100 protein-coding genes and 4 tRNA genes (1 of these 104 only partly in view) are annotated in these 99776 nt (G+C 55.7%); 85 read left to right on the plus strand and 19 right to left on the minus strand.

Annotation, left to right across the window (positions count from 1 at the left end):
• A protein-coding gene (locus VH413_09495) for a hypothetical protein (protein HEX3798924.1) crosses the window boundary here: on the minus strand, positions 1-355 show its beginning. It extends 1394 nt beyond the left edge of the window; only the first 355 of its 1749 coding nucleotides appear in the window; its start codon is at positions 353-355; its stop codon lies off the left edge, out of view.
• Between the two features lie 236 nt (positions 356-591).
• Here VH413_09495 and rnhC point away from each other — a divergent pair, with 236 nt between their 5' ends.
• The 47 genes from rnhC to VH413_09730 all read left to right on the plus strand — a co-directional run bounded on the left by rnhC (position 592) and on the right by VH413_09730 (position 34830).
• Positions 592-1554, plus strand: a complete 963-nt coding sequence (rnhC, locus tag VH413_09500; GenBank protein HEX3798925.1) for a ribonuclease HIII — start codon at positions 592-594, stop codon at positions 1552-1554.
• A 200-nt stretch (positions 1555-1754) separates the two neighbouring features.
• Positions 1755-1830, plus strand: a tRNA-Thr gene (locus VH413_09505).
• Between the two features lie 81 nt (positions 1831-1911).
• Positions 1912-3102: an elongation factor Tu gene (gene tuf, locus VH413_09510; GenBank protein ID HEX3798926.1), complete on the plus strand. Its 1191-nt coding sequence runs from the start codon at positions 1912-1914 to the stop codon at positions 3100-3102.
• A gap of 99 nt (positions 3103-3201) precedes the next feature.
• Positions 3202-3277: transfer RNA gene (locus VH413_09515), tRNA-Trp, on the plus strand.
• A 12-nt stretch (positions 3278-3289) separates the two neighbouring features.
• Positions 3290-3379 (plus strand) — tRNA-Ser (locus tag VH413_09520).
• A gap of 12 nt (positions 3380-3391) precedes the next feature.
• Positions 3392-3643, plus strand: a complete 252-nt coding sequence (secE, locus tag VH413_09525) for a preprotein translocase subunit SecE (GenBank protein HEX3798927.1) — start codon at positions 3392-3394, stop codon at positions 3641-3643.
• A gap of 15 nt (positions 3644-3658) precedes the next feature.
• Entirely contained in the window at positions 3659-4204 is a 546-nt protein-coding gene (nusG, locus tag VH413_09530; protein ID HEX3798928.1) for a transcription termination/antitermination protein NusG, read from the plus strand.
• Between the two features lie 9 nt (positions 4205-4213).
• Positions 4214-4639, plus strand: coding sequence for a 50S ribosomal protein L11 (rplK, locus tag VH413_09535; protein HEX3798929.1), 426 nt, complete (start codon positions 4214-4216; stop codon positions 4637-4639).
• Positions 4640-4656: 17 nt separating this feature from the next.
• Positions 4657-4827 carry a hypothetical protein gene (locus VH413_09540; protein ID HEX3798930.1) on the plus strand — a complete coding sequence of 57 codons (171 nt, stop codon included), beginning with the start codon at positions 4657-4659 and terminating at the stop codon, positions 4825-4827.
• Between the two features lie 47 nt (positions 4828-4874).
• Positions 4875-5582, plus strand: a complete 708-nt coding sequence (gene rplA, locus VH413_09545; GenBank protein ID HEX3798931.1) for a 50S ribosomal protein L1 — start codon at positions 4875-4877, stop codon at positions 5580-5582.
• A gap of 20 nt (positions 5583-5602) precedes the next feature.
• The gene (rplJ, locus tag VH413_09550) at positions 5603-6115 is read left to right on the plus strand and encodes a 50S ribosomal protein L10 (GenBank protein ID HEX3798932.1); all 513 of its coding nucleotides are present in this window, start codon (positions 5603-5605) and stop codon (positions 6113-6115) included.
• Between the two features lie 160 nt (positions 6116-6275).
• Positions 6276-6665: a 50S ribosomal protein L7/L12 gene (rplL, locus tag VH413_09555; protein ID HEX3798933.1), complete on the plus strand. Its 390-nt coding sequence runs from the start codon at positions 6276-6278 to the stop codon at positions 6663-6665.
• Positions 6666-6911: 246 nt separating this feature from the next.
• Entirely contained in the window at positions 6912-10727 is a 3816-nt protein-coding gene (gene rpoB / locus VH413_09560; GenBank protein HEX3798934.1) for a DNA-directed RNA polymerase subunit beta, read from the plus strand.
• Positions 10728-10780: 53 nt separating this feature from the next.
• Positions 10781-14914 (plus strand): DNA-directed RNA polymerase subunit beta', encoded by a 4134-nt coding sequence (gene rpoC / locus VH413_09565; GenBank protein HEX3798935.1) that lies wholly within the window; start codon positions 10781-10783, stop codon positions 14912-14914.
• Positions 14915-15004: 90 nt separating this feature from the next.
• Positions 15005-15406, plus strand: a complete 402-nt coding sequence (rpsL, locus tag VH413_09570; GenBank protein HEX3798936.1) for a 30S ribosomal protein S12 — start codon at positions 15005-15007, stop codon at positions 15404-15406.
• 9 nt (positions 15407-15415) lie between these two features.
• Complete coding sequence (gene rpsG, locus VH413_09575) at positions 15416-15889, plus strand: 30S ribosomal protein S7 (protein ID HEX3798937.1); 474 nt, start codon at positions 15416-15418, stop codon at positions 15887-15889.
• 76 nt (positions 15890-15965) lie between these two features.
• The gene (gene fusA, locus VH413_09580) at positions 15966-18149 is read left to right on the plus strand and encodes an elongation factor G (GenBank protein HEX3798938.1); all 2184 of its coding nucleotides are present in this window, start codon (positions 15966-15968) and stop codon (positions 18147-18149) included.
• Positions 18150-18175: 26 nt separating this feature from the next.
• Complete coding sequence (gene rpsJ / locus VH413_09585; protein ID HEX3798939.1) at positions 18176-18484, plus strand: 30S ribosomal protein S10; 309 nt, start codon at positions 18176-18178, stop codon at positions 18482-18484.
• 4 nt (positions 18485-18488) lie between these two features.
• Entirely contained in the window at positions 18489-19178 is a 690-nt protein-coding gene (gene rplC / locus VH413_09590) for a 50S ribosomal protein L3 (protein ID HEX3798940.1), read from the plus strand.
• Between the two features lie 9 nt (positions 19179-19187).
• On the plus strand, positions 19188-19814 hold the full coding sequence (gene rplD, locus VH413_09595; GenBank protein HEX3798941.1) for a 50S ribosomal protein L4: 627 nt from the start codon (positions 19188-19190) through the stop codon (positions 19812-19814).
• A gap of 7 nt (positions 19815-19821) precedes the next feature.
• Positions 19822-20103: a 50S ribosomal protein L23 gene (rplW, locus tag VH413_09600; protein HEX3798942.1), complete on the plus strand. Its 282-nt coding sequence runs from the start codon at positions 19822-19824 to the stop codon at positions 20101-20103.
• Between the two features lie 14 nt (positions 20104-20117).
• Positions 20118-20957 carry a 50S ribosomal protein L2 gene (gene rplB / locus VH413_09605; GenBank protein HEX3798943.1) on the plus strand — a complete coding sequence of 280 codons (840 nt, stop codon included), beginning with the start codon at positions 20118-20120 and terminating at the stop codon, positions 20955-20957.
• Between the two features lie 6 nt (positions 20958-20963).
• Positions 20964-21245, plus strand: a complete 282-nt coding sequence (rpsS, locus tag VH413_09610; protein HEX3798944.1) for a 30S ribosomal protein S19 — start codon at positions 20964-20966, stop codon at positions 21243-21245.
• Between the two features lie 3 nt (positions 21246-21248).
• Positions 21249-21599, plus strand: coding sequence for an uL22 family ribosomal protein (locus tag VH413_09615; protein ID HEX3798945.1), 351 nt, complete (start codon positions 21249-21251; stop codon positions 21597-21599).
• A gap of 11 nt (positions 21600-21610) precedes the next feature.
• Entirely contained in the window at positions 21611-22297 is a 687-nt protein-coding gene (gene rpsC, locus VH413_09620) for a 30S ribosomal protein S3 (protein HEX3798946.1), read from the plus strand.
• 20 nt (positions 22298-22317) lie between these two features.
• The gene (gene rplP, locus VH413_09625) at positions 22318-22737 is read left to right on the plus strand and encodes a 50S ribosomal protein L16 (protein ID HEX3798947.1); all 420 of its coding nucleotides are present in this window, start codon (positions 22318-22320) and stop codon (positions 22735-22737) included.
• Positions 22738-22751: 14 nt separating this feature from the next.
• Positions 22752-22949, plus strand: coding sequence for a 50S ribosomal protein L29 (gene rpmC, locus VH413_09630; GenBank protein HEX3798948.1), 198 nt, complete (start codon positions 22752-22754; stop codon positions 22947-22949).
• Positions 22950-22958: 9 nt separating this feature from the next.
• Entirely contained in the window at positions 22959-23258 is a 300-nt protein-coding gene (gene rpsQ, locus VH413_09635) for a 30S ribosomal protein S17 (protein HEX3798949.1), read from the plus strand.
• A gap of 12 nt (positions 23259-23270) precedes the next feature.
• Positions 23271-23636, plus strand: coding sequence for a 50S ribosomal protein L14 (gene rplN / locus VH413_09640; GenBank protein ID HEX3798950.1), 366 nt, complete (start codon positions 23271-23273; stop codon positions 23634-23636).
• 2 nt (positions 23637-23638) lie between these two features.
• Complete coding sequence (gene rplX, locus VH413_09645) at positions 23639-23914, plus strand: 50S ribosomal protein L24 (protein ID HEX3798951.1); 276 nt, start codon at positions 23639-23641, stop codon at positions 23912-23914.
• A 54-nt stretch (positions 23915-23968) separates the two neighbouring features.
• Positions 23969-24514 (plus strand): 50S ribosomal protein L5, encoded by a 546-nt coding sequence (gene rplE, locus VH413_09650; protein ID HEX3798952.1) that lies wholly within the window; start codon positions 23969-23971, stop codon positions 24512-24514.
• Positions 24515-24518: 4 nt separating this feature from the next.
• Positions 24519-24788, plus strand: a complete 270-nt coding sequence (rpsN, locus tag VH413_09655; protein ID HEX3798953.1) for a 30S ribosomal protein S14 — start codon at positions 24519-24521, stop codon at positions 24786-24788.
• A 5-nt stretch (positions 24789-24793) separates the two neighbouring features.
• Positions 24794-25180, plus strand: coding sequence for a 30S ribosomal protein S8 (gene rpsH / locus VH413_09660; protein ID HEX3798954.1), 387 nt, complete (start codon positions 24794-24796; stop codon positions 25178-25180).
• Between the two features lie 12 nt (positions 25181-25192).
• Positions 25193-25729, plus strand: coding sequence for a 50S ribosomal protein L6 (gene rplF, locus VH413_09665; GenBank protein ID HEX3798955.1), 537 nt, complete (start codon positions 25193-25195; stop codon positions 25727-25729).
• Between the two features lie 38 nt (positions 25730-25767).
• Positions 25768-26133 (plus strand): 50S ribosomal protein L18, encoded by a 366-nt coding sequence (gene rplR, locus VH413_09670; GenBank protein ID HEX3798956.1) that lies wholly within the window; start codon positions 25768-25770, stop codon positions 26131-26133.
• A 17-nt stretch (positions 26134-26150) separates the two neighbouring features.
• Complete coding sequence (rpsE, locus tag VH413_09675; GenBank protein HEX3798957.1) at positions 26151-26810, plus strand: 30S ribosomal protein S5; 660 nt, start codon at positions 26151-26153, stop codon at positions 26808-26810.
• A gap of 8 nt (positions 26811-26818) precedes the next feature.
• The gene (gene rplO / locus VH413_09680; GenBank protein HEX3798958.1) at positions 26819-27343 is read left to right on the plus strand and encodes a 50S ribosomal protein L15; all 525 of its coding nucleotides are present in this window, start codon (positions 26819-26821) and stop codon (positions 27341-27343) included.
• A 69-nt stretch (positions 27344-27412) separates the two neighbouring features.
• Positions 27413-28747, plus strand: coding sequence for a preprotein translocase subunit SecY (gene secY, locus VH413_09685; GenBank protein HEX3798959.1), 1335 nt, complete (start codon positions 27413-27415; stop codon positions 28745-28747).
• 56 nt (positions 28748-28803) lie between these two features.
• Positions 28804-29580: a type I methionyl aminopeptidase gene (gene map, locus VH413_09690; protein ID HEX3798960.1), complete on the plus strand. Its 777-nt coding sequence runs from the start codon at positions 28804-28806 to the stop codon at positions 29578-29580.
• Entirely contained in the window at positions 29541-29765 is a 225-nt protein-coding gene (gene infA, locus VH413_09695) for a translation initiation factor IF-1 (protein ID HEX3798961.1), read from the plus strand. Before map ends, infA begins: the two co-directional genes overlap by 40 nt.
• Positions 29762-29875: a 50S ribosomal protein L36 gene (gene rpmJ / locus VH413_09700; protein HEX3798962.1), complete on the plus strand. Its 114-nt coding sequence runs from the start codon at positions 29762-29764 to the stop codon at positions 29873-29875. Before infA ends, rpmJ begins: the two co-directional genes overlap by 4 nt.
• 9 nt (positions 29876-29884) lie before the next feature.
• Positions 29885-30280 carry a 30S ribosomal protein S13 gene (gene rpsM / locus VH413_09705; GenBank protein ID HEX3798963.1) on the plus strand — a complete coding sequence of 132 codons (396 nt, stop codon included), beginning with the start codon at positions 29885-29887 and terminating at the stop codon, positions 30278-30280.
• Positions 30281-30289: 9 nt separating this feature from the next.
• Positions 30290-30883 carry a 30S ribosomal protein S11 gene (rpsK, locus tag VH413_09710; protein ID HEX3798964.1) on the plus strand — a complete coding sequence of 198 codons (594 nt, stop codon included), beginning with the start codon at positions 30290-30292 and terminating at the stop codon, positions 30881-30883.
• A 21-nt stretch (positions 30884-30904) separates the two neighbouring features.
• A complete protein-coding gene (gene rpsD, locus VH413_09715; protein HEX3798965.1) occupies positions 30905-31513 on the plus strand; it encodes a 30S ribosomal protein S4 in 609 nt (202 codons plus the stop codon).
• A 106-nt stretch (positions 31514-31619) separates the two neighbouring features.
• Positions 31620-32648: a DNA-directed RNA polymerase subunit alpha gene (locus VH413_09720; protein ID HEX3798966.1), complete on the plus strand. Its 1029-nt coding sequence runs from the start codon at positions 31620-31622 to the stop codon at positions 32646-32648.
• 5 nt (positions 32649-32653) lie between these two features.
• On the plus strand, positions 32654-33133 hold the full coding sequence (gene rplQ / locus VH413_09725; GenBank protein HEX3798967.1) for a 50S ribosomal protein L17: 480 nt from the start codon (positions 32654-32656) through the stop codon (positions 33131-33133).
• A 614-nt stretch (positions 33134-33747) separates the two neighbouring features.
• Positions 33748-34830, plus strand: a complete 1083-nt coding sequence (locus VH413_09730) for a hypothetical protein (protein HEX3798968.1) — start codon at positions 33748-33750, stop codon at positions 34828-34830.
• Positions 34831-34848: 18 nt separating this feature from the next.
• Here the strand turns inward: VH413_09730 and VH413_09735 are convergent, their stop codons facing one another.
• A complete protein-coding gene (locus VH413_09735; GenBank protein HEX3798969.1) occupies positions 34849-35778 on the minus strand; it encodes a prepilin-type N-terminal cleavage/methylation domain-containing protein in 930 nt (309 codons plus the stop codon).
• Positions 35779-36027: 249 nt separating this feature from the next.
• Here VH413_09735 and VH413_09740 point away from each other — a divergent pair, with 249 nt between their 5' ends.
• The 5 genes from VH413_09740 (at position 36028) to VH413_09760 (ending at position 39146) form a co-directional block, all read left to right on the plus strand.
• Positions 36028-36561, plus strand: coding sequence for an RNA polymerase sigma factor (locus VH413_09740; protein ID HEX3798970.1), 534 nt, complete (start codon positions 36028-36030; stop codon positions 36559-36561).
• The gene (locus tag VH413_09745; protein HEX3798971.1) at positions 36554-37297 is read left to right on the plus strand and encodes a hypothetical protein; all 744 of its coding nucleotides are present in this window, start codon (positions 36554-36556) and stop codon (positions 37295-37297) included. The genes VH413_09740 and VH413_09745 overlap by 8 nt, the downstream gene beginning before the upstream one ends.
• 228 nt (positions 37298-37525) lie before the next feature.
• Positions 37526-37897: a hypothetical protein gene (locus VH413_09750; protein HEX3798972.1), complete on the plus strand. Its 372-nt coding sequence runs from the start codon at positions 37526-37528 to the stop codon at positions 37895-37897.
• Positions 37898-38077: 180 nt separating this feature from the next.
• Positions 38078-38731 carry a DUF3299 domain-containing protein gene (locus VH413_09755; GenBank protein ID HEX3798973.1) on the plus strand — a complete coding sequence of 218 codons (654 nt, stop codon included), beginning with the start codon at positions 38078-38080 and terminating at the stop codon, positions 38729-38731.
• A gap of 37 nt (positions 38732-38768) precedes the next feature.
• Positions 38769-39146 (plus strand): hypothetical protein, encoded by a 378-nt coding sequence (locus VH413_09760; GenBank protein ID HEX3798974.1) that lies wholly within the window; start codon positions 38769-38771, stop codon positions 39144-39146.
• A gap of 90 nt (positions 39147-39236) precedes the next feature.
• On the opposite strand, the gene VH413_09765 is transcribed toward VH413_09760, so the two are convergent.
• Together VH413_09765 and VH413_09770 are read right to left on the minus strand one after the other, a co-directional pair.
• The gene (locus VH413_09765) at positions 39237-39917 is read right to left on the minus strand and encodes a DUF1559 domain-containing protein (protein HEX3798975.1); all 681 of its coding nucleotides are present in this window, start codon (positions 39915-39917) and stop codon (positions 39237-39239) included.
• Positions 39918-40054: 137 nt separating this feature from the next.
• Positions 40055-41269: a multiheme c-type cytochrome gene (locus VH413_09770; GenBank protein HEX3798976.1), complete on the minus strand. Its 1215-nt coding sequence runs from the start codon at positions 41267-41269 to the stop codon at positions 40055-40057.
• 124 nt (positions 41270-41393) lie between these two features.
• On the opposite strand from VH413_09770, the gene VH413_09775 reads away from it, so the two are divergent.
• Genes VH413_09775 through VH413_09790 form a run of 4 tightly spaced genes read left to right on the plus strand, consistent with a single transcriptional unit; the run spans position 41394 to position 46918 of the window.
• Complete coding sequence (locus tag VH413_09775; protein HEX3798977.1) at positions 41394-42626, plus strand: 2Fe-2S iron-sulfur cluster-binding protein; 1233 nt, start codon at positions 41394-41396, stop codon at positions 42624-42626.
• Positions 42627-42651: 25 nt separating this feature from the next.
• On the plus strand, positions 42652-44379 hold the full coding sequence (locus VH413_09780) for a cyclic nucleotide-binding domain-containing protein (protein ID HEX3798978.1): 1728 nt from the start codon (positions 42652-42654) through the stop codon (positions 44377-44379).
• A 35-nt stretch (positions 44380-44414) separates the two neighbouring features.
• Positions 44415-45200, plus strand: a complete 786-nt coding sequence (locus tag VH413_09785; GenBank protein HEX3798979.1) for a hypothetical protein — start codon at positions 44415-44417, stop codon at positions 45198-45200.
• A complete protein-coding gene (locus VH413_09790) occupies positions 45197-46918 on the plus strand; it encodes a hypothetical protein (protein ID HEX3798980.1) in 1722 nt (573 codons plus the stop codon). Before VH413_09785 ends, VH413_09790 begins: the two co-directional genes overlap by 4 nt.
• 76 nt (positions 46919-46994) lie before the next feature.
• Here the strand turns inward: VH413_09790 and VH413_09795 are convergent, their stop codons facing one another.
• On the minus strand, positions 46995-48572 hold the full coding sequence (locus VH413_09795; GenBank protein HEX3798981.1) for a heme-binding protein: 1578 nt from the start codon (positions 48570-48572) through the stop codon (positions 46995-46997).
• Positions 48573-48712: 140 nt separating this feature from the next.
• Between VH413_09795 and rplU the strand changes: the two genes are divergently transcribed.
• The 10 genes from rplU to VH413_09845 all read left to right on the plus strand — a co-directional run bounded on the left by rplU (position 48713) and on the right by VH413_09845 (position 57029).
• A complete protein-coding gene (gene rplU / locus VH413_09800) occupies positions 48713-49024 on the plus strand; it encodes a 50S ribosomal protein L21 (GenBank protein ID HEX3798982.1) in 312 nt (103 codons plus the stop codon).
• 17 nt (positions 49025-49041) lie between these two features.
• Positions 49042-49305, plus strand: coding sequence for a 50S ribosomal protein L27 (rpmA, locus tag VH413_09805; GenBank protein ID HEX3798983.1), 264 nt, complete (start codon positions 49042-49044; stop codon positions 49303-49305).
• Between the two features lie 79 nt (positions 49306-49384).
• The gene (locus VH413_09810) at positions 49385-49654 is read left to right on the plus strand and encodes a hypothetical protein (GenBank protein ID HEX3798984.1); all 270 of its coding nucleotides are present in this window, start codon (positions 49385-49387) and stop codon (positions 49652-49654) included.
• 137 nt (positions 49655-49791) lie between these two features.
• Entirely contained in the window at positions 49792-51978 is a 2187-nt protein-coding gene (lptD, locus tag VH413_09815) for an LPS assembly protein LptD (GenBank protein ID HEX3798985.1), read from the plus strand.
• A 57-nt stretch (positions 51979-52035) separates the two neighbouring features.
• Positions 52036-52923: a methylenetetrahydrofolate reductase [NAD(P)H] gene (metF, locus tag VH413_09820; protein ID HEX3798986.1), complete on the plus strand. Its 888-nt coding sequence runs from the start codon at positions 52036-52038 to the stop codon at positions 52921-52923.
• A 65-nt stretch (positions 52924-52988) separates the two neighbouring features.
• Positions 52989-54080 carry a cyclic dehypoxanthinyl futalosine synthase gene (gene mqnC / locus VH413_09825; protein ID HEX3798987.1) on the plus strand — a complete coding sequence of 364 codons (1092 nt, stop codon included), beginning with the start codon at positions 52989-52991 and terminating at the stop codon, positions 54078-54080.
• Positions 54081-54174: 94 nt separating this feature from the next.
• A tRNA-His gene (locus VH413_09830) sits at positions 54175-54249 on the plus strand.
• A 99-nt stretch (positions 54250-54348) separates the two neighbouring features.
• Positions 54349-54771 (plus strand): hypothetical protein, encoded by a 423-nt coding sequence (locus tag VH413_09835; protein ID HEX3798988.1) that lies wholly within the window; start codon positions 54349-54351, stop codon positions 54769-54771.
• 203 nt (positions 54772-54974) lie between these two features.
• Entirely contained in the window at positions 54975-55517 is a 543-nt protein-coding gene (locus VH413_09840; GenBank protein ID HEX3798989.1) for a transcriptional regulator, read from the plus strand.
• 78 nt (positions 55518-55595) lie between these two features.
• Complete coding sequence (locus VH413_09845; protein HEX3798990.1) at positions 55596-57029, plus strand: hypothetical protein; 1434 nt, start codon at positions 55596-55598, stop codon at positions 57027-57029.
• Here the strand turns inward: VH413_09845 and VH413_09850 are convergent.
• From VH413_09850 to VH413_09900, 11 genes are all read right to left on the minus strand, one after another.
• Complete coding sequence (locus VH413_09850; GenBank protein ID HEX3798991.1) at positions 57001-57411, minus strand: biopolymer transporter ExbD; 411 nt, start codon at positions 57409-57411, stop codon at positions 57001-57003. The genes VH413_09845 and VH413_09850 overlap by 29 nt on opposite strands.
• Before the next feature lies 1 nt (position 57412).
• Positions 57413-58084, minus strand: coding sequence for a TonB C-terminal domain-containing protein (locus tag VH413_09855; GenBank protein ID HEX3798992.1), 672 nt, complete (start codon positions 58082-58084; stop codon positions 57413-57415).
• 4 nt (positions 58085-58088) lie between these two features.
• Positions 58089-58502, minus strand: coding sequence for a biopolymer transporter ExbD (locus VH413_09860; protein ID HEX3798993.1), 414 nt, complete (start codon positions 58500-58502; stop codon positions 58089-58091).
• Positions 58503-58523: 21 nt separating this feature from the next.
• A complete protein-coding gene (locus VH413_09865; protein ID HEX3798994.1) occupies positions 58524-59408 on the minus strand; it encodes a MotA/TolQ/ExbB proton channel family protein in 885 nt (294 codons plus the stop codon).
• A 180-nt stretch (positions 59409-59588) separates the two neighbouring features.
• Entirely contained in the window at positions 59589-61262 is a 1674-nt protein-coding gene (locus tag VH413_09870; GenBank protein HEX3798995.1) for a hypothetical protein, read from the minus strand.
• Positions 61263-61279: 17 nt separating this feature from the next.
• On the minus strand, positions 61280-61885 hold the full coding sequence (locus VH413_09875; GenBank protein HEX3798996.1) for a transcriptional activator RfaH: 606 nt from the start codon (positions 61883-61885) through the stop codon (positions 61280-61282).
• A 214-nt stretch (positions 61886-62099) separates the two neighbouring features.
• A complete protein-coding gene (locus VH413_09880) occupies positions 62100-62768 on the minus strand; it encodes a polysaccharide biosynthesis/export family protein (GenBank protein ID HEX3798997.1) in 669 nt (222 codons plus the stop codon).
• Positions 62769-62933: 165 nt separating this feature from the next.
• Positions 62934-64256, minus strand: a complete 1323-nt coding sequence (locus tag VH413_09885) for a hypothetical protein (protein ID HEX3798998.1) — start codon at positions 64254-64256, stop codon at positions 62934-62936.
• Between the two features lie 49 nt (positions 64257-64305).
• Entirely contained in the window at positions 64306-64638 is a 333-nt protein-coding gene (locus tag VH413_09890) for a hypothetical protein (protein HEX3798999.1), read from the minus strand.
• 11 nt (positions 64639-64649) lie between these two features.
• Positions 64650-66191 (minus strand): putative porin, encoded by a 1542-nt coding sequence (locus tag VH413_09895; GenBank protein HEX3799000.1) that lies wholly within the window; start codon positions 66189-66191, stop codon positions 64650-64652.
• Positions 66192-66381: 190 nt separating this feature from the next.
• A complete protein-coding gene (locus VH413_09900; protein ID HEX3799001.1) occupies positions 66382-67584 on the minus strand; it encodes a hypothetical protein in 1203 nt (400 codons plus the stop codon).
• A gap of 395 nt (positions 67585-67979) precedes the next feature.
• Here VH413_09900 and VH413_09905 point away from each other — a divergent pair, with 395 nt between their 5' ends.
• From VH413_09905 to VH413_09915, 3 genes are all read left to right on the plus strand, one after another.
• Positions 67980-68666 carry a PEP-CTERM sorting domain-containing protein gene (locus VH413_09905; GenBank protein HEX3799002.1) on the plus strand — a complete coding sequence of 229 codons (687 nt, stop codon included), beginning with the start codon at positions 67980-67982 and terminating at the stop codon, positions 68664-68666.
• Between the two features lie 71 nt (positions 68667-68737).
• Positions 68738-69886, plus strand: coding sequence for a hypothetical protein (locus VH413_09910; GenBank protein HEX3799003.1), 1149 nt, complete (start codon positions 68738-68740; stop codon positions 69884-69886).
• A 97-nt stretch (positions 69887-69983) separates the two neighbouring features.
• Positions 69984-70802 (plus strand): hypothetical protein, encoded by an 819-nt coding sequence (locus VH413_09915; GenBank protein HEX3799004.1) that lies wholly within the window; start codon positions 69984-69986, stop codon positions 70800-70802.
• Between the two features lie 12 nt (positions 70803-70814).
• On the opposite strand, the gene VH413_09920 is transcribed toward VH413_09915, so the two are convergent.
• Positions 70815-71756 (minus strand): tetratricopeptide repeat protein, encoded by a 942-nt coding sequence (locus VH413_09920; protein ID HEX3799005.1) that lies wholly within the window; start codon positions 71754-71756, stop codon positions 70815-70817.
• A gap of 275 nt (positions 71757-72031) precedes the next feature.
• Here VH413_09920 and VH413_09925 point away from each other — a divergent pair, with 275 nt between their 5' ends.
• Positions 72032-72928 (plus strand): hypothetical protein, encoded by an 897-nt coding sequence (locus VH413_09925; protein ID HEX3799006.1) that lies wholly within the window; start codon positions 72032-72034, stop codon positions 72926-72928.
• A gap of 640 nt (positions 72929-73568) precedes the next feature.
• Here the strand turns inward: VH413_09925 and VH413_09930 are convergent.
• Both VH413_09930 and VH413_09935 read right to left on the minus strand, forming a co-directional pair.
• A complete protein-coding gene (locus VH413_09930) occupies positions 73569-77813 on the minus strand; it encodes a filamentous hemagglutinin N-terminal domain-containing protein (GenBank protein ID HEX3799007.1) in 4245 nt (1414 codons plus the stop codon).
• Positions 77814-77893: 80 nt separating this feature from the next.
• Entirely contained in the window at positions 77894-80173 is a 2280-nt protein-coding gene (locus tag VH413_09935; protein HEX3799008.1) for a POTRA domain-containing protein, read from the minus strand.
• A gap of 294 nt (positions 80174-80467) precedes the next feature.
• On the opposite strand from VH413_09935, the gene VH413_09940 reads away from it, so the two are divergent.
• The 15 genes from VH413_09940 to VH413_10010 form a co-directional block, all read left to right on the plus strand.
• Positions 80468-81358, plus strand: a complete 891-nt coding sequence (locus VH413_09940; GenBank protein HEX3799009.1) for a helix-turn-helix transcriptional regulator — start codon at positions 80468-80470, stop codon at positions 81356-81358.
• 281 nt (positions 81359-81639) lie between these two features.
• Entirely contained in the window at positions 81640-83037 is a 1398-nt protein-coding gene (locus tag VH413_09945) for a sugar transferase (protein HEX3799010.1), read from the plus strand.
• Positions 83038-83280: 243 nt separating this feature from the next.
• The gene (locus VH413_09950; protein ID HEX3799011.1) at positions 83281-85419 is read left to right on the plus strand and encodes an AAA family ATPase; all 2139 of its coding nucleotides are present in this window, start codon (positions 83281-83283) and stop codon (positions 85417-85419) included.
• Between the two features lie 70 nt (positions 85420-85489).
• Entirely contained in the window at positions 85490-86839 is a 1350-nt protein-coding gene (locus VH413_09955; GenBank protein ID HEX3799012.1) for an endo-1,3-alpha-glucanase family glycosylhydrolase, read from the plus strand.
• Between the two features lie 98 nt (positions 86840-86937).
• A complete protein-coding gene (locus VH413_09960) occupies positions 86938-88311 on the plus strand; it encodes an oligosaccharide flippase family protein (GenBank protein ID HEX3799013.1) in 1374 nt (457 codons plus the stop codon).
• Positions 88312-88330: 19 nt separating this feature from the next.
• A complete protein-coding gene (locus VH413_09965; GenBank protein ID HEX3799014.1) occupies positions 88331-89149 on the plus strand; it encodes an FkbM family methyltransferase in 819 nt (272 codons plus the stop codon).
• A gap of 5 nt (positions 89150-89154) precedes the next feature.
• Positions 89155-90087 (plus strand): glycosyltransferase, encoded by a 933-nt coding sequence (locus VH413_09970; protein HEX3799015.1) that lies wholly within the window; start codon positions 89155-89157, stop codon positions 90085-90087.
• On the plus strand, positions 90077-91384 hold the full coding sequence (locus VH413_09975; protein ID HEX3799016.1) for a glycosyltransferase family 4 protein: 1308 nt from the start codon (positions 90077-90079) through the stop codon (positions 91382-91384). The genes VH413_09970 and VH413_09975 overlap by 11 nt, the downstream gene beginning before the upstream one ends.
• Before the next feature lie 40 nt (positions 91385-91424).
• Complete coding sequence (locus tag VH413_09980) at positions 91425-92789, plus strand: hypothetical protein (GenBank protein HEX3799017.1); 1365 nt, start codon at positions 91425-91427, stop codon at positions 92787-92789.
• On the plus strand, positions 92786-93997 hold the full coding sequence (locus VH413_09985; protein ID HEX3799018.1) for a glycosyltransferase family 4 protein: 1212 nt from the start codon (positions 92786-92788) through the stop codon (positions 93995-93997). The genes VH413_09980 and VH413_09985 overlap by 4 nt, the downstream gene beginning before the upstream one ends.
• A 26-nt stretch (positions 93998-94023) precedes the next feature.
• Positions 94024-95352: a glycosyltransferase family 4 protein gene (locus VH413_09990; GenBank protein HEX3799019.1), complete on the plus strand. Its 1329-nt coding sequence runs from the start codon at positions 94024-94026 to the stop codon at positions 95350-95352.
• Entirely contained in the window at positions 95349-96485 is a 1137-nt protein-coding gene (locus tag VH413_09995) for a glycosyltransferase (GenBank protein ID HEX3799020.1), read from the plus strand. The genes VH413_09990 and VH413_09995 overlap by 4 nt, the downstream gene beginning before the upstream one ends.
• Positions 96485-97066, plus strand: a complete 582-nt coding sequence (locus VH413_10000; protein ID HEX3799021.1) for a WcaF family extracellular polysaccharide biosynthesis acetyltransferase — start codon at positions 96485-96487, stop codon at positions 97064-97066. The genes VH413_09995 and VH413_10000 overlap by 1 nt, the downstream gene beginning before the upstream one ends.
• Before the next feature lie 7 nt (positions 97067-97073).
• Entirely contained in the window at positions 97074-98381 is a 1308-nt protein-coding gene (locus VH413_10005) for a WcaI family glycosyltransferase (protein ID HEX3799022.1), read from the plus strand.
• A gap of 4 nt (positions 98382-98385) precedes the next feature.
• Positions 98386-99776: exosortase/archaeosortase family protein (locus VH413_10010; GenBank protein HEX3799023.1), on the plus strand; the 1391-nt coding region annotated here is incomplete at its 3' end.

Raw genomic sequence — 99776 nt, forward strand, 5'->3', positions numbered from 1 at the left:
TCGGCAGGGACATGAGGTAGCTCGCCTCGCGATTGCGAAATAAATTGGTGTAGCTGATGATGAGATTACTCAGCAGCAGCAGCACGAAAAGAAACGCGAACAGGAGATACAAAAGCCGCTCCGTGAGCACCGTGCCCAAACCCGGAAATGCGCCGACGAATTTCAGCCCTTTGAAAAACAGCCAGAAGGAAAGCACGAGGTAGCCTACGATGAACGCCATGATGAGCGCGGTGAGCAGGCGGGACTGGTCGCGCACGGACTTGAGGCGGCGCCAGGATTGCAGCAGGTTCACGCGCAGCAGCAAGGCCAGGGGGGCTGGAGTGGCGCTGGCGCTGGCTTTTACGGCATCGGACATCTTGTGAGGTTATGATAATAATATGCGGCGGGCAATCTTTGAGAACGTCTGAAAGTACATCGCTTAGAACATTGTTCAGGGCAAATCGCCAGATTTACCATGGCGAATCGTAAAGCAGGTCTCAGATTTTTTGGCCTCCGCTTAAATTTTCTTTCTCACAGTTGCAGAGCTTACGGCATGTGACTACGATGGGGCAATATCGGTTGTTGTCTTTTACGGATACCGATAAAAAATTTGTGAAACCGTTGACGAGTTATACTTGCAAGCTGACTGATGACCAGGCGGAGGCGTTGCGTGGTTATTTGCGGGAGCATGGCTTCAAGTTTCGCGAGGTTCCGTACGCGCGTTACGCGGGTGCGAATGACACGGTGCAGGTGGTTTTTTACGAGAGCGGCAAGCTGGTGTTGCAAGGGAAGGGGACGCAGGAGTTCATCGAGTTTGTCCTGGAGCCGGAGATTTTGCGGGAGGCGCGGATGGGTTACGAGGCGGTGTTGAACCCGGAATTGCTCATGGCGCGGCTCGGCGTGGACGAAAGCGGCAAGGGCGATTTCTTTGGGCCGTTGTGCATCGCGGGTGTGTATGTGAACGAGGCGGTGATCAAATCGTGGGAGGACGCGGGCATCCGCGATTCCAAAAATATTTCGAGCGATAAAAAAATCAAAGAGCTGGCGGAGTTGATTGTGGATACGCCGGGGTGCGTGACTTCGGTGGTTCCGATTGGCAACGAGGCTTACAATCGTCTTTACTTGAAAATGCGGAGCGTCAATACGGTGCTGGCATGGGGTCATGCGCGGGTGATTGAGAATCTCATGGGGCAGAAGCATCGTATGGTTCCACCACCGGTTCGGGCCATCAGCGATCAATTTGCGTCGAGCAAAGATGTGGTTGGCAAGGCTTTGATGACCCTTGGCCGTGAGATTGAATTAGTGCAAAGGCATAAGGCTGAATCAGATATAGCGGTTGCGGCGGCTTCGATTTTGGCACGGAATGAATTTGTGAAGCGGTTGGGCGATTTGGAGAAGCAATTTGAGATGCCCTTGCCCAAAGGCGCATCGGCGGCGGTGGATAAGGCGGCGAAGGACTTCATCGCCCGTCACGGTGTCGAAAACCTGTCAAAAGTGGCTAAAATGCATTTTCGGACGGCATTGCGCGCCCAGGGATTGCCGGAACCACCGAAAACGGAGTGGCGCAAACGATGAGCGATGGCTTTTGGCGAAAAAATTGTCAAAAAAGTTGTGAAAAGCCATTGACACAAATTTCAACGCTGATATTTTGGATAACAGTCTTTGGGCCGTAAACAGTATAAAAACACAGCCCCTGAGGGTTTTTGAAGAAAAAGCCAGGGGAATGGGTTTTTGTCGTTTTTTGGGTGTCAGGATGTATTTAGAGATTTGGCTATGCCCATGTAGCTCAGTTGGCAGAGCACGTCCTTGGTAAGGACGAGGTCATCAGTTCAATCCTGATCATGGGCTCCAAATTTGGACGTTTTGAGCAGTTTTGATTGTTTAAGTTGTAAAAAATTAGATAGAAAATAACCAACATCAGGAGATCGAGTAATGGCAAAAGAAAATTTTCAAAGAACGAAACCGCACGTCAACATCGGCACCATCGGCCACGTTGACCACGGCAAATCCACTCTCACTGCGGCCATCGTTGAGGTTCAGCACCGCAAAGGTCTGGCTCCGGCGATTTCCTATGCCGATATCACCAAGGGCGGCACCGTCCGTGATGATACCAAGACGGTGACCATCGCGGTGTCGCACGTGGAATACGAAAGCCCGCTGCGCCATTACGCTCACGTTGACTGCCCCGGCCATGCTGATTATGTGAAAAACATGATCACCGGCGCCGCGCAGATGGACGGGGCGATTCTCGTCGTCAGCGCCGCTGACGGCCCGATGCCTCAGACCCGCGAGCACATTCTCCTCGCCCGCCAGGTCGGCGTGCCTTCGATCGTGGTTTTCCTGAACAAGGTTGACCTCGTTGATGATCCGGAATTGCTCGACCTCGTCGAGATGGAAATCCGTGATTTGCTGAGCAAATACCAATTCCCTGGCGACACCACGCCGATCATCCGCGGCAGCGCGACGGCTGCGCTCGCAGCGAAGCCCGAAGGCGAAAAAGCCATCGCGGATTTGCTGAATGCCGTGGACTCGTTCATTCCGCTGCCCACGCGCGAAATTGATAAGCCCTTCCTGATGTGCATCGAAGACGTGTTCAACATTGAAGGTCGTGGAACGGTCGTGACCGGTCGTGTCGAACGCGGTGAGTTGAATCGCATGAGCGAAGTTGAAATCGTCGGCCTTGGCGAAACCCGCAAGACGACCGCGACGGACATCGAAGCGTTCCGCAAGCTGCTGGACAAAGCCAGCGCTGGTGACAACGTCGGCGTCCTGCTCCGCGGCACCAAAAAGGAAGAAGTCGAGCGCGGCATGGTTTTGGCGAAGCCCGGTTCCATCACTCCGCACACGAAGTTCAAGGCGGAAGTTTATGTGCTGTCCAAAGAAGAAGGCGGCCGTCATACCCCGTTCTTCAACAAGTATCGTCCGCAGTTCTATTTCCGCACGAGCGATGTCACGGGCAATGTGACCTTGCCGACGGGCGTTGAAATGGTTATGCCGGGCGACAATGTCTCGGTGGATGTCGAATTGATCTCCCCGGTGGCCATGGAAAAAGGCCAACGCTTCGCGATTCGCGAAGGTGGGCGCACCATTGGCGCCGGCCGCGTGAGTGAAGTTTTGGCTTAACCCAAGCGTTTAATTATATGGAGTGCGGGAGCGAACCTCCCGCCTCCGTTTTTTAGTCTGAATTAATAATGATAAAGGGCCAGCCACTGGCGAATTTGTAGGGCGGTAGCTCAATTGGTAGAGTAGCGGTCTCCAAAACCGTCGGTTGGGGGTTCGAGTCCCTCCCGCCCTGCCAAAACGAAAAGCTGGAGGGGTGGCAGAGTGGTCTATCGCGGCGGTCTTGAAAACCGTTAAGGTGTAAAAACCTTCGGGGGTTCGAATCCCTCCCCCTCCGCCAGGAAAGAGTTTTGTGAATTATAGTTTAATAGCATTTATCGTCGTCGTCGCGGTAACATTCGGCCTCCTCTGGTGGTCGGGACAGTTGCTGCGTCTATCCGCGTACGTCGAATCCACCCGCGAAGAGTTAAAAAAATGCACGTGGCCGACGTGGGACGAACTGAAAGGTTCGACCGTCGTGGTAATGATTTCAATCGCCATCATTGGCGGTTTCACCATGGCGGTGGATTTTGTGTTCGCCATGCTCGTCCGCTGGATCACTTAAACGCACCCTTTATCTATGCCTAGCCAGTGGTTTGTCATTCATACTCTGTCCGGACAGGAACAGAAGGTTAAAGAAAGCATCGAAAAACGGATCAAGGCCGAAGAGATGGAAGAGTATATCCATGAGGTCCTGGTACCGATGGAAAAGGTTGTCGAAGTGCGCAACCAGAAGAAGACGGTTTCGACGCGCAAACTTTGGCCCGGTTATGTGTTTGTGGACATGGCGCTGTTGGATGATAACAAGCGCATCATCGAGAAGCCCTGGTATTTCATCAAAGACACGCAAGGCGTGATCGGTTTTGTGGGTGATCCGCCAATGCCGACTCCGGCTGACGAAGTGGAGTCCATCAAGGCGCAGATTTCGGACTCGGAAGAGCGCGAGAAGCCGAAGGTTAATTTTGAAGTGGGCGAAACGATCAAGATCAACAATGGTCCGTTCCTCAACTTCAGCGGTGTGATTGAAGAAATCGAACCGGATCGTGGCAAGTTGAAAGTGACCGTGAACATTTTCGGACGCAATACGCCGGTGGAACTGGAATATTGGCAGGTCGAAAAATCCTAAGAGAATTTTATGGCAAAAAAAGTTACAGGACAGATTAAGTTGCAAATCCCGGCCGGGCAGGCCAATCCCGCCCCGCCCGTCGGCCCGGCGCTCGGTCAGCACGGCGTCAACATCATGGCGTTTTGCAAAGAGTTCAACGCCGCGACCAAGGCGGATGCCGGTCTGGTGATTCCCGTGGTCATCACGGTATTCCAGGACAAATCGTTTACTTTCATCACCAAGTCGCCACCCGCGTCCATCCTGCTCAAGAAAGCCGCCGGCATTACCTCCGGCTCCAAGACGCCGAATAAGGAAAAGGTCGGCAAAGTCACGCGCAAACAGGTCATGGACATTGTCAAGCTCAAGAGCAAAGACCTGAATTCCATTTCTGACGAAGCCAGCTTCCGCGTTGTCGCGGGCACGGCGCGCAGCATGGGCATTGACGTCGTGGGCTGATTTTAATTGATCGTCGCATGAAACCAACCATCAAAGGCCTGTGCGGGTTCGCCCTGCTCGGTTTGTTGTTAGCCGGTTGCACCACCGGTCATGGTGGTTCATGCTGTGATGGCGGCTCGTGCGACGCCAAAACCGCGATGAAGCCCGCCGCAACTAATACCGTTTCAACCGTTCCAAGCAGTAAATAATAAACCGCGGGAGAGCCTCAAAACTCGTTTGCACCGCAACACATTGAATGCCAAAAAATCCAAGTAAAAGATATAAAAAGGCACTCGAGGCCGTGGATGCGAAAGTTTCCTACGCCCTTAAGAATGCCGTCGAAGTGCTGGCCAAATTTCCCAAGGCCAAGTTTAACGAAACCGTCGAAGTCGCGTTCAAGCTCGGCGTTGACCCCAAGCAATCCGACCAGATGGTTCGTGGCACGGTTCCGCTTCCTCACGGCAGCGGCAAGACCGTCAAAGTTTTGGTGTTCGCCAAGAACGGTGCAGCGGCGGATGCCGCCAAAGCCGCTGGCGCTGAATTTGTCGGTTACGAAGAATTGATCAAGAAGTGCGTGGAAGGCTGGAACGACTTTGATGTCGCGATTGCCACGCCGGACGCGATGGTTGAAGTCCGCAAGCTCGGCAAAGTCCTCGGACCGCGCGGTTTGATGCCCAATCCGAAAACCGGCACTGTGACCGAAGACACCGCGAAAGCTGTGAAAGAAGTCAAAGCAGGCCGCGTGGAATTCAAGCTCGACAAAGCCGGCAATGTGCATGTGCCCATCGGCAAGGCGTCCTTCACTCCCGTTCAACTCGCGGAAAATGCCCGCGTGGTCATCGAAGCTGTTGCCAAGGCGCGTCCTGCGAGCGTCAAGGGCTCTTACTTGCAAAGTTGCACACTTTCCGCTACCATGAGTCCTCCGGTGCGCATTGATGTGCGTGAGTTCCTGGCCACCGCTTAACCCCTAACTTTCCAGATCACATGCGTGCCGAAAAACAAAATCTTACTAAAGAATATCTGGCCCGGCTTAATGCCTCGCCCTTCTTCATCGTGGTGAATTATCAGGGCCTCAAAGTGGGTCCGATCACCGAACTGCGCAAACGCCTGCACAAGGCCGGCGCGGAGATTCACGTCGTCAAGAATTCGATTTTCCGCCTCGCGGCCAAAGAAGCCGGCGTTGCGGAATTGAATGGCTCGCTCGATGGCCAGGTTGCCGTGGTGACCGGCCAGCGCGACGTTTCTTCCGCCGCGAAAGTCGTGAAGACTTTCAACTCGGAATTTGAGAAACTCAAAGTCCGTTTCGGTTATTTGAACAATAACCGTTTAGAATCCACCGACCTCATGGCGCTGGCAGACTTGCCATCCATCGAAGTGTTGCGCGGCAAGTTCCTCGGCGTGTTGCAAGCCCCGGCGACCAAGCTCGTGGCCTTGTTGAACACTCCCGGAAGCCAGCTTGCGCGCGTGTTGCAGGCCCGGGTGGACAAAGGCGCATAAGCAATTATATTGCGGGCCGCGATTGGCCCGCGAAAAGATTTCGCCATCGTTTTAAGCCAATGATGGCGGGAAAAACAACAACAACAAAGTAAATCGTCGGCTTGCTGGCAGTAAGCTTAATATATCTGCGGCCGCGGATGGCGACGAGACGAAAGGTAACATGGCTGAATTAGCATCACTCGTAGAACAACTCGGAAAATTGACTGTAATCGAAACCGCTGAATTGGTGAAACAATTGGAAGCTGCCTGGGGCGTTACTGCCGCAGCTCCCGTTGCTGTCGCCGCTGCCGGTGGAGCCGCTGGTGGCGCTGCCGCCCCGGCCGCTGAAGCGAAGACCGCGTTCGACGTCATCCTCGTGTCCGCTCCGGCTGACAAGAAGATCGCCGTCATCAAGGTCGTCCGCGAAGTCAAGGCCGGCCTCGGTTTGGCCGAAGCCAAGACGCTCGTGGAAGGCGCTCCGAAGCCCGTGCTGGAAGGCGCGAACAAGGCCGACGCCGATGCCGCCAAGAAGAAGCTCGAAGAAGCTGGCGCCAAAGTCGAAGTCAAGTAATCAGTCGCTTTATCGGGGCGGCGGGTTTTTCCTGCCGCCCTGTTTTGGCCTGTCGTCCGGTTCCGGCGGCCACTTGCAAATCGAGCCGGAAGAAGCAGATTATCAAAGTAAAAATTAACGAAGCCGCGCGAGCGGTTTTTGTCCGGCAAGTCTCTGTGAAATTGAACACAGGGTGCTTGCCTTGTGTCGTTTATTGAAAACAAAGGGTCTGGCGCCGTAGCCGGGCTAATATTGTAAAGGTCCAAAATGCCATCGCGAGTAACTGAACGCATCAACTTCGGTAAGATCAAAGAAATCATCGCCCCGCCGAACCTGATCGAATTGCAAACCAATTCGTACAAGGAATTTCTGCAGGCGGAGATTGCCCCCTCCAAGCGCAAGAACCTTGGGCTGCAGGCGGTTTTCACCGAGGTCTTCCCCATCGAAAGTTACGATGGCAAATGCGTTCTCGATTTTCATAGCTACGAAATCGGCGAGCCGAAGCTCGACTGGCTCGAATGCCTGCGCGAAGGGTTGACCTTCGGCGCGCCCTTGTACGTCACCTTCCTGCTCAAGGAAGAAAAAGGCGCCAAGGAAGAAAAAGTTTTCATGGGCGAACTGCCGCTCATGACGCCGCAAGGCACGTTCGTCATCAACGGCGCCGAACGCGTTATTGTGAGCCAGTTGCATCGTTCGCCCGGTCTCGCGTTTGAAGAGACGCAGCATCCGAACGGCAAGAAACTTCATTCGTTTCGCATCATCCCGGACCGCGGTTCGTGGTATGAAGCGCAGTTCGACACCAGCGATTTGCTTTACGTTTATCTCGATCGTAAAAAACGCCGCCGCAAATTTTTGACGACGACGTTCTTCCGCGCCCTTGGTTATGGCTCGGATGCCGACATCCTCAAGCTGTTCTACGAGATCGAAGAATTGAGCGTAAAGGAAGCGGAAAAGCTCGAAGACTTGCAGAACAAGGTCTTGATCGAAGACGCGTTGGACAACGACAAGGGAATTGTTGTCGCCCGCGCTTTCGAGCCGCTGTCCAAAGCGGTCGTGAAACAGATTTCCGAACTGGGCATCACGAAGATCAAAGTCGTGGATACCACTTCGGACGAGGGGATCATCATCAAGTGCATGAAGAAAGATCCCGCGAAGAACGAGGAAGAAGCCCTCAAGGACATCTACCGCCGTTTGCGCCCTGGCGATCCGCCCACGGCCGCGAACGCTCGCGCGCTCATCAAGCGCCTGTTCTTCGATCCCAAGCGTTATGATTTGGGCCGCGTCGGTCGTTACAAGATCAACCAGAAACTTGGCATCAAGGGCGGCGATTCCCGCATCCTGACCAAGGAAGATCTCGTGGCTGCGACGAAATATTTGCTCCGCCTCAAAAAAGGCGAAGGCAGTCTTGATGATATTGACCATCTCGGCAGCCGCCGCGTCCGTACTGTTGGCGAATTGCTCGCGAACCAATGCCGCGTCGGTTTGGCCCGCACTGAGCGTCTCGTGAAAGAACGCATGACCTTGTTTGATCAAGGCATGGAAAGCATGGCGCCGCAGAAGCTTATCAATCCGAAAGCGCTCTCGGCGGTCATCCGCGATTTCTTTGGCCGGAGCCAGTTGTCGCAGTTCATGGATCAGATCAACCCGCTCGCCGAGCTTACCCACAAGCGCCGGTTGTCTGCGCTCGGACCTGGGGGTTTGTCGCGCGATCGTGCGGGCTTTGAGGTCCGCGACGTGCATCCTTCCCATTACGGACGCATCTGCCCGGTGGAAACTCCGGAAGGCCCGAACATCGGTTTGATAGCGTCGCTCGCGACTTTTGCGCGCATCAATGATTTCGGTTTCCTCGAAACGCCGTATCGCAAAGTGGAAAATGGCCGCGTGACCAACCATATTGATTACCTCACCGCCGACCGCGAAGAGACTTTCGTCGTCGCGCAGGCGAATGCCGTCATTGACGACAAAGGCCACTTCCTGACCGAGCGCGTCATGTGCCGCGGCAAGGGAGACTTCATTGACGTCGAACACAAAGACGTGGATTACATGGACGTGTCGCCCAAGCAGCTCGTCTCGGTCGCCGCGAGTTTAATTCCGTTCCTTGAGCATGACGATGCGAATCGCGCGCTCATGGGTTCAAACATGCAACGCCAGGCCGTGCCGCTGCTCATCACCGAGTCGCCGCTGGTCGCCACCGGTTTGGAAGATCGTGTTGCCAAGGATTCCCGCGCGGTCATCGTCGCGGAAGAAGCCGGCAAAGTCGCGTCCGTGCTCGGCAACCAGGTCATCATCACTGCTGACGGAAAATTGCCCGAGACCAAGAAGAAATTGAAACACAGTCCCGAGAACGGAATTTACGTCTATCAGATCCGTAAATTCATGCGCTCGAACGCCGCCACCTGCATCAACCAGAAAATTCTGGTGAGCAAAGGCGAGACCGTGAAAAAAGGCCAGGTCATTGCCGACGGTCCTTGCACCCAGGGCGGAGAATTGGCGCTCGGCCGCAACGTGCTTTGCGCGTTCATGCCGTGGAATGGTTATAACTTTGAGGATGCCATCCTCATCAGCGAACGCATCGTGAAGGACGACATCTTTACCTCGATTCACATTGATGAATTCGAAGTGGGTGCTCGCGACACGAAACTCGGACCGGAAGAAATCACGCGCGACATCCCGAACCTCGGCGATGAAGCGTTGAAGAACCTCGGGCCCGACGGCGTCATCCGCGTCGGCGCGGAAGTCAAACCCGGCGACATCCTTGTCGGCAAGATCACGCCCAAGAGCGAGACGGAATTGGCCCCGGAAGAACGCCTCCTGCGCGCCATCTTCGGTGAAAAAGCCGCGGACGTAAAAGACACTTCTCTGAAAGTTCCCTCGGGCACTTACGGCATCGTCATGGACGTGAAAGTTTCCGCAAAAAAAGAAGCGGACCAAAACGCCAAGGCGGTTGTCTCTGAAGAGAAGCGCCATTCCAAAGAAGTGGAAGAAGAGCATCGCAAGAAGACGGAAGAATTGCGCGAGCAACTGACGGAAGCGTTGAGCAATATTTTGCTCGGCGAAAAAATTCCGCTCGACGTGGTGAATTCCGAGACCGGCGAAATCATCATCCCGGCGAACCGCAAGATCACCAAGACACTGTTGCGCAAACTCGCGACGGTCTATGATCGCATTGAAATTGATCCCTCGCCCATCCGCAACAAGATCAATGAAATCATCGGCAGCTTCAAAAAGAAATTTGACGACTTGCAGATGCAGTACGACGAAGAAATCGAGCGCGCGGAATCCGGCGACGGTGTGGATACCGGCATCATCAAATCGGTCAAGGTCTATATCGCCTCCAAGCGCAAGCTTTCGGTCGGTGACAAAATGGCTGGACGCCACGGCAATAAAGGTGTCGTCGCCAAGATCGTGGCGGAAGAAGACATGCCGTTTCTCGAAAACGGAAACCCGGTGGACATCGTCCTGAACCCGCTCGGCGTGCCTTCGCGCATGAACGTCGGCCAGGTATTGGAAACGCACTTGGGTTGGGCCGCAAAACTGTTGGGTCTCAAGTTCGCGACGCCCGTCTTCGACGGCATCAAGGAAAAAGAGATTCGCGGTTACCTCAAGGAAGCCGGTTTGCCGGAGCACGCCAAGATCAAGCTGATTGATGGCCGCACGGGAACCATCTTCGACCAGGAAATCGTCGTGGGTTATATTTACATGATGAAGCTGGGTCACTTGGTGGCCGACAAGATTCATGCCCGCGCAGTTGGACCTTATTCGCTCGTTACCCAGCAACCGCTGGGCGGCAAGGCGCAATACGGCGGCCAGCGCTTCGGCGAAATGGAAGTGTGGGCAATGGAAGCGTACGGCGCAGCCTACACACTCCAGGAATTGCTCACTGTCAAATCCGACGACGTGCAGGGCCGCACCCGGATCTACGAAAGCATCGTCAAAGGCGACAACAGCCTGGAAGCCGGCGTGCCGGAATCCTTCAACGTGCTTGTGAAAGAAATGCAGTCACTGGGCCTGGATGTGAAAGTCGGATATTCCAATCCGATTGATCAACCGGCTGAAGGCAGCACGGCTTTGACGGCAATCTAAAACTTTTAACGCAGTAAATTTTAGGGCGGGCAGCCGCCATCTTTAACAATAGTATGATTAGCACTAAAGAAAACGCACGCGAGTTACTTGGGTTGGACAAAGTGAACCAGGTGGAATATGTCGCGATCTCGGTCGCGTCACCGGAAGCCATCCGTTCCTGGTCCAAGGGTGAAGTAAAAAACCCCGAGACCATCAACTACCGCACGTTCAAGCCGGAAAAGGGCGGCTTGTTTTGCGAACGCATTTTCGGTCCTGTCAAGGATTGGGAATGCTCCTGCGGAAAGTATAAACGCATCAAGCATCGCGGCGTGGTCTGCGATCGTTGCGGCGTCGAAGTGACGCTTGCCCGCGTTCGCCGTGAACGCATGGGCCACATCGAACTCGCCGTTCCCGTCTCGCACATCTGGTTCTTCAAGTGCATGCCCGCGCGTATCGGCCTCGTGCTCGATATGACCGCGCGCAATCTCGAGCGCGTCATCTATTATGAGGATTACATGGTGATTGATCCCATGTCCACGCCGCTCAAAGAGCATCAACTTTTAAGCGAAATGGAGTACCGTGAAGCGCGCGAAACCTACGGCGCGGAAGCATTCGTCGCCAAGATGGGCGCGGAAGCCGTTCGCGAAGCGATGGCCCGCGTGAATCTTTCGGCACAGATTGATAAGCTCCAAATCAACATGACCGAAACCAAGAGCAAACAAATCCGCAAAAAAATCGCCAAGCGCATCAAGCTTCTTCAGGGCTTGCTCTCGTCCAAGAGCCGTCCCGAATGGATGATCCTCACGGTGCTGCCGGTGATTCCTCCCGACCTGCGCCCGCTCGTTCCGCTCGAAGGCGGACGTTTCGCGACGTCAGATTTGAACGACCTCTATCGCCGCGTCATTAACCGCAATAACCGGTTGAAAAATTTGCTCCAACTCAAGACGCCGGAAGTCATCATCCGCAACGAAAAACGCATGTTGCAGGAAGCCGTTGACGCCTTGTTTGACAATGGCCGCCACGGTCGCGCTGTCACCGGCGCCGGCAATCGCTCGCTGAAATCCTTGAGCGATATGCTCAAGGGCAAGAGCGGCCGTTTCCGTCAGAACCTGCTCGGCAAACGCGTGGATTACTCGGGCCGTTCCGTCATCGTCATCGGTCCTGAATTAAAACTCAACCAATGCGGTCTGCCCAAGAAGATGGCGCTCGTTTTGTTCGAGCCATTCATTATCCGCCGCTTGAAAGAGCTTGGCTACGTCCACACCGTTCGTTCGGCCAAGAAAATGATCGAGCGCCAGACCACGGAAGTGTGGGACATCCTCGAAGAAGTCACCAAAGGCCACTCGGTGTTGCTTAACCGTGCGCCGACGCTGCATCGTTTGTCCGTCCAAGCCTTCGAGCCGATCCTCATCGAAGGCGAAGCGATCCGTATTCATCCGCTCGTCTGCACCGCCTATAACGCGGACTTCGACGGCGACCAGATGGCCGTGCACGTTCCGCTTTCTGTGGAAGCGCAGATGGAAGCGCGCATGCTCATGATGGCGCCGAACAACATCTTCAGTCCGTCCAGCGGCAAGCCGATCATCACGCCCACGCAGGACATCACACTCGGTTGCTATTATGTGACCGCTGAACCCCGCGGCAACAACGCGACCAACACCGGCCGCAAACTTTTCGGCAACAAAGACGAAGTCGTCTTCGCCTACGCCGACGGCGCCGTCAACACGCACGAAAAAATCCGCCTCGCCAATCCCGATTACGGCGTCAAAACCGAATACGGTGATGCTGACAAGAAGGTCATCGAGACCACGGTTGGCCGCGTTATCTTCAGCGAAATTTGGCCGCCGGAAATGGGTTTCCCGAACCGCGTGGTCGGCAAGTCGCAACTTGGCGATCTCATTTGGAAGTGCTACAAGATTTGTGGCCACGAAAAGACTGTCATCATGCTCGACCGCCTCAAGGAACTTGGCTTCCGTGAAGCGACCCGCGCCGGTGTGTCCATCGGTATTGACGACATGATCATCCCGAAGGAAAAGGGCCAGGAAATCGCCGCCGCGCAAAAGCAGATCGCGGAAGTCGAAAAACAATATCGCAAAGGTGTCATCACCCCCGGCGAGCGCTACAACAAGATCGTGGATATCTGGACGCATTGCACCGACCAGATCGCGAACGTCATGCTCGCGACCCTCGGCAACAACCAGGGCAAGCAGGAATACAATCCTGTTTCGCTGATGGTGGATTCCGGCGCGCGCGGCAATCGCCAGCAGGTTCGCCAGTTGGCCGGTGTCCGCGGTTTGATGGCCAAGCCCTCCGGCGACATCATCGAAAAACCGATTCTTTCCAACTTCCGTGAAGGTCTTACGGTGCTGGAATATTTCATCTCGACGCACGGCGCCCGCAAAGGCCTTGCCGATACGGCGCTCAAGACCGCCGACTCCGGTTACATGACTCGCAAGCTCGTGGACGTGGCTCAGGACGTCATCATCCGCGATCGCGATTGCGGCACGACCAACGGCATCTGGGTCCAGGCGATTTACGAAGGCGAAGACGAAGTCGTCAAGCTCAGCGAACGCCTTGTCGGACGCTTCTCTTGCGACGACATTCATAACCCGACGAACCCGAAGGAAGTGTTCGCGCATTCCAACGAAGAGATTGACGAAATCAAAGCCAAGCGGATTGACACCGCTGGCATTGACCGCATCAAGATCCGTTCAGTGCTCACTTGCGAAAGCAAGCACGGCGTTTGCGTTTGCTGCTATGGCCGCAATCTCGCGACCGGCGGCCTCGTCAAGCTTGGTGAAGCGACCGGCATCATCGCCGCGCAATCCATCGGCGAGCCCGGCACACAGCTCACCATGCGCACGTTCCATATCGGTGGCACGGCGTCGCAGGTGTTCAAGCAGCCGCAGATCAAGTCCAAGCACGAAGGCACCATTCGCTACAACGAACTGCGCCTCGTGCAACTCGAAGACGGCAACAACATCGTCCTCAACAAAAACGGTTCCATCTCCATCATGGATGATGATGGCCGCGAAGTGGAGACGCACAATCTCGTCATCGGCTCGGTCATCTCCGTGCAGAACAATGGCCGCGTGAAGAAGGGCGAAGCGTTCGTTGAATGGGATCCGTACAACGTCCCCGTGCTTTCGGAAAAAGCGGGCCGCGTGAAGTTCCACGACATCATCGAAGGTGTCACCATGAAACAGGAAGTGGACGATACCACCGGCCAGGAAGCGATGGTCGTCATCGAGCACAAGGAAGATTTGCATCCGCAGATCGTCATCACCGATGAAAAAGGTGAAGCGCTCGCGAACTATCCGATTCCTTCCGGCGCGCACATCGTCGTGAACTCGGGCGACAAAATTGTCGCCGGCACGTTGATGGCGAAAACGCCGCGCAAACAATCCAAGACGAAAGACATCACCGGCGGTCTCCCGCGCGTGGCTGAATTGTTCGAGGCTCGCCGTCCGAAAGACGCCGCGGAAATCTCGAAGATTGACGGCGTGGTGGACTTCGGACCGAGCGTGCGCGGTAAGCGTTGTATTCTCATCAAGAACACGCAGACCAACGTGGAAGAGGAACATCTAATCCCCATCGGCAAACACGTCATCGTCTTCAAGGGCGACTATGTGAAGAAGGGCCAGCAGTTGACTGAAGGCCCGGTTGATCCGCATGAAATTCTGGACATCTGCGGACCCCAGGAATTGCAGGAACATTTGGTCAACGAAGTGCAGGAAGTTTATCGTCTGCAAGGCGTGACGATCAATGACAAGCACATCGAGATCATCGTGCGTCAGATGCTACGCAAGGTGCGCATCACCGAGCCCGCTGACACCACCTTCCTGTGGGGCGAACAGATTGACAAGATCGCGTTCGAAGAAGAAAATGCGCGCGTCGAAAAAATGGGCGGCAAACCCGCGGAAGCCCAACCCGTGCTGCTCGGCATCACGAAGGCTTCACTGGAGACCGAAAGTTTCCTCAGCGCGGCTTCCTTCCAGGACACCACGCGCGTCCTCACCGAGGCGGCCACGCTCGCCAAGGTGGATTATCTCCACGGTTTCAAGGAAAATGTGATCATGGGTCACATCATTCCGGCAGGCACGGGTTATGATTATCATCGCAAAGTTCAACTGAAACATTTGGTTGAATTGGAAGAAGAACCGGCCCCGGAACCCGCGTTATTAACGGAGAATCCGCTCGCCAGTTAAAAAAAGTGAAATAAAAGTTGCAACACAAAATAGTTTTGATATTATCCGCGCTCCGTTTCCCTGATTACTGGGAGCGACGCAAAAGCTGAAATGCCGACTATCAATCAATTGGTCCGTAAGGGCCGCAGTAAGTTAAAGCGCAAGTCCAAGTCACCCGCCTTGGAGGTCGCGCCTTTTCGTCGCGGCGTGTGCATCCAGGTCATGACCCGCACGCCTAAAAAGCCGAACTCGGCGATGCGCAAAGTAGCCAAGGTCCGTTTGACCAATGGCTACGAAATCATCGCCTACATTCCCGATGAAGGTCACAACCTTCAGGAACATTCCATCGTGCTCGTGCGCGGTGGCCGTGTGAAGGATTTGCCTGGTGTGCGCTATCACATCGTCCGCGGGACATTGGATGCCGCTGGAGTTGAAAAACGCCGCGTCAGCCGTTCCAAGTACGGAGTGAAGCGTCCGAAGGCCCCGAAGGCCGGAGCCGAAGCCAAGAAATAAAACGATTTTATGTCCAGACGTCGTCAAGCAGTAAGAAGGCCGGTGATGAAAGATGCGAAATACGGCAACACGCTCGTATCGCGCCTCGTCAACACGGTCATGCAGAGCGGCAACAAGAGTGTTGCGCAGCGCATCGTCTATGGTGCGTTCGATCAAATCGCGGAAAAGAACCCCGCGTCCAACCCGCTGGAAGTTTTGCAGCGCGCAGTTGACAACGCGAAGCCCCGGCTCGAAGTTAAGCCCCGCCGCGTTGGCGGTGCGACCTACCAGGTTCCTGTGGAAGTAACCACGGACCGGCAGTTCGCCTTGGCGATGCGCTGGCTGGTGGATTTTGCGGATGCCCGCAAAGGAATGCCGATGAAGGAAGCCCTCGCGGCTGAAATTCTTGAGGCTTATCAGGGGCAGGGCAACGCAATTCGCAAACGCGATGAAGTCCATAAGATGGCACAGGCCAACAAGGCCTTTGCACATTTCCGCTGGTAGTTAAACGATAATTGAGCGCGCCCCGAGGGCCGAAAGAAACTCGGGGCGCTTTTTAATCTCTAAAATTAAAATTTAGATGCAAGCTGTAACTGAAACGAAACCGGTCAATGCACCGGGCCGGCAATATACGATGGAGCGCACGCGCAACATCGGCATCGCCGCGCACATTGACGCCGGCAAGACTACGACCACTGAGCGTATTCTTTTCTACACCGGCCTGATCCACAAGATCGGCGACGTGGATGATGGCAATACTGTGACCGACTGGATGGAGCAGGAACGCGAACGCGGCATCACCATTACCTCCGCGGCTGTTACCTGTTTCTGGAAACAGAAGCCTGAAGCGGGCATCCAAAAGCTTTTCAATAATCTCGAAAATCGCGTCAACATTATTGACACCCCCGGCCATGTGGATTTCACGGCGGAAGTCGAGCGCTCCATGCGCGTGTTGGACGGCGCGGTTGCCGTATTCTGCGGTGTGGCGGGCGTGCAGCCGCAATCCGAAACGGTTTGGCGCCAGGCCACCAAGTATCATGTCCCCCGCATCGCGTTCATCAATAAGATGGACCGCACGGGCGCAAATTTTGAAAATGCGCTCAACGACATGCGCAAAAAACTCGGCGCGTATGCGTATCCCGTTTTTCTGCCCATCGGCGCGGAAGAACAGTTCGCCGGTGTCATTGATCTTGTCAATCAAAAGGCGTATGTCTGGGGACCAGGCGATGTTCCCAACGAAGGCCTAAAGTATGAGGTCACGGACATCCCGGCTGAACATAAAGAGCGCGCCGCCGCCGCTTTGCAGGAGCTGATCGAAGCCGTCTCGAACAAAGATGACGCGATTGCTGAACTCGTGCTGGAAGAAAAGCCGATTGAGCCTTTGGTTCTCAAGGCGGCGATCCGCCGTTTGACTTGCAAGATTGAATTCATTCCGGTTCTTTGTGGTTCCGCCTTCAAGAAAAAAGGCGTGCAGGTTTTGATTGATACCGTGGTGGATTATCTGCCCAGCCCGCTCGACGTTCCTCCCGCTGAAGGTCTCGAACCCGGCACGACCAACGTCGTCAAGGTGGACACGGATGACAACAATAAGTTCTGCTCGCTCGCCTTCAAACTCTGGACCGATGTGTTCGCGGGCAAGCTCGTATTCTTCCGCGTCTATTCCGGCCAGTTGAAGAAGGGCGATACTATTTACAATCCGCGCACGCGCAAGCGTGAACGCGTCAGCCGCCTCATGGTCATTCAAGGCAGCGAACGCAAGGACGTGGATCATGTTTATGCCGGCGATATCGCCGCGTTGGTCGGTCTGCGCAACATCACGACGGGCGATACGCTGTGCGATGAAGATTTCGACGTGACGCTCGAACCGCCAACCTTCCCCGAGCCGGTCATCAGCATGGCCGTCGAACCGAAGACCAAGGCCGACCGCGACAAGATGTCCGAAGGTTTGCAACGCCTCGCGGAAGAAGATCCGACGTTCCGCTGTTTCACCAACGAAGAAACCAGCCAGCTTATCATCGCGGGCATGGGCGAGTTGCATTTGGAAATCATCATTGATCGCCTCAAGCGCGAATTCAAAGTGGACGCCAATACTGGCGCGCCGCAAATCGCGTATCGCGAAACGATCACCAAATCGGCGGACGGCGAAGGCAAATTCATCCGTCAATCTGGTGGTCGCGGTCAATACGGCCACGCCCTCGTCAAAGTCGAGCCAAACGAAAAAGGCAAAGGCGTCGAAGTCCTCAACAAAATTGTCGGCGGCGCGATTCCAAAGGAATACATCCCGGCCGTTATTGACGGCATCGAAGAAGCCATTCGCAGCGGCGTATATGCCGGCTTTCAGGTCATTGACATCAAAGTCGAAGTCGTTGACGGCTCCTTCCACGAAGTGGATTCCAATGAACTCGCGTTCAAGATGGCCGGCATCTTCGCGCTCAAGGACGCCTTCAAGAAGGCGAGCCCCATTTTGCTGGAACCGATCATGAAGGTCGAAGTCACCACGCCTGATGAATATCAGGGCGATCTGCTGGGCGACGTCAATCGCCGCCGCGGCACGATCATCGGCATCGAAGCCAAGAATGGCCAGACCATCGTCAACGCCAATGTGCCCCTGGCCGAAATGTTCGGCTATGCCACGGCGATCCGCTCACTTTCCAAAGGTCGTGCCTCATACTCGATGGAACCGCTGACGTTCGAGCAGGTGCCCAACAGTGTGTTGACTACGATCCTTGACAGCGCAAAATCCAAACCCGCGGCACGTAGTTAAAACCAAATTATAAAATTGTTCTTTTTATGGCTGGACAACGTATTCGTACTCGCTTGAAAGCATTTGACCATCGGGTCATTGACCAATCCGCCCGCGACATCGCGGACACGGTCAAGCGCACCGGCGCCCGCGTCGCGGGGCCGATCCCTCTTCCGACCCGCGTCGAGCGGTTCACCGTTTTGCGCTCGCCGCATTCGGACAAGAAATCGCAGGAAACCTTCGAGCAGCGCACCCACAAGCGCCTGCTCGACATCATCGAACCCACGGCCAAGACTGTGGACGAACTTAAGAAACTCAATCTCCCCGCAGGCGTGGACATCACCATCAAGATTTGATTTTATGCTCGGCTTACTAGGAAAAAAATTGGGCCAGACGCGCGTCTATGACGAAAAGGGCGTCCTGTCTTCTGTCACCATCGTGCTCGCCGGTCCCAACCGCGTGCTACAATGCAAGACTGAAGAATCCGACGGCTACAACGCCGTGCAACTCGGTTTTGACGATCAGAAAGACCAGCGCGTCACCAAGCCGCTGCTCGGCCACATCAAAAAGCACAACGGCGCCGCAGTGAAACGCATCCGCGAATTCCGCAACTTCACGCTTTCGGTCAAACCGGGCGACATCGTCGGACCGACGATTTTTGCCAAGGGCGATTTTGTGGATGCCATCGGCGTCACCAAGGGCCGAGGCTTTGAAGGTGTCATGAAGCGTCATAATTTCCGCGGTGGCGATGCTTCCCACGGCGCAAAAGGCTGGCGCCGCCGCCCGGGCGCCATCGGTCAGCGTCTGTTTCCAGGTACCGTTATGCGCGGCATGCGCATGCCTGGTCACATGGGCCAGATCCGCCGCACCGTTCAGAATTTGGAAATCATACAGGTTCGCGAAGCCGAAAATCTGCTGTTAATCAAGGGTGCTGTTCCGGGTGCCAACGGAGATTATGTCGTGATTCGTGAGGCGAAGAAATTGCGCAAAGGCTCCGCTGCCGCGGCTGCTGCTATCGCCGCACCCGCCGCCGCTGCAAAGAAAAAATAACGGATGCACATGAAACTCAAGATTCAAGATATCAAAGGCAACAGCCAGGGTGAATTGGAAGTGAAATTTCCGATCATCGAAAATGGCAAGGGCACGCAAGCCGTTCACGACACCGTAGTCGCTTATAACGCTGCGCAACGCAGTGGTACCGCCTGCACTAAGACCGCGGGCGAAGTCGCCGGCACGAACAAGAAGCCTTGGAAGCAAAAAGGCACTGGCCGCGCTCGCGCTGGTTCTTTCCGTTCGCCCTTGTGGCGCGGCGGTGGCGTGGTCTTCGGTCCCAAACCTCGCGATTACAGCAAGAAAGTTTCGCGTTCGACCAAGCAACTTTCGTTGCGCAAGGCGCTCAGCGAACGTCTGCACGCGGGCGATGTCCTCGTGGTGAACGAAATCAAATTGGGCTCGGCGAAGACGAAGGAATTCACCGGCATCCTGTCCGCGTTGAAGCTGGTCGGCACAGCGTTGATCGTCGCTCAACCGGGCGACAAGAATTTGACGCTCGCGTCGCGCAACGTGGCGAACGTCCATTTGACGACGAGCGAATCATTGAACACTTATCAGGTATTGCGCAGCGACAAGCTGGTTTTCACCCGCGGCGCCTTTGAAAAAGTCGAAGAGCGTTTGAGCAAGGAATAATTTCATCATGAATTCTTTTGATATCGTTAAAACCGTGCGTCTGACCGAAAAGGGGACGCGGCAGGGTGAAAAACTGAACCAATACACCGTCGTGGCCGACCGCCGCGCGAACAAAGTCCAGATCCGCCACGCGGTGCAGGAATTGTTCAAGGTGAAGGTGATCAAAGTGAACACTCTCAATGTGCGCGGCAAAGCCCGCCGCAAACGCACCTCCCAGGCTGGCAAAACGCCCGACTGGAAAAAGGCGCTCGTGACCTTGAAAGAGGGCGACAAAATTACCCTGACCTAAACTGATTTGAGCTTATGAAAGTTTACCGACCACTAACGCCGTCCACGCGCTACATTACTGTCGCGTCGTACGCCGACATCACGAAGACCAAGCCCGAAAAGAGCCTGATCTTCACCCGCAAGAAAACGGGCGGGCGCAATCATTTCGGTCGCGTCACCAGCCGCGGCATCGGCCGGGGCAACAAGCAGAAGATTCGTAATGTTGATTTCAAGCGCAACAAGCACGGCATCGTCGCTTCGGTGATCGCGATTGAATACGATCCCCGCCGCACGGCCCGCCTGGCGTTGCTGCAATATGCGGATGGCGAAAAGACTTACATCATCGCTCCCGTCGGTTTGCAGGTCGGCGCGAGATTGATGAGCGGCGCGACTGCGGCTCCTGAAGTGGGAAATAATCTTCCTTTGAGCGCGGTTCCCGTGGGTCTGCCGATTCACAACATCGAATTGGTTCCTGGCAAGGGCGGCCAGATGGTTCGCACCGCTGGCGCTGCCGCGACTTTGATGTCGCGCGACGAAGGCTACGCGCAAGTACGTTTGCCCTCGGGCGAAATTCGCCGCATCAACGAAAGTTGCCACGCCACGATCGGCCAGGTCGGCAACACCGAACACGAAAATGTCATTCTCGGCAAAGCCGGGCGCAGCCGTCATCGCGGCATCCGTCCGTTGAGCCGCGCAGTCGCGAAGAACCCGGTGGATCATCCGATGGGTGGCGGTGCCGGCAAGACTTCGGGCGGCGGTCATCCGGTGACGCCTTGGGGTGTCATCACCAAGGGCAAGAAAACGCGCAATCGCCGCAAGCTATCGAACCGCTTTATTTTGGTTCGTCGCGATGGCCGGCCAATGAAACTCAAATAATAATTTATGGGACGTTCGATTAAAAAAGGCCCGTTCGTCGAGGCTCATCTGCTGGAAAAGATCACGAAGCTTAACGCTGCCGGTTCGAAGAAGCCGATCAAGACTTGGTCGCGCCGCTCGATGATCACGCCGGAATTTGTCGGCCACACGTTCAACGTGCATAACGGCAAAGTTTTTAACCCGGTGTTCGTCACCGAAAACATGGTGGGCCATCGTCTCGGCGAATTTTCGCTGACTCGCACGTTCAAGAAACACGGCGCGCACACGGCCAAAGCGGAAGCCAAATAGCCTATGCAAGTCCAAGCCATTACCAAAAATATCAACATGTCCGCGCAAAAAATGCGCGAAGTGGTTCGTCAGATCCAAGGTTTGCCCGCGCTGCAGGCGCAGGCTATTCTTGCGGTCGTCCCGCGCAAGTCCGCGCGGTTCGTCGCCAAGACCTTGAAATCGGCCATCGCCAATGCCGAAGACCAGGCCCGCTACCAAAAGATCAACCAGTTCAAGACTGAAAACTTGAAAGTGCGCTCCGCGGTGGCCGGCACGGCAACGACCGCAAAGCGTTTTACTCCGAAAGCGCGTGGTTCGGCCGGACCGATCCTCAAGCGCCATTGCCACATCAAAATCATTTTGTCAGACGAATAATTGTAATTGTTATGGGCCAAAAGACTAATCCAACGGGATTGCGCATCGCGGTCAATAAAGACTGGCGCTCCAAGTGGTATGCCGGCAAAAAAGATTTCGGCAAACTGCTGACCGAAGACCGCCAGATCCGCGATCTGCTCAAGAAGAAACTCGAGTCGGCCTCGGTGCCGCGGATTTTGATCGAGCGCGCGGCGACGCGTTGCCGCATCACGATCATGACCGCCCGCCCGGGCGTGGTCATTGGCCGCAAAGGCGCGGAAATTGACAAGCTCAAGGAAGAATTGAGCAAGATGACCGGCAAGGAAATTTACGTGGACATCCTCGAGATCAAGACGCCGGAATTGGATGCCCAGCTCGTCGCGGAAAATATCGCGTTGCAGCTCGAACGCCGTGTTTCCTTCCGTCGCGCGATGAAAAAAGCATTGCAGACCACGAAGGATTTTGGCGCGGAAGGCATCAAGCTTCGTTGCGCCGGTCGTCTCGGCGGTGCGGAACTCGCCCGCGTGGAGCAATATCATTGGGGACGCGTCCCGCTTCATACGTTGCGCGCGGACATTGATTACGGATTTGCCGAAGCGAGCACTGTCTATGGCAAGCTCGGCGTGAAATGCTGGATTTGCAAAGGCGAAACCAAAGGTTCGAAAGTGCAGCAGCCGCAGGCGCCCGCGCCGATCGCTGCCGCTCCTGAAGCTGCTTAATTTTTTAATAGGAATTTTTTATGCCATTGATGCCCGCAAGAGTAAAGTATCGCAAAATGCACCGCGGCAGCCGCACGGGGATGGCCTCGCGCGGACAGACGGTCGCCTTCGGCGAATACGGATTGCAATCCCTGGAACGCTGCTGGCTTGATACCAAGCAAATCGAGGCCGCGCGCGTCGCGGTGACGCGTTACATGAAACGCCGTGGCAAGGTCTGGCTGCGGGTTTTCCCGGACAAGTCGTACACCAAGAAGCCGCTCGAAACGCGAATGGGCAAAGGCAAAGGACCGCTCGAATCCTGGGTGGCCGTCATTCGCCCGGCGAATGTGCTGATTGAAGTGGACGGTGTGACGGAAGCGGTGGCCCGTGAATCCATGCGTTTGGCCGCGACCAAGCTGCCGATCAAAACCAAGTTTATTTCCCGCCACAAAGTAGGTTGAGCCAATTTATGAAAATGTCGGATCCTAAAATTAAAGATGCCACCGCCGATGAGCTGGCGGCCATGGGCCGTGACCTGCGGCACGAGATGTTCACCCTGCGCTTGCAGCAGGCGAGCAGTCAGTTGGAAAAACCGGCGCGCCTGCGGAATATCCGCAAGGACATCGCCCGGGTCGAGACCCGGATTTCCCAACTCCGCAAAAAAGCGAAATAACTGATTTGTATGGCTGAAACAACTGTCAATCTCACGGATCGTGGCCACCGCAAAGAGCGCGTCGGCGAAGTCATCTCCAACAAGATGACCAAAACCATCATCGTGCGCGTCGAACGCCGTTTCCCGCATCCCCGCTACAAAAAAGTGGTGACCGGCTACAGCAAATTTTACGCGCATGACGAAAAGAGCGAAGCCAAGATCGGCGATCGCGTGCGCATCCGCGAGACGCGCCCCCTTTCCAAAACCAAAAACTGGCGCCTCGTGGAAGTCGTCGAGCGCAACGCTGACGCCGCTCCCGTCGCCGCCTAGACTATTTGAATTATGCTACAGGTACGTTCCATTCTGGATGTGGCCGACAACAGCGGCGCGAAACGCGCCGCAGCCATCGGCGTGATCGGTCGTAACAAGCGCTACGCCATCATCGGTGATGTCATCAAGGCGCATATCAAGGAAGCCGCCCCGGATGGGACCGTCAAGAAGGGCGACGTGGTGGACGCAGTGGTCGTTCGCACCCGCCAGCCGATTCGCCGGAGCGACGGTTCGTACCTGCGCTTTGACAGCAACGCGATTGTCATCATTGACAAGGAACACAACCCGCGCGGCACGCGCATCTTTGGGCCGGTCGCCCGTGAATTGCGCGAGAAGCGTTTTATGAAGATCGTCTCGCTCGCGCCAGAAGTGATTTAATTATGAAGAGTTTTCATGTAAAAAAGGGTGATGAGGTCGTCGTGATCGCCGGCTCCGAAAAGGGCAAGCGCGGCAAGGTCATCTCGATCGCCGTCAAAAAAGAACGCGTCATCGTGGAAGGCGTCAAGCTGATCAAGAAGCACATGCGCCAAAACAAGAACAACCCACAAGGCGCCATCGTGGAACGCGAAGGCACCATTCACATCTCCAATGTGATGGCGGCGGAAGCATTCGACGCGCGCGCCAGCAAGCGCGGCACCGCCCCGGCAAAAGCATAATTTAATATTTAATTTAATAACATAACGACCCCGGCAAAATCCGGGATCACAAAAATGAAACCAAGACTCTACGAAAAATTTGTCAACGAAGTGCGGCCCGCGCTCCAGGAAAAGCGCAAGTACACAAACGTGCACCAGGTTCCGCGCATGGAAAAAATCGTCGTTAACATGGGCGTGAGCGCCTCGCTCGAAAAGGGCGCGATTGACGACGCCGCGAAAGACCTTGCGATGATCACGGGCCGCAAGCCGGTCATCAGCCTTTCGCGCAAGAGCATCGCCAATTTTAAGCTGCGCGAAAACCAGCCCATCGGCTGCCGCGTGACGCTGCGCCGCGAAGCGATGTATGAATTTTTTGACCGCCTCGTCGCCGCCGCGCTGCCGCGCATCCGCGATTTTCGCGGCATCTCGACGCGCTCGTTTGACGGACGCGGGAACTACTCGCTGGGTGTTTCCGACCAGACGATTTTTCCGGAGATCGAATTGGACAAGATCAAGCGGCAACAGGGAATGGACATCACGATTGTGACCAGCGCGCCGACGGATGCGGAAGCGTTGGATTTGTTGAAACTGATGGGCATGCCCTTCGCGGAAGGAAGATAATTTTATGGCTAAGAAATCATGGTTGGAGCGCAATAAGAAAAAAGCCGAGACGGTTAAGAAGTACGCCGCGCTGCGTGCCGAGTTGAAAGCCAAGGGCGATTACGCCGGCCTGGCCAAGCTGCCCCGCAATGCGAGTCCCACGCGCGTCGTGAACCGTTGCGCAATGAGCGGACGCCGCCACGGTTATCTGCGCAAGTTCAACTGCTCGCGTTTGACTTTCCGTGAAGCGGCCTTGAACGGATTGATCCCGGGCGTAACGAAAGCGAGCTGGTAAATTTTATGACTGACACGATTTCTGACATGTTGACCCGCATTCGCAACGCCAGCCGCGTCATGCTGCCCGGCGTCGAAATGCCGCACTCCAAAATGAAGGAGAGCATCGCGCACATCCTGAAAAAAGAAGGCTACGTGGCCGAAGTGGCCGTCGAAGGCAAAGTGCCCAAGAAGATCAAGCTCAAGCTGAAGTACGAAGGCCGCAAAAGTGTGATCGAAGGTTTGCGCCGCGTGAGTACGCCCGGTCTGCGCCGCTATGTGGGCGCGACGGAAATTCCGCAAGTGCGCAACGGCCTCGGTATCTCAGTCGTCTCCACGTCGCAAGGCGTGATGACCGGCACGCAAGCCCGCAAGAACAATCTCGGGGGGGAATTGATTTGTTACGTTTGGTAAAATTTTAAAGTTATGTCACGCATTGGAAAACAACCGATTGTCATTCCGCCCAAGGTCAAGGTGGCGGTGAACGGCCAGAAAGTTTCGGTCGAGGGCGCCAAGGGCAAACTCAACCTGGAACTCCACCGCCGCACCAGTTTGAAGGTCGAGGGCGACAAGGTCATCGTCAGCCGCGAAGGCGAAGACGCCGAAGCGAAGGCGATGCACGGACTCAGCCGCGCGCTGGTCAATAACATGATCAAAGGTGTGAGCGAAGGTTTCGTGAAGCGTCTGGAAATTCAGGGCGTCGGTTTCAAAGCCGCCGTGCAGGGCAAGAATGTGAACCTGAGCCTGGGCTATTCACATCCGCTGCTTTATCCTATCCCTGACCAAATCAAGGTCACGGTCGAGGAAAATACCAAACTGGTCATCGAGGGACCGGACAAAGCCGTCGTGGGCCGCGTGGCCGCGGAGATCCGCAGCTATTACCCGCCGGAACCGTACAAAGGCAAGGGCGTTCGCTATGCCGGCGAGAAGGTCATCCGCAAAGAAGGCAAGACTGTTCAATAATAATTAACCGGTTACGGCGCATCCGTGACCCCAAAGCAATGAGAACCGAAAAGAAACAACGACTTGGGCAACTTCGCCACTGGCGCATACGTAAAAAAGTCATCGGAACGAAAGATCGTCCCCGCATGAGCGTCTGCTTCAGCAACCAGAACATTCACGTGCAGTTCATTGACGATAAGACCGGCGTTACGCTGGCCTCGGCTTCAACGGTGCACAAGGACATGCCGAACCGCGAAAAATTGAACGGCAACGTGGCGTCCGCCAAGACGGTCGGCACGAAAGCCGCCGAGGCGGCGAAGAGCAAAGGCATCAGCCAGGTCGTGTTTGACCGTGGCACGGCCCGTTATCATGGCAAGGTGAAAGCGCTGGCGGATGCCGCGCGTGAAGCCGGGCTTAAATTTTAATTCAACCAATAAATACTGTGGCTGATATATCTAGAGCAGGTGGCGGTGGCAATAGCGGTGGCGGTCCCGGCGGACCACGTGGCGGGCGCGGCTTTGGCCGTGGGCGCCGCAATGCGGGTCCCGGAGAAAATGCGCCGGAATCCGGCGGCGATGGATCGTCCTCGCAGGAACTCGTCGAAAAAGTCGTGTTCATTAACCGTTCCGCGAAAGTGGTCAAAGGCGGACGCCGTTTTAATTTCAGCGCACTCGTGGTGGTCGGTGACAAGCGCGGCCGCGTGGGCATCGGTTTGGGCAAGGCCAGCGAAGTGGCCGACGCCATCCGCAAAGGCGGCGAACTCGCGCGCCAGCACATGGTTAGCGTGTCGTTGAAAGACGCCACCATCCCGCACGAAATTTTGTCACACTACGACGGCGCGAAAGTTTTGCTGCGTCCCGCTTCTCCTGGAACGGGCATCATCGCGGGCAAGACCGTCCGCTCCGTGCTGGAATCCGCCGGCGTGCGCGACATCCTCACGAAATCGCTCGGTTCAAAAAATCCGGCAAACGTGGTGAAAGCAACATTGCAGGCGCTTCAACGCCTTCGTTTGCGCGAAGATATTTATAAGAGCCGCGGTCTCGCGGTAAAAAAGACGCCGCCTCCCGCACCTGCGGAACCGGCTGCAACCGTCACTGAATAATCAAATTTATGCGTTTACACGATCTCAAATACCGTCCCGGCGCCAAACATCGCCGCAAGCGCATTGGCCAGGGTGAATCCAGCGGCCACGGCAAGACCAGCGGACGCGGTGGCAAAGGCCAGACCGCGCGCTCGGGCAGTTCCATCCGCCCCGGTTTTGAAGGCGGCCAGATGCCCCTCATCCGCCGCATTCCCAAGCGCGGGTTCAACAACACCAGCCACGGCACGGAATACATTCCCGTCAATCTCGACGAGTTGAACAGCTTTGAAGAAGGTGCGCGCGTGGACGAAACGGCCTTGCGCAGCCTCGGCCTGGCGAATGGCAAAATGACCCGCATCAAGATTCTCGGCACCGGCGAAGTTTCCAAGAAACTCACCGTGAGCGCGCATGCGTTCAGTGCTTCCGCCAAGTCGAAAATTGAAGCCAAGGGCGGCACCTGCGAAATCATCAATACGGATCGTGTCCGTCCGCAGGGTTATGCAAAACCTGAGAAGGCCAGGAAAGCCAAATCTTCCAAACCTGCGGGCGCATAGCCTCTGCACCACTGAGACATGTTCCGCTCAATCCTTAATACCTTCAGTAACTGCTTCAAGATCCCGGAGTTGAAGTCGCGCATTGGCTTCACGTTTTTGCTGCTTGCGATTTGCCGTCTTGAGGCGTACATCCGCGTTCCCGGATTGGACGGCAAGGCGTTAACGGAATTCCTGCACTCGAACTCCGGCGGCAACGGCGGCGCGTTGAGCATGTATAATCTGTTCACCGGCGGCGCGCTGGAAAATTGCGCGGTCGGCGCGTTGGGCATCATGCCTTACATCAGTGCGACAATCGTGCTGCAGTTGCTCACCGCAGTCGTGGGCAGCTTGAGCAAAATGGCGCGTGAAGAAGGTGGCCGCGTCAAGATCATCAAATATGGCCGGTACCTAACGGTTTTGCTGTGTGCGGGCCAAGGCTTGTTCACGGCGTATGGCTGGGAACATATCAATGGGTTTAATGGACAGTTAGTGTTGTCTGACAATATCTGGTGGTATCGCATCCAGACGACGATTGTGCTGACGACGGGCACTCTGTTGTTGATGTGGCTCGGTGAGCAGATCACCGATCGCGGCATCGGCAACGGCATTTCGCTGATCATCACCATCGGCATCCTGGCGCGTTTGCCGGCCGCCATTCGATCATTGGGCGATATGTTTTTCCCACCGGCTGGTATCGAGCGCCAATATAATCTCGGTCACGCGGTTGCGTTGCTGTTGTTACTTGCAGCGGTTGTGGCGGGTGTCATTGCGGTCACGCAAGCTGAGCGCAAGATTCCGGTGCAATACGCTCAGCGCGCTGTCGGCCGCAAGATGTATTCGGGCGGAACGTCCTTCCTGCCGTTGCGATTAAATTTTGCCGGCGTGATGCCGATCATTTTTGCGCAGGCGATTCTGATGGTTCCGCAGCAAATGTTCTCCAAGATTGGCGCCGCGGTTCCTGCGTTGAAGTTTTTGAGCCGCATCGGGGCGTTGCTGACAGAGCGTTCGATGGTTTATATCATCATCTACTCTCTAATGATTTTGTTTTTCTCGTATTTCTGGACGGCTACACAATTCAATGAGTTGCAGATTTCCGATGACTTGAAGAAGAACGGTGGTTATGTGCCGGGCGTGCGCCCTGGCCAGGCCACCAGCAATTATCTCCACAATGCCATGAGCCGCATTACGCTGGCGGGGGCGGTGTTTCTGACGGTCATCGCAGTAATCCCGATTTTCCTCGCAAGCTGGATGCATATTCCGATTGCGGTCTCCACATTCTTCGGCGGCACGAGCATGCTGATTCTTGTGGGTGTGCTGCTGGACACGATGCGCCAGATGGAATCGCACCTGATGATGCGCCATTACGACGGCTTTCTTAAAGGCAAGCGCGGTGGCGGCGGTTCACGTTTGCGCGGCAGATTTTAATCGCCATCCGACCGGAGACGATTCCGGTTTGAAAGGCAGATTTGAGCTGGCTCAAAATGATTGTTCTGAAAAATGAGCGGGACTTGGAAGCGATGCGGCCCGCTTGCACGCTGGCCGGAACGGTGTTGGATGAAGTGGCGGCGTTCGTGAAGCCGGGCATGACGACGAAAGACATTGATGTCTATGCGGCGTCCCGGATCAAGAGTTACGGTGGCAAGAGTGCGTTTTTAGGTTATCGTAAGTATCCGTGTAATATCTGCATCTCGGTAAATGAGCAGGTCGTACACGGTCTGGCGGGACTGCGCCGGGTGGAATTTGGTGACATAGTTAGTTTGGACGTCGGCGTTGTGTATAACGGATTTATCGGAGACACGGCGCGGACAGTGGCAGTCGGTGGTTGCGGTGTACCGGCCCAGCGGTTGATGGATGTAACGGAAAAGTCGCTGTATGAAGGAATTGCACAGGCAGTTTCCGGCAAGCGAGTTTCGGACATCTCGCGGGCCATACAGAACTACGTTGAAAGCAACGGGTTCAGTGTCGTGCGCGAGTTCGTGGGCCACGGCGTGGGCCGCTCGATGCATGAAGAGCCGCAGATACCGAACTTTGTGGACGGAAAATCGTCCCCGAAGCTGCGTCCGGGAATGACGCTGGCGATTGAGCCGATGGTCAACGCCGGGACGCCCGGAGTAAAAATTTTAAATGATGGCTGGACAGTAGTGACGCAGGATGGTTCACTATCCGCCCATTTTGAGCATACGGTTTTAGTCACTGAAGGTGAGCCGGAGATTTTGACATGGCCCGAGCGGATGCCATCGAAGTTGAAGGCTCAGTAGTGGAAGCTTTGCCGCACGCGATGTATCGGGTCGAGTTGGCCAACGGACATCGGGTGCTGGCGCATTTTAAGGGCCAGGCCCGCAAAAACGCGGTGAGTTTGGCGGCTGGCGATAAGGTAATGTTAGAGATGTCGCTGTTCGATTTGTCGAACGGCTGCATAGTGAGCAACGAGAAAAAATTATGAAAGTTCGCGCATCAGTAAAAAAGCTTTGCGACAACTGCAAGGTCGTCCGGCGCAAAGGCGTCATCCGTGTCATTTGCACGAATGCCCGCCACAAACAACGTCAAGGATAATAGAATTTTATGGCACGCATTATTGGAGTGGAAATTCCCGGCGAGAAGCGCATTGATATCGCACTTCGCTACATCTACGGCATCGGCCCGGTCAACGCCAAGGTCATCCTCGAAAAAGCGAAGATTGACCCGAGCATCCGCGCGAAGGACCTGAACGAGCAGCAGATGTCGCAGATCGTTCACGCCATCCAGGACGGCAAATACGTCATCGAGGGCGATCTGCGCCGCGAACTGGGCATGAACCTCAAGCGCCTTCAGGGCATCAAGTGTTACCGCGGCATTCGCCATCTGCGCAGTCTGCCCGTCCGCGGCCAGCGCACCCAGACGAATGCGCGCACGCGCAAAGGCCCGCGCAAGACTGTCGGCGTGCAACGCAATCCCAACGCCAAAACCGGCATCCACTAATCAATTTTTATGGCTGAAGAAAAAAAGAAACCGGCTCCCAAAAAGGAAGCGAAACCCGAAGGCGCCGCCGAGGAAAAGACGGCCGCCAAAGCCGGCGAAGCGAAGCCCGCGAAGAAACCCGCTGCCGGTGCTGAAGGCGCTGCTGAAGCGAAACCTGCCGAAGGCGTCGTCGCCGCGGCTGTGGCTCCCACCGCGGCGGAGTTGCTCGCGGACGATCCCAATGCCAAGAAAATCATCAAGGCCAAGGGTGCGAAAAATATTTCCACCGGCATCGCGAACATCCTCGCGACCTTCAACAACACCCAGGTAAGCATCACGGATTTGCACGGCAATTTGCTGGGCTGGTCCAGTGCCGGCCGGGTGGGTTTCAAGGGTTCGCGCAAGAGCACCGCGTATGCGGCGCAGCAAGTCGCTCAGGACGCCGCCCGCCAGGCGATGGCCCACGGCATGCGCGAAATCGAAGTGCGCGTGAAGGGTCCTGGCTCCGGCCGTGAATCGGCCATCCGCGCTCTCCAGGCCATCGGCCTCGAAGTCACCGTCATCAAGGACGTCACGCCCGTTCCCCACAACGGCTGCCGCCCGCGCAAGAAACGCCGCGTTTAATCAACCTCAATATTTTAAGTTATGGCTCGTTATACAGGTCCCCGCGTTCGCATCAGCCGCCGTTTCGGCGTGCCCATCTTTGGCCCCTCGAAATATCTCGAGCGCCGCAATTACGGCCCCGGCGTTCACGGCCCGAAGTCCCGCCGCAAGCACACGGATTACGGCCTCGGCTTGATCGAGAAGCAAAAGTTGCGCTATTACTACGGCCTCATGGAACGCCAGTTCCGTGGTGTCTATGAGCGCGCACTCCGCCGCCGCGGTGTCACCGGCGAACAGATGTTGCAGATCCTCGAGACCCGCCTCGACAACGTCGCATTTCATCTCGGTTTTGCCGCCACGCGTTCCGCGTCGCGCCAGTTGATCAGCCACGGCCACGTGAAGGTCAATGGCCGCAAGGTGAACATCCCTTCGTTCGCGCTCAAGGTGAACGATATCGTGGAAGTCAAAGAGTCCAATGTCTCGCGCCAGCTTGCCACCAAGAACATGGAAATGGCGACCAGCCGCGCGGTGCCCGATTGGCTTTCGTTGAACAAGGAAGGCTTCAAAGGCGTGATTATGCGCATCCCTACCCGGGATGAAATCCAGCCGATCGCGAACGAGCAGGCCGTTGTTGAATTTTATTCCCGTTAATTAAAACCGCCCTTCTCGCGAAGGGCACAAAAAGGCAAATACACGGGTCGTTCCGGCGCGGGAATAAAACCGGGGCGATCAGATTACATTTGCCAGAAAGAAAACCATGCCAGTACGTTTAGGACGTTTCGAAATGCCCAAACGGTTGACCAAGGAAGAGTCAACCGCAACGGAAACCTACGCCAAGTTTGTCGCCGAACCCTTTGAAACCGGTTATGGCCACACTATCGGCAATTCCCTGCGCCGCGTGTTGCTCTCTTCTCTCGAAGGAGCGGCCATCACCTCGATCAAGATTGACGGCGCCATGCACGAATTCACCACTGTTGACGGTGTGGTGGAAGATGTCACCGACATCGTGCTCAACTTGAAGAAAATTTTGTTCAAGGCCCACAGCCGTGAACCGCAGACGCTCTTGCTTTCCGTGAACAAGGAAGGCGAAGTGCTCGCCGGCGATATCGAGCTGAACCAGAACATTGAACTTGTCAATCCCAAGCAGCACATCTGCACGCTCGACAAGAAGAAAAAATTTGAGATGGAGCTTGAAGTCAAAGTCGGTCGCGGCTTTTGCCCGGGCGATGAAAACAAAAAGCCCAACCAAGCCATTGGCGTGGTCGCGATTGACTCGTTGTTCTCGCCCGTGACGCGCGTGCGTTACGCAGTCGAGAGCGCGCGTGTCGGTCAGCGCACGGATTATGACCGTTTGCTGATTGAGATCTGGACGGATGGACGCATTTCGCCGGATGACTCGCTCACGCAAGCCTCGGCTATTCTCCAGCATCATTTGGATGTGTTCGTCGGCTACGACAAGAACGCCATCGAATTCGAAGAAGTGGTGGACAAGCAGGACGAGGAAAAGACCAAGCTCAAGAAACTGCTCGGCATGAGCGTGAACGAAATCGAGCTGAGCGTCCGCGCCGCCAACTGCCTCAACAACGCGAACATCACGACCGTCGGCCAGTTGGCCATGAAGACCGAAGCTGAGATGCTCAAATACCGCAACTTCGGCAAAAAATCCCTCAACGAAATCAAAGAGAAGCTGTCCTCGCTCGGCTTGACTTTGGGCATGACCTTCGACGCGGACACGCTCGAAACGCCCAAGGAAGACGCCGCCGCTGTGGCCGCCACCGTGGAATAATTGTTATGCGACACCTTAAACGAACCGCCAAGCTGGGCCGTACCGGCACGCACCGCAATGCGATGCTCGCCAACCTGGTTTGCAGCCTGATCAAACACAAACGCGTCACCACTACGCTGGCCAAAGCCAAAGCCGCGCGTTCTGTCGCCGAAAAAATGGTCACTCTCGCCAAGGCCGGCACGGTCCACGACCGCCGTCTCGCCGCCGCGCGTTTGCACCAGGAAGACGCCGTGAAGATCCTCTTCAACGAACTCGCTCCCGTCCAGAAAGAGCGCCACGGTGGTTACACCCGCATCGTGAAGTTGCACCAACGCCAGGGCGATGCTTCGCAGTTGGCCATCCTTGAATGGGTGGACGCAACGGCCGCCGCTGAGCCCGCTCCTGAAGCGAAGGCTGAAACGGAAACCAAGCCGGAAGGCGAAGCCAAGCCTAAGAAAGCCAAGAAGGCCAAAAAGGAAGAAGCTTCTGCTGAAGCGAAAGCTTAAGCGCGAGATCAATTAATTCAAACCAAGCCCGTTCTTCGGAACGGGCTTTTTTATTTTCCGGACCAATATGGCGATCGTTATAGACGTTTTCTTGACACCGCCTTCAAGGTAGGATGCGCGGTCGCGCCGTCGGGCATTCTTTTGTTTTCGTTCGACAGGACGCCGGGATTATGTAATTAAGGCGCGACAAAACTGTGCGAATGAATTCTCAAGCGCGCTCGGTCAACACAGCATCAAATCAAGACCAAGGCAAGCGAAGTTCGCTGGGGATTTCCATGTGGGGAGCGCTGATTTTTTTTGCCGCCTTGTGGTGCCTGGATTTTCCGAAACCCTACATAGATGATTTATTTTATTGCAGTGGCGGATTGAGTCTCGCACAGGGTGGGGGACTCGATTATCCGTTGATCGCTGGTCAGGGACTTGCCCATTCTTTTTTTGTTTACCCGCCAACTCATTCGTACCTGCTCGCGGGATGGTTGAAATTATTCGGCATCAGCGCCGGTTCCATGACCGCATTTCCCATGGCGATGTATTGCCTCATCTCCGTGGCAACCATAGCGATATTGCGGCACAAACATTCTTCGGCGTGGGTGGAATGGTGCGTGCCGGTGGCGGTGGCGGCGGCATTTTTAAGGACAGGCGGTTTGCGGCCGGATGCTCTGGCCATCGCCATGCTGATGATGGCCCTGATGATTTTTGAGATCGCTCCGCGCAAGCACCGATGGCTGTTTTTATTCTTTCTCCTATTATTTTTCGTAGGCTCAACCGCGCCGCGCATGGCGATTTTTAGTGTCGCGATCATTTGTTTCGCAATTTTTAGTCTCTGGCGCGAACCCTTAAATACGCGGCCGAAAATGGAGATGGTTCTATTAAACACAATGACGGCGTTGGGAGTATCATTTTTAATTTTTCTTTTGATGATTCATTTTCGTCTGGGCGAATTCCTTTACACCTTCCGTCTTCATCTGACTCGGGTCGCCGATTTATCTTCTTCGACGCGGATGTTTATCATGGATGAAGTCGGCGTGCTGTCATGGCCATTGTTGGGGTTGCCGCTATTGCTCTTATTATTATTTCGTCGCCGCCCGTGGGATCGTCCAACCTGGTTTGTGGCGTGGCTGGGGATAACCTTCCTCATGGCTGGTGTTCTGGGAATGCTTGGGCCGGGGGCAATCTGGTTTCCTATTTTTGCTTCGCTGCTTTTGCTGGGATCCGGTTTTAGAACTATTTCCGGCTGGCGCGCGATCGGGATGCAGGGAGTGGTTCTTCTGGCGTTGTTGATCGGCAATGGAAAAAGTCTGGTTGCGGTTGGCGGAGAATTGACGGGAAAATTTCATCGCGGTCAGGGCGAACAGCGGGACGCGGCGCTGGCCTTGCAGCCAAGTCCGCAGCACCGGATATTTGTGGATACGGAACAAGCCCGGTATCTTTTCGGCTATCGCATCCCGCCGGGCTTTCTGGCATTTGAGTACGGGGCGCCATTTCCGAAGGAATATGTTTTTGAAGATTTGCGTCCGTCCGATATTTATTTGGTCGGGCCGCAAACTCTGGAAAAACTCAACGAGCGCACATTCCTTAATCACCCATCCCCTTCCAAATGGAAACCGGTCGGACCAAAACGCTGGTGGCTCAATCAATACCCACGCTGGATTTACATTATTCCGGCAGAAGATTGCGGGAAGTTACGAGCGCGATAATACTTTCTAAAATCCACTTCAATTTCCCGAAGGCAAGGACATCCGTTGAAAAAGCCAGATGAAGTCAGCGCTTTCAGAAGAGTCAATCCATAGCGGCAGCGCAAGAGTATCGGGCACGGGTGGTGGGCAGGTGCTGTTGAACTGCCAATGATGAATTTCCGAGTGTCCGTCCGCAAAAGAAAAACTACAGCCACCGTTGTGATAGGAGCCCGGCATGTCCACCCAATTATAATCAGGGTTGGCATATCCCGGCAAGGGAGATGGCGATTGCTCGACAAAATAACCGTCGTTGATGCTGTCAGGATGTTCGTCGAGAAAAACAAAAATTCCCGACGGATTTAAAATTTCGCCGTCCTTGAGAAATTGGCGGTAACCTTTGTTGTTAATATTGCCGCCGGAGACGAGCAGGTTGCCGGGATCGCCAATCATTGCATTCATCGAGACGCTGCGCACCCGCGCGGTGAAACCGGCATTTTTTTGGGCGTCGCTTAGCACGCGATCGGCGGGGCATCTATAAATGCTCGCCGAATAACCGGTGTAAGGTCCAAGCAGCGAGGTCGAGACGAATGCGGTGTTGGTATTCGCCGGAGCAGTTGTCCAATCCATGACGTTGTCCACCCAGTTGGGCTGGCCGGCCGGGGCGACGTTTAGAAGGCTGTTGCTGCCGACCACGCCGCCGAGATTGTAAACCAAACGATCCCCGTTATCGCCGGAATAAAGCGACCATGCGAAGGTTAATTGACGCGTATTGTTCACGCAACCGAGGGCAAGGGCGCGCGAGCGCGAGCGTGCCAACGCGGGGAAAAGCAACCCCGCAAGGATCGCAATAATGGCAATTACGACGAGTAATTCAACCAGGGTAAAACCATCGCCAGCGCGAGACCGGTAAGCTTGAAACAACCCAGCCGAACCGCTCTCACGTCTGCCGCTATGGAATTGAAGTGTCACGATGGGAAAAGGTGAGACACAAACCGATTCTGCAGGCTAGCAGTTAGGGAGGCCACTGTAAAGGGAGTTTTGGCCGGAAAACAGGGCAAAACGGGCGGAAAAACCTTTCGGATGTGCGAAACCAACGGTAGAAAGTTAAGTGACAAATGATTGCGGCGGGACGAAGATAAATCATCCGTGTTCGATCCATGACTAAAAAAATGGGAACAATTCGACCGGTTGGCGAGTCCTAACCAACATAACGGTCACATGGCTGATGAATTAGACTTCGATACGCTGGTGGCCCAATTTTACGGGCCGCTGTACCAGTTCGCTTATGGTCTGACGCGGGCAGAGGCCGACGCCAGTGATCTTACGCAACAAACATTTTACATTTGGGCCACCAAAGGCCATCAACTGCGGGATGGCTCCAAAGTGAAAACGTGGCTTTTTACCACCCTCCACCGGGAATTTCTGAACATGCGGCGCAAGGTCGTGCGGTTTCCCCATTCGGAATTGGAAGAGATGGACCACGAGTTGCCCGTCATCGCCCCGGAAATGGTGAATGCCCTTGATTCCATCCGCGCCGTCGAATTGCTTGAGCGCGTTGGTGAGCCCTATCAGGCGGCGTTGACACTTTTTTACATGGAAGACTGTTCTTACAAAGACATCGCCGAGATTTTGAATGTGCCGCTGGGAACCGTGCAATCGCGCATCTCCCGGGGGCTTGCACAACTGCAACAATTAGTCACCAGTCCCACCCCCAGCCAGCGCGAGTCGGCGCGAAAGGAGTTGCATGGATAGGTGCGAAGCGCGGGAAATATTATCGCTGTTCCGGCCGGGAACGAAAGACGCCGAAGACCCGAAAATCGCCGAGGCGTTGCGCTATGCCCAGACCGATGAAGAATTGGCACGCTGGTTCGCCGGGCATTGCAGCCTTTACGTGACCATGCGGGCGCGTCTGAAAGAAATCCCGGTGCCCTCAGATTTGCAGGCGAGAATCATGCGCATCGAGGCGCAGCAGCGCGGAAAAATAATTGACCTGCGGAAATGGTGGCTGCCGTTGACGGCGGCGGCAATGGTAGCGTTGCTCGGAATTATTTCGTGGATGATTTTCAGCCAGACGCGCCAGGATAATTTCAGTGATTATCGCGACCGCATGGCAAAGCTTCCACAGCGCGGTTATGCGATGACGATGTTCAACACGAACCTCGTGGAGATTCACACCTACCTTTTGAGCCATCAATGCCCTGATTACACCTTGCCCAAGCCGCTCACCATCCTTGCCGGTGAAGGTTGCGCGACGCTGGCCTGGCGCGATCGCAATGTCTCCATGATTTGCCTCAAGGATCCGGCGTCTCAACACGCGGTATATCTGTTCGCGATGGACGCAGCGAAAGTGGAAAACGCGCCGGCTTCGAGCCAGCCGGAATTTCGCCAGGTGCGCGACCTCATGACTGCAAGCTGGACCGTGGGCGATAAAATCTACGTACTCGCGGCAACTGGAACCGAAGCGGAATTGAAGCGTTATCTGAATTAAAAATCCACCAGGGAATCGCTGGCGATCGGTTTCTTCATCTCGCAGATTCACCAATGTTTTCAGGGGGGCAAACTACATTCTTACTTCTTGCCTGGCGTTTAAATCCTTGTTTTGCAGCCACTTCAATCCCCGCAATGCCCGCAAATGGGCATCCGCAATAGACCCGACAAGAAATCCGTATTCGTTCAACTTTGCGAAAGCGCGGACCGGTGATTAACTGTTTGCACGATGAATATGGAAATGCAGATGACAACGGCAACGGCAACGGAAACCACAGTGGTTCCCGCCGCGAAGAAAAACTCCGTTCTGTTTCCCGCTGTCTTCCGCCTCGCCCTCCTCGTCGGTCCCGAAGCCATCATCATGGAGACCATGTCCCACAGCCCGGTCATGATGCTCCTCGCAGGCTTCGCGGTGCTCGCCCTGTGGCTCTCGGTTGACATCGGTCCGTTCCGCGCCGCCGGTGCTCCCAAGCGCCAGAAGAAGGCCAGCCAACCCGCCGGTAAATACGCGCGGAACCTGACCAAAGCCCAGTGGTGGAGCTACCTGTTCTGTCGCTTGGTTATCGTCGTCGCGTTGCTGCACTCCCGCACGAATATTTAATTTTTTAGAATTTTTCAGGGTTATTGGTTATTGTTGAAGTGGGCCGGTTTCAGAAATGAAACCGGCTCTCTTTTTTGTACATGCACCGCAAAAATTTCCCGCCCTGGGGCATTTGAACATTTGAACCATAGCCCAATTCAGAGTATCAGTTAGAAGCAGTTGCTTTTTATGTTGCGGCGAATGACATGTCTATTCGAGGCGGCCTTTTTTTGGGGGCTCGCCGTGGCGTTGTTTGCCGGTTGTGGTCCCTCGCCATCGGCATCGAACAAAACGCCACCCGCAGAGATTCACGGCGAACCGATCACGCCCGTGAAAAATTCCTCCACCACGGTCGCCATTGCCGTTCCTATTCTCGCCGCTTCCATTTCCGCACCAATCACAAAAAATCCTGAGCCGATGTTGCTTGCCGAAAATTCCGATTACATTCCCGTAGGCTTCGATAAATTGGCGTCTTATCATTTTGAAACTGACGACACCCCTTACACCAATCAAGACGCCACCGCTGACAAGGCGAACCAGCAAATTCCCGATACGATCAAAAATTTGAGCGATAAAAAAATTTCCATCAAAGGTTTCATGTTGCCGTTGAAAGTGTCCGATGGTGTGGTGACAGAATTTTTGATCATGAAAGACCAGTCTATGTGCTGCTTCGGCACGACGCCGAAAATCAACGAGTGGGTCAGCGTCAAAACCGTGGGCGCGGGCGTGAAGCCGATCATGGACCAGCCCGTGAGCATGCTCGGCACGCTGCACGTCGGCGCGCTGCGCGAGAATGGTTATCTCGTGGGCATCTACCAAATGGACGGCGATAAACTTGTGGGGACGGATAATTGATGTTGCCTAACGCCTCCGATTATGTTCGCCAAATCAAATGAACGCTGAAGAAAAAGCCATCATCGAATTTCTGCGCGGCTATGGGCCTACATTCGTCACCGCCAAGGAAATCTCGCGCAAGGTCGGCGGACGCAAACGCTGTGAGAAAGAACCCGGCTGGGCGTTGCCGATCCTGGCAAAAATGACGCGAGAAGGAACCATCGAGGCGGACGCGCTTGGGCATTTCCGGCTGGTCAAACAGACGGACAAAAAAAAGCGCTTTGGGAAATTCGTTTCGCCACAGTTGCTGCGTATCCTGAAAAGCAGCGGGAGAACATTTGAGGCCATCGTCATTGACGAGGACGAAGAGCCAACCGAAGAGGAAAAGGAAAAAGAGAAAGAAGGCGAGAAGCCTTCTGAGGACGAGAAACTCTAAAAATGGGAGGGCGGGCGTACTCGCGAGCCGTGACTAGTATCAAGATCGGGACAATCTAATTTGCACTGTTCGTGCTCGCCGAAATTATTTTTACTGCCACCCGTGCATCGAGTCGTAGCGGAACGTCATTTCATTCGTCACATATCCTTTGTACCACTTCGCGTGGCCATCATCGAAAAGAATGTTTTGACCGCCATTATGAGTTTGCCACGCGGTTGAGGGCGTGCCGTTTTGATCGCCACCCACGCAATTCTGCGAGTAGTCGTCCTTGTCGGCATCGTCCGGAGTAAAATCCACGGTGTCACCCGATAACACATACGCCGACACATAAAGAATCTGCCGCGTGTCCACCGACGCAAAATTTTCATTGGCCGCGATGTAAGCCGCCCGGACGCCATTGAAATAACTATAGGAAGAGTGGATATCGGACGGACAATGATACGCGTTGGTGTTTTGCAGATACGGAATCAACTGCTGCATCCAGCTTGTTTGGAGCGTGTCGGTATCAACCTGGTTCCATGCGATCAATTTTCCCGATTCGGGATAGCGACCGTTGAAATCATCCGAGTAAAGCTGCATTGAGATGCTGATTTGATGCAGGTTTGAAGCGCATTGAATCGTCCGCGCGTGTTGTTTGGCCTCCGATAACGCGGGCAATAGCAACGCGGCGAGAATCGCGATGATGGCGATCACGACGAGCAACTCGATCAATGTGAACGCGCGCATCGTCCGCAAAACTTTACGGTCTATTTTCGATCCTGATTTCATCATTGCCGGAAATCCATCCACGCTGGAAGTCGCCGTGAACTGGATACAAAGCCAAATTGCCTAACTTGAGTTAGCCAGTAACTCAGACGCAGCACGGGGAAAGTTTCTTCAAAGGAAAACTGAGGTGGACGAAACAGAAATTATTTGCCGACGAGCGTTTGTTGGAAGTCGTCGAGATGACCGGCGAAAACCTGCGGCTTGAAATCGGGAATGGATTGCGCGTCCTTGAACAACTGATTGAGCGGCGCGTCGAGACGCTTGCTGGTATCGGGATCTCCGAGACCGGCAATGAGGCGGTCAAGCGCAAGAACGAGTCGCTCCGCGCGGCGGGCCACGGTGGAATGCTTGACATTGGGTTCGCGGAAACTCGCGCCCGTCGCCGCTAGAGCTTCGAGGCATTTGCGCGCATCGGCGGCAGACCAGGAACTGGCCGCAGCCTGCTTCGCGAAATCATCCGCCCACTTTTGTGCGGCGGCGGCGTTATTGGGAGTGACATCGCCAGAGATGGAAGCGGATGGCAGCGCGTCGTTGCCTTTCGCAGCGGACTCGAGCAACCAGAGCACGGCCGAAGTCCGCGCCTCGGCATGTTCACCGGCCACAGTTTCGCGGGATAATTGCCAGCTCATTTCGCGCAGCCCAACAGCCTGGCCGACCAGCCAGGTTTGCGGTCCCGACCAATTAGGCTTCTCTCGCCAATGCTTGGGCTCGGTGACCGATTGGCCGTCGAGTTCAAAAATCAATTCGGGATGGCCAGCTTTAAGAATATCACCATCCACATTTTGATGGCAGGCCACGCAACTATTCGCACGTGTATAAATATTGTCGAGGTCGCGCATGCCGGCGTGAACGCGATCAGCGTGGGTCCAATCAGGACGCGTGTGACCGAGCAGCCATTTTTGCGCGGGGCCGTGACAATTTTCGCACGAAACACCGGAAGCAGGATCGAGCGCCTTCACGAGCGCGTCGGTATTGGCAATCGTTTGAAAAGGTTCGTGGCAAACCGTACAGCGTGAACTCACCGTGGGATCGCTGATTTTTAAATTGTCCGCTATGCGGGCGGAACGCGCGCCGGTGAGCGTGGCGAAGGAGCGCGTATGCACATCCAATTTTTTCCAGCGAATGGTTTGATCGTGTTTTTCACCCGCACCCCCGTGGCAGCCGGAAGAAGCGCATGAAGACTCACCGAGAAAGGCACTCGCGGCAGAAGCATCCGTATCGGTGTTCTGCGCGTAGAGTGAAGTGGTGCGCGCCGTGAAAAGGGTCAGGAATAAACTGGCAAGCCAGACTGTGCTGGTATGATTGCGTCCCCAGTTTAGGCTTAGAAAAAGTCTTAAACTAAATCGTTTACTCCGCACGCTGGGTTTGTTAATAAACAAGCCAAGACAAAAATGCAATCAAAGAATGTAACCAATATTCCAACGAATGCAAAAAATCTTAGAGGGTAATCCGCTTCTGGTTATAGGGTACATTTTCCTGGGGATGCTTTTTGCGCAAGGATGTTTGATTCTGTGGGGCACACTCAAACGAGTTTATTATCAGCAGGAGCATCACCGTCTTTCCCGCGAGCGGCTTCAGTTGCAGGTCAAGGCCGCCGCATTGCAGTGCCGTGAAGTCGAGGCAAATAAAGCGCTCTGGAACGGTTTTAGAAAATTTCGCGTTGAAAAAAAATTCACTGAGTGCAAAGGCGTCTGCTCTTTTTATCTCAAGCCGCACGACGGCAAACCGCTGCCCGCCTACAAGCCCGGCCAGTATATTACCTTTCAATTAAATATTCCCGGCGTGCCCAAGCCGGTGGTGCGTTGTTACTCGCTTTCAGATAGTCCGCATCGGGGCGATTACTATCGCGTTACGATAAAAAAAGAACCAGCGCCGCCAGACAAACCCGAACTTAAGCCCGGCGTGGCCTCGAGTTATTTCGTGGACGTGGTAAAAGAGGGCGACATCCTCGACGTCAAGGCGCCGGCGGGAAATTTCTTTCTCGACATGGCAAAGGAAACTCCGGTCGTGCTCGTGAGCGGCGGCGTGGGTGTCACGCCGATGTTGAGTATGGCGCATGCGATCAACGCGGCGGGAGCACGGCGCGAAATTTATTTTTTCTTCGGCGCGCGCAACCACGACGAGCACATCCATAAAGAGGAAATGCTCCGGCTGGCTAAGGAGTATGAGAATGTCCACATGCATGTCTGCTACAGCCGCCCGGATACGGCGCGCGACAAAGCCGGCGTGGATTATCAGCATGAAGGCCGCGTCTCGGTGGAATTGTTCAAGGAAGTTTTGCCTTCCAATAATTTCGATTATTTCCTTTGCGGCAACGGCGCGTTCATGAAGTCTATTTCCGAAGGTCTCGAAGCGTGGGGCGTGCCGGACAAGAACGTGAACTTTGAAGCGTTCGGTCCCGCGACGGTGAAGAAAAAAGCCGCTCCCGCTCCCGCCGCGGTTACGGGTGCGCCCGCCGCCGGCATCGCCGTTACTTTCAGCAAGACTGGCAAGACCTGTGAATGGTCGCCCGGAGGCGGATCGCTTTTGGATTTCGCTTTGGAACAGGGAGTGCGCATTGATTCCGGTTGCCGCGCGGGAAGCTGTGGGAGTTGCCTCGTCGCCATTAAATCCGGCGACGTGGAGTATGTAAGTGAAGCAGGGGAAAAGCCCGAAACAGGTTCGTGTCTGACGTGCATCTGCAAGCCGAAGGGACCGCTGGTCCTGGACGCCTGATTTTGAATTGGCTGGGATTTAATATATGGCTTCCGTAACCGCTTTAGTGCTGGACCGGCCGCAACGCTGGGACAACGCTTTTGATTCCGAAATGACGCCGGAAATGGTGGCGCGCCTGCTTCAGTTGGCGCCTTTCCGGGACATGAAAGCGGAAAATTTTCCCAAGCGCCTCGCCCTCTCGGATATTCTTCAACACGACGTTCGCATCCGCCGTTTTGACAAGGACGAAATCGTGGTGCGTGAAGGCGATTACGGCACGTCGGCGTTCATGATCATGTCCGGCAAGGTGCGCGTAGTGCTCGGCAATCTGCCGGCCTCGGTGCTGGGCCGCCGTGAACCGACGCGCAAAGGGATCTTTAGAGTGCTGGCGCAGATTTTTACGTCGCGCAAGGAACCGGAAAGTTTCCGACCTTCGCAACTCAAGCAGGACAGCCGTGTCGCCGCGCGCAAGGGGCAAAACGATGAAGTGAAAGTTTTTCTCCAAGACGTGCCGCGCATCCTCGATGAAAACAAAACGGCCATCCTCGAACCGGGAGAATTTTTTGGTGAAATCGCCGCGCTGAGCCGCATGCCGCGCACGGCGACTGTTTTTGCGGACACCGACGAGACCGAATTGCTCGAAATCCGCTGGCAGGGTTTGCGCGATCTGATGCGCTATGACAACGGCCTGCACGAACACATAGATGCCATCTATAGGAAGCGCGCCCTAGCCGCGGCCTTGCGCGAGATCCCATTTTTCCGCCAGTTGACCGACAGTGAATTGCAGCAGGTGATGGCTCAAACCGAGTTCGGCACTTACGGCGAATATGACTGGTCGGGTGAATACAAGCGCCTCGCGCAATCCGGAAGCGGCAGCCAGAAACCGGAAGCGGTGATTGCGGCGGAAGGCGATTATCCCAATGGCGTGGTCATTATTCGCGCGGGCTTCGGGCGGCTCAGCCAGAAATTTGGCAATGGCAACCGCACCTTGAATTACCTCGGCGCGGGCCAGGCCTATGGTTTCGAGGAAATCGCACACAACTGGCAAAATCCCAAAGCGCCCGTCGCCCTGCAACATTCCCTGCGTGTCATCGGCTACACCCACGTGCTGATCGTGCCGACGGCGGTCATGGAATCCATTGTCCTGCCGACCTTGCCAAAGCGTCTCATGCCGGACCCGGTGGTCGAGCGCGTGGATCGCGAAATAGTCGCTCCCGAGCCGGTGGATGCAGCCGCCAAAATCGGCGCGGACACCTTGGAATTTTTGACCGAGAATCGTTTCTTCAACGGCACGGCTTCCATGGTGATTGACCTGGATCGCTGTACGCGTTGTGACGATTGCGTGCGTGCGTGTTCGACGGCGCATGATAACAATCCGCGTTTTCTCCGCCACGGCCCGTCAAATGGAAATATTATGGTCGCCAATGCGTGCATGCATTGTGTGGACCCGGTTTGCATGATCGGCTGTCCGACCGGCGCGATCCACCGCGATGCCTTCGGCGGCCAAGTCGTGATCAACCCGATCACCTGCATTGGTTGTCGCGCCTGTTACAATAATTGTCCCTACGACGCCATCCGCATGGTGGAGATCCGCGATACCTCCGGCGAATTCATGGTGGACCAGGACATGAAGCCGATCAGCAAGGCGACCAAATGCGATTTGTGCGTCGAACAAATGACTGGTCCGGCGTGCGAACGGGCGTGCCCGCACGGTGCGCTCAAACGCGTAAACCTTAACGAACTGGATGCGTTCGCCAAGTGGTTGAAACGATGAATTCATTTTCGAAACAACGGTGGCGGGGAATTGTTTTGCTTCTGATTTTTTCTGCGGCCTGCATTGCGGCTTACTTCAAATACGGCCCGGTATTTCCGCGCTTGAGCTACTTTACCGGCGCGCTGCTCTTCGCCGTGATGGTGATCCTCACGCTTTATAATGGCCGCAAAAAACTGCCGTTTCTTCCGCTTGGCACTTCCGAAGGCTGGCTGCAATTCCACATCTACGCCGGATTTTTTACAGCAGTGTTGTTTGTGCTGCACATCCGGTTTCGCTGGCCCACCGGCTGGTTCGAGATCGTGTTGTTCACACTGTATGTGCTGGTGACGTTGAGTGGCATTGCGGGCTTGATCGTCACGCGCATGATTCCCAAACGTCTGACCACGCGCGGCGGCGAAGTTTTATATGAGCGCATCCCGGTTATTCGCGCGATGTTGCAGGAGCAGGCCGAGATGCTGGCCTTGAAATCCATGCCGGCGATGCACTCGACGACCATCGCGGATTTTTATACGCGTTATCTGGACGACTTCTTTGACGGCCCGCGAAATTTGTCGCTGCACATCTTTGAAGTCCGGCGTCCGCTCAATGTGTTGCAAAATCGCATCACCGACCTGAGCCGTTATCTCAACGCGCAGGAACAGGAGACGCTCAACAAAATCTCAACGCTCGTCCGGCAGAAGGATGGCCTGGATTATCATCAATCGTTGCAAACGCTATTGCGCGGCTGGCTGTTCGTTCACATCCCACTGACGTATAGCCTGATGCTGTTTTCGATCATGCACATTGTGTTGGTCTATGCTTTCTCGGGAGGAGCCCGGTGAAAGACCAGTTGCCTTCGCCTGATCCCGATTCCAGCCATTATGTGCGGCCCACGCAGCAGTGGATTTGTGGCAAGGCGGCCGAAGGCCAGAGCTGCCGCATCGGCCCGGATTGCCACGGTAATTGCCGTGCCGTTTCTGAATGCGCGCCGGTGCTCGAAGTCAAGCCGGGCGACGCCAAGGGCCGTTACAAATGCACGCGCCCGCCTGAATACGGCGGCCCTTGCGAAAATGGCCCGCTGCCCAATGGCAGTTGCGGACGCCCCATCACCCGTTGCCAGCCAATCCGCAGTCTGCGCAACCGCCGCAAGGTGGTCACGAGTTTCATAACGATGTTGACGGTCGCGCTGCTGCTCGTCGCCATGGGTGGCGAAAAACGCTGGAACTTTATTAGCCCAGGAAAAATTTCGTCGCAACATTCCGGTTCAGGGTTTTCAGAAGCCTTCGCGTGGATGCATTCTGGCGAAGCCGCGACTGATTCCAGTTGCGCCGCCTGCCACGTTAGCGCGCGCGCGAAATCCGCCGGATGGGTAGTCACCGCACTCGAATCCAATCCAGGCCCATTGCATCGCCACACGCTCGCGCTCATGACCGTGTCGGACATGACTTCGATAGATGAGAATTGCGAGCGCTGCCATACCGGCCACACTTTTCACGAGCCGAACGTGGTGCAGGACCATTCCTGCTCCGCGTGCCATCGCGAGCACATGGGCTCGGGGCTGATGAAAGCGCCGGCGGACAGCAACTGCGAAATCTGCCACGGCAACGCGAGCATCATGGAAGCATCCGCCGCGAAAGGAGCTACTCTATCGCCGGCTCTGTTTAATTTCCGCCCTGACAACGGGCGCAATGTTTTTCACGCCCCGCGTCCGAAGGAAGGTTACACCAAAGTCATTCATTCCTTCGCAACCGACCATCCGGAATTCCAAATCATCGCGGACAGGTTGCAGGATCCCGACTCGCTCAAGTTCAATCACCAAAAGCATCTGACCTCGCCCACGATTCCGCTGGTGAACGGCCATAAATTGGAGTGCGTGGATTGCCATAAACTTGACTCGGCTGGGCATTACCGGCAATCCATCACGTTCGAGCAAAATTGCCGCCAATGTCACTCGCTGCAATTTGACACGCACAACCCCGACCTTGCAGTGCCCCACGGCGACTCAGCGTTCGTGCGCGATTTCCTCCGCAGCTTGCCGGTGCAATACGCAGAATATGGCCTTCATAAAAGGGGCATCGTCGCGAAGGCCGACCTTGATGATTTCGTCCAACAACAGATGAAGCAAATCCGCGACGACGAAATCAGCGGCGAAGACCTCGAGCAAAAAGTTTTCTTCGGCGATTCCAAACAACAGCGCGCGCAGTTTCCCGCCTGCACTTACTGTCACGAAGTGAAACCGAATGGCGATGGCGCGCCGATCGTCACCAAGCCCGTGATCATGGATCGCTGGATGGTGCGCGGCAGCTTCGATCACTCAAAGCATCTAACGGTCGAATGTATGAAATGCCACGAAGTTTTGCACAGCACGCAAACTTCTGATGTGTTGCTGCCATCCAAAGCAACATGCGTGGAATGCCACAGTCCCAAAGGTGGCGTGGCGAATGGTTGCTCGACTTGCCACAGTTACCATGCGCCCTCCAATGGAACGCAAGTCCAGGTCAAGGCCATGCCCGGCGACCATGCGACGAGCGGTATGATAAGGTTGGCGGAGCAGAAGTAGCAAAGTTGGTGGGCATCTTATTTGCGGCGAGCTTGTGCGCTCTTCAGTGCGAGATACAACCCAGTCTTTGCACAAATCACAACGCCGGGTTGCGCGGGAACTTGGCGTAGGGCAGACGGGCGTCACTGTAGAAAAAGTGGTCGGAACGGATGTTGACGGGCGCGAGAAAATTTGCGGTGCCGGAAGCAGTAATAATATCGTCCTGATCCACGCCATCGCCTGACACGCCGATGGCACCGATCAACTGGCCGTTGCGATACAGCGGAAAACCGCCGGGGAAAATCGTGATGCCGTTTGGCAGATTGGGATCAGGTGTTGCCAAAGCGGAACTGAGCACGACGCCATTGAGCGGATTCATCGCGCCAGCCGGGAAAAGCGAAAAGTGCTCTTGCATGCCCCAGAAAATTCCCGGTTCAGTGCCATTGAGGCCGGGCGGGAAAAATTCCTCGGCGAGGAAGCCGACGGCACGTGCCGAGAAAGCGTAATTGGTGCTGGAGAAAAATACGGCAGTGCGGGCCTTCTGAACCGCAACATCCCAACTGAACATGGTCGCGCCTTTGGTGCGAATCGTGCCGAGCACGACTGGAGTGCCGCCGTCTATGTTCGGATTATTGACCACGGTGATGAAGACTTGCGCCGCCTGGCCGCGAGGAAGGCGGATGCCCGCGCGGGTGGTGCGGGCACGATCGGCGGCGAGCGAAAGGATGCCGACGACTTCATTAGATGTAAGGCGCGCTGCTCCATTGATGTTGCCCACGAGCGGATCATCGCGAATTGGCTGGCGGATTTCGCACATCTGGCCTCCAAAAGTATTGGTCGGGTACGGGAAAAGCGGCGGCGAGGCCATCACTGCGTACGGAGCCACATGCTGATCAGGTAAACTGGCAAACGGCGTGACGGCGCCAAGGCTCGTGGTGCTGCTGACATAGGCCAGGCGGAAGCCATTGATGGTATCGTTGGAGCCAAAATAAATCGGGTCGGGCGAATAATCAGTCTCGGCGGCCAGAGCCACGTCTTCATCAATGGTTGGCGTTTGCACGTTTTGGATGGCGGTGGCGTCATCCATGTGAGAAACACCCACGCCGCCGACGAGATAATTGCTGACGTAAAGGGGAACGCCGCCGGGTGCGCCAGCGAGGCCGCCAGTCACCGGTTGTGGAACGCTTACGACATAATTAGAAGTCGCAGGACTGGCGACATTGGTGACGATACTGCCGGGACCTTTGATGCGATTGATGTCGGAGAATTGCAGGTTGGAGAAATTGACGCCAACGAGTGGGCCAGGGCCGGAATTTTGGACGTTGGGCGGAAAATTTTGTTGAACAATGAAACCCGCAGTGCGAGAGGTAAAGGCATGTTGATCACTACTGAGAAAGGAGGCAGTCCCGGCCTTCCCAATCGCAATCGCGAGAACAGCTTGCGACGGGGTGGTCCCATTAACCGACCAGACGCCACAGACGAAACCCTCCCGATCCACCACGGCGATAACACTATCGGGAGAGATGACTTTTGCGCGGGCAACTCCTTGTGCGATAACCTTTTGCACGTCGGACAATGCGAGTTGTGGAATGGGCTGAAAAAGACCGTATTGGGCAAAGCCCGGATAGGCTGCCAGCCCCAGACCAAAAACGATTGCCAACAAGCGTTTTATCACCGCCAAAAGTGTGTGGCGGAAAAGAACTGGCGGCAAGTGCAAAGTTGGGTATGTTAGGTGCTGTTGAGAACATAGCAAAAATGAGAAGTTGACATCGCTTCCCGATTTTGCTTATTTATCCGTCCCTTTGAGGGGAAACTATGTACGCTGTATTAGAAACTGGTAGCAAACAATACCGTGTCGCCGCGGGCGATACGCTGGAAATCGAGCGCCTGGAAGTTGAATCCGGGAAGCCACACACTTTCGACCGAGTCCTGTTGGTGAGTAATGACGGCAAGCTGACGCTGGGTTCGCCCACTGTCGCCAACGCCAGCATCGTCGCCGACGTGATTGCACATAAACGCGGCGAAAAGAAAATCGCGTTCAAGATGAAACGCCGCAAGGGCTATCACCGTACGGTCGGCCACCGCCAGGAATTGACGGTCATCAAAATCACAGAGATCAAAGCATAAGGGAAGCAGAAGAAGTTATGGCACATAAAAAAGGTCAAGGCAGCGTCCGCAACGGACGCGACAGCGCGAGCAAACGGCTCGGCGTGAAGCGGTATGGCGGTGAGTTTGTCACCGCGGGCAGCATCCTCGTGCGCCAGCGCGGCACGAAATTTTATGCCGGCAGCAATGTCGGCACTGGTCGCGATTGGACTTTGTTCGCCCTCGTGGACGGCAAAGTGCAGTTCGACAAGGAAAGCAAACGCATCAACGTGGTGGCGGAAGCCGCCGCGGGGAACAATTAATTTTCCAAAAATTTATTCGCAAAGGCGGGGTCATTGACCTCGCCTTTTTTATTTGCCACCATCGCGCCAAATCAACCCAATGAAAAATATTTTTACGCTGTTTTTGTTTTCCATTTTATTCTGTGCGGCAGGTTGCGCTTCAAAGCCAGATTCAAACCCGGCGGGCGCCGCTCAACAAGCAGACTGGCAATATCGCACATTCCCCATCTCGGCAAAAACCTTCAGCGATGTTCAATATCAGATGCATAATCTCCAAATGCAGGGTTGGACGTATGTGGCAGTGGATAGTTCAAGCGCCACCACTGCCGGAGGCCTCTACCTCGTGCGGATGAAAAGGCCGAATCGTTAAACGGAGGCGTGATTAGTTCTGCGCGCGCCATTTTTTCTTCAATCGTAAATCCAGCTTGGCAGTTGCGGCGCAGTTTGTTTAGCTGTGCGCACCTGATGAGATACTTCCGCGCGCCACTGGCCTTTTTTTGTGCCTGCTTGTTCGCAGGAACCAGATTCGCCAGTGCCGCCGACACGCCGCCTCCCACGCTCGACATTCAGGCGCGCACCGAAGCGACCTTTTCCGAGACCAATGGCCTGTTGACCATCACCAATGGCGTGCTGGTGAAATACACGGACGCCACCGGCCTCACCGTTCTCACCGCCGACCGCGCCTCTATCAATCAACGCAGCGGAGATATTTTTGCCGAGGGCGGCGTGCATCTGCAAAAGGACAACGAGACCTGGGCGGGCGAAAAGCTGCATTACAATTACGAGACGAAGGAAATGGAGGGCGATAAATTCCGCCTCGGCAAAGCGCCTTTCTACGTCGCGGGCGAAGGTCTTCATGGCGCATCCGGTGGCTCTGCCACCAACGGCGTTTATCAGGGCACGAATGTCCTTGTCACCACCGATGATTATTACGAGCCTTTGCAAAAAGTCCGCGCGCAACATTTCACCATCGTCCCCGGCGAATATGTCGAGGCGCACGATGCCACGCTCTACATTGGTTCTGTGCCCGTATTTTATTTTCCGTATTATCGCAAGAGCCTCCAGCCCGACCAAAACTTTTTCACTTTCCTGCCCGGCTATCGCAGTTCGTACGGGCCCTATCTGTTGTCCACCTATAACATGGTTTTCAACGAGGCGTTTCGTGCAGCGGTGCATTTGGATTATCGCGTGACGCGCGGCGTGGGCCTGGGGCCCGACTTCGATTATGATTTTGGCAAATGGGGCCAGGGTTCTTTCAAATATTATTACATTCGCGACCACAAACCGGGGACCGATCCCGACATCGGCACGCCCATTCCCAAGGACCGCGACCGCGTTTATTTCTCTTATCACGCGAATCCCGCGACGAACCTGAATATCATGTCGCAGGTCGCGTATCAGCGCGACGCCTTCGTGGTGCGCGATTTTTTTGAATCGCAATATCAGAAGGACATTCAACCCAACACGTTCTTCGACGCGAATCAATTCTGGAACAACTGGAGTCTTGATGCGCTGGTACAACCGCGCCTCAATCCGTATTGGGAAACTGTCGAACGTCTCCCCGACGTACGCCTGACCGGCTTCAAGCAACAACTCGGCAATACACCGGTGTATTACGAGAGCCAAAGTTCCGTCGGATATTTTCGCCGATTGTTTGCCGATACAAACACTCTCATCGCCGGAATACCGGGCTCAGGGGATTTTTCCGGTTCACGCGCGGATACATTTCATCAACTCAGCATCCCTGAAACTTTCTTTGGCTGGCTGACCATCACACCGAAAGCCGGCGCGCGTTTCACTTACTACGATTCGACTTCAGGCGTTGGTGCGGACACCACCAACCATTCGCGCACGGTCTTGAATACCGGAGCCGAAGCGTCGTTCACTATGTCACGCGTGTGGCCGGGCATCCGCAATGAATTTTTTGACGTGGATGGCATACGCCACATTTTTCAGCCCTCGATGGATTGGGTTTACGTTCCGCAGCCGAGCACGCTGCCCTCGCAACTGCCCCAATTCGATTATCAACCGACCAACAGCCTGCGCCTGTTGCCCATTGATTATCCCGATTACAACTCGATTGATTCGATCAACAGCGAGAACACCATTCGTTACGGTCTAAATAATCGTATCCAGACCAAGCGCAATGGCGAACTTGATGACCTCGTGAACTGGGGTGTTTACACCGATTGGAATTTGCGACCGCGCAGTGATGAAACAACTTTCTCGGATATTTATTCCGACCTGAGTGTCAAACCCAAGAAGTGGCTGACCTTCAATTCCTATACCCGTTACAGCATTGAAAATGGCCAGTTCAATTTGTCGCAACACAACATTACCTTGCAGCCGAACAGCACTTGGAACTGGAGTGTCGGCCATCTTTATTTGCGCAGCGGCACCATCTTCGGCGCGGGTGATAATCTCTATACGAGTGTTTTCTTCTACAAGCTCAACGAAAATTGGGGCACGCGGCTCGCGCATTATTTTGATGCCACCACCGGCACATTGCAGGAACAGGATTACACGATCTATCGCGACATGCGGAGTTGGACGGCGGCATTGACGTTCCGCGCGCTGAATAATTTATCCAACGGCAAAGACTACACCGTCGCCTTCAGTTTCTCGCTCAAGTCCGTTCCGAAATTCGGACTCGGCGCCGACACCGTCCGCGCCGCTCCGCTGGTGGGCTATTGATTTGCAACCGCGTATTCGCACCTTTTCTTTCGCCGTAATTAGTGCATAGTTGAGCCAATGCAATTTGTTCGCGATATTTTAAAGGCACGGCAAGCCGCCGGCAAACCCGTCATCTCCTTTGAATTTTTTCCGCCAAAAACTGACGAAGGCGATCGCACGCTGCTTGAAAAAACCCTTCCGGCATTGATGCCTTTGAAGCCAGACTTTTGCTCCGTCACCTACGGCGCGGGCGGCGGCACGCGAGATAAAACCTTGATGATCGTGGACCGCATCCAGCGCGAGCATAATCTCACGACCGTCATGCACTTGACGTGCGTCAATGCGACCAAAGAAGAAATCGGCAGTGTCGTTAGCGAAGCCCGCAAGCTTGGAGTGAAAAATATTTTGGCCTTGCGCGGTGATCCGCCGGGCGGCAATGGCGTGTTTACAAAAACCGAAGGTGGCTTTGAATTTTCCTATGAGCTGGTGAGTTACTTAAAAGAACTGGGCGGATTTTCCATCGGGACGGCCGGTTTTCCCGAGGGGCATATCGCCTGCACGGAAGGCAAGGTCGTGGATTGGGGGCGGTTGAAAAATAAAATTGATTGCGGCGCGGATTTTGTGGTGACGCAATTATTTTTCGACAACGCGGATTTTTTTGAGTTCCGCGATCATCTAACGAAACTCGGAGTCACCGTGCCGATCTTTCCGGGCATCCTGCCCGTCTTGAGCGCCACGCAGACGAAACGCATTACTGCCTTGTGCGGCGCCAAACTACCGAAGGCGATGGTCTCCGGCCTGGAAAAATTCGCGGACAATGACGAAGCCGCGATGCACTTCGGCATTGATTACGCGACGAAGCAATGCGCGGAATTACTGGCCGCGGGCGTCCCCGGCATGCACATGTACACGCTGAACAAGGCACTTTCGACGACGCAGGTGTTGAAGAATTTGAATTTGGTTTAACCGCGGTTAAAAAAGGTTCCTTTGCAACGCTTGTTTCTCGTGTTGATTTCAATTACTGTGCTTGCGTGATTTACGACGCGTCGCTTGATGAATTGCTTCAGAAGGTCTGGGACGGCCAGCGCATTAATGCCGCCGAAGCCTTGCGGCTTTATCATTTGCCACTGGAGGAATTGGGCGCGCTGGCGGATCGCCGCCGGCAGTTGATTAAGCGGGATGCCTACAGCGGCCGCGGCAATGACATCGTGACTTACATTGTGGACCGCAATGTTAATTATACGAATGTCTGCAATGTCTATTGCAAATTTTGCGCGTTCTATCGCGTGACGGGCGATGATGATGCCTATGTCATCACGCACGCCGAGATGGACAAAAAAATCGAGGAGACGATTGCGCTGGGCGGCACGCAGATTTTGATGCAGGGCGGGCATCATCCGAAATTGACGATGCAGTGGTATCTCGACCTGCTCTCGCACATCAAAGAAAAATTTCCGCAGATCAATATTCATGGTTTCAGCCCAAGCGAGTTCGTCCATTTTCGCGAAGTGTTCCAGTTGCCGCTTGAGGAAATTATTTCGCAATTCGTGAAGGCCGGGCTTGGTTCCATTCCCGGTGGCGGTGGCGAGATTTTGGTGGATCGCGTGCGTCAGCGCATCTCCCCGCTCAAAGCGATGAGCGATGATTGGATGAGCGTGATGGACGTGGCGCACAAGCTGGGATTGGCTTCGACGGCGACGATGATGTTTGGCCACGTGGAAACAGTGGAGGAACGCATCGAACATTTCGAGCGCGTGCGGGCGCAGCAGGACAAGAGCAAAGGTTTCACGGCATTCATTTCGTGGACGTTCCAAGCGGAAAACACGAAATTGCGCGCGCCGACGGTGGGCGCGCACGAGTATTTGCGGACGCAGGCGGTGAGCCGAATCTATTTGGACAACGTGCCGAACATCCAAAGTTCATGGGTTACGCAAGGTCAGGAGATCGGACAAGTCGCGCTTAAGTATGGTGCGAATGATCTGGGTAGCATCATGATCGAGGAGAACGTGGTGAGCCAGGCGGGAACTACGTTCCGCATGGGCGTCGCGGATATGCAGCGGTTAATCAAAGACCTGGGATATGAGCCAAAGCAGCGGGATAATTGGTATCGGCTTTTGAATTAGGGAAAAGTTTCAGTTTCAAATTTCAGCAAGGGCTTGCCGGAAGGCGCGCTTGACTGGCAGGCGGAGGAAAAGTAGGATGACTTCCCATCGGTTGGTGGCCATAGCTCAATGGTAGAGTCCAAGCTTGTGGAGCTTGTTGTTGCGGGTTCGAATCCCGTTGGCCACCCCATCTTTTGAGGTTACTTCCGGCAAAGCAATAATTCTTGCCGCCAAATCAAATTCAACACAAAGTTGGCTTGAAACCGTTCACCCAAAATAAAATAAACATATGATTAAAACCTCAACCTCCATTATCAAATACGTCGCCGCAGCGCTGTTGTTGCTGGCTGTGACCGCCCATGCCGAAGGCAATTCACCCGCAGGTTCATGGACCTGGTCAACTCCCGGCCGCAATGGCGGAGCCGACCGCACCAATACACTGGTGTTAAAAATCGAGGATTCCAAATTGACGGGCAAACTGTCCGCGCCCGGACGCGGTGGCCAGGTCAACGAGACTTCCATCACCGACGGCACTGTCACCGGCGACACTATTTCTTTCGCGGTGGTTCGCGAATTCAACGGCAACTCGAACACGAACAAATACTCGGGAAAAGTCGCGGGAGATCAACTCACCGGCAAGATCGAATATACTCGTAATGGAGAAGCCCAATCGCGCGATTGGAAAGCGACCCGCGTGACGGAAATAAAATAATTCGTTAAACGTCTCATAATTGCGCGGGCGGAATTTATGCAAGGTTCCGCCCGCGCAAAGCCGGGCAGATTATCTCCAGGCGTATCCGGCTGCCGCTTCCCCTTCCACTATCGCGCACATTTGAAAAAATCACCGGTGAAAATGGTGGGCGTTTCCTAATATATTAATTTGACATTATTGTATTTTCAGTATTTATTGAAAATATGAATGATAAGGTGGAAGCGGTTGACCGGTTAAATGCGGCGCGGGATGAATTCATTTCGCAATGGGGCGCGATGGGCGGAGCGTGGGGCATCAACCGGACCATGGCACAGGTCCACGCGCTGCTCATGACAAGCGAGGACGCCTTAACCACGGACGAAGTCATGGCCGAATTAGAAATAAGCCGTGGCAACGCCCATCAAAATTTGCGCGAACTCGTGGGCTGGGGGCTCGTCCGCAATATCATCCGAAAGGGCGAACGCAAGGAATATTACGAGGCAGAAAAGGACGTGTGGCGAATGTTTTGCATCATCGCTCGCGAGCGCAAACGCCGCGAGATCGAGCCCGCGCTTCGCGCCCTGCAAACTTGCGATGAACAAACCGGCTTGCTGCGAACCGACAAAGCCGTTGCATTTAATCGGCAGGTAAAAGCCCTGATTGGATTTCTCAGCCAGGCGGATGCAGTTTTGGACCGGGTTTCCCGCTCCGAGCAAAGCGCGATCATGCCGCTGATGCTGAAGATGTTTTTAAAGAGCGCAAAGTGAACCTCATTGGAATGGAAATATTGTGGAATTGTGAATAGACATATTTTCAATAGTTATTGAAAATATGATAATTATATTATGAATATGAGACTGTTCTCGAAGCGAAATGTGCCGGAAACATTGATCGGCAGGATTTGGAAGAGTCCGCTGGACCGGATGAGTTATTTTTGGTGGGGGGTCATATTGATGGCGGTTAAATACAACCTGGATCGGTTGATCGCAAAAACTCTATTCGGCCGAAGCTGGTATATTTGGAATTATTTCAAGCCGTCCGACTTCGCAAATATTGGGTCCATTCCGCCGGATGACCAGGGCTTTTATTTGGTTTTGCTGGTGACAGCCCTGCCGTTTTTATTTTTAGGAACAGTGCTGACTGTTTGCCGGCTGCGCTCGGCGGGATTGCCGTTGCCACTGTTTCTGTTTTTTTTCGTTCCGATCATCAACCTCAGCTTCTTCGCGCTTTTATGTGTGATGCCAGCGAAAGAGTCGGTTTCGGTTCTACTGGAAGAACCGGTTTCCAGGCGATGGCTGCCGGTGAGCGCGGTTGGCAGCGCGGTTTTTAGCACGGTGGTGGTGGGATTGATTGGGGTAGCGCTGGTGTTTCTTTCGACAGAGGGTCTGGGCAGTTACGGCTGGGGATTATTCGTCGCGTTGCCTTTTACGATGGGACTGGTTTCCGTTTTGCTTTATGCCGGACGACAGCATAGAAGTTTGAACAGTTGTCTGGCGGTTTCGGTACTGCCGATTTTGTTTTGCGCAATCGGTTTGTTATTTATCGCCGTCGAAGGCGTGATTTGTATTGTGATGGCGGCGCCGATCGCCGTTGTGCTCGCGATTTTTGGAGGACTTTTGGGCTTTATGATCGTCGGAATCCGGCACAAAGGTGCCCACCCGGCGGTCACGTTGCTGATTCTTTTGGCTGTGCCATTTACGATGGGCATGGAGCAGCGCGCGGGTGATAAACTGCCGATGCTTTTTGTAACGAGTTCGGTCGTGATCAATGCGCCGCCGGAAAAAGTCTGGCCCAATGTGATTTCGTTTTCACCGATTCCACCGCAACGCGATTGGGTTCTCCACAGCGGCGTAGCTTATCCGACGCAGGCGCGAATTGACGGGCAGGGCGTCGGCGCGATTCGGCATTGTATCTTTACGACAGGCGAATTCTTGGAGCCGATTGAAGTTTGGGATCAACCGCATCGGCTCCGTTTTTCCGTTGCCGATCAACCTGAGCCATTGGAAGAGCTTTCGCCCTATGGCCACTTGGACGCACCGCATCTGCATGGCTATCTGGAATCACATGAAGGGGAGTTACGGTTGATCGCATTGCCCGGCGGGAAAACTCGGTTGGAAGGAACCACGTGGTACACGGACCGCATCTCGCCTACTCCTTATTGGCAAATCTGGTCGGATATGTTGATCCATCACATCCACCTGCGCGTCCTCAACCACATCAAAGCGCTTTCGGAGCAAACAGCCGGGAATTTTACTCCGTCGCCAAGCCAACCTTCGTGATGTCCAATTGCTGCAAGGCGTCCAAGACTTTGATCATGCCTTGATATTCCACGTCGTCGGAACCTTTCACGACGACTTTGGGGTCGGGATCGGAGGCTTTGAGGCTTTCGAGTTTGGGCTTGAGGGCGGCATCGGCGATGGCTTCGCCGTTGAGGAAGACTTGCCCGTGGTTGTCCACGACGATGCGATTGATTTTCGGTTTGGGCGCATTGGGATCGGGCGGCGGTGGCGGCTTGCCGGAGGGCAGGGCCATCTCGAGGCTGTTGACCATCTGCGGCGTGGTGATGATGAAGATCACGAGCAGCACGAACACGAGGTCGAGCAGCGGCGTGATGTTCAGCTCGTTCATGGTGCCGTGGCCCCGGCGCGAAGTTTTTTTCATATCACGGTTGGATGGCTTCAGCTTGAACGACGTCGAATCGCACAATAACGCGCGGCGGAAAATTTGAGGGCGGCGGGCGGTTGACGCTGCGGGTCATCGCGAGCGCCTGGCGGACGGAATCGTCCCAGCGTTTGTTGTTCGAACTTTTTTTCCAAACGGGGTCGCTGATTCCGCCCTGGCGATCCACGGATATTTCGATCTCGGCGGCAAAATTATGATCGTCCATGTCTTCAGGCCGATCCCATTTCGATTGCAGCGCGTATTGCAATAATCCCTTGTATAATTGGATGGGATCGGACGAAGTCTCTACGGCCTTTCCACCTTCAAAATTAAAGGACGCAACATCCGCCGCAGCCGGCGCGATGGACGGCGGCGCAGCCGAGGGCGGCGGGGCGGTTTGAACAACTTCCTTGGGTACATCCATCTTGGGCGTGGCTTTTGACTCCTCAGCGATCTTCGGTTGCTCTTTGGGTTTCTCCGGCTCCTTCGGTTTTTCAGGCGGCTTTTCCTTGACCATCTCGACTGCGATCTTTTTGAGCGACTTGCCAAGCAAGCCTTCGCGCGCCGCAAAATAAATCACAGCCCCGGCGATGATGGCGTGAAACCCAACCGAAATCAGCAGATTGACTTTCGAGGAATTACGCGGCTTGCGCTGCTGAGTTTGCGGGAGCATGAAATTATTTCTTGTCGGCGGCCTCGGTGGCTAAGTCCACCTTCACGACATTGGCCTGCTGGCACGCATCGAGCACGGCGCGGATCTGGCGGTATTTTGTCTTGCCATCGCCGCGGACGATGACGCTCAGGTCAGGATCATCCACGCGGAGATTCACCAGGGTTTGCTGCAACTCCGTCATCTGGATCATTTTTTTGTTCATCCACACGTTGCCGTTGGCTTCGACGGTGATGTAATTGGCCTTGCGCGGCGGGTCCTTCTGATGCTTGGAACCCTTGGGCAAAGCCAGGTCGAGGTCATTGACGATCGGTGTGGTTGTGATGATGAAGATGACCAGCAGCACGAACGCGAGGTCGAGCAGCGGAGTGATGTTCAACTCCGTGAGCGTTTCGTGCGCCGTATGCGAACACTTCTTCATGGCAAAGCGGCGGGCTCGTTATCAGGCAATCGCGGGAATGCCATCGCGCCTGACCGACTTCAACGCGCCGACGATGCGCGTGGCCAAAGCTTCGTTGGCCGCTTTCATTTCCTCGGAGAGCGGGCGGTTGTCCACGTAGCGATGTTCCAACTGATTGGCGTAACGCGCCGCAAAACCGTCCAGCTCCTGAGTAATATTGCGGATAGTGGTGACCATGAAATTGTAGCTGAACATCGCCGGGATTGCCACGAGCAGGCCGATGACCGTACAGATCAACGCCCCGGCTACACCGGGGGCCATCGCCGCGAGGCTGGCCGAACCGGCATTGGCGATGCCCGAGAAAGTTTCCATGACGCCCCAGACCGTTCCGAGCAAACCAATGAACGGGCCGCCGGCGACCGCAGTGGAGAGCACGATCATACCTTTTTCCAGATTCATCGCCTCGGCGGCGGCGGCTTCTTCCATTACGACCTTGACCGCCTCGAATGACGCGACGCTGATTTTGGTTGTGCGGGAGCGGGCGATGATGTCGGTATTGCCGTGGTCCAATTCCGGCGACGATTCGATGTTCGTGCGCGCCTCGACCTGCACCGGATTATTTTTCAAATGATAATCCACTTCGTCCGCGCCGCGGATGTAAAGACTGTAAGCCGGCGCGCCTTCGAATTCCTCCTGCTTGCGCTTGATGTCCATCGGGTCGCGGGTCTCATTATAGGCCGTGAAGAATTTCTTCGCCCACGAACGCGCAATTATGAGTTGGCGCGCCTTCGTGATGATGATCGTCCAACTGAAGAGCGAAAGCAGGAGCAGGGCGGACATGGTGATCTTGCCTTCCGGCGTGGCGCGGCGGACGGCGAATGAAAGCGCGCTCTCGGCGAGCATGGGCATGGTGTGAAATAAGTGCATAATTTTGGTTGATGCTTGCTTGAAACTACAGCGCTCACGGCTCCAAGCCATGCAGCGAAATCAAAAATTGTCTCTGGTCAAACAAACGGACAAATAACGGCATTAGCCAAGTAAATCCGTCGAATGTTACGAACAGTCGTCAAAATCCAAACAATTTGGCGACATTCTCAGTCCGGCAGCTTACAAACTCGCCAGGGCCACTTTGACCATCGCATTTTCTTCCGGGAGGAGTTTGGCCGCCGCAGCGCGTTCCAGCGGCGCTTTGGCTAAATCCTTGTGGCCACTCTGCGCCTCAACCACGCCGTAATAGGCCGCGACCGAGGGATTTTTAAGCGATTCGGGTTTCAAGCTATCCACGATTTTGGCCGCCTCCCCGGGTTTGTTTTGCAACAGGAGCGAGTAAGCGTAAGTGGAAGTAAAAAAGGGATTTTCGGGCGAGCTGTCGTAAGCTTCGCGCGCGAGGCGGAAAGCTTCCTCGAGGTCCGCCTTGCGCAGCATGGACAGGTTGGCCAGGTTGTTTTTCAGGCGGGCGTTGGAGGAATCGGCGGCATAGGTTTTGGAGATCAGCTCGGACAATTCGCGCGTGTTGCCGGAGGCATAATATTTGCCGGCAAGGTTTTCCACCGCCCATTTTTCCTTGGGAAATTCGGCTGCGGCTTCGCGCAAAACTTCTGTGTTTTCCGTATCCCAACCGTGCTCGGCAGTGGCTTGCGCGAGACGCGCTAAACGGTCCGAATGATGGCCCGCCAGCCGGAGCGCCTTGTGCCAGGAGGATTGCGACGCGGTATTTTCATTCAATTCCCGCTGTCCGAAAGAGAGCAGGGTGAGACGGTAGCAGTTGGCATCGCCCCAATCCTGTTTTTCCAGCAAGCCTGTCAGTCCCTTCCAGTCTTTCATTGCGACATAACAGTCGGCGGCGATGAGCGGAACCGGCTGGTTGGTTTGCATGGCGGACGGTAATGTGCCCAGCCAGCGCAGGGTGTTGGTGGGACCCTCGATCAGGCCCATCCATTGGCCCAACGCGAAAGCGCAGCCAGGCGATTTGCTGGCTTCGGATTTTAACGACGCAAGCCACGGCGCGAAATTAGTGCTGCCCGTGCGGTGTAACAACTGCAAGTGTTCGATCTTGTCGCTGATGGTTGCCGAAGGTTCGCGGACGATCTCGGAGGAAAAATAAACTGCCCGCTCGAACGATTTATGGGTCGTCGCATCTGCCAGCAGGTAATGTAAAGCGATCGGGCGCACTGTGGCATTGGTAGAGAGTGCTTCCATCGCCGTGCGAGCCGAGGCGACGGTCTGCGTGTTCGTCGAGGCCAAGGCGATGGTTTGGATGTTCAGCGAAATGGTTTCGTTGCCAGGCTCAAGGCGCAAAGCTTCATGATAATGTTTTTGCGCTTCGTCCGACTTTCCCTGACTCCAAGCCATAGCGCCGCATAATTTATGATACATGGCGCCGTTTTTTGATTTTTCATCCAGGCCGCCGAGGGCCTCATCGGCGGATTTGAAATCGTGCAGTTTGATGGCGGTTTCGGCCCAGAGCAAACGGTTGGTCATGTTGTTGGGCTCAAACTGCGCCGCGTGCATGCGCCAACCAAGGGCGTTGGACGAGTCAGCGCCTTCGAGGATATCGGCCATGAGCTTGTAAGCGGGCACGCTGATGGGATTGATCTGCAAGGCGCGTTGCAGGCAAAGGGCGGCGTTACGCGGATCTTTCTGTTCGAGATAATGATTGGCCTCGGCGATGGCGCGCCGTTCGGTGGCGTTTTTGTAGGCTTTGCGGCCGAACCAGCCGGCCAGGGCCACAACGGCCATCACCGACAAAAAAATAAACATCTTCTTGATTAGGCTGTTCATAAAATTGCTTTCTGTTTTCAGGCAACTGCGGCGAAGCACGACAAACGCGGCGCGTTCGTGGCGGGAAAAATAAGTTGGTTGCGATCGAGTTCGACCGTCGTTTGCCGTCCAAGGAAATTCAAGAGGACGGCGACGCGTGATTGAGCAGGCATGACGCGCGCGACGACAGCTTCGAGGCCGAGGAGCGCGCCGTCTATGATTTGCACCGCGTCTCCGGGTTTGAGAATGTCTTCAATCACGCGCAGGTCCGCGCCTTCCATCGCTTCGCGCAAATCATGGATGGCCGTCTGCGGAATGCTCGGCCAATATTGACCAAAATGGACGACGCCACTGACCCCGCGAGTTGCCTGGACATGACGCAGCGAAGCGCGCAAGTCGAACCGGGCGAAAAGGTAATTAGGAAACAAGGCTTCGGTGACCCACGCGGGACCTTTGCGAGTGGCACGCTGGTAGCGGATGCGCGGCAGAAAAACTTCAACCCCGGCGTCCTGCCGAAGCTGCGCCGCTGCCACGTGTTCGTGCTTGGGTTGGGTACGCAAGCAAAACCACGCCGGTGTTTGGTCAGGGGCTTCAGAATCCAAAACGGGACGGCTGGTGATATTTTTTTGCGGCCAAAAATTCATCGTGAAATGAAGCTAAACACAAAGGTCTCAACTGTGGTAGGCAAGCGGAAAGACAACGGCTCAATCATTAAGCCATCGAACTTTAATGTGTTAATGGCTGTGGTGAGGCCAGATAGGAGCGGGCGATTTTTTAGTCTAACAACTGTAAACGACCGGTCACCGGTTTTTAACTTCAGGAAAAAATCGAAGCCGCCGCGGGTCTGAAAATACGCCGTTAATAATTAAATGTCTTGGTTGGAACGTGGACGATGTCGAAGGGTTTCAGAAAAAATGGCTGTTCGTCCTCGCCGCCCAGAGCATGTTTTAAGTTGAGGTGATAACTTTTTTGTTTGCCGTCTTCGAGACGCACGACCACCACCTGCGAGAGCTTGGCGCGGTTGGGATCAAATCCGCCGGCTTCCATGATGGCCTCGAGCGCGGTCAATGGCCGTTCCATCGCAATTTTTCCGGGACGGATCACCGCGCCGGAAATGTAAACGCTGTTGCCGGATGAAACAACTTTGACAGTAATGATATCATCCTTGACCTGCTGCTTGTAAAGCTTGCTCAAGTCCGTCTCTAACTGAGTGACGGTTTTTCCGGCGGCCTTGACGGAGCCGACGTCAGCCAGGTTTACCGAACCATCAATGGTTATTTTTTCGATGGCATTAAAATTCGTTGAATATTGAAACATGATGCTTACGACATCGCCGGCCTGGAGCGCGTTTGTGGAATAGGGTGAAGGGTGAAAGTCCGGCGGGGCGTTGGTGGTGGCCTCATCGTACGGGCCGGCCGGGTCGGCAAATTTTGCGGGCGATTGACAACCGGCCAGCAGACACGTCACACATAACAACAACGCGGCGGCGATCACTCGATTTAAAAACGGAAATAATTTCGGGTTCATTAAAGGCAAATGCCGGGCATGCTCGCCCGGGCGAACTCAACTAGAAAAGCCCGTGGTCAAACTGGCAAGCAGCAAACGGGGGCGAACGTCAAATTTACCTGTCCGTAACATTGGAAAAGGTTTCGGCGAGAAAAGCAGGCTGATCCGGCCCGTTTTCACGTTTGATCAAAACGCGTAATCCACTTTGAAGGCCACGGTGTTGTCCTGATAGCCGCGACCGGCAAGGTTGGAATCACGCAGATAATAATTATAGTTGAGCGATGCCGTGAGTTTGTCCGTTGCGTGCCAGGTGAACGAGGGGCCGACGGCGTAGTGATCGTAATTTTCTGTCTGATTAACCAGGAAACCCAGGCCTTCGGCGATCACGATTTCGTTTTGGAAAGTTTGTGTGCCGCGTTCGTAGGCGGCGTTGATTCCGATGTCGAGAAAGCGTGTCTGAGAATATGTCAGCGAATAGGCCGCAGTCAGTTGGGTGAGAAAATTGCCTCCTTCATTAAGGCCCAAACTTACTTCGCGCTGCACGCTTACTTGATGCGAAAGATAATCAGTCAGTTGCTGGTTGAGTTGCGCGCCGGCGTAATAAGAATTCAGACGAGTGCCGGAGTTGCTGCCAGCACCCGGTTGTGCGTCGAATAAATATATCGTCGGGCCACCGCGCAACGTGGCGCGGATGGCTTCGGTGATTTGCCAGTCGGCAAACGGGCCGATGCTGATGCTGGTGTTGCCTGCCTGCGCGGAAATTTCAAACGCGGTGATGCTCGCGCTGGCCTCGAGGCCCGCCTGAGTGTTTTCAGCAAAGCGCCATGCGCCGCGCGCGAAAAAATATTCGGACGTGCGGTTCAGATAATTGAGCGCGCTCAGGTCGGAAAAATATTCGTCGTGACTGTAACCGGCCTGGAACAGCCACGCGTCAGGCGTCCAACTGGCGCGGAAACCGGTGACGTTGTCGAACACCGGAAAGGTGGCGAGATCACTCAAGGCGCCCTGCGTGACGACGTCCTCCGTATAGCTGAATTGATCGTAGAACGTGAGCGTCACGTCTTGCAGAAGGACATTCCACGTGAGCGCGGAAGTGGGCGCGAAGTCAACGCGATCGTTCTGTGAATATTTTAAGTAGCGCGAATAGCCGACGCCCGCGTTTAGATCCACTTCGGATTGATCCGTGGCGGCCCAGTGGAAACTGGTGTTGAGGCTCGAATGAAGGATGACATCGGCCTGCGGATTGGTTTGCGCGGCATTGATGTTGTCCTCGAATTGAAAGCCGCTATCCACGCTGAGTGAAAACGGCACAGGACCGATGTGCGGCTGGACCGGCCCTAAATCAACGGCGCGGTTTTGCTGCGTGGCGAGAGTTTGATCGAGCGAAAGGGTGCTACGAAGAGCTTCCTGGGCGGAAGCGCGAAAGGAAACGGCCGTTGCGGCCAGGACGCCGCCAATGACTGAGAGAGGATGAACCGGGCGGGAAAAACGTGTTCGGCGGCTCTTCAAGCAGGAATGGTCTTTTTTAAATATCGTCGCGCGGCCGCGCTTGGAGCTTTCAATAAAATGCGTTCGGAACGCTTGATGAACTTGACCGGCGCAGGCTGCGTTCCGGCGAAAGTTTGAAAATATTTTTGACGGCAGGATTTGTTGCCCAAACAAATGCCGCAGACTTTGCTCTGGGCATCGAACTCTTTTCCGAAACAGGGCGCATCTGAGTATTTAGGTTCACGCATGTTTCCATCGTATGGCCGGACGGAAAAACTGCACGTGACAGATTCAAAACGATTGTGCTCTCAAAAAGGAATTTCCGCTTGCGCGCGTCCGTTTTTCTAAATGGTTCGGACATGGCGGCGCGGTTTTTTACCGTTGTGAAAAAACCGCGCGACAAAATGGTGCGCGTTAAAAGCGCAAAGCGAGATCGAACTGCAGCAGATTATATTCGTGGATCGCGTTGATCTGCGGAACGTCTTGGTTGCTTCCGCCGGTGCCGAGCTTGTCGTTGATGCGATGTGCGTAACCGTAACGGACAGTGCCGATGATATTATCGGTGAAACCGTACGCGAACGCGGCGTACAGACCTTCCATATTTGCGCGGCCTTCGAAGAAGTCGGAGTCGAGCAGGTTGGGGTCGAGCGCGTATTGTTCGACGTGCTGCCAAAATGCGCGCGCCTCCCAGCCGTGCTTTCGCGAAGTGGTGTTGTACACCATGCCGAGACTGTCTTTGTTGCCGACGGCCAGACCCACTTGATAGGCGTGGTTGTCGTCTGTCTGGGGCGAGGGAATCGGTGTGATGAACGAGTTGGCGAGCAAAGGAGAATTGAGCGCGTTGAACGCGGCGGTGGCGCGCGCGGAGCCATCGAGGTTTTGCGCGTAATCACCGAAGAGCCGGATGTCGTGATTTTCCATGTGGTAATTCAATTCCCAGGGAATTTCGATGATGGACAGGTCATTGATACCAGTTTGATTGGCGGCAAAACCGTCAAACTGCCCGTTAGGAAATCCGCTGAACGACGCGGGCACACCGTTGACGCCGGCCGATGAGCCTTGGCCGATGAATGTGCCGTTGAAATCCGGCGTGAGAGTGCCCACCGCGCTGTCCTCGCCGTGCGTGGTGTAATTATAAAACACGGGCGCGACCTTGAAGGAGAGTTTCTTGGTGATGTGATAATTGACTCCCGCCTGCCACGCGAGCAGGAATGCGGGATTGGCGGAAGTGTAAGTGATATTGAAAAATCCCGGCGATGCGGAAACGGGATTGACGTCCTGATAGATGAATTGACCGAACGTCGCAAATAAATCGGCCTCGCCCACGGTATATTTGAACCGCTCGGCAACGCCTTCCGGAAGGTAATCGGAGTCCCACACCATCGAAGTGGTGTAAAGCGGATTGGGCATCTTGCCGACCGTGAGGTCAAACCAATTCAAGCCGCGCCAACCCAAATAAATTTGACCGACATTCAAACCCGCATTGCCTTTTCCAAACGGCCCCTGATAAGGCGAACTGCTGGAGGACGTGCCAAAAGTGACCCACGGCGAACGCGGATTGGCGGAAGTCTCGAGGCGGACTCCATAATAAAAATCGTCAAAGGCTTCGCCGCGCACGCCGACGCGCACCGCATAACGAAAACGGTCCAGAGCAATCTTGCCGCCCTGGGGATCGTGCGCTTCACGGTCTTCGTAACGCACGCGCAGATCGCCAAAGAGTTCGATGCTCTTGATGCCGGTATTGATCTTCCACTTGGAAGATTCCATCACCGGCATGTTGGTCTGGCTGGCATCGGCATCGGCCTTGATAGACTTGGCTTCGTCCTCGGTTAAAATACCTTTTTTGATCAACGCATTGAGCAGCGGGTCGGAACTCTCCGCGCGGGCGCCACCGGCCAGGAGCAGAGCGGCGAAAATTCCTGTGGTTCGCATCGTCCAGCCACTGCACTTTTTCAAAATCGTTTTGTTTGCTTGGCTCTTCATCAGTTGGTCTCCCGTCAGTTTCGTGAGTCGGCAACGCTAGGAACGCCTTGTGACGGTATGGCAGCCATCTTGTTACGTTTGGGTGACAAGTGGAAAGGAAAAACCAGATTTGCCTATGGAAATTTAAGCGGCTGCGATTAGCAAGCGGGTGCGAGCATGGAAATCACCAACGGCGGACGCGATAAAATCGCCCGGCATTGTTGGTTGCCGACGGGTCGGAAAAAGTTTGCAGACCGCCGGTTCCGGCGACCAAAGGCAGGCCCGTCCATGAAGGTGCGGCAAGCGAAGGAGTATATTCCAGGCGATAAACATGGCCGTTGCGCGTGGGAATCGCGACTGTGAAACCATTGGTCGAAGTTTGTGGCGTCACAAACTTTGCACTGGTAACGGGCGGCGCGCTGCCGGTGATCACGAGGCTGTTGACGTTGCCACCGGCGATTTGAACGACGTTGGTGAGATGGGCAGGCACGATGTTTTGCTGGTTGTCCACATATACATTGGTTCCGGTGCCTGCGCCCCAGGCAACGACCGTGCCGTCACTTTTAAGCGCCAGATTATGCCAGCCACCCGAGGCGATCGCGATGACATTACTTAGCTCGGTTGGAACATTCGTCTCGCCATACAGGTTCAATCCCCAAGCCACGATTGAGCCATCCGCCCGCAACACGACCGTGTGCGCCGCGCCGGCTGAAATGGCCACGACATTGGAGAGGCCCGGTGGCACGGCAAGCTGGCCGCTGTCGCTGCGGCCCCAGGTGCGGATGGTTCCATCGGCCAAAAGCGCGACGTTGTGCCAGCCACCAGCAGCGATCTGCACCACATTGGAAAGGCCCAGCGGCACGATGGTTTGTCCATAGTCAGGATCCTGGCCAACATTGGCGACATTCGTGCCCGGTCCCCACACGACGACAGTTCCATCCGATTTCAACGCAAGGCTGTGATAAAATCCACCGGAGATTTCCACGACATTCGTCAAGCCAGACGGCACATCAATTTGCCCAAAGGAATCATCACCCACGGCCACAACCGTTCCGTCTGAGAACAAAGCCAGGCTATGTTGCCGCCCACAGGCGACGGAGATGTAATTCGTATCCTGGAAAAAATCTAAAACCCCAAAACCATCCGTCCCCCAGTCAGCCAGCGTGCCATCGGCATTGAGGGCGAGACCTTGAAGCAAACCGCCCGCGACCATCACGGCATTGGTGACATCTGCCGGCACGATGGATTGGCCGTAATTATTAATTCCCGAAGTGGTCGTGCCCGCCCCCCACGCGATGACCGCAGCCCGCGCTCCCGGCATGGCGGCCATCGTCAGGGTTAAAAATAATACGACGCCGCAAAAAAACCTTTGACCGCGAAAATTCATAAATAATCTTTCCAGCTCTGTTAATGCCGAGGGCATTCCGTAAATATTATCGTCGCCCAGCCGCACACAAGATTTTTCATGTTACTTTTCGGCTACAGAGCAGAAAAACTCGGAACCTCAAAAATTATTTCCCCACCGCGCAAAGATTTTTTCGTTACCATCCTGCGACAACCTGCAACGATTGCGCGCATTCCCGCGCACTCAAATACATAAGATTCTTTCCATAAGTAACATACATCAAAAATCGTCGGTTCTTAAAACAGACGTCGCGTGTCCTGAAGCAGGAAGCGGTTGTGGGAACATTCTCCTAAAGTGAGCACCGTTAATCCACAGCACATTGAGTGGCTTAGCACCAAACAACAAACTCGAACTCGGAATCAACAAACCAATATAATATGAAACAATTCACCAAATTGGCGATGGTTGCCGCCTCGGCCCTCACGGTCGTCGCTTCTGCCAGCGCTGCTACTTACAATGGCGACCTCATCGTCGGCTTCACCACCGCCAGCGGCAATGACCTCGTTTATGACCTCGGCAGCGAACCCTCGCTGGTCAACGGCGAAACCTGGAACCTCAACTCCCTCCTCGGCAGCAGCTTGAACACCTCCTCCGTCAACTGGGGTGTCATCGGCAGCAATCCTGTCGGCGGCGTGAATACCACCTTCAGCACCACGGCCAGCATGGACTTGGTTCCCAACACTGTCCCCCGCACTGGTTATACCGGGATTCGCAACGCTGTCGCTTCTGTCTATAGCTTGATGCCGGCCGCCGGCCAGGGCAACTCCGAGATGATCGCTGCCACGGGCACGACCAGTTGGAATACCGAAACTCTCAACCCGCAGATCCCGGGCGACTACAAAAACGCCTATGGCGATCCCAACAGCGTCGGTTACACCACCGAAGTTCTTTGGGGCGCGGATAATGCCAGCGATGCTCCCGTCCAAATCGGCACCTTCTCCTTCGACAACACCGGCACGCTGACCTTTGATTCGGTCTCCGTTCCTGAACCTTCCACCTACGGTCTGTTCGCGGGCGTCGGCCTCCTGGCTATCTCGCTCCGCCGCCAGTTTGCCAAAGCTTAATCGTTTTACCTCACTCAACACCAAACAACAAAAAATAAATAAAAATGAAAATCAATAAATTCGCTCTTGCTATGGCACTCGGAATGAGTGCGGTCACCCTGGCCAGCGCTCAGACGGTTTATCTCACCGGTTCCACGGCTTTCCGCGGAAACGTGTTCACCGCTCTGTCCACCGACAACATTGTGTTCCATCCGGCTCCTGCGGTCACCACCTACGGCGGCAAAGGCAGCGGCTCGACCTTCATGGCGTTCGTCGGCACCCCCAAGGGCGGCAGCGGAACCTTGACGGTTCTCTGCGACTGGTCTGGCTCGGAAGCGGGCATCTCGGACGTCGCCACTCCTGGCGGCGCTTCCGAAGCATTCCCCAACCCTCCTTATGACGGCCTGAACGACGCCGGCAATCCTACCACCTTCACCCACGCTGTTGATATCGCGATGGCGGACAACAACACTCAGTTCTCCCGCATCTACGGCTTCCTCCCGAATCCTCCCGCCGCTCTCACCAGCAAGACTGAAGTCGGCATTGTGACCTTCAAATGGGTGCGCAATAAAGGCCTCTGGACCGGCAGCAACGTGACGGATTCCCAAATCCGCCAGGCCCTGAATCTCGGCGGCGTGCAAGCTGTGTTCTCCGGCAATTCCGCGGACAACAACAACTTCGTGTATGTCTCCGGCCGTGACAACTCGTCGGGAACCCGCGTCAATGCCTTCGGTAACACCGAATTCGGCATTTTCGGTGTCCCTTCGCAGATTGAAATCAGCACCGGCGGCGCCATGCAGGACCTCAATCCCCCGAATGGCACTTACTTCGGTGACTTCGGCTTCAGCAGCGGCGGAACCTTGGCTGGCACGATGGGCGCTGACACGACCACCGCGACCGACCAGATCTTCGGTGGCACGGGCTTCTCGGTCATCGCTTACCTCGGTGTGAGTGATGCCGCCACGGCCCTTACCGCTGGCGCAACGGAATTGTCCTACAACGGCGTTCCCTTCAGCGTGGCGAATGTCGAAGAAGGAACCTACACCTTCTGGGGCAACGAATACATCTGCGAAAAGAACGGCGCGGTCGCTCCTGCTACCACCGTTTTCAGTCAGTTGGCTGGCGCTACCGGCATCGCTTCCACCATCCCGGTCGGCGGTGGCTCGACCCCAAGCGCTCTGCGTTTGACGGACATGCACACCAGCCGCCCTGGCCCGACGGGCGATCCTGCTCACAACTAATTTAGTTAGTTGTCTGTTCCAACCGGCGTGGATGACCTCCACGCCGGTCTCGCTTTTGGTCGTCCCAAAAAAATTGAGTTATATTTGCTGGTAACACATGAAAGCGGCCTTGAAGATTTCCCTCCTGCTTAACGCCGGCCTGCTGGGCGCCTTGTTTTTTGCGCTGAACCGCGGCCAGAAATTGCCACCCACCGCTGCAAATGAACCTTCTGTCCCCGCTTCGTCTTCACTTGATTCCGCCACTCCCACAACCGTTGTAGTAACTAATCTGGTCGAAAAACCTTTTCGCTGGAGCCAGCTCGAATCTTCCGATTATCGCGTTTACATCAAAAATTTGCGCGCCATCGGCTGTCCGGAACCAACCGTGTGCGACCTCGTGACTGCCGACGTGGACAGCCTCTTTGGCGAAAAATCCCGCGGCTTGGAAAAAAAAATCGCCGATCTGGCCAATGGCCCTCTGTCCGAACGATTGGCTTCCGAACCCGCTTTAAAAGCCGAACTCCTGAACCTGCCGCAGGAACAGGCCAGCCTTATCGCCTCGTTGCTGGGCATCGCGCCACCGGCCAATGTCGTCAGTATTGCTGACGCGCCAGTTCCAGTTGCGCGCGCGCGCGTCGCTCCGCAAGTCGCCCAACCCCTTTCGATGCCGCTGGTTTTTGCCGATGTGGATCTGAGTGCGCTGCATCTCGACGATGCTCGCGTTCAAGTGATCAATAACCTGCGCCAGCAATTTCTGGACGAAGTGGGCGCCAATACCAATGCGGACCCCAATGATCCGGCTTATCTCGAGCGCTGGCGCAAAGCCCAGCCGGAAGCCGACCAGATGCTGCGCGGCATGATCGGCATCAATGCCTATCAGGCTTACGATCTGGCCGCCCATGCGAGCTGGCAACATTTGGCCAGCGTGGCTCAATAGTTTATCCGGCGCTTATTTCGCTCCGGGCGCCGATACCCGCGCCACGATTTTCGCCTTGCGCCATTCTTGCGCCTGCTTGGTGGCTTCAGCGATTTGTTCGGGCGTCAATAAACCAGTCTTCGCATTGATGGCCGTCTGGCCGGACATATCCCTGAGATAATGATTCGCCAGCCGTTCACCATCCAAATTGGCGAGATAAAACCATTTGTAGGCTTCGACCGGGTCAGCCGCCACGCCCGATCCCTCCAGATACAAGCGGCCAAGATTCATTTGCGCTTTGCCGTCCAGCTTGTCGGCTCCCTCCTGGTAGCACTGCCTCGCGCGGGCTAAATCCTGCGGGATTTCCGGCGGCGCGCCGTGCTCATAAATGTAACCCATGCCATTCGCCGCGCCAGCCTGCCCATCAGCAAACGCTTTTCCGTACCAATTCAGCGCTGCCTGGCAATCTATCGGAACCCCCGTGCCGTTGAGGTAAATATCAGCCACGGCAAATTCCGCGTCCGACTGATGTTGCTCAGCGGATTTCTTGTACCACTTAAGCGACTCCTGCGGGTCCGCCGGAACGCCGCGTCCTTCGGCGTAAATTCTTCCCATGCTAAACTGCGCTAAAGGATCGCCGTGATCGGCTGCCTTGCGATACCACGAAGCCGCGATCTCAAAATCCTGCTTCACGCCGCGGCCCTTGGCGTAATAAGAACCCAGGTCATTTTCCGCAAAGGCAAAACCCTTCTCGGCCGACCGCGTCATGTAATCCACCGCCTTGGCTTGATCCGGCGGCACGCCGGTGCCTTTGGCGTAATGCACCGCCAGGAAATAAAGCGCCGAGGCGTCGCCGTTGGTCGCCGCGCTTTGGGCGGTTTCAATCGTGAATTTGTCCTCCGCGTGAATGCCTTGCACCGCGCAAAAGCAGGCGCAACCGATCGCGAGCCACAGAGTCCGAGCATTTATCTTCATGGTGGAATGGTTATTACCAGTCTCCTGCCGCTATTGTCATGTTACGAATTTTGAAAATAAATGGCGGGACCGTTAAGAACCTGTGGCGGAGTGTCAGATGGCGATTTTCACCGCCCTGCTATCCAATCGAAATCGTCAAAAAGGCCAATCATTTCAGGCCGAAAACCTCCCTGCTGGAAAATCATCAGCCCATGTCCTCAAAATGCATCCGATGTCGTTTAGTTTGCTCAAGTCCGTATCGCCAAGCCAGCCCGCTCTGTCAAAATATCCGCTCAATGACGAATGAAACCAACCTACCACGCCGAACCATGAAACATTTTCTCAAGACCCTGCTCGTGACCGCCGCCGTTGCTGTATTGTCTATTGGCTCCCTTCAGGCACAAAGCACTTCCACCAAGTATGACGGCGATTTGCTGATCGGCTTCACTGCCGAGACGGGCAATGATTTGATTTACGATTTGGGTCCGGCATCCGCGCTCAGTGACGGCAAGACGTGGAACCTGAGTTCGTTGCTTTCCATTTATGACCTGACCACCGTGCAATGGGGTGTGGTCGGTTCAACGAACCTGGTCACGGCCAACGCCACCAACAAAGCCTCCTACATCACCGTTGCGCCTGGATTTACGCCTGACCAGATACCCAACCGCTCCGCGTTTCTCTCCATCAGCAATTCCATCGTCGGCATGTACCAGCTTTTTCCTGCTGCTGGCGCTGGACAATCCCTCTCCGTCAGTTCCATTTCTTCGGAAAGCTGGAATGAACAAACCATTAATGGTTCGCAGCCTACCGATTATCACAATCTCTATGATAACCCCAATGTCACCGGCAATACCTCGGCCAGCCTCTTCGTGGTAGGCACCAATTCCGCGCCGGTATTGGTCGGCGGATTAGCCCTCGGACTGAACGGAGTCCTCACTTTCCGGCAGCCCGGTTCTACACCTCCCACCGCGCCGCTCCTGGGCCTGGCTCGCGTCGGCAACGTCAACACGATTTCGTTCACCGCAACCAGCACCGCCACCTACAACCTGGTTTTCACCAACCTGTCCGGCATCAATACCCCGCGCAGCACCTGGTTCCCGCTGGCCAGCCCGATCACCGGCATGAGCGGAACCACCACCTTCACCGATACCACCACCGACACCAATCGTATCTACAGCGTCAGCGCCCACTGATGCCTGGCAAATAAGAACAAAAAGTTTCCCCAACCTTTCTTAACCCAAAGGCCGGCCGCAAAGCCGGCCTTTATTCTTTTCAAGACACAGTCTGCCGCCAATCCCAATAAGGGAGGGCGAGCGTACCCGCGAGCCGTAACTAAAAAAATACCCACGCCCCCGTAAGCCGCACGATTGAACCTAAACTATTCTTCTTCTCCCTCTCCTCCAATTCAGTTGCAAGAGAGGCGGAGTGAGCTTGCGCTCATTGAGAAAAACCATAGCGTCAGTCTATGGCGCCAATTCCAAGAAAGGGAGGGCGAGCGTACCCGCGAGCCGTAACTAAAAAAAATACCCTCACCCCCCGCGAGCCGCACGATCAAACCTAAACTATTCTTCTTCTCCCTCTTCTGCAATTCAGTTGCAGGAGAAGCGGAGTGAGCTTGCGCTCATTGAGAAAACTATAGCGTCAGTCTATGGCGTCAATTCCAAGAAAGGGAGGGCGAGCGTACCCGCGAGCCGTGACTAAAAAAAACCCTCACCCTCCGCGAGCCGCACGATTGAACTAAACTATTCTTCTCCCTCTCCGCCGCCGCCAGCGGGGGAGAGGGCCGGGGAGAGGTGGTCCCCTCATCCTCCCCCACGCACCCTCAAATTCATTTTACTGTGGCGGCAAAATAACCGTCACCCGGCTAACCCACCGGGCGAGCACAGGCAATTTCCTCTTCTTCAAATCATCATCGCTGGAAGTCGTGTCGGCCGTCGCCGTCGTTTGATCCTTGGCATCCGCCGTCGCCGTGCCCGCGGCAGATTGCGCCGTGCTGGTCGCCGCCGCCGTGGTTCCCAGCGTGGATTGCGCCGCCCCGCCGTTGACGGAAACATTTTGGCCCAGGACACTCGCCGAAACATTCGCTCCACCTACGCTCGCTCCGCTGATGCCGATCACCGTTCCCGAAACACTTCCCCCCGCCGCCACCGTGGCCGATCCCGCTGAGAGCAGTGTGCCGCTGAAACTGCCGGTCGTATTTATCGTTGAGTTCTGGCTGGAGATGATTGTTCCCCCGACGTTGCCTTGGGCAGTGATATTCACCGTGCCGCCGATTAGCCCGGAAGTCCCAAGATCAATATTCCCTGGAATGGCGGGAGTGTCGCCCATCGCCGGTGTGCCCGCCACTAAAGTGATCGTCGGGCCGCCAGCGACGTCGCCGCCCAAAGCCAACTGCAAAATTCCCGCCGTATCGCCATGGATATTCCCGCGCGGTGTCTCCACAGTGATGTCGCCCGGCAGTGAGACCCCGCCTTGCGCGCTCAAACTGTCCGGCAGGGAGGTGGCCACAATGCCGCTGCCATATATCTGATCGGAAATGCTGTTGGGCGTGCCGCTTGAATCTTTGGAGACCAATGGCACATACACGTAGTTATTACCGCCGCTACCCACCTCCACATCGCCGTGGGTCGAGGTCACACTGACGGCGCCACCGTTATACGCCGCGATGCGCGAACCGTTGATGTTCACATCACCAAAAGCCGACACACTCACGTCACTGTGTCCGCTGGTAAAAATGCCGTAGGCCAGTTGCGTGCCGGTCGTAATAAAAAAGTCCTGCGAACCTAAATCCAATTCACCTCCGGTGCTGGTCACATTCACGTCACCGCCATACGTCGAAGCAATGCGCGAAGTCAGCATGGACAAATTACCGGTGACCGTCACATCCACCTCCGCGCCCACGGGCGTGTAAGGCGTCAACGTCGAATAATCCACGCCGCTCGCCTGCGTGCCGTTGCCGATCCCCCACGACATGATTCCCGGCGAATCGCCCAGTTCAATGGAACCGGCGTTGATCGTGAAAGTTCCCGGACCGCCGATTTGAAAGCCCGATGCCGGCGTCGTCGGCACTTTCGAACTGTCCGTCACCAACTGGGAAATCACCGAGCCCGGCACGAACGTATAAGTCATCGTCTCTAGCTTGCCGTCGGTTGTGAAAAGCGGATTGCCGTTGGCGTCAATTTTCAGCACGGTAAAAGATCCGTTTTCCAGCGCCATGATTTGTGACGCGCTCAGCACGGAAAGATTGCCGTTGAAACCGATGCGCTGGCTGCCCGAGGTTGGATCGTAAATGAACCCTGGGTTCGCTCCCAGCGCGTAACGCGATTGCACCTGGGGAAACAAAAGGTAACTCGCGCGCAACACATCCTTCAGCGCCGCCGTCGAGGTAAACGTATTGACGTTCAAATTCATCACGCTCGGATCCACCGCCAGTTCAAACACCGAGTCCCACATCAAGGGCTGAAGCGGATTGGCGCTGATGATCGCCGAGTCCAGGTTTTCAAAAGTAAGGCTGGGCGTATTATAAATTTGCCCGTGGACAGTGACAATCGTGTTGTCGCCGGTGTGCAGGTTTTCCCCGATGAAACTCGAGTTGTTCATGTCTCCATCCACCGTCAACACCGTTTCTTTGTCCGTGTAAAAAGTGATGTTGTCCGCGTCGCCCGCCACCGTGATCTCCACCGGCTGCTTGTTGTTCAACTGCGGTGGCGTTGCCGCATGGTCATTGGAGAGGAACGCGCCGTCGGTCCATTGCGTAGCGCCGCTGTCGGACATCTCGAGATAATTATTATTGCCCTGGATGCTCCCGCCGCTCTTGACGTTGATGTTCAAATTTCCGTCTGCCGAAGGAAATAAAATCACCGGCACATCCAGCGTGAGCCCCGACGAACTCGCCGGCCCACCCATCAAACCCGTTTCAATCGTCAAGCTCGGCGGAAAAATCACCGGCACCGGGGCCTCTGACGGACGCGGCCCGCCGCCCGTGATCTCAACAAACAAACCCGCCTCCAAATCCACCGACGCCGTCGGCGTATAATCAAAATTATGATAACTGACAAACGTGCCTGCCGCACCGCTGTCATTGAAAATGCCGTTCGGATTGCGCACCTCGCGCAAATAAATATATCCCTTCGGCGCATTGACCGTCCAACTGCCATTGACCAGGCTCAAATCAAAATCCCCATTCTTCGTCACCGGCGCGCCAATATTCCCCCCCGTGGACGTGATCATCCCCGTGCCATTGGCCACGACATAATGACCAGAAATACTCTGCCCCGCCGTGATCGTCACGTTCCCGCCGCCAAAAGCCCCCGTGCCCGCGTCCGAACGCGAAACACTGTTGTCATAATCCGCCTGCGTCGGCAAATAACTGGCCACCGACCCGTTGATCGCGTCAATCGTCACGCTGCCACCCGCCGCCGTGCTGATCCCGCCCAGCGTTGGAGAAACCGTATAATAAGGCGGCGGCGCCACCGTGCCGCGGTTGCGGACGCTGGTGAAAACAAATCCCGCCGGGTCAATGCCCGTATTCACATTGCCAAAATCCGCCGTCACATTGATCGCTCCGCCCCCAAGCGTGCGAATGGCCCCCGTATTCACCAGCACGTCATTGGCAGAGTTAAGAGTGATGCTGCCGTTTTGCGTTTGTAGAAACCCGCTGCCATTCAAATAAATTCCATCCGTATTAGCCGTCGTGGGGCGCGACGTAAGGTTCTGCGGCCCCGCCGTAAAATCAAAACTCCAATTATTCCCCGCCTGAATCCCCGCCTTGTCATCCACCACAATACTTCCCCCCGCCGTCAACGTCAGGCTCGCCGTCGGGTCCTTGCTCGCCGGCAAGATCCAGTCCGTAGCCACCTCAATCCCATCTGAAGCGCTCAACGAAATGTGCGATAGCGAACCCGAACTGATCAACGTGTTCAGCGAATTGACATTGAGCGTCAGCGTCGTGGCGCTGCCGCTGCTCGGCGGATCGTCAGCGTTCACCGTGCCGCTGGAATTATCCCCCGTGGACGACAACTTGATTTCCTGCGGATCAATGAACATCGTCGCCGCCAGAAAACCATTCGCCGCCTCCCCGTGGATTTGCGTTTGCAAGTCATCGAACTGCTGCGCGGAAATTTCAATATGCCCGCCGTCGCCGCCCTGCGCGCCGCCCGAAACCTCAATCCTCGAAGTCGCGCTATCGGAATATTGATTGGCCGATTGCAGCGTCACACTCCCGGCATCGCTCACGCCCTGCGTGTCGCCCTTGGCCGAAATCACCGAGCCCGAACCTATATTGAGACTGTCGCTGGCCACCAATTCAATCACCCCATTGACCTCGCGCACCGAATTGGCTTGCACCAACCCGCCCTGATTCACGACTTGCGCGCGCATCTCGATCGTCCCCGCGTCAGCGATAAGTTTCCCTTGGTTGTCCACCGAGCCTTGGGGAAGTGTGACCGTCGCCGAAAGCCCACGCCCATCCGGTCGCTCCGAGAGCATCACCTGTTGCCCCGCGTAAAGCCCGATGTTCCCCTGCGGCGCGGAAATGCTGCCGTAATTTTCAATCTTATCGGCAATCAGAAAAGCCGGGCAACCCGTCCCCACATTGATCTGCCCATAATTAATAATGCTCGCGGTCGGCGGCGGCGCGCTGAACGACCAGGCTCCGCCATCGGAAAGATCGGGCATGGGAATCGGCGACGTCGTCATCATCAAACCATGCGTCGTGATCGAAGCCTGCCCGCCGATATAAAAACCCGCTTGGTTTTGCAAAATCACGTAACCATTGGCATTCAGCGAACCCAGAATCTGCGAAGGATTGGAATCATGGATTTGGTTCCACACCACGGACGAACTGGAAGGCTGCACGAACGTCGTCGTCTCGCCCAAACCGATGTTGAAGGATTGCCAGTTGATGAACGCGTGGTCGGATGTCTGGATCGTCAGCTTGGAACCCGAAGTGTTAAACGTCGCCGAACCTTGCGCCACCGAGCCGCCAACTGGATTCGCCTGCGCCGGACGACCCGCGAAACCGCAGATCACGGCCACACCGAATATTCCGGGCCATCGGCGCAATGAACGAGTGGACATAAAAATAAAATTCCTGCGCAAAAAATTTAAGTCTCCGTCAACCCCGCCGCAATGCGATTGCTGTGACATTTGGGTTACAATCAAAACTGTGCCGTCAACGCGAAATTGAAGAACGGCTGATACGGCGAGATCGTGCCTGCGCGCAGCAACGGCAGGCTGAACAAAAACCGCGCTTCCCACGCCGAGCCCAGCGCCGCCGCCGCGCCAAAGCCCGTGCCCCAAAGCGGCGTGCTTTCATTCCTGCCCTGCGGATCGAGCAAATAAGTGTCCGCATAATCCACATAGACCGAGCCGCGCACCACCAGCGGATATTTTCCGTTGATCGTGCCGACCACGTGCGGCGGCGTTTTTTGTTCCAACGTCAAATGCCAGCCGGTATCGCCAAAAATTTCGCCTTCATGATAACCGCGCACACTGCCCACGCCGCCCGCGCCAAATTGCTCGTTGCTGAGCAACGGTTCGTTGGCCCACTGTCCATCCGCGCGAAAGCCCAGCTTCCATTGCTTGAAGATTTCCTGCTCGCGCGAAAAACTCGCCGTGACGATATGATACGAACCATCCGCCTCGGTCGAACCCGCGGCATTTTGGAATTTCGTTTTGCTATCCGAAAAACCCGACGTCAAAAAATTCACCGAATAACCAATGCCGAAGGCAGTCACGCCGTGATCATCGCGCCGGTTGGCATCCCAGCGGATCGTAAAGGGCAGGTAATCCACCGGCCTATAAGTTTTTGGAACCGGCGAAGCAATCACGCTGACGATGGGCGGATTAGGCGCGCCGTTGGGTTGAATGGTCGTCAGCGACGTCTCAAAATTATTCGTCTTGTTGCTCGTCAGATTGTAATCCTTGTAATCGAAGCCGGCCGCCAGCACGGAACTGATCTCATGAAATTCCGGCAGCGGCATATTGAGCCGGAAACCCACACCATTATTTACTGTGACATCCTGCTGCACGTCATTTTCATCAATCGAAATAACTCCCGGAATGCTGGTGAGATTGTGCGTGCCAAGATTTTGGATGCCCGTGTCAATCGTCGAACGGCTGGCAAAGATATTCAGCTCGGGCACGCCTGAAGCCGGCGGCAGCACGAACTTCCTCGTGCCTTCATTATACCCGAACGACCCCGGCTCGCTCGCAATCTGTTCCGAAATCGAATCCGGATAACCCAGCGGCAGTCGGTAAAATCCGCTGAAGTTTGCGACCAGTGGTTTGTCATAAAACGACCATTGATCCGATCGCTTATAATCTTCCGGTGAAAAGCTGTACTGCAAACCCAGCGATTCGTCCAACTGCCAAAGGTTGTTGAACACCGCCGAACTGTTCACACGCAAGTCAGGTGTGCCCGGCGAACTTTCATTGTTCAATTCCGTCTTGGCATGTAATGGCAAACGGTCCTTCACCACCAGGCGCAGGAGGGACGTGCCCGGTTCCGCGCCGGGCGCGAGTTGCGGATAAATTTGCCGATCTTGATTCGCGTTGGCGCGATCCAACTCGGCCTGAAAAACCGGCCGCAACAAAATGATATTCGTGTGCAAACTCGGCAACGCGCGCATCACATTGTTCGAACTGAAATAACGATTCTGCGTCACCCGGATTTCCGACAGCCGCCCCTCGAACACCCGGATCTTCACTGTCCCGTTGGTGATCTGCTGCGGTGGCAGCGTGACGTTGACCGTGGGATAACCGCGATCGCGATATTCCTTTTGCAGATCGGACGCCGCCGCGATGATGTCGTTGAGCGACACATTAGTGCCCGTGCCTTTGGCCAGGATGTTTAATAATGTATTGGTCGAGAGCAGCGTGTCGCCCCGCACCTCGTAGGTATGCACATTGAAACGCGGCACGTCGTTCGTTTTGGCGGGCGCGTTATTTGTGCCCCCGGCGCCGGTTTCAGCCATCTCCACGTTCGTCACCACCGCCAGGGATTTTCCCGAAATCAAAACCTGCGGAAACACGCCTTCATAAACATTCATCGTGACCACGCCGTTGGTGATGCGCTCGCGGGCGAGAGACACGTTGACATCCGGATAACCGTGCTGTTGAAAGCGGGTGAGCACCTCCGATGCGGCCTGCACGATTTGTCCCAGGCTGACGTTCGTCCCCATGTAATTGGTCAAAATAAGCGGGGGCGCATTGGAAAAAATTTTCGCACTGTAACGGACCTCGTAATCGTGAACTTCAAAAAAAGGCCCGGCATTGAGCGCCACCGAATCCGGCTGCGGCACTGAATTAGTGGAACCAGATGCGGAATCCGCCGCCTGCGTCCGCGCGCAAAGCAACAGGCAGGCGCACGCGAAGAACACGCGCCACACCTGCGCCGTACATAAATTGGCCCTTTGCCGGGCTCCAGGAATCATCATCGTAACTCCGCCACACTGGTCGGTTTCGGAGCGCGAAGCCTGCGAGATGATTATTACGAAGAGTTGGCGGATGTGTGACAAATGGGAAACGAAACCGGATTGGCATATCTCGTATTCCCTTGTTTTTTCCTGCGCCTTCGCCGCCGAACTATTTTCACAAATGTAATCGGACCGACATCTGTCTGTAATTCGCTGCGCCTATCTATGCTCCTCCGTGCGCGAAGTCGAAAATTTTTTGAAACTCATTTCGTGATTTTAAGTTTGGCTGATCTTCGACCGGAGCGCCGTGATAAAATGAAAAAAACCGTTGCTGCAAAATTTCGGGTCGAAGATTTTTCTGAACCGCATCTGGTTCTTTGCGAAATTGTGCTGGCCTCGGGCTCCGAGTGGACCCCACAACTCCCTGGCTGGATGGTCATCCATGTCTCCTCCGGCGTGGGCTACTGGCTGCATCCGCGGATGAACCGCGAACTGCCGACGGGCGCAGTGGTCGTGCATTCCGACCAGGTGCGCGGCTCCATTCGCGCCAGCCAGGTCGGCGAACTGCGCCTTGATTTTTTCCGCGTCGAGCCTGCCAAGCTCACGGGCATGGTCACCATGTCCGACCAGCGGCTGCTGCAAAGCGCCGCCGGTGATGAAAAACTTTCCCTGCGCGTCGTGCCGCCCAACCCGGTTTTTTCCGAGACGCTCAAGAAATTAAATGCCGCCGAACTCGGCAACCGTTTTCCGGTGCGCGCCCAGTTGCTGCTCTTGTTCCTCGAAGTCTTTGGCGGCGATTTCGAACAATCGCGCCTGGAATCGCGCGCCGGTTTCGATGCCAGCGTGCGGTTGCGCCAGATGCTCAACCAAATGTCCGCTTCGGAACTCATGGAGATGAGTTTCTCTGAACTCGTCAGCAAGACCGGCTGCTCGGCGCGGCACGTCAGCCGTTTATTTACTGAGATGGTCGGCGTGTCGTTCCGCGAGAAACAGGTCGAGTTGCGCCTGGCGCGCGCGTGCGAACTGCTGGCCACCACGGATTATAAAGTCGTGGATGTCGCGCTCGAAAGCGGCTATCAGTCCACCAGTCTTTTCAATCTCATTTTCAAACAGCGTTTCAACATCAGCCCCGCAAAATGGCGCGATCGTGTGCAACGCCGCAAGCCCGCGCGCGAATCCGTTCGCCGCCTTCATGCCGCCGCGTGATTCGGTTTTGCACAAATATTTTTCAACTGGCCGTAAAATTTTTTCACCCCTTCAAAAAAACCAACGCCGCTTTTTTCCACTGACATGTCACTCATTTTTCTCCATTCGTCACAACCGTCACCGCGCGTGACCATAAAGTAACACGCGCCATCTTTACCCTCGCGCGCACGAAAGCTATGTTTCGGCAGCTTTGAGAAACGAAAACCGATTTTGTTCCCGAGTATATAGAAAGATTAGATCGTCCGGCGTTGTGTGATCGCGCCCGCGCTTCATTTATCATCATGGTCAGCCATCGTTCCATAGGCATTCGCAGTTCGGCATTAGCTTGCCAGATGTTGCTCGTGACTTGCAGCTTTTGGGGTTGGTTCCTGATCTGGCAATCTTCCTTCGTCTGGGATGTTGGAGCGCTCAAGGGCTATCTCCTTTACAACGAATTTTTATTGATCGGCATTCTGTTCAGCGGCGAACGCAAGCGCGAGGCGACCGGGCAGCATCACGAATGGGTGAGTGCCATCCGTCAGAGTTTTCGCCAGACGCTCGTCGGAATTTTTTGCGTGTTCATGGTCGTCTTTGCGCGGCAGGACGCGGCGGTTTCACGCTCCTTTTTCTTCAGCTACATTCCGTGGCTGTATCTCACCCTGATTTTTTCCAGATATTTTATCCCGCGTTATCTCGGCAAGTGGGCCTTCTCGGGCGACCGCGAAGAACGCGTGGCCCTGGCCGGCACCGGCGAACAGGCCGCCCGGCTCGCGCCGTGGCTCGAGCAAAAAAGTTTTGTCGGCCTGCGCACGATCGGCTTGATCTGCCCGCAATCTTCAACTTCGATCGCCTCGCCGTATCCGGTCCTCGGTACGATTGACCACATGAAGGAAATTCTCGCGGACAGTTCCATCACGCAGGTGATCGTGCTCGACCTTTCCCTGGGCAGCGCCTGGATCCGGCAAATGACTCATCTCTGCGAAGACGCCGCCGTCCGCCTGCTTGCAGTCAACGATCTCAACGCCTACTTCAACCACACCACCACGGTCTTTGAAGACGATGGCATCCGGTTCATCGGCCTGCGCGAGGAACCGCTGGAAAGCCCGATGAATCGTCTGTTCAAGCGCATCCTGGATTTGGCTGTGGCGCTGCCGGTGGTCGTGCTTATTCTGCCTTTCGTCACCGCGCTCGTGTGGTGTCTCCATCGGCTGCAATCGCCCGGGCCGGTTTTTTTTCGCCAGGTGCGCACCGGCATGATGGGCCGCCCTTTCGGCATGTATAAATACCGCACCATGCACGTTCACAAAGGAGATGAAAATAAACAGGCCTCCAAAAACGACCCGCGCATCTTCTCCGCGGGGGCATGGCTGCGCCGTTTCAGCGTGGATGAAATTCCCCAGTTCCTCAATGTCGTCCTCGGCGACATGAGCGTGGTGGGGCCGCGTCCGCATTTGCCGAAGCACGAGGAACTGTTCGCCAGGGTGATGAGCCGTTACTTCATCCGCAAATTCATCCGCCCGGGCCTCACCGGCTGGGCGCAGGTCAGCGGCTTTCGCGGCGAGATCCATTGCGAAGGCGACATCCAGAAACGCGTGGAGGCCGATATTTATTATTTGGAAAACTGGTCGTTCAGCCTGGATTGCCTGATCATCCTTCGAACGATCAAACACTGCATCTTTCCGCCGCGCAGCGCCTACTAGAAAGTTTACGCATTTGCCACAGAACTGTCATGCGGACGACATGAGCGCGGGGGAAGATGTTCGTCCGGTCGCGCCGCGTCGCCGCAAAGCATTGCGAGAGTATTTGCGAAGCGTCGCCGCGGTCACCGGCTGGGCAAAATAACCGGGCAGGGCAATCCGCCGGTTGAGTAGATAAGCGGCCGTTGGAAATGGTTTTGACAATACATCGTCAAAAGCCAGGGGCGGTAGCTTGTTTAAAAGAGCGTGGCTGAAAAAACTATTATTTTACCGTCCCATACTTCGAATGGGAACGGGAATGGCAACGGGTCGGGCGCAAACTACCGCCTGACACTCATGGCCCCCAAGCGGCGCTACCTCTCCTACCTTCGCGAGCGTTGGTGGGTGATTATGGTGTGCATCGCCCTGACCGTGAGCGCGCTTTTCGTTTACGAAACCGTGCGCGGCGAAAAAGTCTTGTCCTACGCGCAGCTCTACGCCAGCGCCGAAATGCAAGTGGCCGCCGTGAGTTTCTTCAATGAAGAAGCCTTGACCTATTTCGGCACGCAAATCGAACTGCTTAAAAGCGCGCACCTGCAAAACGCCGCCTACCAGCGAATCGGCTACGTCCCCAAGCCCAATCAGCCGCCGCCCGTGAAGCTCGAAATCATTCAGCCGCTCAAGACTTCCATCCTGGAATTGGAAGCCACCGGCTCCGACCCCGCGATCACGCAAAATTTCCTTCAGGCGCTGATTGACGAGTATCTCAATTATAAAAAAGAAGCGCGCGACACCATCTCGCAGGAAATCATGCAGTCGCTCACCGACCAGATTTCCAAAAAAGAAGACGATCTGAAAAGCGAGCAGGATCAGTGGGCGCATTTTCAAAAATCCAACAACATCGTCGTGTTGGATCAGGAAACTCGGAGCGCCGGCCTGTATCTCGCCGAATTAAATATGCAGTTGGCCAAACTCAAGCTCGACCGCGATCTGCTTGCGCGGGGATTGGACGTCACTCAAATGGATTCTCCAGCCGTAATGAGCGCGCCAGCCGTGACCAACGCAACCGGGAGCATTCCAGCCTACATCTCCACCAATTTTGCCGAACAACTTTCAAGCGACGCCGCGCTCAAATCCGCCAAGGTCCAGCTTGCCGTCACTCGCGGTGAACGCGATCAGACGCTTGCCGAACACGGCGAAACCGCCGCGCACCGTTTGAATGACGAGGTCGCGCGCCTCGAACGCACCGTGCAAATCCTGGAAGAACAAAATCTCGCCGAGCGCAAAGCCACGCTGGAAGATTTGAACAAACGCATCAGTGCCATGGAGACCTCCATTCCCACCTGGGAAGCCAAGGTGCTCGACATGAACGACCGCCTCTCCGAAGGCGAGCGCCTCAAAAGCAGTGTGCAACGCGAACAAGGCTATTACGATCACGTATTGTCCACACTCCAGAATGTGGACCTCGGCAAGAACGTGCAGACCGAGCGCCTCGCCGTCCTCCAACGCGCCACGTCCCCCGAACCCGTGAAACGCCACTTGATAATCTGGTTCGCGCTCGCCGTGATCGGGGGATTTTTCATGGCCCTGGGTCTGGTCTTCTGCTGGTATTTGCTCGATGACCGTTTTGTTTCCGTCCGCGATATCAAGGAGCAGTACGGCGAAATGGTGCTCGGCCTCGTCCCGCAAATTCGCGTGCCGAAATCCAGGCCGCACCAGGCCTTGCTCGAACACGGTGACCGGCGTCACACCTACGCCGAGTCCTATCGCCACTTGCGCTCGGCCATTTTATTTTCGTCCTTTGGCGAAGGCCGTCCGCAAACGCTTCTCGTCACCAGTTCCGCGCCCGGCGAAGGCAAAACGACCATCGCTCTCAACCTTGCCCGCTTGCTCGCCCGTAGCGGCCTGCGCGTCGTGCTGGTGGATGCCGATGCGCGCCGTCGCGGACTCAGTTCCCTGCTGAATGCGAAAGACCAAACCGGCATGCTCGATTTCCTGCGAGGCGATGCCGACGCCGCGCAAGTGACGCACCCGACCGATACGCCCGGATTATCCTATGTGCCCGTCGGCACGCACAACGAATTGACCGAGGGCGTTTTCCTGCGCCCCCGGCTGGCCGAGTTGCTGCGCGGGTTGCGTGAAGAACGCGACTTCGTGATTTTTGACGGCGCGCCGATTTTGGCGTCGGACGATGCCGCCGTGCTCGTGCCGCTCGTGGACGCCGTGGTGCTCGTGACCCGGCCTTTCTACACCCGCTCGCGCCTCATCCGTCAGGCACTCGATATGCTTTATCAACGCCAGGCCAAGTGCGTGAGTTTCATTCACAACCGCGCCCGTGCGGATGATCTTGCGGGTCATTATGAAATGAATGGAGTTCCAGTCCCGGCGCGAAACGGCGCCGCGTAATGACTGGCTCAAAATCAGGCACGTGTTGTCATCAAAAATAAACTGGCCGCGAGTTTCAAAGAAAAAGTTGATGAACCTGACTACCATTTGGAAGCGTCTTTTTCACTGGGCCGGACTCTTGTGTTTGCTGGCCAAACTGCCGTCGGCATCTGCGGCCGACCCGCACTATGTCTTCGCGCATTACATGGTTTGTTTCGCCACCTACGGCGCCACCGTGGCGGGTTACGAACAGGACATCAAGGATGCCCAGGCCGCGGGCGTGGATGGTTTCGTTTTGGATGTGCCTGAGTGGAACGGTCCGGATACCTATTACAACACCCGCACCGAACAAATTTTCCAGGCCGCCGAAGCGCTCGGCACTCATTTCAAATTGCTCTTCTCAGTGGAAATGACCAACACCGCGGACATCGTCGCCATGCTAGGCACGTATACCGCCCGCTCAAATTATTTCTATTTCCACAACAAAGCCGTCGTCTCCACCTACGGCCAAAACTCGGTGGACTGGGCCAACGGCGTGTTCGCGCCGCTCAGCAAACAGGGCATCAATGTTTTTTTCGTTCCCTATTTCGAGCCCGAACCGATTTCGCACGCGCAGGATTATTCCAATGCCACCAACCTGCTCACGAAATATACAAACATCCTCGACGGCCTGTATTATTTCGCCGCCGGAACCGTGAGCAACATGATCGGCATTAACGACAGTTACAATCAGGCCTGCAAGCAATACGGCAAAATATTCATGGCCGGTTATTCTCCCAGCTATTGGGGCTGCAACCAGCCGCCCACCCGCGGCTACATCGAGGACGACGGCGGCGAAGGAACCGTGTCGCAATGGACGAACATCATCCAGACGCAGCCTGACTGGGTGGAAATCACGACCTGGAATGATTGGGGAGAAAGCACCTACATTTCGCCCATCGCCGACCCAAGCGTTTATTTTCCCGATGTCGCAAGTCCGCGCCGTTATAGTCACGGCGGTTTTCTGGAACTCTCGCGGCGTTACATCGCGTGGTATAAAACCGGCCAGCCGCCGGCAAATAATGCGGACGCGCTGTTTTATTTTTATCGCACGCATTCCACCAATGCGGTCGCTTCCAGCCCAACCGAACTGCCCGTGACCAACTTCAAAGGCGACGTCGCGGACATCATTTACACCACCGTGATCCTTACTGCACCGGCCACATTGCAAATTTCTTCCGGCCCGAAAATGTTCACCAATTCACTTCCAGCGGGCATGACGCATGTTCGCGTGCCCTTCGCGCCGGGCGCGCAAAAATTTTCCGTGACGCGCAACGGCACGCAGGTTCTTTCCGCGCAGGGCCCGGACATCCTTTCAGCCATTCAGGTGTATGATTATTTTCCCGCCAGTGGTTACACCTACGGGCTGCCGGCGCCGTCGAATTTGAGGATCGTTCACTAGACTCGTCCGTCCTCAAAAACGTCTTCGGTTTTTTAATTCTTTTCGGATTCTTTCAACCTTTGTTCACCGCGCGATCAATGCGATCCCATTTCTTTTCAGTGACTCCGCAACGCATCGGTAATTTCGTCATCGCCGCCTCGCCGGAAATGCTGCGCCCTTTCTGGTTGAAATTGCGCGCTTCACCGATTGGAGTGCGCTTGGTGCGCGGCGCGTTTTGGAGCGTCGCGGGAACGATGGTATCGCGCGCGCTGGGATTGCTGGCCTCAATCGCGCTTGCTCGCATCCTTGGCCGCACCGCCTTTGGCGAACTGGGCACGATCCAAAGCACCGCGGGGTTGTTCGGGATTTTTGCCGGGCTGGGACTCGGCATCACCGCGACCAAATACGTGGCGGAACTTCGAGACACCCACGAGCAGCGTTGCGGGCGCGTGATCGGCTTCTGCCTGACCACGGCGATGGCTGGCGGCACTGCGGCGGGGCTCGGTCTTTTGATTTTCGCAAAATGGCTGGCGGCGCACACGCTCGCCGCGCCGCAGCTTGCCGGGGCTTTGCGTTGGAGCGCATTGCTGGTTTTGCTGAGCACCGTGCAGGGCGCTTACCAGGGGGCGCTGGCGGGTTTCGAGGCATTCAAAGGCACGGCCTCGATAAGCTTCTACAGTGGACTTCTAAGTGTGCCCCTTATCGTGGTGGGCGGATGGTTGGCGGGAGTTGAGGGTGCGGTTGGCGGCTTGATTTTGCAGGCGCTCGCGGCGTGCGTATTAAGTCATGCGATGCTCAGGAAAGAAATGGCGCGGGCGCGCATCCCGCTTTCGTTTGCCGTGCACATGGCTGAATGGCGGTTGCTTTGGCGATTCACCGTGCCTGCGTTTCTCTCCGGCATGGCTGCGACGCCTGCTTCGTGGTTTTCGCGCACGCTGCTGGTCAACCAGCCCGGCGGCTATCCCGAAATGGCGATGGTCAGCGCTGCCAATCAATGGATGAATTTGCTGACATTCATTCCCTACATGCTGGGCAGCGTGCTCGTGCCCGTCTTCGCCAATCTCCACGCCACAGGGAAGCAAAAGGAATTCCGCCGCCTGCTGGGATATAACCTGGTGCTGAACGCCAGTGTCACCAGTGCCCTCGCGCTGCCCATCATGCTTTGCGCGCCCATCATCTTGGGATTTTACGGGCCGGGCTTCCGCGACGGCGTGATGATTTTCTGGATCTCCATGATCGTGGCCATCATCACCGCGGTAAACAATCTCTTCTCGCGGGCCATGCAGAGCGCGGGCAAAGCGTGGATTGATTTAAGTTCAAGCGTGCTGTGGGCGATGAGTGTGGTCGCGGGCGGTTGGTTTTTGATTCGTCCGTGCAAAGGCATCGGCCTGGTCGTGACCATGGCGCTGGCGGCATTCGCGCTGGCCATCTGGCAATGGTTCCTGTTGCAGAAAGTTTTTCTGAAGATGAACGGAGCAGCGCATGGTGGTTGATTCTCAATTCCACGATTCTGTGGTCGGGGCCATCGCGCGCCATAGCCGCACGCTTGGGCAGTTTCCGCGGTTGCGAGATCGTGCGCTCTACATTTACGGACGGATTTTGCGGCGCGTGTCCTGGCCGTTGCCGGGAAGACACTCGGCGGTGCAAGTCCGCTTGCGCGATCAGCCCGATCCTTTTCATCTGCGGCTCAGTTCAACAGACTGGCTCGTGCTCGAGGAAATTTTTCAGCATGAAGAATACACCTTCGTGCGTGACGTGATCAAAGATGCCGGTCTCATCGTGGACCTCGGTGCTAACGTCGGCTACAGCCTGCGCTACTGGCAGACACTTTTTCCCAACGCGCAAATTTTGGCGATGGAACCCGAGCCCAATAATTTTTTAATGTGCGCGCGCAACGTCGGTTCTGCCGGCTTGGCAAAACAAGTTACCCTGCTGCAAGCCGCAGCCGGCGCGCGCCGCGAGCTACTCCGTCTCGTGGACGGCGGGGAAGGGGAGTGGGCGTATCGCACCGAAGGCGGCGCATCTCAACGCGGCTGCGCGGTGGATGTCCTGCCGCTTGGTGAAGTGCTCGCTCAACATGTGAAGGGCCGGAAAATTGATCTGCTCAAGTGCGATATCGAGGGAGCCGAAAAAGATCTTTTCGCCCATTGCGCTCCGTGGATTGAAATGGTCAATGCCATCGTGGTTGAACTGCATCCGCCCTATACCTTGGCCGAATTGCGCTCGGCCCTTGCGCAATCCGGCGCGCATTTCGAGGTCACCGTCCAGATCAACCGCAAGCTTTGTCCCCTGGTATTATTGCAACGGCAAAAGTCTTCCAGCGAAAGATGATTTCCATGTTCGCCGCCTCCGTCGTCATCACCACCAAAAACCGCCGGGAGGATCTCTGCAAGAGTATCGTGTCCGCGTTGCAGCAGACGTTTCCGCTCGAAATTTTGGTGATGGACGATGCCTCGACCGACGGAACCGCGGAACACGTGAAACGTCATTTTCCGCAAGTTCAAGTGCATCGTTCCGAAGTGTCGCTTGGCTACATCGTCCAGCGCAATCGCGCCGCCCGGCTGGCCAAATCCGGCATCATCATCTCCATGGACGATGACGCAATTTTTTCGAGTGAATTCGTGGTGGGCCACACCTTGCGCGAATTTGACAACCCTCGCGTGGGCGCCGTGGCGATTCCTTTCGTGGATGTCAACCGCGGGCCTTCCATCTACCAATGCGCGCCGCAGGCCGAAAAACTTTATGCCATTTACAGCTTCACCGGAACCGCCCACGCGTTGCGCCGGGATCTTTTTCTCAAGCTCGGCGGATACCGTGAAAATCTGATCCACCAGGGCGAAGAGGAAGACTACTGCCTCCGCCTGCTGGATGCGGGCTTCATCACGCGCTGCGGCCGGTCCGACCCAATCCTGCATTTTGAATCGCCGCGCCGGAGTTTCAAACGCATGGATTATTATGGCGCGCGCAATAAAATTCTTTACGCGTGGCACAATGTCCCGTGGGGGCAACTGCCCATGCATCTGGCCGGCACGACTTTCAAGAGCGCCATTTACACGTTCAAGCCTGATCGCCTGCTGACCCGCCTGTGCGGCATCGGCAACGCCTACGCTTCCATTTTTTCCGGCCAGATCCGTCGCCGGCCCGTTAATAGAAAGAGCTACCGAGCCAGTCAAAACCTCAAACGAAACGGCCCGCAGTCCTTCGACAAAATCGAAGCACTTCTTTCAAAAACCAAACGGCCACAACCCCTGATCACTTGTGAGTCCTAACTCAAACGATTACTTGCAATCGTCCCCATCCGAATCGCCATCATCCGGCAACGCCCAGCGCTGGATTGTTTCCCAGGAAGGAACGCGGCAAACCTATTCCGTGCCGTTAAGCTTTCATCGCCTCGGTCTTCTGCGAACCATGTACACCGACATCTGGTGGCCATGGGCGCGCCAGCTCCTCAAGCGCGGTCCTGCGGGCACGCGCGCTCTCGCCACAAGATTCAACCGCGAAATTCCTTCCGAGCGGGTCGTCTCTTTCAATCAATTCGCCACCGTTTGGCGGATTGGCGATCACCTGCGCCGGCGCTTTCCTGACCGTCGAAAAATGTCAGACGAGTTTTGCACTTTTGGCCGCTGGATGGCTACCTGCGTGCGTGATCATCTCAAGCATCAGGAATTGGACTCGGAGCGTGATTGTTTTTTCGGCTTCGACACGAATTGTTTGGAGACGCTGGAGTTCCTGAAACCTCGCGGCGTTTTCACATTGGTGGATCAGGTTGATCCCGGCTTGGTCGAGGAAGAGTTGGTCATCGCCGAAGCGGAGAAGTGGCCGGGCTGGGAAGGCATTCCCGGCCGTTTTTCCCAGGAGTATTGGGACCGGTTGAAAGCCGAGTGGAACCTCGCCGATCTGATTTTGGTGAATTCCACATGGTCGCGCGACGCACTCATGCGCCAGGGTGTGCCGTGTGAAAAAATGGTCACCGTTCCGCTGGCCATTGACCTCGCTGCTGATCACGCGCTGACTCCCGTCAATCCCGAAGGCAAGCTGACGGTCTTGTGGCTGGGCAGCGTCATCCTGCGCAAGGGAATCCAGTATTTGGTGGAAGCAGCGCGCAAATTGGAACCGTACGGCGTGGAGTTTATTCTGGCGGGCAAGATGGGAATTTCTCAAGACGCCATCCGCACATTTCCGCCCAACGTGAAGATCGTTGGCCGCGTTACCCGCGATCTGGTGGGTCAATTTTATCGCCAGGCTCATGTGTTCGCTCTGCCGACGATCTCCGACGGCTTTGCCATCACCCAGCTTGAGGCGATGGCTCACGGCTTGCCCGTCGTGACGACTCCCAACTGTGGCGACGTCGTCACTGACGGCGTGGACGGCCTGATCGTGCCCGCGCGCGATAGTCAGGCGCTGGCCGATGCGCTGGCGAAGTTGAACGACGATCGCCAACTGCTGCACGCCATGTCCCGCAACGCCCTCCAAACCATTCAAAAATACGACCTGCCTTCCAACGCGCGCATGATTCAGCAGTTGGTTTCACAACGCAGGTTGAGCAACGAGATGCAAACCGTCTGACCGGCCGTGCGCGTTCCGAAAATCCGTAAATTTTTCAATCATGCTTGAGGCTGCATTAATAGCGCAGGTGATTTTTTGGCTGGTCGTGCTGGGCGTCTTTCTGGCCAGCGGGCAGGCGTCATTGCTTCACCCTTCGACGGTTTACCTGGTCTTCCACGGATTGGTTTTCGTGGTCCGGCCGCTGCTGGTCCATTTTCTGGATTTCAATTCGATCTGGACCTACATCGGCTTTCAACCTGACGAAAGCGCCATGATAAAAACCCTGGCGGTCACTTCGGTTGCGTTGGCGGTTTTCGTGGGCGTAAACCTTTTTGCCGGTCGCGTGCTAAATGTCTTTCCGCCCGGCCAGCCGGATTCGCTATCGCCGCTGCAATCCAAAGCACTGGTGATCACTGGCTGCCTGCTCCTGCCCCTGATGGCGTTCTCCATCATCAGAACGGCATCCGGCCACGCCGGGGGCGAACGCGCCGCCAACGGCATCTACATCATGACCACTTCAACGGGCTACATCAATGACGCGCAGTTTATGGTCGCGCCACTTTTGTGCGCGTGGCTGTTGATGACACGTTTTCATTGGCTCAACGCTTTGCCGGTCACGATCTATGTGGGTTACCGTACCTGGTGTGGGTTGTCGCGCTTTACCATCATCACTTTCCTGCTCGCCATCGTCATGTCCTATTGCTGGTATCATCGCAAAAAATGGCCGCCGCTCACTGCCATCCTCGCGGCCATTCCCGTGCTGATGCTCTTCAATACGCTCGGCCATAACCGCGAGTATTTACAAAATTATTTCAAAGGTTATGGCGCTTCAGCCCTCCAATTGGACGCCGGCCTCTCCCGGTTTGAAAAGTTCCGCGCCCGTACCGATACCCAGGATTTTGCCAATTACGATTATCTCACCTTCATACTGGCGCTCGTCCCGGAACGCACCCACACCTACACTTACGGCGTCCAGTATCTCCAGCTTTTTACCGAGCCGATCCCGCGGATTTTATGGCGCGGCAAACCGGCCGGCGCGCCGGTGGAAACCTTTGACATCAGCGCCTACGGCAATTTCATCGGCCTTACTTTCAGCCTGCCGGGCGATGGCTGGTGCAGCGGCGGCTGGATCGGCCTGGTGATCACTATGGCAATCGTCGGCGGCGTGCTTGGAACTTTTCACCGCTGGTTCTGGAACCACATCAACAATCCCATGGCCGCGATGTTTTACATCAGCGCGATGGCCATGATCCTCCAGTGGTACCGCGATGGCGGCATCTCCATCAGCAAATTCATCATGTGGAACTGGCTGCCGCTCTTCATCTGGATGGGCGTCACGTGGCTGCTGGGCGAACGGTTCCTGCCGGGCAACACGATCATTCTCCGCCCCGGTGACAAACTGCGTTTGATCGAGCACAAATCATGACCGCAACCGAACCACCAGCGGTGAGGCCGATGGCATCCGGCGATGCCATCCCGGCCCCGCGCCGCGATTCCCCCATCGGAGTTTTCCTGCAATGCACCAATCTCGGCGGCATGGAGAGGGTGGCCTACTCGCTGTTTGACCGGTTGGCGGCGCGCGGCTTTGACTTGCGCATCGCCACTCCGCGCCCTTGGGGTTTGGGTGAACCGCTGGTGAAGCGGGTGGACGCCGGAGCGGAGGCTTTTGATTATCGCGGCAAATTCGGCTGGCGATCTTTTCGCCATTTTCACCAGCGCACGAAAGTGGTTGGTGAAAATTGTGACTGCCTTTGGGTCATCGGCACCTGCGCCAGTTGCCTGGCGGCCGCGCGGATGACCGGTCGTCCGGCGCTCCTGAGCCACCATTATGCTCACTTTGAAAATCGGGCATCATGGCTGCGTTGGATGGGATTTTACCTGGCCTTCGGCGCGGGTCTCGATGGCATCACTTACCCGACCGAGTTCACGCGCAATGAGGCGATAAAAATCGCGCCCTGGCTTGAACCCAAAACCCACGTCGTGCGAAACGGATTTGATGTGCATTACTTCGGCGAGGAACAACGGCTGGCCGCCCGCCGCGCCGCCCGCGCCGAATTGCAAATCCCGCCCGACGCCTTTTTGGTCGGCAATGGCGGATGGCTCATCCGAAGCAAACGCTTCGACGTGTTCTTGAAAACCGCCCGGCATGTTCTCAACCAAATTCCCAATGCGCTCTTTCACATCTGCGGCGGTGGTCCTGAAGAAACTCATCTGCGCGAACTCGCCCGCCAAAGCGGCATCGCCAGCCAAGTTCATTTCGCCGGCTGGGTGAAAAATATGACGCCTTACTATCAGGCGTGGGACGTGCAACTTTTCAATACCGATTTCGACGCGCTCGGCTGCACGCCGCTGGAGGCCGCGAGTCACGGCTGCCTGTGTGTGGCTTCCTGCACCTACGGCGGACTTTGGGAATTCATCAAGGACGGTCGCACCGGATTCATCATCGAGCAGCATGACGAATTCAGGCTGGCCGATGCCATCGCGCGGCTCGCGCGCAATCCCGGGCTCGCCTTGCAGATCCGCCAGCGCGCCGCGCGTTTGCTCCAGCGCAAATTCAATCACGAGTCAGCGTTGAAATTCTACGAAAATTATTTTCAGGCACACACCGCCGACCGCCGTCAGACCGCTTCGTGATGGAAACTTTTTAAATCATTTCACTCATGGCCAACATCATCATTGTCTGGGGCCACTGGGGCCCCTACCACTGCCGCCGTTACGAGGCCTTCCGTGACCACGCCGCGCTCGCGGGGCATCGCGTCACCGGCGTTTCTCTCTTTAGCGGCAGCAGCGCCAACCAATGGCGTCCCGAACAACTGCCCCGCGGCGTCGTCCATTTCGATTTGGGAAAAGACGAAGCGAAATTTCCCACGCGCAAACTCTGCACCCTCATGGGCGTGCCCAAAAAAACCGGCGCTGAAATTGCCCTGTTGCCTTCGTATGACCATTGGTCGCTCGTGTTGAACCTGGCCGTTCGCGTTGCAGGCGGACGCATAGTCATGATGAATGAAACGCACGGTGGCACCGCCCGCGCGCACGGATGGAAAGCGGGCATCAAGCAACGCATCGTATCGCGCTTTCACGCCGGATTCGTCGGCGGCGCGCCGCACGTGCGATATTTTTCCTCGCTCGGTTTGCCGGAACATAAAATCTTCACCGGCTACGACGCCGTAGATAACGACTATTTTGCCCGGCGAACTGGCGAAGTGCGAAACCAGGAAACGGAATTTCGCCGGCGTTACGAACTGCCCTCAAATTATTTTTTAGGCCTCGGACGGTTCGTTCATAAAAAGAATTTTTCGACGCTGATTTGCGCGTATCGAAAATTTCTCGATTCCGATCCCGCTTCTCGTACGCACCTCGTCCTGGTTGGCGCAGGCGAGGAAGACGGCGATTTGCGCGCGCTATCTCGGAAAAATCATTTGCCGGTTTATGAAAAAGTTTCCGCGGGCAATAGCGACGACGGACAGGAAGATCGCCGCGCTCCCGGCGTGCATTTCTACGGCTTCCGGCAGATCAACGAAAACCCGGTGTTCTACGCGCTCGCCGATGCGTTCGTGATGCCCAGCCTGTGGGAAGAGTGGGGGCTGGTGGTCAACGAAGCGATGGCGTGCGGCCTGCCCGTGGTGGTGAGCCACACCGCCGGTTGCGCCGAGGATTTATTAAAAACCGGCTGGCCCATGCTCCCCAATCTGCTGACCACGTGCCTGCCTTTCCAGTGGACGCAAATGCCCGGCCGCATCCGCCGCAACGGATTTGTGTTTGAGCCAACGTCGGCGAGTTCGCTGGGGGTCACGCTTTCGACACTCGCGACTTCGCCCGCGCTCCGCAAGGTCATGGGCGAAGCCAGCCGCACGATCATCGAAGATTTTTCCTGCGAGGTTTTTGCGCGCAACGCTCTGCTCGCCACCCGCGCCGCAGGAAATTTGCCGCTGCCGCCGGACGAACCGCCTTTGGCCCAAACGCTCGACGCCTCACCCCAGGTTTCATGAGACACCTGCATTTCACCCAATCGCTTGAGCCTCTCTATGGCGGCGGGCTCGGCACCAGCGCGCTCGCGTTACATAGCGAGATGCGCGCGCAAGGCGTCAGTTCGGTTCTGTGCGCCACCCGTGCCGGCACACCCCAATGCCAGCGCGACGGCACGTTTGAATTCAGCCGCGTCAAACCCCGTCCGCTTTATTTCTCGCCCGAGATGAAGCAGCGCGCGCCGGAATTGGTTCGCGGTGCCGACGTGCTGCACGGGCACGGGATGTACGTCGGCCCCAATTATATTTTTGGCCGCGCCGCCCGCCGCGAGTTGAAGCCGCTGGTATATCACGTGCATGGAATGTTCGAGCCGTACATCCTCAAGCGTTCGCGTTGGAAAAAACGCCTCGTCCACTGGCTTTTTGAAAACAATAATTTTCACGACGTGCGTTTGTGGCGCGCCCTGACCGCCAAAGAGGCCGGGCAAATCCGCGCGCGCGGGTTGCAACCGGTGGTCATCGCGCCCAACGGCCTGAACCTCGCGGATTTTCCCCGGCCGCAAAATATTCTCACGCCCATCCGCACGCCCTTCGTTTATGAGTTGCGCAAAAATCGTTCGCGGCTGCTTTTCCTGGGGCGCATTCATCCCAAAAAGGGACTCGATATTTTGTTGCAGGCGTGGGCGAGACTTGATGCCGAGACGGCTGATTGGGAATTGATCATTGCCGGGCCGGACGAAAACGGCCATCTGCCGGAGATGCGCCGGCTGGCTCAATCGCTCGCGATTCAGGATCGCGTTTTTTTCACCGGCGCCGTCACGGGCGAAAGCAAAACCGCGCTGCTGCACTCGGCCGATCTTTTCGTGCTGCCTTCCTACTCGGAAGGTTTTTCGATGAGCCTGCTCGAAGCAATGGCTTGCGAAGTGCCGGTGATCGCCACCGACTCGTGCAACTTTCCCGAAATCTCAACGGCCTTTGCCGGCTGGGAATGCCACGCCACTCTCGATTCGCTCGTGACCACGCTGCAAACCGCCCTGGCTGCCGGACCAGCCGAGCGCAAACAACGCGGCCAAAATGCCCAGCGTTTGGTGGCCGCGAAGTTCACCTGGCAGACGATCATCAAAGTGATTTCGGACGCCTGTGCCGCGCATTGCTGATGCCCACGCAAGTTCGCAATGATTTGTTCGATGGCCGCAATGGTCTGGACCGCGGACGCTCGAAAATTGTCGAGGCCGCGTGGCATCTGCTCAAATGTTTTTTGTTTCTCACGCCACTGCCGGTTCCATCGGCGCTCAAGTGCGCCGGGCTCCGTTTTTTTGGCGCTCACGTCGGTCGCGGCGTGGTGATAAAACCGCGGGTGAACATTCATTTTCCTTGGAAGCTTTCCATTGGCGACCATACGTGGATCGGCGAGGAAGCATGGATATTGAACTTTGAACCTGTGCGCATCGGCCAACAATGTTGCATCTCGCAGCGCGCATTTCTCTGCACCGGCAATCATGATTATCGGCAGCCATCCATGCCGTACCGCAACGCCCCCATCACCATCGAAGACGGCGCATGGGTCGGCGCGCAGACTTTTGTCGCGCCTGGCATCACCATCGCTGCCGAAGCGGTCGTCACTGCCGGTTCCGTCGTCGTTAGAGATCAACCGGCAAGAATGGTCTGCGGGGGCAACCCGTGTGTGCCGCTCAAACCGCGCTGGAAATCCGCTGAAGTTTTTTTGCAAATAGTTTGAGTGAATCGTGAAGCCGCGCAGTTTCATCGTCTGGGGAATTAATTACGCTCCCGAACTCACCGGGATTGCGCCTTATAACACGGCGCTGTGCGACCACCTGCGCGCCCAATCTCACAAGGTGCGCATGGTAACTTCATTCGCCTACTACCCGGAGTGGCGCAAATCAGCGCAGGACCGCGGCCGCTGGTTTCGCACTGACCGCATGAATAATGTGGAGGTGCATCGCTGCTGGCATTACGTTCCGCCAAAACCGTCGGCCTTGAAACGCATGCTGCATGAGTTCAGTTTCGTCGCAACGTCATGGTTCAGGATCATGATGCTGCCGAGGCCGGACGTTTACATAGTAGTATCTCCGCCTTTGTTGCTGGGATTTGCCGCGTGGATTGCCAGCCTATTGAAACGCCGGCCGTTTTGTTTTCACGTGCAGGACCTTCAGCCCGACGCGGCGGTCGCTCTTGGCATGATCCGTCCGGGAAGGTTGTTGCGCGCGCTGTACGCGCTCGAAGCCATCGCCTACAAAAGAGCGGCGCTGGTTTCGGGCATTATTCCCGGCATGACCCGCGCATTTGCGGACAAGGGCGTGCCGGAAAAGAAAATCATTTTATTTCCCAATGGCATCCATCTGCCGCCGATTGAGGAGACGTTCGGACTCGGAGCTTTTCGCCGTCGTTTCCACATTATGCCCGAAGAATGTCTGGCGGTTTATTCCGGCAATCTCGGGGTGAAACATGGTGTGGAAATTTTGCTCGATGCGGCGCGTGCTTTGCAGGGCAAGTCCGTGCGCATCGTTGTATGCGGCGATGGTGCGCGGCGCGAGATTTTAGAGGCGACCGCCCGTGAGCGTGGCCTGGCCAATGTTCTGTTTTTGCCGTTGCAGGGCGAGCGCGAATATCACGAAATGCTGGCCGACGCCGACGTTTATCTTGTCACCCAGCAAGCGGGTTCGGGCGCGCTCTTTTTCCCAAGCAAACTGCTGAAAGGGCTCGCTTACTCCAAGGCCATCCTTGCCGTGGCCGACGCGCAAAGCGAACTGACTCGCGCGGCAGTTGACGGCCAATTCGCGCGGATCGTTTCTCCCGGCGATGTAGATGGACTGGCTTCCGCGTTGGAATTCATGGCGAAAAATGAAACCGAACGCCTGCGCCTGGGAAAAGCGGGAAGAAAATATGTCGAGCAATTTGAACTGAAATATTTGTTGCGGACATTCGAGGCGCGCGTTTGTGATTTTCTGAACGGTGAAGAGTCGGGACAGCCCTCGGAAATTTCATTGCCGTCCGTTTCAAAAAGCGATGCCGCAACTCTTGAGCAGCGTTAAAACCATGCCCACCACCGCCAATTCATCTTCGGTCCTCGCGCCCGCACCCAGCCGCACGGCTTTCGACGTGAAAATGCTTTTCAGCGCGACGGGTCTGTTGACGCTTGCGGTCATCGCATGCTGGGCCCTGTTTTTTGACGAACTGCGCGGCGAATGGGCGGTCAATGCTCAATACAATTATGGCTACGTGGTTCCGTTTTTGGGATTGGCCTTGCTCTGGCGGCGCTGGAGTGAACGGCCTCCGATTTCGTCGCGCGAACACATCGGCTTGGCTGGCGTGGCAGGCACGGCGTTGATCTTTTTTGTGCTGCCTTTTGAAATCGTGCTCGAAGCGAATCCCGAATGGCGGCTGATTTATTGGATCAACGGTGCGCAAGTGATCGCGCTCACTTTTTGCCTGATTTATTGCCTGGGCGGTTGGCGCTGGGTGCGCTATTTCGCGCCGCCCCTGTTATTCGTGCTGATTGCGATTCCGTGGCCGATGGAAATGGAAGCGGGGATTATCCAGGGATTGATGCGGTTGGTCGCCGGCTGGACGGTTGAGATAGCCGGCTGGCTGAACATTCCGGCGGTGCAACATGGCAACCTGATCGAGGTGGGCGCGGGCATCGTTGGGATTGATGAAGCCTGTAGCGGGGTGCGGTCGTTGCAATCGGCTTTGATGCTTTCCTTTTTTCTGGGTGAGATGCATCGGTTTCCCTGGACGCGCCGCGGCGCGCTGGTGCTGGGTTCGCTTTTGTTCGTGGTGATGGCTAACCTTGGGCGCACGACGTTCCTGGTTTGGGCTGCGGCCAATCGCGGCTTGCAGCAGATGGAAGCATGGCATGACACGGCAGGGATTCTCGTGATGCTCTTTGTGTTGCCGGGTTTGATCGGGCTGGCATTCGTGATGAAACCGAAATCTTCTGCCGTGCCCGCAGTCGCGCCCGCGCCATTTGTTCTTCCCGTGCTGCCGCGCTGGCCCGGAATCGTGGCCTTGCTTTGGATTATTTTGGCATTGGGCGCGACCGAAATCTGGTATCGGACCCACGAATCAAAACTGGTCCCCAACACGCGCTGGACGGTGAATTGGCCGAGCCAAAGCCCGCAATTCAAAAAAACCGCGCTGCCGCAAAATTCATTGGCCATTCTCCGCTGCTCCAACAGTGACGCCGCCGTATGGCAGGATGACGACGGCAATCAATGGAGCGGATTTCTCCTGCGCTGGCAGCCGGGCAAAAACTCCGCGCAATTATCCAAAGGCCATCGCCCCGACATTTGTTTTCCGGCATCGGGCGCGCGATTGCTGGGAAATTTCGGCGAAATCAAATTCCAGGCCGACGGCTTTCAAATGCCTTTTCGCTATGAAACCTTTGAAAGCGGCCCGACCGTGTTGCACGTCTTTTATTGCCTATG

This window comes from Verrucomicrobiia bacterium (assembly GCA_036268055.1).
Lineage (GTDB): Bacteria > Verrucomicrobiota > Verrucomicrobiia > Limisphaerales > Pedosphaeraceae > DATAUW01.

What these genes read in the sequence shown, in the direction of transcription:
- rplC (HEX3798940.1), top strand. Translation starts at nt 18,489, where the DNA reads ATGCTCGGCTTACTAGGAAAAAAATTGGGCCAGACGCGCGTCTATGAC.
- VH413_09865 (HEX3798994.1), bottom strand. Translation starts at nt 59,408, where the DNA reads ATGCACTTATTTCACACCATGCCCATGCTCGCCGAGAGCGCGCTTTCA.
- VH413_09855 (HEX3798992.1), bottom strand. Translation starts at nt 58,084, where the DNA reads ATGCTCCCGCAAACTCAGCAGCGCAAGCCGCGTAATTCCTCGAAAGTC.
- rplA (HEX3798931.1), top strand. Translation starts at nt 4,875, where the DNA reads ATGCCAAAAAATCCAAGTAAAAGATATAAAAAGGCACTCGAGGCCGTG.
- rpsC (HEX3798946.1), top strand. Translation starts at nt 21,611, where the DNA reads ATGGGCCAAAAGACTAATCCAACGGGATTGCGCATCGCGGTCAATAAA.
- VH413_09765 (HEX3798975.1), bottom strand. Translation starts at nt 39,917, where the DNA reads ATGATGAAATCAGGATCGAAAATAGACCGTAAAGTTTTGCGGACGATG.
- VH413_09955 (HEX3799012.1), top strand. Translation starts at nt 85,490, where the DNA reads ATGAACCTGACTACCATTTGGAAGCGTCTTTTTCACTGGGCCGGACTC.
- rplB (HEX3798943.1), top strand. Translation starts at nt 20,118, where the DNA reads ATGAAAGTTTACCGACCACTAACGCCGTCCACGCGCTACATTACTGTC.
- rplD (HEX3798941.1), top strand. Translation starts at nt 19,188, where the DNA reads ATGAAACTCAAGATTCAAGATATCAAAGGCAACAGCCAGGGTGAATTG.
- VH413_09915 (HEX3799004.1), top strand. Translation starts at nt 69,984, where the DNA reads ATGAAAGCGGCCTTGAAGATTTCCCTCCTGCTTAACGCCGGCCTGCTG.
- rpsQ (HEX3798949.1), top strand. Translation starts at nt 22,959, where the DNA reads ATGGCTGAAACAACTGTCAATCTCACGGATCGTGGCCACCGCAAAGAG.
- rpoB (HEX3798934.1), top strand. Translation starts at nt 6,912, where the DNA reads ATGCCATCGCGAGTAACTGAACGCATCAACTTCGGTAAGATCAAAGAA.
- rpsM (HEX3798963.1), top strand. Translation starts at nt 29,885, where the DNA reads ATGGCACGCATTATTGGAGTGGAAATTCCCGGCGAGAAGCGCATTGAT.
- fusA (HEX3798938.1), top strand. Translation starts at nt 15,966, where the DNA reads ATGCAAGCTGTAACTGAAACGAAACCGGTCAATGCACCGGGCCGGCAA.
- VH413_09910 (HEX3799003.1), top strand. Translation starts at nt 68,738, where the DNA reads ATGGCACTCGGAATGAGTGCGGTCACCCTGGCCAGCGCTCAGACGGTT.
- VH413_09930 (HEX3799007.1), bottom strand. Translation starts at nt 77,813, where the DNA reads ATGTCCACTCGTTCATTGCGCCGATGGCCCGGAATATTCGGTGTGGCC.
- VH413_09860 (HEX3798993.1), bottom strand. Translation starts at nt 58,502, where the DNA reads ATGAAGAAGTGTTCGCATACGGCGCACGAAACGCTCACGGAGTTGAAC.
- VH413_09945 (HEX3799010.1), top strand. Translation starts at nt 81,640, where the DNA reads ATGGTCAGCCATCGTTCCATAGGCATTCGCAGTTCGGCATTAGCTTGC.
- rplK (HEX3798929.1), top strand. Translation starts at nt 4,214, where the DNA reads ATGGCAAAAAAAGTTACAGGACAGATTAAGTTGCAAATCCCGGCCGGG.
- VH413_10000 (HEX3799021.1), top strand. Translation starts at nt 96,485, where the DNA reads ATGCCCACGCAAGTTCGCAATGATTTGTTCGATGGCCGCAATGGTCTG.
- rpsH (HEX3798954.1), top strand. Translation starts at nt 24,794, where the DNA reads ATGACTGACACGATTTCTGACATGTTGACCCGCATTCGCAACGCCAGC.
- metF (HEX3798986.1), top strand. Translation starts at nt 52,036, where the DNA reads ATGCAATTTGTTCGCGATATTTTAAAGGCACGGCAAGCCGCCGGCAAA.
- VH413_09615 (HEX3798945.1), top strand. Translation starts at nt 21,249, where the DNA reads ATGCAAGTCCAAGCCATTACCAAAAATATCAACATGTCCGCGCAAAAA.
- VH413_09760 (HEX3798974.1), top strand. Translation starts at nt 38,769, where the DNA reads ATGAACGCTGAAGAAAAAGCCATCATCGAATTTCTGCGCGGCTATGGG.
- VH413_09750 (HEX3798972.1), top strand. Translation starts at nt 37,526, where the DNA reads ATGAATATGGAAATGCAGATGACAACGGCAACGGCAACGGAAACCACA.
- VH413_09720 (HEX3798966.1), top strand. Translation starts at nt 31,620, where the DNA reads ATGCCAGTACGTTTAGGACGTTTCGAAATGCCCAAACGGTTGACCAAG.
- rpsS (HEX3798944.1), top strand. Translation starts at nt 20,964, where the DNA reads ATGGGACGTTCGATTAAAAAAGGCCCGTTCGTCGAGGCTCATCTGCTG.
- tuf (HEX3798926.1), top strand. Translation starts at nt 1,912, where the DNA reads ATGGCAAAAGAAAATTTTCAAAGAACGAAACCGCACGTCAACATCGGC.
- rplR (HEX3798956.1), top strand. Translation starts at nt 25,768, where the DNA reads ATGAGAACCGAAAAGAAACAACGACTTGGGCAACTTCGCCACTGGCGC.
- rplE (HEX3798952.1), top strand. Translation starts at nt 23,969, where the DNA reads ATGAAACCAAGACTCTACGAAAAATTTGTCAACGAAGTGCGGCCCGCG.
- rpsN (HEX3798953.1), top strand. Translation starts at nt 24,519, where the DNA reads ATGGCTAAGAAATCATGGTTGGAGCGCAATAAGAAAAAAGCCGAGACG.
- rpmA (HEX3798983.1), top strand. Translation starts at nt 49,042, where the DNA reads ATGGCACATAAAAAAGGTCAAGGCAGCGTCCGCAACGGACGCGACAGC.
- nusG (HEX3798928.1), top strand. Translation starts at nt 3,659, where the DNA reads ATGCCTAGCCAGTGGTTTGTCATTCATACTCTGTCCGGACAGGAACAG.
- rpsD (HEX3798965.1), top strand. Translation starts at nt 30,905, where the DNA reads ATGGCTCGTTATACAGGTCCCCGCGTTCGCATCAGCCGCCGTTTCGGC.
- VH413_09900 (HEX3799001.1), bottom strand. Translation starts at nt 67,584, where the DNA reads ATGAATTTTCGCGGTCAAAGGTTTTTTTGCGGCGTCGTATTATTTTTA.
- VH413_09980 (HEX3799017.1), top strand. Translation starts at nt 91,425, where the DNA reads ATGCTTGAGGCTGCATTAATAGCGCAGGTGATTTTTTGGCTGGTCGTG.
- VH413_09745 (HEX3798971.1), top strand. Translation starts at nt 36,554, where the DNA reads ATGGATAGGTGCGAAGCGCGGGAAATATTATCGCTGTTCCGGCCGGGA.
- VH413_09740 (HEX3798970.1), top strand. Translation starts at nt 36,028, where the DNA reads ATGGCTGATGAATTAGACTTCGATACGCTGGTGGCCCAATTTTACGGG.
- rpsL (HEX3798936.1), top strand. Translation starts at nt 15,005, where the DNA reads ATGCCGACTATCAATCAATTGGTCCGTAAGGGCCGCAGTAAGTTAAAG.
- VH413_09970 (HEX3799015.1), top strand. Translation starts at nt 89,155, where the DNA reads ATGTTCGCCGCCTCCGTCGTCATCACCACCAAAAACCGCCGGGAGGAT.
- VH413_09775 (HEX3798977.1), top strand. Translation starts at nt 41,394, where the DNA reads ATGCTTTTTGCGCAAGGATGTTTGATTCTGTGGGGCACACTCAAACGA.
- VH413_09875 (HEX3798996.1), bottom strand. Translation starts at nt 61,885, where the DNA reads ATGAATTTTTGGCCGCAAAAAAATATCACCAGCCGTCCCGTTTTGGAT.
- VH413_09870 (HEX3798995.1), bottom strand. Translation starts at nt 61,262, where the DNA reads ATGAACAGCCTAATCAAGAAGATGTTTATTTTTTTGTCGGTGATGGCC.
- rplP (HEX3798947.1), top strand. Translation starts at nt 22,318, where the DNA reads ATGCCATTGATGCCCGCAAGAGTAAAGTATCGCAAAATGCACCGCGGC.
- rplO (HEX3798958.1), top strand. Translation starts at nt 26,819, where the DNA reads ATGCGTTTACACGATCTCAAATACCGTCCCGGCGCCAAACATCGCCGC.
- VH413_09925 (HEX3799006.1), top strand. Translation starts at nt 72,032, where the DNA reads ATGACGAATGAAACCAACCTACCACGCCGAACCATGAAACATTTTCTC.
- rpsK (HEX3798964.1), top strand. Translation starts at nt 30,290, where the DNA reads ATGGCTGAAGAAAAAAAGAAACCGGCTCCCAAAAAGGAAGCGAAACCC.
- VH413_09840 (HEX3798989.1), top strand. Translation starts at nt 54,975, where the DNA reads ATGAATGATAAGGTGGAAGCGGTTGACCGGTTAAATGCGGCGCGGGAT.
- rpsJ (HEX3798939.1), top strand. Translation starts at nt 18,176, where the DNA reads ATGGCTGGACAACGTATTCGTACTCGCTTGAAAGCATTTGACCATCGG.
- VH413_09845 (HEX3798990.1), top strand. Translation starts at nt 55,596, where the DNA reads ATGAATATGAGACTGTTCTCGAAGCGAAATGTGCCGGAAACATTGATC.
- rplQ (HEX3798967.1), top strand. Translation starts at nt 32,654, where the DNA reads ATGCGACACCTTAAACGAACCGCCAAGCTGGGCCGTACCGGCACGCAC.
- VH413_09540 (HEX3798930.1), top strand. Translation starts at nt 4,657, where the DNA reads ATGAAACCAACCATCAAAGGCCTGTGCGGGTTCGCCCTGCTCGGTTTG.
- VH413_09880 (HEX3798997.1), bottom strand. Translation starts at nt 62,768, where the DNA reads ATGAACCCGAAATTATTTCCGTTTTTAAATCGAGTGATCGCCGCCGCG.
- VH413_09985 (HEX3799018.1), top strand. Translation starts at nt 92,786, where the DNA reads ATGACCGCAACCGAACCACCAGCGGTGAGGCCGATGGCATCCGGCGAT.
- VH413_09850 (HEX3798991.1), bottom strand. Translation starts at nt 57,411, where the DNA reads ATGAAAAAAACTTCGCGCCGGGGCCACGGCACCATGAACGAGCTGAAC.
- VH413_09990 (HEX3799019.1), top strand. Translation starts at nt 94,024, where the DNA reads ATGGCCAACATCATCATTGTCTGGGGCCACTGGGGCCCCTACCACTGC.
- VH413_09935 (HEX3799008.1), bottom strand. Translation starts at nt 80,173, where the DNA reads ATGATGATTCCTGGAGCCCGGCAAAGGGCCAATTTATGTACGGCGCAG.
- VH413_09920 (HEX3799005.1), bottom strand. Translation starts at nt 71,756, where the DNA reads ATGAAGATAAATGCTCGGACTCTGTGGCTCGCGATCGGTTGCGCCTGC.
- VH413_09905 (HEX3799002.1), top strand. Translation starts at nt 67,980, where the DNA reads ATGAAACAATTCACCAAATTGGCGATGGTTGCCGCCTCGGCCCTCACG.
- rpoC (HEX3798935.1), top strand. Translation starts at nt 10,781, where the DNA reads ATGATTAGCACTAAAGAAAACGCACGCGAGTTACTTGGGTTGGACAAA.
- rplU (HEX3798982.1), top strand. Translation starts at nt 48,713, where the DNA reads ATGTACGCTGTATTAGAAACTGGTAGCAAACAATACCGTGTCGCCGCG.
- infA (HEX3798961.1), top strand. Translation starts at nt 29,541, where the DNA reads ATGGCCCGAGCGGATGCCATCGAAGTTGAAGGCTCAGTAGTGGAAGCT.
- rplW (HEX3798942.1), top strand. Translation starts at nt 19,822, where the DNA reads ATGAATTCTTTTGATATCGTTAAAACCGTGCGTCTGACCGAAAAGGGG.
- rplL (HEX3798933.1), top strand. Translation starts at nt 6,276, where the DNA reads ATGGCTGAATTAGCATCACTCGTAGAACAACTCGGAAAATTGACTGTA.
- rpmC (HEX3798948.1), top strand. Translation starts at nt 22,752, where the DNA reads ATGTCGGATCCTAAAATTAAAGATGCCACCGCCGATGAGCTGGCGGCC.
- rpsG (HEX3798937.1), top strand. Translation starts at nt 15,416, where the DNA reads ATGTCCAGACGTCGTCAAGCAGTAAGAAGGCCGGTGATGAAAGATGCG.
- VH413_09810 (HEX3798984.1), top strand. Translation starts at nt 49,385, where the DNA reads ATGAAAAATATTTTTACGCTGTTTTTGTTTTCCATTTTATTCTGTGCG.
- rplF (HEX3798955.1), top strand. Translation starts at nt 25,193, where the DNA reads ATGTCACGCATTGGAAAACAACCGATTGTCATTCCGCCCAAGGTCAAG.
- map (HEX3798960.1), top strand. Translation starts at nt 28,804, where the DNA reads ATGATTGTTCTGAAAAATGAGCGGGACTTGGAAGCGATGCGGCCCGCT.
- VH413_09835 (HEX3798988.1), top strand. Translation starts at nt 54,349, where the DNA reads ATGATTAAAACCTCAACCTCCATTATCAAATACGTCGCCGCAGCGCTG.
- rplN (HEX3798950.1), top strand. Translation starts at nt 23,271, where the DNA reads ATGCTACAGGTACGTTCCATTCTGGATGTGGCCGACAACAGCGGCGCG.
- VH413_09755 (HEX3798973.1), top strand. Translation starts at nt 38,078, where the DNA reads ATGACATGTCTATTCGAGGCGGCCTTTTTTTGGGGGCTCGCCGTGGCG.
- VH413_09995 (HEX3799020.1), top strand. Translation starts at nt 95,349, where the DNA reads ATGAGACACCTGCATTTCACCCAATCGCTTGAGCCTCTCTATGGCGGC.
- rpmJ (HEX3798962.1), top strand. Translation starts at nt 29,762, where the DNA reads ATGAAAGTTCGCGCATCAGTAAAAAAGCTTTGCGACAACTGCAAGGTC.
- VH413_09940 (HEX3799009.1), top strand. Translation starts at nt 80,468, where the DNA reads ATGAAAAAAACCGTTGCTGCAAAATTTCGGGTCGAAGATTTTTCTGAA.
- rplJ (HEX3798932.1), top strand. Translation starts at nt 5,603, where the DNA reads ATGCGTGCCGAAAAACAAAATCTTACTAAAGAATATCTGGCCCGGCTT.
- VH413_09780 (HEX3798978.1), top strand. Translation starts at nt 42,652, where the DNA reads ATGGCTTCCGTAACCGCTTTAGTGCTGGACCGGCCGCAACGCTGGGAC.
- rplX (HEX3798951.1), top strand. Translation starts at nt 23,639, where the DNA reads ATGAAGAGTTTTCATGTAAAAAAGGGTGATGAGGTCGTCGTGATCGCC.